The following is a 113,401-nucleotide window of genomic DNA, read 5'->3' as shown; positions in this document are numbered from 1 at the left end:
ACTCCAGCACCAGCCGTTTCTGCTCCCCGCCGGAGAGGGTGCGCACCTGCCGCCACTGGGCCTTCTCGTAGGGGACGCCGAGTGCGGCGACCGTGCACATGTCCCACAGCGTCTCGGCCTCGTAGCCGCGCGCCTCCGCCCAGTCGGCGAGGGCCTGCGCGTACTTCAGCTGCGCGGCCTCGTCGTCCACCGTCATGACTGCCAGCTCGGCCTCGTCCACCGCACGGGCCGCCGCCCGGATGCGCGGATGGGCCACGGACACCAGCAGGTCCCGCACTGTGGTGTCGTCCCGGACGCTGCCGACGAACTGCGGCATCACCCCCAGTCCGCCGCCGGCCGTCACGGTGCCGCCGTCGGGTTTCAGCTCACCGGCGATCAGCCGCAGCAGTGTCGTCTTGCCCGCCCCGTTCGCACCCACCAGCGCCACCGAGGCGCCCTCGCCCACCCGCAGCGACACATCGTCGAAGAGCGGCCGGCCGTCGGGCAGGTGGTACACGAGGTGTGCGGCCTCGACATGTCCCATGGACGGGATTGTCACGGTCCGACGACGCCTGCACCAAGCGAATATCCGGCCCGCCGCCGCCCGCAATAGGATGCGCCCATGAGCTTTGGGCAGGGGGGACCCGGGTGGGGGTCCCAGGGCGGCTCCGGCTGGGACGGCTCGCATTCCACAGGACCGACACCCGACTGGGCGGCGCTCGCCGAACAGACCGAGCGCCGTCGTGCCCGGCGCCGCCGCTGGCTGATGGCGGGCGGAGGTGCCCTGGCGACGGCGGCCGTCGCGGGCATCGTCGCGGTGGCCGTCGTCAACGAGGGCGGCTCGCAGGGCGCCTCCGACAAGCCGTCCGCCTCCCTGCCGCCCTCGGAGAGCATCCCGGAGGACAGCGGCGAGCCGTCGCCCACCTTCAAGGACGACCCGCCCCCTCCCCCGCCGCCGCGGGACTTCATCTCCGACCGCTCACGCGACAAGGCCCCGCTCAGCGCGAGCACGCTCTACCCGAGCAAGAAGGTCACCGTCAACGGCCGCCCCTACAAGCTGGCCCGGACGGACACCAGCAAGAACTGCGCCGAGGCCGCGCACGCCGGCCTGGGCCCCGTGCTGACCCGCCACCGGTGCGAGGCGCTCTACCGCGCCACCTACACCCGCGACGGGCTGGCGGTCACGGTGGGCATCGCCGCCTTCGAGGACGCCCGGACGGCCGCGAAGGTCAAGTCCGAGTACCAGCCCAACCTCGTCGCCCTGCCCGGCGGCGGCGTGCCCGACTTCTGCCGCACCGTCACCTGCCGCACCACCGCGAACTCGCTGGGCCGCTACGCCTACTTCACCATCGCGGGCCGCACCAACGGCCAGGCGTCCGGAGCCGGCGACACGAAGGCCCAGCAGGCCGCGCTGGACGGCTCCAACTACGCGTACGCGCGCATACTGCAACGTGGCCGTGCCCAGTCCTCGCAGGCGGCGAAGGCCCCGCAGGGCGACTGACATCCGGCGTCCCGGCGGCGCGGCGCGGACATCCCGCACCGCGCCGTCCGCGTCCGGCAGCCCCCGCCCCCGCCCCCGCCCCCGCCCCCGCCCGCCACAGGCTCCCTTGCGACAGCCCGGTCCTGAGGACGACAAGCCCGTAACGAAGTCGTCCGGGCAGGCGGCCCCCTACGCGCGCGGCGCTAGTGTCCCGGAGGGGGCCCGGGCACACGGCCCGGGAGAAGGGGGAGCGGCGGTGTCGGACGAGGCCGTCATCGGGTGCGTGGGCGTACTGGTCATCGGCACCCGCGGGGCCGCCGGGCCGGGCGAGGTGCTGGTACGGGTGCGCGGCGGCTCCGAGACGTTCCTCGCCTGGTCGCCCGAGCCGCTGCCGGCCGGGGCGACCGTCCTGGTGATCGAGTCCCGCGGCACCCGCCAGGTCGATGTGAGCGCGTGGCACGACCCGGTGGACCTGTGAACGCCCCCGCTTCGGCCAGCAGACGAGGAGTCGACGGATGTTCGGATATCGCGTTCCCGCGCCCGACGAGGCGATGCTCATCTCGGGCGGCAGGAGGGGGCTGAAGGGCGCACCGTTCCGTGTGGTGACCGGGCACGGCAAGTTCGTGCTGCCCGTCTTCCGCAAGGTCCGCTTCCTCACTCTGGCGATGCGCGAGGCGGAGGTCGTCGAGAAGTGCGTGACCCGGCAGGGCATCGTGCTGACCGTCCGCGCGGTGATCGCCTTCAAGGTCGGCAACGACGACGAGAGCATCGTCAACGCGGGACAGCGCTTCCTCTCCGAGCAGGAGCAGATGTCCGTGTTGACGGGGCGGATCTTCTCCGGGCATCTGCGGGCCATCATCGGCTCGATGACTGTCGAGGAGATCGTCACGGAGCGGCAGAAGCTGGCCACCGAGGTGCTGGAGACGTCGAAGACGGAGATGGGCAAGATCGGGCTGATCGTCGACTCGCTCCAGATCCAGTCCATCGACGACGGCGACACCGGCTACATCGAGGCGATGTCCGCACCGCACAAGGCGGCCATCCAGCGGCAGGCCAAGATCGCCGAGGCGCAGGCCACCCAGGCGTCGGTCGAGGCCCAGCAGGAGGCGGCCCGCAACCAGGCCGAGTTCGAACGCCAGACCGCCATCGTGCAGGCCGAGTACAAGGCCGAGGTGGACCGCGCCCAGGCCAAGTCGGCGCAGGCCGGCCCGCTGGCCCAGGCCCATGCCCAGCGGGAGGTGCTGGCCGCGCAGACGGAACTGGCCGAACGCGCAGCGGAGTTGCGGCAGCAGGAACTGGTGGCCGAGGTCGTCAAGCCCGCCGAGGCGGAGGCCGAGCGGATCAAGCTCGTCGCACTCGCCGAGGCCGAGCGCATGAAGATCCAGGCCGAGGCCGCGGCCTCGCACGGCAGGGTCGCCCTCGACCAGTTGCTGATCGACCAGCTCCCGCAGATCGTCAAGGAGGCGGCGGCCGGGCTCTCCCAGGCCAACGTCAACGTCCTCAACGGCGCCGACGGGCTCGGCGAGGTCGCAGCAGGCCTGGTCAGCCAGGGGCTGACCATCCTCGACACGGTCAAACAGAACCTCGGCAAGCCGGACGCCGCCGGCGACGCCATGAGCGCGCCCGCACCGCGCCGGGCCGGCCAGGACGACGGGCCCGTCCCCCTCAGCTGAGCCGCGAGCGCTCGGGCACCGGCCGGCCTGGGCGACGGTCAGCAGCAGCCCGGCAGCGGCGGCAGGGTGCGCTTGGTGCGCGAGGCGCGGTTGCGGGCCTCCAGCTGGTCGGCGGGCGGATAGGCGACCTCTTCCAGGGTGAGCCCGTGCGGGCGTACGACATGGACGGCCGAGTCCCGTACGCCCGCCGCCAGCACCTTCGCCGGCCACTCCACCGGACGGTGCCCGTCCCCGACGAACAGCATCGCCCCCACCAGCGAGCGGACCATGTTGTGGCAGAACGCGTCCGCCTGCACCGTCGCCTCCAGGATGCCGTCCGCGCGGCGCACCCACTCCAGCCGTTGCAGGGTGCGGATCGTCGTGGCGCCCTCCCGCTTCTTGCAGTACGCGGCGAAGTCGTGCTCGCCCAGCAGGCCGCGCGCCGCCTCGTTCATGGCGTCCACGTCCAGCGGCCAGTTGTGCCACAGCACATGTCCGCGCAGCAGCGGGTCGGCACCGCCCGGATGGTCGGTGACCCGGTAGGCGTAGCGCCGCCAGATCGCCGAGAACCGGGCGTCGAAGTGCGGCGGGGCCTCGCTGACGCGCAGGATGCGGACGTCCATCGGGAGCCGCCCCGCCAGCCTGCGCAGCAGGTGCTCGCCGTGTGCGGACCACACCTCGCCGGGCAGGTCCACGTGCGCCACCTGGCCGCGCGCGTGCACGCCGGCGTCGGTACGGCCGGCGACCGTCAGCTGCGGCGTCGTCTCCAGCCGCAGTACGACGCGGAGCGCGTCCTCGATCTCCCCCTGAACGGTCCGCCGGCCCTCCCGCTGCCGGGCCCACCCGGAGAAATCCCGCCCGTCGTAGGCCAAGTCCAGCCGCACTCGCACGTCGTTCACGCCCTCGATCCTCTCATCCCCCGCCACCGCTCCCGCCGGGCCCGCGGCCGGTGCCCACAGGCGGTGGGCCGGGGCCTGCGGCCCGGACAAGCGCAAGGGCCCGCCCCCTGTACGGGAGCGGGCCCTCACCGGCTTCGTCGGGACGTCAGGCGTCCTTGGACTCGCCCTCGCCCTCGGCCTCGGCGTCCGCCGCGTCCTTCTTCAGGTCGGCGGCAGCCTCGTCACCGGCGGCGTCCTTCGCGGCGCGCTTGGTGGCGGCCTCGGCCTCACCGACCGCGGCCTGCTGCACCGTCAGCGGCTCGACCAGCTCGATGACCGCCATCGGGGCGTTGTCGCCACGACGCGGACCGATCTTGGTGATGCGGGTGTAACCGCCGGGGCGGTTCTCGTACCGCGGGCCGATCTCGGTGAAGAGGGTGTGCACGACGCCCTTGTCGAGGATGGTGCGCATGACCTGACGACGGTTGTGCAGGTCACCCTTCTTCGCCTTGGTGATCAGGCGCTCGGCGACCGGACGCAGGCGGCGGGCCTTCGCCTCGGTCGTCGTGATGCGGCCGTGCTCGAACAGCGCGGTCGCCAGGTTGCCCAGCATCGCCTTCTGGTGCGAGGCGCTGCCGCCCAGACGGGGACCCTTGGTGGGCTTCGGCATGGTGCTTCTCCTTCGTTGTCCCTGCGCCGGCCGTATCAGGCACCGGCGGCAGTCCCGGCCGTATCAGGTACCGGGGAGTCGGCCCCGCGCCCGTGCGGCGCGGGGTGCCCCGAAAGGGGCGCGGGGAGCCGCACGGCCGGCCGCAGCCGGCCCGCGGCTCCCCCACGGCAGCGAGGGGCGGCCCCTCAGTACTGCTCGGTCTCCACGAACCCGGCGTCCGTGTCGTCCTCCGCGCCGAAGGCGTCGGCGGCGGCGGTCGGGTCGAATCCGGGCGGGCTGTCCTTGAGGGCCAGGCCCATGCCGGCCAGCTTCGCCTTGACCTCGTCGATGGACTTCGCACCGAAGTTGCGGATGTCCAGCAGGTCCGCCTCGGAACGGGCCACCAGCTCGCCCACCGAGTGGATGCCCTCGCGCTTGAGGCAGTTGTAGGAGCGGACCGTCAGCTCCAGCTCCTCGATCGGCAGCGCCAGGTCCGCGGCGAGCGCGGCGTCCGTCGGTGACGGGCCCATGTCGATGCCCTCGGCGTCGACGTTGAGCTCGCGGGCCAGCCCGAACAGCTCGACCAGGGTCTTGCCGGCCGAGGCCATCGCGTCACGCGGACGCATGGCCTGCTTGGTCTCGACGTCGACGATCAGCTTGTCGAAGTCGGTGCGCTGCTCGACACGGGTGGCCTCGACCTTGTAGGTCACCTTGAGGACCGGCGAGTAGATGGAGTCGACCGGGATGCGCCCGATCTCCTGGCCCATTTGCTTGTTCTGGACGGCGGAGACGTAGCCGCGACCGCGCTCGACGGTCAGCTCCATCTCCAGCTTGCCCTTGGCGTTCAGCGTCGCCAGGACGAGGTCCGGGTTGTGCACCTCGACACCGGCCGGCGGCGCGATGTCCGCGGCGGTGACCAGGCCCGGGCCCTGCTTGCGCAGGTACATCACGACCGGCTCGTCGTGCTCCGAGGAGACGACGAGGGACTTGATGTTGAGGATGAGGTCGGTCACGTCCTCCTTGACGCCCGGCACGGTGGAGAACTCGTGCAGCACGCCGTCGATCCGGATGCTGGTCACCGCAGCGCCGGGGATCGAGGAGAGGAGCGTACGACGGAGAGAGTTACCGAGGGTGTAGCCGAAGCCCGGCTCCAGCGGTTCGATCACGAACCGCGAGCGGAACTCGTCGACGACCTCTTCGGTCAGAGAGGGACGCTGAGCGATCAGCATGGGATATGTGCCTCCAGTTTTCGGCAACCGCTATTTGATGCCGGTACTGCAAGGGTACGGGCGGCCCGGCGGAAACCCGCCGGAACCGCCCGCCCCTCATGTCCCGGACGGCGCCCCGACCACCCCCGAGGGGGAAGCCGCGGGCACCGCCCGACGATCACCCGAATTACTTCGAGTACAGCTCGACGATCAGCTGCTCCTGCACCTGGGTGTCGATCACCTGGCGCTCGGGCAGCGAGTGGACGAGGATCCGCAGCTTCGACGGGATGGCCTCCAGCCACGCCGGAACCGTCTTCTCGCCGGCCTCCGCAGCCGCCACCTGGAAGGGGGTCAGGCTGCGGGAGGACTCGCGGACCTCGATGATGTCGTTCACGGACACCCGCGCCGAGGGGATGTCGGTCTTGCGACCGTTCAGCGTGATGTGACCGTGCTTGACCAGCTGGCGGGCGTGGTCGCGGGACTTGGCGAAGCCGGCCCGGTACACGACGTTGTCCAGTCGGGTCTCCAGGATGCGCAGCAGGTTGTCACCCGTCTTGCCCTGCATCCGGTTGGCCTCGTTGTAGTACCCGCGGAACTGCTTCTCCAGCACGCCGTAGATACGGGCGGCCTTCTGCTTCTCACGCTTCTGCAGCAGGTACTCGGAGTCCTTGGTGCGCCCGCGCCCGTGCTCACCCGGGGGGTAAGGACGGATCTCGATCGGGCACTTAGCGCTCTCGCACTTAGCTCCCTTGAGGAAGAGCTTCTGCTTCTCCCGACGGCAACGCTTGCAGTCGGCCCCGGTGTAACGCGCCATAGTTCTGGTGATCTCCTACTTCAGTCTCAGACCCGGCGACGCTTCGGCGGGCGGCAGCCGTTGTGCGGGGTGGGCGTGACGTCCTGGATGGAGCCGACCTCCAGGCCGGTGGCCTGGAGCGAGCGGATCGCGGTCTCGCGGCCGGAGCCCGGACCCTTGACGAAGACGTCCACCTTGCGCATGCCGTGCTCCTGCGCGCGGCGCGCCGCGTTCTCGGCGGCCATCTGCGCGGCGAACGGCGTCGACTTCCGCGAGCCCTTGAAGCCGACGTGGCCGGCCGAGGCCCAGGAGATCACGTTGCCGGTGGGGTCGGTGATCGAGACGATGGTGTTGTTGAACGTGCTCTTGATGTGAGCGTGCCCGTGGGCGACGTTCTTCTTCTCCTTGCGGCGCACCTTCTTGGCGCCGGCCGTACGGCCCTTCGGAGGCATATGGAAACTCCCGTGAGGTGGTCGGTCCTACAACGCGGACCGCTTGCAGCGTGTCCGGTGCGGACTACTTCTTGCCCGGCTTCTTCTTGCCGGCGATGGCGCGACGCGGGCCCTTACGGGTGCGGGCGTTGGTCTTCGTGCGCTGGCCGTGGACCGGGAGACCGCGCCGGTGGCGCAGACCCTCGTAGCAGCCGATCTCGACCTTGCGGCGGATGTCGGCCTGGATCTCACGGCGGAGGTCACCCTCGACCCGCAGGTTGTTGTCCACGTACTCGCGGAGCTTGACCAGCTCCTCCTCGGCCAGGTCCCGGACGCGGGTGTCCGGGTTGACCCCGGTCTCCGCGAGGGTCTGCCTGGCAAGGGTGCGACCGATGCCGAAGACGTAGGTGAGGGCGACCTCGACGCGCTTCTCGCGCGGGAGGTCGACGCCAGCGAGGCGTGCCATGAATGTGGCTCCTGATGTTTCGTCGGAGGTCTGCAGCAGTGCCGCTCCCGTCTCGTGGAACGAGAGGGTCCCCGGCCTCCGACCGGGGGTGTCGACACCGTGGGCGGTGTCGGGCCCTGCTTATGTGACTGTTGCTCGCGTCGCGCGAAGGAACTGCGAAAAGGCAGGTCGCTTGTGTCAGCCCTGGCGCTGCTTGTGGCGCAGGTTCTCGCAAATGACCATGACCCGGCCGTGGCGGCGGATCACCTTGCACTTGTCGCAGATCTTCTTGACGCTCGGCTTGACCTTCATGGTGTTGAGGTTCTCCGGGTCAGGCCTTCTCCCCACGGGGGCGGGGAAACCGGCACGATCTGTCGATCTACTTGTAGCGGTAGACGATCCGTCCGCGCGTCAGGTCGTACGGAGACAGCTCCACCACGACCCTGTCGTCGGGAAGGATACGGATGTAGTGCATCCGCATCTTGCCGCTGATGTGCGCGAGGACCTGGTGCCCGTTCTGGAGCTCCACCTTGAACATCGCGTTCGGGAGAGACTCGACGACGGTGCCCTCGATCTCGATGGCCCCTTGTTTTTTGGCCATGCTTGAGCGCTTCACCTTCCGGGATCGGCTACCTGGGAGGCCCTGATATCCCGAGTGGCATACGGGTACACCTGGGCCGACGAGCCAGTCTACGACACCGCGCCCCGCATGGCGAATCCGGGGAGTATCCCCTATCCGGGAGATCTTTATTCCCCCGCCGTCCGCTCGGGCGCGGGGATGCCGCGATGTGAGCCGCGTCTCAGCCGAGCGGGTCGGGCGCCGCCTGGATGCCGAGCTCCGCCAGCTTGGCCCGGCCGCCGTCCCGCGCGGTGAGCACCAGCGGGCCCTGCTCGGTGAGGGCCACGGAGTGCTCCCAGTGGGAGGACCAGGTGCCGTCGTTCGTCTTGACCGTCCAGTCGTCCGACAGGACATGCGTGCGAGCCGTCCCCAGGCTCACCATCGGCTCGATCGCCAGGCACATGCCCGGCACCAGCTTCGGGCCCTTGCCGCGCCGGCGCTCGACGTAGTTCAGCAGGTGCGGCTCCATGTGCATCTGGGTGCCGATGCCGTGGCCGCCGTAGTCCTCGATGATCCCGTACTTGCCGCCCGCGGGCCTGGGCTGCCGCCGGATGTAGCTCTCGATGGCCTTGGAGATGTCCACCAGTCGGTTGCCCTTGCGCATGGCGGCGATCCCCGCCCACATGGACTCCTCGGTGACCCGGCTCAGCTCGTGCAGCTCGGCGGAGTGGCCCTCGCCGACGAAGACGGTCAGCGCGGCGTCGCCGTGCCAGCCGTCGACGATGGCGCCCGCGTCGATGGAGAGCAGGTCACCGGCCTTGAGCACGGTGTCCTTGCTGGGGATGCCGTGGACGACCACGTCGTTGACGGAGGTGCAGATGTTGCCGGGGAAGCCCCCGTAGCCCAGGAAGTTCGGCTTCGCGCCGTGCTCGGCCAGCACCTTCGCGGCGACGTCGTCCAGGTCCTTGGTGGTGGCTCCGGGAACGGCCGCGGCGGCGCACGCCTCGTGCATCGCGGCGACGACCAGCCCCGCCTCGCGCATCTTCGCGATCTGCTCCGGGGTCTTGATCTCCACCATGACGACATCCGCCTTCCCTCACCGGCGACCCTCGCCGGCACCTCACCGATAGCTGCCCCTCCAAGTCTGCCAGCCCCTCGGGGGGCCGGGGGCCGCGCCGGGGCCCGGCGCGCGATGCGGGGGCCGGGCATCAGCCCGGCCCCCGCATCGGAAAGGCCGCCGCGTGACCGGTCACCGCACCCGGGACCGGTCCGCCGCACCGGGACGCGGCCTTCGGCCGCCGCCCGGTGTTCAGTCGCGCTTGAGGGCGTTCATCGCCCGCTCGGTGACCTCCTCGACCGCACCCAGCGCGGAGATGGTCGTCACGAGCCCCTGCGCCTTGTAGTGGTCGATGATCGGCTCGGTCTCGCTGTGGTAGACCTCCAGCCGCTTGCGGACGGTCTCCTCGCGGTCGTCCTCACGCTGGTACAGCTCGCCGCCGCACACGTCGCAGACGCCCTCGGTCGCGGGGGCCTTGTACTCGACGTGGAAGACGTGGCTGCTGTCGTTGCGGCAGATGCGCCGCCCGGCGATCCGCCGGACGACCTCGTCCTCGGGGACCTCCAGGTCGAGCACGGCGTCGAGCTGCCGGCCGGTCTCGTCCAGGTAGGCGTCCAGGGCCTGGGCCTGCGCGATGTTCCGGGGGAACCCGTCGAGCAGGAACCCGTTCGCCGCGTCGGGCTGGGCCATGCGGTCCTTGGCCATGCCGATGGTGATCTCGTCCGGCACCAGCTGACCGGCGCTCATGTATTCCTTCGCCTTACGGCCCAGGTCGGTGCCCTGGCTCATGTTGGCGCGGAAGAGATCACCGGTGGCGATGTGCGGGATCGCGAGATTCTTGGCGAGGAACGCCGCCTGCGTTCCCTTGCCCGCACCCGGCGGTCCGACGAGGACGATACGCATCAGCGGAGGAACCCTTCGTAATGGCGCTGCTGAAGCTGGCTCTCGATCTGCTTCACGGTCTCGAGACCGACGCCCACGATGATCAGGATGCTCGTGCCGCCGAACGGGAAGTTCTGGTTGGCGTTGAACATGATCAGCGCGACGGTCGGCACCAGTGCGATCAGACCCAGGTACAGAGAGCCGGGCCACGTGATGCGGTTCAGCACGTAGCTCAGGTACTCCGCGGTGGGACGACCAGCCCGGATGCCCGGGATGAAGCCACCATACTTCTTCATGTTGTCGGACACTTCTTCGGGGTTGAAGGAGATGGCCACATAGAAGAAGGCGAAAAAGACAATCAGCAGGAAATAGGTCGCGATGTAGATCGGGTGGTCACCCTTGACGAAGTGGGCCTGAATCCACTGCGCCCAGCCCGCCTGCGACCCGCTGAACTGCACGATCAGCGCCGGAATGTACAGCAGCGACGAAGCGAAGATGACAGGAATCACACCTGCCTGGTTGACCTTCAGCGGAATGTAGGTCGAGGTTCCGCCATAACTGCGCCGCCCGATCATCCGCTTCGCGTACTGCACGGGAATACGGCGCTGGGCCTGCTCGACGAAGACCACCAGGGCGACCATCGCGAGACCGCAGACGATGACGGCGCCGAATTCGATCCAGCCGTCGGCCAGCTTGCCCTGCTTCTTGATGGCCCACAGGGCCCCGGGGAATCCGGCCGCGATGGAGACGAACATGAGGATCGACATGCCGTTGCCGATACCGCGGTCGGTGATCAGCTCGCCCAGCCACATGATGAGGCCGGTGCCGGCGGTCATCGTGACGACCATCACGATGGTGGTGAAGATGGACTGGTCAGGAATGATCTGGCTCGCGACGCTGCAGTTCTGGAAAAGGCTGCCGCTGCGGGCGGTGGCGACCAGGCCGGTGGCCTGGAGGATGGCGAGTGCGACGGTCAGATAACGCGTGTACTGCGTGATCTTCGCCTGCCCCGTCTGGCCCTCCTTCTTCAGCGCCTCCAGGCGCGGAATGACCACGACCAGCAGCTGCAGGATGATGCTCGCCGTGATGTACGGCATGATCCCGAGCGCGAAGATGGTGATCTGGAGCAGCGCACCGCCGCTGAACATGTTGACCAGGCCGAAGAGGCCCTGCGCGCCCTTGGCCTCGTCCATACAGGCTTGGACGTTCTCATAGCTGACGCCCGGCACCGGGACGTGCGCTCCGATCCGGAAGAGCACCATGATGCCGAGCGTGAAGAGCAGCTTCTTGCGCAGGTCGGGCGTCTGGAACGCCCGGGCGAACGCGGTGAGCACGGTGCCTCCTGCGCCCCCCGCGATCTAGTGGCGCGAGAGGTGACGGTCTTGAGGATCGACAGATATCAACGGTGGTGCCACCTTACCGGCGACTCGGCCACCTAGAAACGACCAGCTGTGCAAACAGCCAGCCGGGGATGCCCCATTGGGACATCCCCGGCCTGTGGTTCACCTGTTCAACGAACTCAGAGGAGTTCGGTGACGGTGCCGCCGGCGGCGGTGATCTTCTCCTTGGCGGAGCCGGAGACCTTGTCGACGGTCACCGTCAGCGCCACCGAGATGTCACCGGAGCCGAGCACCTTGACCAGCTCGTTCTTGCGGACGGCGCCCTTGGCGACCAGGTCGGCCACCGTGACCTCGCCACCCTCGGGGTAGAGCGCGGCCAGCTTGTCCAGGTTCACCACCTGGAACTGCTTGTGCGCCGGGTTGTTGAAGCCCTTGAGCTTGGGCAGCCGCATGTGCAGCGGCATCTGCCCGCCCTCGAAGCGCTCCGGCACCTGGTACCGGGCCTTGGTGCCCTTCGTACCACGACCGGCCGTCTTGCCCTTGGACGCCTCACCACGACCCACGCGGGTCTTGGCGGTCTTGGCGCCCGGGGCCGGACGGAGGTTGTGGACCTTCAGGGGGTTGGCCGAGGACTCAGCCATCTCAGTCGACCTCCTCGACCGTCACGAGGTGGCGCACGGTGTGCACCTGACCGCGCACGACGGCGTTGTCCTCGCGGACGGTCACGTCGTTGACGCGCTTGAGACCGAGGGTCCGCAGCGTGTCACGGTGGTTCTGCTTGGTCCCGATGACGGAACGGGTCTGCGTGATCTTCAGGCGAGCCATTACGCGCTCACCCCTGCACGCGCCCGCAGCAGAGCAGCGGGAGCCACGTCCTCGAGCGGCAGGCCGCGGCGGGCCGCGATCTCCTCCGGGCGCTGGAGCCCGCGGAGCGCCGCCACCGTGGCGTGCACGATGTTGATCGGGTTCGACGAGCCGAGCGACTTGCTCAGCACGTCGTGGATGCCCGCGCACTCCAGCACGGCGCGCACCGGGCCACCGGCGATCACACCGGTACCGGGCGAGGCCGGCTTGAGCAGCACGACACCCGCGGCTTCCTCACCCTGGATCGGGTGCGGGATGGTGCCCTGGATACGCGGGACCTTGAAGAAGTGCTTCTTGGCCTCCTCAACGCCCTTGGCGATGGCGGCCGGCACCTCCTTGGCCTTGCCGTACCCGACACCCACGGTGCCGTCACCGTCGCCCACCACGACCAGCGCGGTGAAGCTGAAGCGACGACCACCCTTCACAACCTTGGCGACACGGTTGATCGCGACGACGCGCTCAACGTACGCGGTCTTCTCGGCGGCAGCGCCGCCGTCCCGGCCCTTACGGTCCCGCCGCTCGCCGCCACCGGCGCCGCCACCGCGGCGCTGGGGTCCAGCCATTGGAATTACCTCTCTCGTTTAACGTCCGCTTGCAGGACCGTACTCAGAACTTGAGCCCGGCCTCGCGGGCGGCGTCGGCCAGAGCGGCAATCCGCCCTGCGTACTTGTTGCCACCACGGTCGAACACGACGGCCTCGACACCCGCGGCCTTGGCACGCTCGGCGACCAGGGCGCCGACCTGCTTGGCCTTCTCGCTCTTGTCGCCCTCGCCACCGCGCACGGAGCTGTCCAGGTGCGACGCCGAGGCCAGCGTGTGGCCCGCGATGTCGTCGATCACCTGGGCGGTGATACCGCGGTTGGTGCGCGTCACCACAAGACGGGGGCGCTCGGGGGTACCCGAGACCTTCTTGCGGATGCGGATGTGACGGCGCTTGGCGGCGGCGCGCTTGTAGGCGTCGCCCTTAGCGATCTTCACGCCGTATGCCATGGCTTACTTACCAGCCTTTCCGACCTTGCGGCGGATGACCTCGCCCGCGTACTTCACGCCCTTGGCCTTGTAGGGGTCGGGCCTCCGCAGCTTGCGGATCTTCGCGGCGACCTCGCCGACCCGCTGCTTGTCGATGCCCTCGACGGTGAACTTGGTCGGGGACTCGACCTTGAAGGAGATCCCCTCGGGGGCCTCCACCAGGATCGGGTGGCTGTAGCCCAGCGAGAACTCCAGGTTGGAGCCCTTGGCCTGGACGCGGTAGCCGACACCGCTGATTTCGAGGTCCTTGCTGAATCCCTGGGTCACGCCAGTGATCATGTTCGCCACCAGCGTGCGGGACAGACCGTGCAGGGCCTTGTTCCGGCTCTCGTCGTTCGGGCGGGTGACGACGAGCGCGCCGTCCTCGCCCTTGGCGATCTCGATGGGCGCGGCAACGGTATGCGAGAGAGAGCCCTTGGGGCCCTTCACCGCGACCGTCTGGCCATCGATGGTGACGTCCACACCGGCGGGAACCTGGATGGGGAGCTTGCCGATACGCGACATGGCTTTACCTCCGTTCCCTTCCGTTACCAGACGTAGGCGAGGACTTCCCCGCCCACGCCCTTCTTCTGCGCCTGCTTGTCGGTGAGCAGACCGTGCGACGTGGAGATGATGGCCACGCCGAGGCCGCCGAGCACCTTCGGCAGGTTGGTGGACTTTGCGTAGACCCGCAGACCCGGCTTCGAGATCCGCTTGATGCCGGCGATCGAGCGCTCGCGGTTCGGGCCGAACTTCAGCTCCAGGACGAGGTTCTTGCCGACCTTGGCGTCCTCGGTCCTCCAGCCGGTGATGTAGCCCTCCTGCTGGAGGATCTCCGCGATGTGCGACTTGATCTTGCTGTGCGGCATCTCCACGGTGTCGTGGTACGCCGAGTTCGCGTTCCGCAGACGCGTGAGCATGTCTGCGATCGGATCGGTCATGGTCATGTGATGGCCTTCGGCCTCTCTCGCCGGGGTTTCCCTGTATGCGTCGTCCCTCTCCCCGTCCGCCGGCCTGACGGCCGACGACGGGACGGGTGCGTCGCGGGGGACCTACGGCGTAGTAAGCGACTTTTCAGCTTACCGAGAGATCCCGGATTCCCTCGAAAGGGTTACCAGGAGCTCTTGGTCACGCCCGGCAGCTCGCCGCGGTGCGCCATCTCACGGAGGCACACACGGCACAGGCCGAACTTGCGGTAGACGGAGTGGGGACGGCCGCAGCGCTGGCAGCGCGTGTAGGCACGCACCGAGAACTTCGGCTTGCGGCTGGCCTTGGAGATCAGAGCCTTCTTCGCCATGGTCAGTTCTCCTTGAACGGGAAGCCGAGGTGACGAAGCAGGGCGCGGCCCTCGTCGTCGTTGGTCGCCGTGGTGACCACGGTGATGTCCATGCCCCGGACCCGGTCGATCTTGTCCTGGTCGATCTCGTGGAACATGACCTGCTCCGTGAGACCGAAGGTGTAGTTGCCCCGTCCGTCGAACTGCTTGGGCGACAGACCGCGGAAGTCGCGGATGCGCGGCAGTGCGAGGGACAGCAGGCGGTCCAGGAACTCCCACATCCGGTCGCCGCGCAGCGTCACGTGGGCGCCGATCGGCTGACCCTCACGCAGCTTGAACTGCGCGATGGACTTGCGGGCCTTGGTGACGGCCGGCTTCTGGCCGGTGATCGTGGCGAGGTCCTTGATGGCGCCCTCGATCAGCTTGGAGTCGCGGGCGGCGTCGCCCACACCCATGTTGACCACGATCTTGGTCAGACCGGGGATCCGCATGACGTTGTCGTAGGAGAACTCGTCCTGCAGCTTGCCCTGGATCTCTTCGCGGTAGCGCTGCTTCAGGCGCGGGGCCTGAGTGGTGGTGGCAGTCATCAGATGTCCTCACCGGTCCGCTTGGCAACGCGGATCTTGTTGCCGTCCTCGTCGAAGCGGTACCCGACGCGGGTCACGACCTTCTTGCCGTCCTTCTCCACGACCAGCTGAACGTTGCTGACGTGGATCGGGGCCTCGGTCGTCACGATGCCGCCGGTCTTCGAACCGCGGGCCGTCTGACCGGCCTTGGTGTGCTTCTTGACCCGGTTGACACCCTCGACCAGGACCCGGTCCTCGCGCGGCATGGCCTTGATGACCTTGCCCTGCTTGCCCTTGTCCTTGCCGGTGATGACCTGAACCAGGTCGCCCTTCTTGATCTTCATGGTCACAGCACCTCCGGCGCGAGCGAGATGATCTTCATGAACTTCTTCTCGCGCAGCTCGCGGCCGACCGGGCCGAAGATGCGGGTGCCGCGAGGGTCGCCGTCGTTCTTGAGGATGACGGCGGCGTTTTCGTCGAACCGGATGTACGAGCCGTCCGGGCGGCGGCGCTCCTTGACGGTGCGCACGATGACGGCCTTGACGATGTCGCCCTTCTTCACGTTCCCGCCGGGGATCGCGTCCTTGACGGTAGCGACAATGACGTCACCGATGCCCGCGTAGCGCCGGCCCGAGCCACCGAGCACACGGATGGTGAGGATCTCCTTGGCACCCGTGTTGTCGGCGACGCGAAGCCGGGACTCCTGCTGGATCACGTCTATCTCCTGTATGTCTGCCGGTTCCCGGCAGGGACCTCACGGTCCCTGCCGAGCCTGGCGGAACGAACCTGAGAGCCCAAGGCGGGCTCCAGGAGTTACTTGGCCTTCTCGAGGATCTCGACGATGCGCCAGCGCTTGGTGGCGGACAGCGGCCGGGTCTCCATCAGGAGGACGCGGTCGCCGACACCGGCAGCGTTCTGCTCGTCGTGCGCCTTGAGCTTGTTCGTACGGCGGATGACCTTGCCGTACAGCGCGTGCTTGACGCGGTCCTCGACAGCGACGACGACGGTCTTGTCCATCTTGTCGCTGACGACCAGACCCTCACGGGTCTTGCGGAAGCCGCGCTGCGTCTTGTTCTCAGTCACGTTCGTCTCGCTCATCAGGCGCTCTCCACCGTCTCGATGCCCAGCTCGCGCTCACGCATCAGGGTGTAGATCCGGGCGATGTCCTTGCGGACGGCCTTGAGCCGGCCGTGGTTCTCAAGCTGCCCGGTCGCCGCCTGGAAGCGGAGGTTGAACAGCTCTTCCTTGGCTTCGCGGAGCTTGGAGACAAGCTCCTCGTCGCCCAGCTCGCGCAGCTCGGACGCCTTGGTTCCGGCCGCCATCACGCGTCACCTGCCTCGCGCCGCACGATGCGGCACTTCATCGGAAGCTTGTGAGCAGCGCGGGTGAGCGCCTCACGAGCAATCTTCTCGTTCGGGTAGGACAGCTCGAACATCACGCGCCCCGGCTTGACGTTCGCGACCCACCACTCCGGCGAACCCTTACCGGAACCCATGCGGGTCTCGGCGGGCTTCTTGGTCAGCGGGCGGTCCGGGTAGATGTTGATCCACACCTTGCCACCACGCTTGATGTGACGCGTCATGGAGATACGAGCGGCCTCGATCTGCCGGTTGGTCACATACGCGCCGGTGACGGCCTGGATCCCGAACTCGCCGAACGCGACCTCGGTACCACCCTTGGCCATGCCCTTGCGCTTCGGGTGGTGCTGCTTACGGTGCTTGACCCTGCGCGGGATCAGCATGGGTCAGCTCTCCTTTCCAGAAGCGCTCGGCTCGGCAGCAGCACCGGCGGGGGCGACGGACTCCGCCTTGGGAGCCTCGGCCTGCTGGTTCTGCTGCGGCTTGCGGCCCCGACGCTCGCCGCCCCGACGCGGGCGGTCGTTGCCGCGCGACGGACGGTTGCCGGCACGGGCAGCGGCGTTCTCGGCGCGCACCTCAGCGATGTTCTTGACGTCGCCCTTGTAGATCCACACCTTCACACCGATGCGGCCGAAGGTCGTCCGGGCCTCGAAGAAGCCGTAGTCGACGTTGGCGCGCAGGGTGTGCAGCGGCACCCGGCCCTCGCGGTAGAACTCCGAGCGCGACATCTCGGCGCCGCCGAGACGGCCGCCGCACTGGATCTTGATGCCCTTGGCACCGGCCTTCATCGCCGTCTGCATGCTCTTGCGCATGGCGCGGCGGAAGGAGACCCGGGAGGACAGCTGCTCGGCGACCGCCTGGGCCACGAGCTGCGCGTCCGTCTCGGGGTTCTTCACCTCGAGGATGTTGAACTGGATCTGCTTGCCGGTCAGCTTCTCCAGGTTGCCGCGCAGCCGGTCCGCCTCGGCGCCGCGGCGGCCGATGACGATGCCCGGGCGGGCGGTGTGGACATCGACGCGGACGCGGTCACGCGTGCGCTCGATCTCCACCTTGGAGATGCCGGCCCGCTCCATGCCCTGGGTGAGCATGCGGCGGATGGCGACGTCTTCCTTGACGTAGTCCTTGTAGAGCTTGTCGGCATACCAGCGCGACTTGAAGTCGGTGGTGACGCCGAGCCGGAACCCGTGCGGGTTTACCTTCTGGCCCATTACCGGGTTCCTTCCTTGCTGCTCACGACCACGGTGATGTGGCTCGTCCGCTTACGGATCCGGTAGGCGCGGCCCTGCGCGCGCGGCCGGAACCGCTTCAGGGTCGGGCCCTCGTCAACGTAGGCCTCGGAGATGTAGAGGCTGTTGACGTCGGTGTGGTCGTAGTTGTGCGCGGCGTTGGCGATGGCGCTGTCAAGCACCTTGCCCACCGGCACGCTCGCGGCCTGCGGGGCGAAACGCAGGACCGCCTGAGCCTCCGTGGCGTCCATGCCACGGACAAGGTCCACCACCCGGCGGGCCTTCATGGGCGTGACGCGCACGTAGCGCGCGGAGGCCCTGGCTTCCATGGTTGTCCCTTCGGTGTCAGTCATTGGTCAACACACCCGCTCAGCGGCGACGCGACTTGCGGTCTTCCTTCACGTGGCCACGGAAGGTGCGGGTCGGAGCGAACTCGCCGAGCTTGTGGCCGACCATCGACTCGGTGACGAACACCGGGACGTGCTTGCGGCCGTCGTGCACCGCGATCGTGTGGCCCAGCATGGCCGGGACGATCATCGAGCGGCGGGACCAGGTCTTGATGACGTTCTTGGTGCCGGCTTCGTTCTGCGCGTCCACCTTCTTGGCGAGGTGGTCGTCGACGAAGGGCCCCTTCTTGAGACTGCGCGGCATCTAAAACCCGCCTCCTAGCGCTTCTTGTTCGTCTTGCGGCGGCGGACGATGTACTTGTTGCTGGCCTTCTTCGGCGAGCGCGTACGGCCCTCCTTCTGACCCCACGGCGAAACCGGGTGGCGGCCACCGGAGGTACGGCCCTCACCACCACCGTGCGGGTGGTCGATCGGGTTCATGACCACACCGCGGACGGTCGGGCGGACGCCCTTCCACCGCATACGGCCGGCCTTGCCCCAGTTGATGTTCGACTGCTCGGCGTTGCCGACCTCGCCGACGGTGGCGCGGCAGCGGACGTCGACCAGCCGGATCTCACCGGACGGCATACGCAGGTGGGCCATGCGGCCCTCCTTCGCCAGCAGCTGCACCGAAGCACCGGCGGAGCGGGCGAACTTGGCGCCGCCGCCCGGCTTCAGCTCGATCGCGTGGATCGTCGTACCGACCGGGATGAAGCGCAGCGGCAGGTTGTTGCCCGGCTTGATGTCGGCGCCCTGGCCGTTCTCGATCCGGTCGCCCTGCTGGATGCCGCGGGGGGCGAGGATGTAGCGCTTCTCGCCGTCCACGTAGTGCAGCAGCGCGATGCGCGCGGTGCGGTTCGGGTCGTACTCGATGTGCGCGACCTTCGCGGGCACGCCGTCCTTGTCGTGCCGACGGAAGTCGATCACGCGGTAGGCGCGCTTGTGGCCACCACCCTGGTGACGGGCGGTCACACGGCCGGCGTTGTTACGGCCACCCTTGCTGTGCAGCGGGCGGACCAGCGACTTCTCCGGCGTGGACCGCGTGACCTCGACGAAGTCGGCGACACTGGCGCCACGACGGCCAGGAGTCGTCGGCTTGTACTTGCGGATACCCATTTCTCAGTCCTCGGAAATTCCGGACTTCAGAACGTCCCCGCCTCCGTCAGGAGGCCGGGCCGCCGAAGATGTCGATTCGGTCGCCCTCGACAAGGGTCACGATGGCGCGCTTGGTGTCGGCGCGCTTGCCGTAACCGGTGCGGGTGCGCTTGCGCTTGCCCTGGCGGTTGATCGTGTTGACCCCGGCGACCTTGACCGAGAAGACCTCTTCGACGGCCTGCTTGATCTGGGTCTTGTTCGCGCGGGGGTCCACGATGAACGTGTACTTGTTCTCGTCGAGCAGCGCGTAGCTCTTCTCCGAGACGACCGGCCGGATCAGCAGGTCACGCGGGTCGCTGAAGACCTTGCTCGGGTCGGCGGGCGCGATCGGGCCCGGACCCTCGGCGGCCCGGCGGGCAGCCTTGGCGACGCGGGCGGCCTTCGCGGCCTTCGCTGCCTTGGAGGCGATGCTCGGGTGTCGCGTAGCCATCAGGCGTCGCTCCCTTCGGTGTGGGCCTTCGGGCCAGCAACGAAGGACTCCAGCGCGGTCTGGGTGAAGACCACGTCGTCGGAGACGAGCACGTCGTAGGTGTTCAGCTGGCCCGGCTCCAGGATGTGGACCTGGGGCAGGTTGCGGGCGGACAGCCAGGCCTTCTCGTCACTGCGCTCGGCGACGAGGAGCACGTGCTTCCGGTCGCTGACCTTGCCGAGCAGCGCCTTGGCCGCCTTGGTGGAGACCTCGCCGTCGACCACGCCGGACACGACGTGGACGCGGCCGTGGCGGGCCCGGTCGGAGAGGGCACCGCGCAGGGCGGCGGCCTTCATCTTCTTCGGGGTCCGCTGCGAGTAGTCGCGCGGCACGGGGCCGTGCACGACGCCACCGCCGGCGAACTGCGGCGCGCGGACCGAACCCTGACGGGCGCGGCCGGTGCCCTTCTGGCGGTACGGCTTCTTGCCACCGCCGCGGACCTCGCCGCGGGTCTTGGTCTTGTGCGTGCCCTGACGGGCAGCGGCCAGCTGGGCGACGACGACCTGGTGGATCAGCGGAACGCTGACCTGCGCGTCGAAGATCTCCGCGGGGAGCTCGACGGTCCCGGTCTTCTCGCCGGCCGGCGAAAGGATGTCAATGGTGCTCATCGGTTCCTCAGGCCCCCTTGGCCGCGGTACGGACCAGGACGAGGCCGCCGTTCGGACCGGGGACTGCGCCCTTGATGAGCAGCAGGCCCTTCTCCGCGTCAACGGCGTGGACGGTCAGGTTCTGGGTGGTGACCCGCTCGTTGCCCATCCGGCCGGCCATGCGGGTGCCCTTGAAGACACGGCCCGGGGTGGCGCAGCCACCGATGGCGCCCGGCTTGCGGTGCACGCGATGCGCACCGTGCGAAGCCTTGCCGCCGTGGAAGCCGTGGCGCTTCATGCCGCCGGCGAAGCCCTTGCCCTTCGACTTGCCGGTGACGTCCACCTTGACGCCGGCCTCGAAGGTGTCCGCGCCGAGCTCCTGGCCGAGCGTGTACTCGGAGGCGTCGGTGGTGCGGATCTCCACCAGGTGGCGGCGGGGGGTGACGTCGGCCTTGGCGAAGTGGCCCTTGAGGGGCTTGTTCACCTTGCGCGGGTCGATCTCGCCGAAGGCGATCTGGACGGCCTCGTAGCCGTCCCTGTCTGCGGTGCGGACCTGGGTCACGACGTTCGGCCCGGCCTTGACGACGGTCACGGGAACGACGCGGTTGTTCTCGTCCCAGACCTGGGTCATGCCGAGCTTCTCGCCCAGGACGCCCTTGATCTGCTTAGCCATCTTCTTCCCGCACCCCTCAGAGCTTGATCTCGATGTCGACGCCGGCCGGGAGGTCCAGGCGCATCAGCGAGTCAACGGTCTTGGGCGTCGGGTCGAGGATGTCGATCAGACGCTTGTGGGTGCGCATCTCGAAGTGCTCGCGCGAGTCCTTGTACTTGTGCGGCGACTTGATGACGCAGTACACGTTCTTCTCTGTGGGCAGCGGCACCGGGCCGGCGACCGACGCGCCAGTACGCGTCACCGTCTCGACGATCTTCTTCGCCGAGTTGTCGATGACCTCGTGGTCGTAGGCCTTGAGCCTGATGCGGATCTTCTGTCCCGCCATGGCTACTTCGTAGTCCTGTCTCTCGTCACGCTCTGGAACCCATGGGTCCCGCCCCGTCACCCTCCGACCCACGCGGTCGGGCGTGTCGGCTTGCTTCCCGTACGACTCCGCAGGAGTGCGCCTCCGAGGCCCTGCGGGCTCGGAGGTCCCGTAAGAGGAAGAAGCCGGGGGGAGAAACCCACCGGGTGCCTGGTTGGAAGCCCCTCCTGCACTTCCCGGAAGATTCCCGTACTTCCGCCCCTGATGAGGGACGACGAATACCTTGGGACTCGCTTCCGGTCCTCCCGGCGGGAGGCGCGCAGCATCGGCACTCAACCGAGCAACCTGGACAGTGTGCCATAGCGGGATTGGCGCGCGCCAATCCGGGCATTATCACGGGTCGGGCCCCGTGCACGAACACCGCACCCTCTGCGCCGCGCCCTCACGGGCACCGACGTGAGCAGCGCTTATGACCTTGCGTGATCATACGCTGCGATGCTTACCGTAGTGACTGCTCACGGTACGGAGACACCGGGGACTAAGGGGTGGGGATGGAGCTCCGGGAAGAGATAGCGGCGACGCGTGCCGGTACGGGGGACCCCGCCGCACTGCTGGGCGAATTCCGGCGGACGGCGATGCTGGTGCCCACGGTAACCGACGACCGTCTGATGTCCGCCCACTACGGCGGGATCCGGTGGATCTTCGCCTTCACCGACGAGGCGGCCCTGGCGCGGTTCGCCCAGGAGCGCGGGGAGGCTCCCGGCACGGAGTGGACGTACGTCTCCGTCCTGGGTGCCCGCCTGCTCGACGCCGTCGTCCCCGCGCTGGACGGCCCCACGGGTGTCGCCGTCAACGCCGCGGACCAGGACGGCTCCATGCTCTTCCCGCCCGCGCGCGGCATCGTGCCCGACGAGGCCGCCGTGGACGGCCCGGCCCACCGGGGGGAGGGCGGCCGATGAGCGGCCCCAAAGGCGACGACGGCGTCGTATGGAACAAGGAGTCCCTCGATCTGATCGAGAAGGGACTCAACGGTGCCATCAACGAACTCAAACAGTCCGGCAGCGGGGCCACCGACGCACTCCAGGGCGCCGGCTTCGAGGAGCTGTCCCTCACGGGCATGGAGATGGGCCACCACGGCCTGTCCGTCGACTTCGAGGACTTCTGCGAGAAGTGGGAGTGGGGCGTACGCGCCCTGGTCCAGAACGCCAACGCGCTCGCCCAGAAGCTGGGGCTGTCGGCGGGGATGTCGTACGAGGAGGACCGGTACCGGGCCGGGACGATGAAGGTGGCCATGAACTCGGTCCTCTACACCGGCAACCCGCACGCCAGTGAGGAAGAGGTCGTCAAGCAGAGCTACGGCGACATCCTCACCCCCGACGCCCCGGACTGGAGCGGCGAGTCCTGGGACAAGGCCGGCGACCAGATCAGCCAGGACTGGAAGGACACCGGCCGCGAGCTGACCAGCAAGGGCCGCGGCGGCATGTACATGGACGTGTTCCAGGGCGCGACCGGCGTCAGCGACGAGCAGGTCCAGGCCAAGCAGGACGAGCTGTTCGGCCCCTCGCCCGAGGAGCGGGCCCGGCAGCAGGGGGGTGAGAGCTGATGGGCTGGGACCTGATCCCGGACTCCTGGGAGGACAAGGCCGAGAAGGTCACCGAGAAGATCGGTGACGGCGTCGAGGGCTTCGGCAACTGGTCCGCCGACCGGATGGACGACATCGGCTGGGAGAGCGGCGCCGACTGGACCCGCGACAAGTCCCGCTCGATCGCCAACCGGCTCGGCGCCGAGACCGACGAGCTCCAGCTCGACCAGACGGAGGACCCCAAGCGGCTGGTCTACGGCAGCCCCAGCAAGATCCGCTCCACGGCGCAGCACCTGAAGGACTTCAAAACGGCGTTCGAGAACGTCGCCAACGGCCTCAAGGGCCTCCCCAAGGGCACCCTGAAGGGCAAGGCCGCCGACGCCTTCTGGGAGAAGGTCGGCATGGAACCGGCCAAGTGGACGAAGGCCGCCGACGCCTGCGAGAAGGCGGCCGGCGCGCTGGAGTCCTTCGCCTCGACGGTCGAGTGGGCGCAGGGGCAGGCGCGGGAGGCGGTCGCCAAGTACAAGGACGACAAGAAGGAAGAGGCCGAGGAGCAGCTGAAGGAGGCCCGCTCCCAGCGCAACACGGCCGCGGGTGTCGCCCAGAAGGCGGTCAAGGCCGCCCGCGACGCGGCCCCGCCCAAGCCGGACTACTGGGACCAGGCCGGCGACGGCCTGGAGGGCCTCAAGCTGGACGCCGTCCACGTCACCGGTGGCGTCGTCAAGGGCCTGGCGGGCCTCAACAACTTCGTCCGCAGTATCAACCCGGCCGACCCCTACAACATCACCCACCCCGCGGAGTACGTCACCAACCTCAACTCCACGGTCACCGGCATCATGCGCGCCGCCAACGACCCCGTCGGCACGGGCAAGGCCATGCTGGACGCCTTCAAGAAGGACCCCGCCGAGGGCTTCGGCCGCCTCATCCCCGAACTGCTCGGCACCAAGGGTGTGGGGATGGCGACGAAGGGGGCACGGGCGGGGAAGACGCTGTCCCGCGTCCGGGACGCGCTCAAGAGGAAGGGCAGGGGCCAGTCGAGCACCTCGTCGAAGAGGCGCTGCACCGGGGAGAGCGACCCCATCGACCTGGCGACCGGCCGGATGTTCCTGGTGCAGAACGACCTGGAACTGCCGGGCGCGCTCCCCCTCGCCTTCACCCGCCATGTCGAGTCCGGCTACCGGCTCGGCCACTGGTTCGGCCCCTCCTGGACCTCCACTCTGGACCAGCGGCTGGAGATCGACGCGGAGGGCGTCGTCTTCGTCTCGGAGGACGGCCGCCTGCTGTCCTACCCGCACCCCGCCCCCGGTGTGCCGACCTTCCCGTCGGCGGGCGAGGAGCGGATGCCGCTGGAGCGCACACCGGACGGCGGCTACACCCTGACCGAGCCCGACACAGGCTGGGTGCGGCACTTCGCCCCGCCGGCCGGGGTCCCGGACGCACCCGACGACGGCACCGCCCGCATCGAACAGCTCACGGACCGCAACGGCCACAGCATCACCTGGGAGTACGACCCGACGACGGGCGCGCCGCTGCGCCTCGTCCACAGCGGCGGCTACGTACTGCGGCTGGCGGTCGAGGACGACCGGGTCACTTCCCTCGCCCTCGCCGGCCCGGACGGCGACACGACGGTACTGCGCTACGGCTACACAGACGGCAATCTGACCGAGGTCGTCAACTCGTCCGGACTGCCGTTGCGTTTCGCGTACGACGACGAGGCGCGGGTGGTGTCCTGGACCGACACCAACGACCGCCGCTACGACTACGTCTACGACAACCTGCACCGGTGCATCGCCGAGGGCGGCACCGAGGGGCACATGCAGGTCCGGGTCGACTACGACGGCGTGGACGAGGCCACCGGCCACAAGGTCACGGCGCTGACGACGGCCGCCGGCCACACGACCCGCTACGTGTTCGACGAGCACGGCCGGCAGATCGCCGAGATCGACCCCTTGGGCCACCGCACCCGCACCGAGCGGGACCCGTACGGCCGCCCGCTGTCCCACACCGATCCCCTCGGCCGCACCACCCGCTTCGCCTACGACGAGGCGGGCCGCCTCGAAAAGGTGACCCGCCCCGACGGCACCACCGTGGCGATCACCCGCAACGCGCTCGGCCTCCCCACCGAGACGAGGGACCCGGACGGCGCCGTCTGGTGCCAGGAGTTCGACGAGTGGGGCAACCGCCTTGCCCTGACCGACCCGGCCGGCCACACGACACGCTTCGACTACGACGGCCGCGGCCGTCTCACCGCGGTGACGGACCCCCTGGGCGCGGTGACACGGGTGCGCTGCGACGCGGCGGGCCTCCCAGTGGAGATCACCGACCCGCTCGGCGGGGTGACGCGGTACGAACGCGACACCTTCGGCCGCCCCGTCCGCCTGGTGGACCCGCTGGGCGCCGTCACAGAACTGACCTGGACGACCGAAGGCCACCTGGCCTCCCGCACCACCCCCGACGGGGCGACGGAACGCTGGGAGTGGGACGGCGAGGGCAACTGCACCCGCCACCTGGACGCGGCCGGCGGCGAGACCCGCTACGAGTACACCCACTTCGACATGCTGGAGGCCCGCACGGGCCCGGACGGAGTGCGCTACGAGTTCGCCTACGACGCGCACCTCCGCCTGACACAGGTCACCAACCCCCAGGGCCTCACCTGGGACTACACCTACGACCCCGCGGGCCGCCTGGTCGCCGAGACCGACTTCGACGACCGCACGCAGCGCTACGAGCTTGACGCGGCGGGGCAGTTGGTCCGCCGGACGACACCGCTGGGCGAGGAGATCACCTACGAGCGGGACGCGCTCGGCCGCACCGTCCGCAAGGACGCGGCCGGCGCGGTGACGACGTACGCGTACGACGCGGCGGGCCGCCTGCTGGAGGCGGTCGGCCCCGACGCGGAGCTGCGCTACCAGCGCGACAAGCTGGGCCGCGTCAAGACGGAGCTCGTCAACGGCAGGGCGCTGACCCACACGTACGACGCCCTCGGCCGCCGCACCCGCCGGGTCACCCCGACGGGTGCCGTCTCCACGAGCACCTACGACGCGGCGGGCAACCGCACGTCGCTGACGGCCAACGGCCACACCCTGGACTTCACCCACGACGCGGCGGGCCGCGAGACGGAACGCCGCATCGGCACGGGGGGCCTCACGCTCTCCCATGTGTGGGACCCGGCAGGCCGTCTGCGGACCCAGGCGGTGACGGCCGGGGAGACTGCCGGGGAGACGGTCCAGCACCGCTCGTACACGTACCGGCCGGACGGCTACCTCACCGAGGTGGAGGACCTCCTCACCGGCCGGACCACCTTCGACCTGGACGCGATCGGCCGCGTCACCGCCGTCCACGCCCGCGGCTGGACGGAGCGGTACGCCTACGACGAGGCGGGCAACCAGACGGAGGCGTCCTGGCCCACCACCCACGCCGCCCCGGAGGCGATCGGCCCGCGCACGTACGAGGGCACGCGCATCACCGCCGCCGGCAAGGTGCGCTACGAACACGACGCGGCGGGCCGCATCACCCTGCGCCAGAAGTCCCGCCTGTCGAAGAAGCCGGCCACCTGGCGCTACACCTGGGACGCGGAGGACCGCCTCACCCAGGTCGTCACCCCCGACAGCACGGTCTGGCGCTAACAGACGACACTGGCGCCCGACCTCCCCCACCCGGTCACGCTCACCTGGGACCACAAGGGCTTCACCCCCCTCACCCAGACGGAACGCCTCACCGACGAGACGACCCAGCAGGAAATAGACTCCCGCTTCTACGCGATAGTCACCGACCTGGTGGGCACCCCCACGGAACGCACACAGCCAGCACGGCCTACACGCCTCTCCGCTTTCCGGGCCAGTACTACGACCCGGAAACGCGCCTGCATTACAACTACTTCCGGTACTACGACCCAGCCACTGGTCGATACCTGACGTCAGACCCTCTAGGGCTGACAGCAGCACCCAACCCAGTGACCTATGTCGACAGCCCCCATTTGTGGACAGACCCCCTGGGCCTCTACAACTGCAAAAAAGTCAAGAAGATCGTGGATCGGGAGATGGAAAGGGCTTCGGGTGGGGGACGCAGGCTAGCCGGAAATTACCACGGGCACCTGACACCGGAGCGCGAGATGGAAATCATCGCCAATCCTGACGGAGTGTATATATCGCAAGGAGGCGCGGAGCGTCTCATCTTCCATCAAGGCGAAGATGTGGTAGTCATGGAAAGCAAGGGGAGCGCAGGAGGGAACATCGTGACCAGCTACGGCCCCTCAGGGCCCAGGAATGAAAGTGGAGCCGCCGCCCTGGGCGGCTCACCCACCGATCCGGGCCCTCCCGTCACCAGAGAGCAGATAATCAATGGTGAAATACCCACGCCTGGAGGCGGAAAACTGCCGCCATCTGAACAAGTTAGGTAGTAATCGGTGTCACTGGAAATAAAGCCTGAGGTGCAAGTAAGCCTGACCGCGGGCTCTCTGCGCTTCGACCCTTCGTACTCACTTACTGGGCTCATCGTCCAAGCTTCTCCGCACCACGACCATGAGACACACGAGCGTCTGCTGCGGGAGACTTTCGGAAGCACCGACTGGCTGTGGGAATCCAGCGACGAGTTCCGATTCTCCACGACAGACCGTACGCTCTGCGGTCTCACCCTGCACACGCCGGAGCATATCCCGACGGATCCGAAACAGGTTGCATCTTGGCTGGATGTCCCCGTCACCAATGGTCGACTCGCGAGTGAGACGACACGCGATTTTTCTGTGACTCCGGCAAAAGTAAAATGGGTGAATGACGACGGTACATTCCTGATTTGCGCCTATGCTGAGCAAGCAGCCGACCCACAGGCAACACGCCTGAGGGTAGCGCAGGATCTCGACCTAATTTTCACCCAAAATCGACTGGTCGGCTGGATTCTGGAATCACCCATTCTGCATGTGTCCGGGGGACCAGCACAGGTCGAGGCAGAAACGTCAAGACAGCTCAGCCTGGAGTACCGAGAATATTCGCTTGCCATGAGTGAGCCCAACATATCGGCCATCCAAGATGGCGATCAGTTGGCCACACAAAACTTCGTGACCCTTCTGGAAAGGATGAAATCGCTACCTCGTGATCCCCGGCGAGATGCGATGATCGCGAGTCTCACACAATTTCACAGTGACTGGATTGCCGACTGATCAGGCGGTAAGCGCTTTCCGAGTGAAACCGACGAAGGTCAGACTGAGAGAGGTCCCGTCATCATCGTCAATCCATCCCTACCCACGCTTCAGCAACTCGATTAACCCATGCGCTGGGCTCCTGAGAGACCGTCGGCATCACCTGAAGCGTCACGCTTCGCAACTGCGCGGTATACAACGTAGGACCCTCTTGGGATCGCCCCGTCTTCGCATTCGAGCACTACGTCCCCAATCCTCATACGTGGGTCGATTACCTTGGCCTCGCCCCGGAAGCGTGTCCCGACACCTTTGAGCTTTCAAAAACTTCTTACGACCCCTGGACCGCCGGCTGGCGAAACACCGCATGGGCACACAGCCAGCACGGCCTACACGCCTCTCCGCTTTCCGGGCCAGTACTACGACCCGGAAACGCGCCTGCATTACAACTACTTCCGGTACTACGACCCGGAGACCGCTGGCTATCTGACCGCTGATCCCCTGGGCTTGACCCCTGCTCCCAATCCGAAACGATACGTCGAAAATCCAACTGTCGTATCGGACCCGTGTGGACTAAGCCCCGATGATTATTTGGAAGGCCCTCCACAAGGGCTGACGCAAGAGAAGTTCGAAGAGATGAGCCAGATGGTACGCGAAAGGGCGCGCCATCTAGGCGATGACATCGTGGTCCAAGGAAGCCGGGCAGCCGGTACAGCGAAGCCCACTTCCGACATTGATCTCGCCATTCGAGTATCTCCTCAGAAATTCGACGAAATCATCTCTGAACGCTTTGGGAACCCAAACCCCGGGAGTGCGAAAGAGCGCACGATGAACTGGGCTATCGAAACGGGTAAGATTCAGTCCGGTGAAGCTGGCCTGCGATCCCTGCGAAAGGCCCTGGAAGCGCACCTCGGAATGGATGTTGACATTTCTGTCATCCGCCGTGGAGGCCCCTTCGACAACCCACCCTTCATTAAGGTGCCATAGCATGGAGAACACTTACGACGATTATTGCAAAATCTTCGTCAGCAGCCAGACCACGTCAACAGTCGTGGAACTGCTGGAGGAGGCAACCGGCGGCACTTTCGAGAGGAAGACCGCAAACCTCAGCACGCTGACAATGGATGTGCTCCAAAACCCGGACAGGAAACTCGAATCGGGTGACTTCGTAACCTGGCCAGTCCTCATCGAGCTTGAGAAAGAGACGCAAGCAACCTGGGAGGATTACGTCGCGAAGATCAGTGAGATTCTGACTTATCTCTGGGAACACCGGACGCCAGCGGTGGCCTCTTGTGACTTCGAAGCGCTTCTTCCGTGGAACGGGGGCATCGAAAAATGGCCCGCTGAAAATCGTTTTTGAGAGTCTCACGTATCGGATCAGCGCTGCAGGAGGGGGTCCGCTCTCGAGTGATCGAAGTACTGCAGGATTCCCCTATCTTGCCCTCTGGCTCACTGTTCGCCCTTTACGACACCATCGCATACCTCGACCATGGGGATGAGAAGCAACGCCTCGGGGGCAATATGCCCATCAAAGTCGACATGAGGACGGGAACTTGTCGTCTGCTCTCCTCCGAGGAGGTACTCGAATACATGAACAAGGGGCTCATCCACTAGCAAGTCGCGCAAGTAGCCACTTCCGCCCGGCGGGGAAGCCTCACAGTGGCATCAAACATCTGGTCTACTGCTCAGAAAAAACAGCTCCGGATACGCGCCCTCAGACAGGACCCTCCCTTTGGCTCTTGACTCACCAGCGGAAGACGAACCCGCCCAGGACCCGTTGGCCGTGCTACGCGCCGCCATCCCGGAGCTTGAGGCCGAGACGATGCCGCAAGCCCTTGCAGAGATCGGAAGCGTCACCGAAGCGATCCCCTACAGGTGGCTCTTCTGGCCGGCCATGATCGAGGTCGCGGGAGCGGTCTTCGTCGATCTGTACGGCGCAGGGGAGGAAGAGATCAAACGGCGGCTGCGGGCAGTCTGCGCCAGCGGTGGGGTGAAGGACCAATCAGGTTGGAGCAGGCTCGTCGCCAGCTTCAATTACTTCGAGATCGGCAACATCTTCTCCTCCTGGCGTGGCTCTCAGGATTCGGACGAGCAGGTACAACTCACCCTCGCCGAATCACTCATCGAGCCGTGGAACGCCAAGATCTCGGCCCTCTTCCCCGAGAGCCGAGCCAAAGCCCGCATCGCCGCGCCTGACCCCACTCTCGGAGTCTGCATCGAAGTACTACAAGATTCCCCTGTCCCGCCCTCTGGCTCGCTGCTCCCCTGACCAGACTGGGAGTCGGCATCAGCTGCCCGAGGCCGCCTTAGGAGGAAGAAACGCCGCCCAAGCGCCGCTTCGGAAGGTCAGACGAGGCCCGGGGCCGCCCTGGACACCCCGGAGGTAGGTGAGCGGCACCGGCAGCGGGTGGCCATCTCCACGCTGGGCAGTAGAGGCCGTCAGACTGCAGTTGTAGCCCTGCCCACTCTCAAGTTGGAACGGAAGAAATCGAATGGGTGCTTGGTGGCGGATGCAATGCGAAGATGCGCACCTGTGGGAGATCTTCCTGGAAGGTGGCGCTGAGCCGAGCGAGGAGCAGTTGACCTGCCAAGAGGATAACCAGCCGGCCGTGACGGCAACACGCCTACCGTTGGCCGACCGAGCAACCATCACTTTCATCCCCGCGGCATGGGAACTGGAAGGCTCAAAAGGGCACGCGGACCAATACTTCGTTGCGATACATTCCTCGAAGAACAGGGAAAAAGCTTACAGGTTGAAACACCCGATCAGTTGGGAAGAGGCTATCAAGTTCGCCTCACTCCTCACAGGGGTCCCATGGGACCAGGCCGCGCAGCGTTGGGAAAGGCTCTCACCCGACAGGAAAAGAAAAACAGACACTCGCCCTTATACGCCTCATCGTTGATCGAACCCCTTGGATCGTGAGAGAGGCGCAGAGGAATGCGCCGAGCACACCTAACCATTTCAGCCGCGATGTTCACCTCCGCGCGAACTGCTCACCACGCACGCAAAAGCGGAGGAAGGTGCCGCCGCCCTCGAATCCCGGTTGCCATGACTCCAATGGTGCCCAACGGAACACCACGCCCGAAGTTCGATATGCCCGCGGAGATGATCGGCAGGTCGGAACGACACATGGGTGAAGCCGAGTGGAGTGCACGGAGACCGAAACGACGTTCCACAACCATCAGGAACTGACCGCTGAGGTGGTCGGGGTGGCTTCCGTGGGGGGCGAAGGTGGACATGGACGGTGACGCAGGTTTCGTCGACCAGGTGAAGCACCCCTCATGGTGGGACGAGACCGTTCCTCCGCCCCGGATCGGTGATGAACTGCACGTAGTCGTTCTGGATGCTGACTGTGAGCTCCCTCAGCTCAGCGCCCTGCAAAGGGATATCGAGACCGCACGCCGCCTGCGCGTTTCCGACGCGTCGTAGCCCCCGGAGGGCTTCGCCTCCTTCTCTGACGCATGCTCGCTTCGCCTTGCGCGAATCGAACCGGCCACGGCGATGGAGGGAAGTGTCTTGCGGGGAACATGCCATCAAGCCAACGGTGACCAGCCCGCCGCCCAGCCGCTGAGAGGAGCGAGCCCCGTGGCGATCACTCCGCACCGCGGCCGGCCTGCCGAGCACGTTTCCTTCCAGTACCGGGCCATGCGCGGCATCGTCGAGCAGGTCCGGGGCAGGGTGCCGGGGAAGCTGGAGATCACCGAAGAAGGACTCGTGCACGACCTGGCGTCGCCGGGGGGGGACCGCACGAGTTGACGGCGGCGCGGGTCAGCCGGCGGTTGGAGAAGGTCATGCCGGAGGGGTTGCTCGCCCACACCGGCACACCTGACGTCGAGGACCCTCAGCAGGGCATCCTCCGTCACCCGGACATCATGGTCATCGCCGAGGCGGACATGGAGGTCGAGGGCGCCTTCGACCCGCGCGCCCTCCTCGCCGCGATCGAGGTCGTCTCCCGTTCCAACCCGGACAACGACTGGACCAGCAAAACGCGCGACTACCCGCTCCTCGGCATCCCGGTCTACGTCATTTCCGACCCGCGCACCGGCGAGGGCACGGTGCTCTCCGACATCCACACGACCCCGCAGGGCCCCCGGTTACGCCACCCGCAAGGACTTCGTCTACGGCGAGGACATCACCATCGGTGAGTGGACGATCTCCACGGACGGCCTGCCGCGCTACCCCGCCTGACAGTTCCCGGCACCAGATACCCGCCGTGTGCCGCTTCCCCGCCGCGTGATCGATGCCCCGCACCTACCGACCGGACAGTACATCGGAGAGGCGCCGGCCTCCTCTCCTCAATCGCCCTCAATCGCCGTGCGGAAGCGCAGCCGAGCCGCAATGAGGATCTGATCGTCATGTGCGGGCCGGCCCAGGTTCGCATCTTCCCGATCAGCGTTCCCCAGGCGCAATCTGACGCCGCGTCTGGATATGCCTCACCCTCCGTGGCAGAGTGATCATGTGCCCGGTCACAGGGCATTCGGGGGGTATGGGCGGGACGGTAGCGCAGCAGCCGCCGAAAGAGCCGCTGAGCACACAGAGCTCGTTCAGGCGAAGAAGAGGCATCGGGGCACCAGGGGAGGGCGCCGGGGTGACGCGGTCGACGGACGTGGCAGGAGCACCAGAAGCCGAGGGCGGACCGCCCTCACCCCCATCAGCCTCACCCCCACCGCCCTCACCAGGGCAGCTCGTGACCGTCCGCAACCGGCAGTGGACGGTGGCCGAGGTGACGCGTTCCAGCATCGCCGCCGCCGATCCCGTCCGGGCCGTCTCGAACGCCGCGGCGCCCCACCTGGTCACCCTGGTTTCCATCGAGGACGACGCGCGTGACGAGGAGCTGCGCGTGGTCTGGGAGTTGGAGCACAAGCCTCTCGTCCACGACCAGGAGAAGCTGCCGTCTCCGGGCGGCTCCGACCGTTCCGACGACTCCGACCGCTCCGGCGGGTTCGACGATCCGGCACGGCTCGACGCGTTCCTCGACGCGGTGCGCTGGGGGGCAACGACCTCTGCCGACAGGACGGCGTTGCAAGCGCCCTTCCGGTCGGGCATCGAGCTGGAGGACTATCAGCTCGATCCGGTTGTCCGGGCGCTGTCCATGCCGCGTACGAACCTGCTGATCGCCGACGATGTCGGGCTGGGGAAGACTGTTGAGGCCGGGCTGGTGATGCAGGAGCTCATGCTGCGGCACCGGGCACGTTCGATGCTGATCGTCTGCCCTGCCGGGCTGACGCTCCAGTGGCAGGAGGAGATGCGGGACAAGTTCGGCCTGGATTTCCGCATCGTCGACAGTGCGCTCCTGCGCGAGCTGCGCCGCTCCCGGGGCCTGTACACGAACCCGTGGACGCACTATCCGCGGCTGATCGTCTCGGTGGACTGGCTGAAGCGGGAGCGGCCGATGCGGATGCTGCGTGAGCTGCTGCCGCCGGTTCCCGAGTATCCCCGGGTGTTCGACCTCCTCGTCATCGACGAGGTCCACACGTGTGCTCCGTCCGGCACGGGCAAGTACGCCGTCGATTCCCAGCGCACCGCGGCCGTGCGGACGCTGGCCCCCCATTGCGAACACCGGCTGTTCCTCTCCGCGACGCCGCACAACGGCTTCCTGGAGTCCTTCACCGCGCTGTTGGAGTTGCTCGACAACCGCCGCTTCGCCCGGGGTGTGCGGCCGTCCCGTGAGCAGCTGGCGCGGGTCATGGTGCGCCGGATGAAGTCGGATCTGCCGCCCCGGTGGGACGGCCGGCCCCGATTCCCCCGGCGGGTTCCGCACGCGCTGGAGGTCTCGTACGCGGAGGAGACGCGTGCTGCCTACGAAAAACTCTCCTCCTACGCCCGCTCGCGAGCGGCGGGTGCCGGCGGACGGGCCGAGCAGTCGGCTGCCGACTTCGTGACGACGCTGCTCAAGAAGCGCTTTCTCTCCTCCCCCAAGGCCTTCGCGGAGACCATCGACGTCCATCTGGAGACGATGACGGCGAAGGGCAAGGGCCTGCCGTCGCCGTCGAACGGCACGCCCACCCGCTCCGCCGAGCGGGTCCTGCGCCCGCTCTTCGAACAGGTGGAGGAGACCGCCGAGACCGACGAGGAGCACGCCGAGGCCGCACAGCGAGCGCTGACGGCGGTACGCGGTCTGACCCGTCCCCTCTCCGAGCAGGAGGCGGGGTGGCTGCGCGAGCTGTCCGCCTGGGCCAGGTCCGCGGCTCGGCGTCCGGATGCCAAGTTCGCCACCTTCCGTGCCTGGCTGGAGGACGTCGTCTGTCCGACCGGGCCGGCGGGCGGCGCGGAGGCGTGGACGGACGAACGCGTCATCGTCTTCACCGAGTACCGTGACACCCAGCGCTGGCTCTACGAGAGGCTTCTCGCCGCGCAGTTTCCGGCCGACCGCATCGCCCTCCTCTTCGGCGGTCAGCGCCAGGACGAGCGCGAGCACGTCAAGACGGTGTTCCAGGAGGACCCGGCCCTTTCGCCGGTGCGCATTCTCCTTGCCACCGACACCGCCAGCGAGGGCATCAACCTCCAGGCCCACTGCCACCGGCTGCTGCACTGGGAGATTCCGTGGAACCCGAACCGCCTGGAGCAGCGGAACGGCCGGGTGGACCGGCACGGTCAGCGCGCGGATCAGGTCGACGTCTTCCACTTCGTCCCCGAGGGCTGGCGTACCGCGGGCGGTGACGCCCCCAGCGGCTCGGCCCCAGCAGCCCCGGCCTCGGGTCCGGACTCGGTCTCGGACCCGGCCTCGGACCCGGATTCGACGCACGCCGACGGGACGCTGGAGGACGAGCTGCACTTCCTCGCCGTGGCCGCCCGTAAGACGGAGCGCATCCGTGAGGACCTGGGCAGCGCGGGCGAGGTCATCGCCGCGCAGGTCGAGCAGAAGATGCTGGGGCGCCGGTCCGACTGGACGACGGCGGAGGCGGAGATCCGCAAGCGGGCGAGCCGGGCCGCGCTCAAGGTCGAGCGGGACCACGCCCGGGAGCTGGAGAAGCTGGTCGGCGCTCTGGCCGAGAGCCGCGAGACGCTGCACCTGACGCCCGCGACGGTCGAACGCGTCGTCCGTACGGCGCTCCACCTCGCCCACCGCAAGGATCTGACGGCGGTCCCCGACCCGGCGGTGTCACCAAGGGGTGACGGGAGCGGCGCCGCGCGCTGCTTCCGCCTTCCCGAGCTGCCGGGGGCCTGGGCGCACGCCCGCAACGAGGGGCTGCACCACCCGCTCACGGGCCGGGAGCGCCCCGTGGTGTTCGACGAGGCCGAGGCCCGGGGCCGCACCGATGTCGTGCTGCTGCACCTTGGGCACCGACTCGTCCAGATGTGTCTGCGTCTGCTGCGTGCCGAGCTGTGGTCGGGCGGCCAGGAGGCGCGCCTGTCCCGGGTCACCGCGAAGACGGTTCCGGACACAGTCCTGCGTACTCCGGCGGTTGTCGCGCACGGCCGCGTGGTGATCTCCGGCAGCGGCGGAACCCGGCTGCACGAGGAGATCATCACGGCCGGCGGCCGGCTGAGTGAGGGAAAGCTGGAACAGGCCCGGCAGAGGGAGATCGACACATGGCTGGGGGCGGCCGTGGACCAGCTCCCCTCCCAACAGGTGCGCTCACGGCTGACCGAGTTGTGGCCGCGGTTGGAGGAACGGCTCTCCCGCGCGCTGCGCAACCGGGCGAGCACGCGTTTCCGCTCGCTGGAGACGCTGCTGGCCAAGCGCTGCGAGGAGGAGGTCGAGGGCGTACGCGCTGTCCTGGCCGACCTGGAGCGCTCCATCCGCGAGCGGCTCGACGACACCACCTACTGGGAGCAGGGCTCGCTCTTCGACATCGACGACGAACGCCGGCAGCTGCACGCCGACCGCGAAGCCCTGACGGAGCGGCTGCGCGCCCTCCCTCAGCTCGTCGAGTCGGAGACCGAGGCGCTGAGGCGGCGCTGGGCGGACCCGACCCCGCGGTGGTTCCCCGTCGCCGTGACCTTTCTCGTACCGCACTCCCTCGCCCGTGGAGGCCGTCTGTGATGTCCCCTGCCACACGCGGCTCGGCCGCCGGTGCCGCCACTCCACCGCGCTCCGGTGGTGCCGGGCCAGGTCGCATCCCCCATCCCCGTACCGGACGTCCGCCGAAGCCGCCGACCCCGGCCGAGCAGCACGAGGAGTGGCTGCGGCTGCTCCGCCCCGATGGGCCGTTCCTGGCCCTGCCGGTGCTCACGGAGGCGTTTCCCCAGGGGCTGGACACCGTGCCCGACGGTGTCCGCGAGCGGTTGCGCCAGGGCTGGGCCGAGGTCCAGGAGGACCCGGAGGTGCTGGGCCGGGCGTGGGAGAAGCTGGTGCTCGGCGAGCTGCTGGGCTGGTCGCCGGGGCTGCGAGAGGGGGCCGCGCTGCCCGAATCGTTGCGAGGCGGCGGCAACGGCGTGCCGACTCCGGACGCCGTACTGGTGGGGCGCAGCCACCGGGCCGGTGAGGGGCCGCGTCCTCGGGTGCTGTTCTTCCGCACCGGCTGGAGTCTCTCCCTCACCCGCTCCCGCGGGAGCGAGGTGTCCCTCGCCGACCAGGCCGCCGGTCTCGCGCGCCGGCACGGCATCCCGCTCGCGCTGCTGAGCAACGGCCGGGAGTGGGCACTGGTGCACGCGAGGGCGAAGGAAGCCACCACGGTCGCCGTGTTCGACGCCGATCTGTGGCAGGAAGAGCCGCTGCTGCTGCGCGCGTTCGCCACACTGCTGCACGCCCGCCGTGTCGCCCTTCCGCCGGTGGACGCTCAGGGGCAGCACACCACCTCGCTCGCCGCGCTGTTCGCCCGTACGGCCGAGCAGCAGACGAATGTCACCGTCACGCTCGGCCGCCAGGTACGCGACGCGGTGGCCCTGCTGGTGGCCGAGCTGTCCCGCCTCGACCGGGAGTCGCAGGGCCGCCTGCTCGCGGATGTCGGCGACAAGCAAGTGTACGAGAGCGCGCTGGCCGTCATGATGCGGCTGGTCTTCCTGCTGTACGCGGAGGAACAGCGGCTGCTCCCCGCGGAGGACTCGCCGTACGCGGACTCCTACGCGGTCACCCCGCTGCATGCCGCGCTCCAGACCGAGCAGGACCGGTACGGCGGGGAGCTGGGTGACCGGCGCAGCGCCGCCTGGCCCCGCCTGCTCGCCCTCTTCGCCGCGGTACACGGCGGCAGCGTGCACGACGAGATGTGGATTCCGGCCTACGGCGGGTCCCTCTTCGCGCCCTCCCGTTTCCCCTGGCTGGCCGAGGCCAAGGTCACCGACCGTGTGGTCCTGGAGATCCTGGACGCGCTCCTCACCCTGCGCCGCAAGGGTTCCGTCAGCGAGGCGCTGTCCTACAAGGGCCTGGACGTCGAGCAGATCGGCCATGTCTACGAGGGTCTGCTGGAGTACAGCTGCCGCCGTGCCGAAGAACCGCACCTGGGGCTGATCGGCACGTACGAGGCGGTGCTGCCGCTGACGCTGCTGGAGGAGTGGGCCGCGGCCGGCGACGAGGTACTGGCCGGGGAGCTGAAGGAGGCCACAGGCGCCACTCCGACGCAGCTCGCCAAAGCCCTCTCCGCCTCCGTGTCCACCACGCTGGACGCCGACCTCGACGCGGCGTGCGACAACGACGAGGCACTGGCGTCCCGCGTCGCGCCCTTCGCAGGCCTGCTGCGCAAGGACCTGCGCGCCCAGCCCGTCGTCTTCCCCACCGGGTCCGTGGTGATGGTCCGGGTGGGCGACCGCCGCAACACCGGCACCCACTACACACCCAAGTCCCTCGCCGAGGATGTCGTCGAACACACCCTCGCCCCTCTGTGCTTCTCCCCCGGTCCCGCTGAGGGCGCCGAGCCGGGCGTCTGGCGGGCCAAGAGCGTCGGCGAACTGCTCCAGCTCAGGGTCCTGGACCCCGCCATGGGTTCCGGTGCCTTCCTCGTCTCCGCCTGCCGGTACCTCGCCGACCGCGTCGTGGACGCCTGGCAGCGGGACGGCCTGCCGCCCGAGATCCGGCACGATGTGGCGGGCGACGACCGCGACGAACTGGTGCGGATGGCCCGCCGACTGGTGGCGGACCGCTGCCTGTACGGCGTGGACCGCGACCCCATGGCGGTCGAGCTGGCCAAGCTGTCGCTGTGGCTGGTCACCCTCGCCAAGGGCCGCCCCTTCTCCTTCCTCGACCACGCGCTGCGCTGCGGGGACTCCCTCGTCGGCATCACCGACGCCGAACAGATCAAGGCGTTCCACCTCGACGCGGGCGCACGTCAGTTGAGCGAGGAGGTCTCCCGCGCCCTCGACGTTACCGAGACCCTGCTCTCGCGCGCCGCCGCCCTCCGCCGGGAGATCGAGGCCACGCCCGTCAGCGACATCCGCGTCGTCCACGACAAGGACGAGAAGCTGCGGGAGGCCGAGCACCTGGCCGAACGCCTCCGGCTCGCCGCCGACGCCGTCGTGGCGGCGGCACTGGCCGCCGAGGGCATCGACGACGAGGAAGCGGCCGAGCTGACCGGCGAGGAACAGGTGGGCGGCAAGCGCGGTGCCGCGATCTTCCGCGCCGCGAAGGAGAACGCGAAGGAGACGGCGTACGAGAACCGGCTGGCGTCGGTCGCCGACCTCGTGGTGCGCGCCTTGGAGGACGAGCACGACCTCGCCGCGTACGATGCGGCACGTGAGGTCATCGACGGCTGGCTGCGCGGCCCCCGCGCCGAGCCGATAAGGCCGCTGCACTGGCCGCTCGAATTCCCGGAGATCATGGGCATCGGCGCCCGCACCGGTTTCGACGCGGTGGTCGGGAACCCCCCGTTCAGCGGCGGCCAGAAACTCACCGGAAACCTCGGAACCGACTACCGCGAATACCTGGTGAACCGGGTCGGCGGCGGTATAAGGGGCAGCGCCGACCTGTGCTCCTACTTCCTTCTGCGGAACGCCTCGCTGGCCCCCGGACGCCGTACGGGGATCATCGCGACGAACACCATCGCCCAGGGCGACACCCGTGAAGTCGGTCTCGACCAACTCACGGCGGCCGAATGGAAGATCTTCCGCGCCATAAAGTCCCAGCCCTGGCCGGGCAAGGCAGCGCTGGAGGTCTCCCTGCTGTGGCTGGCCCACCGGGTGGGCGACGGCGAAACCCCGATCCTCGACGACCACCCCGTCCGGGGCATCACCCCCGGACTTGACCCAGTCTCCCGGGTGAGCGGCAAGCCGTATCGCCTGGCGGCGAATGCGGAGCAGTCGTTCCAGGGCTCGAACGTCCTGGGCAAGGGCTTCGTCCTGTCCCCGGAGCAGGCTCAGGAGCTGATAGCGAAGGATCCGCGCAACAAGGATGTGCTGTTCCCGTATCTGAACGGGGAGGATTTGAATTCCCGGCCGGACTGCTCGGCGAGCAGGTGGGTGATCAACTTTCACGACTGGCCGCTGGAGAAGGCGGCTACGTATGAGGACGTCTTCGCGATCGTGGAGCGGGACGTCAAGCCGGTGCGGCTCAAGGTGAAACACAGCAAAAATGCTCGTGAGCGATGGTGGCAGTATGAGCGGCGCAGGCCGGAGCTCTACAAGGCAATCGGGGGCCTTAAGCGGGTGATCGTGATTGCACTCGTGAGCCGAACCGTCATGCCCTCACGAGTCCCCGCAGGCCAGGTATTCGCACACAAACTCTGTGTGTTCTCTGCGAATGACGACGCGCCTCTCGCCCTGCTGTCCAGCGGCTTCCACACCGCTTGGGCATGGAAGTACTCATCGACGATGAAGGCCGACCTGAATTACTCGCCCTCCGATGTGTACGAAACCTTCCCTCGGCCTCGAAGGACGGACCGCCTCAACGCGGCAGGTAGCACCCTCGAACAAACCCAGCGCGCCGCCATGGCCAACCGGACCATCGGCCTCACCAAGCTCTACAACCTCGTCCACGACGGCACCCACCAGTCCGCCGACATCGACGCTCTCCGCGAGGCGCACATCGAGGTGGACAACGCCGTGGCCGAGGCATACGGCTGGACGGACCTCGACCTCAAGCACGACTTCCACAAGACCCGCCAAGGGCTGCGGTTCACCATCGAGCCCACGGTCCGCACGGAGGTGCTGGACTGCCTGCTGGAGCTGAATCACGCGCGCTACAAGGAGGAGTTGGAGCGCGGCCTCCATACGAAGAAGCCCGCCGCGAAACGGGGGGAGGGCTTCCAGGACGACGGCTTGTTCCCAAAGCCTGACGCCCTCTTCTGAGCACAGCCGTGCCCCGCCTCCCGGAGGCGGGGCACGGAGGTCAGCGCGTGACGGACGAGACGAAGTCGGCCCACGTGTCGGCCGCCGAGGCGAGCCGAGGTCCCGTCAGGTTCTTGGAGTCCCGGACGTGGACGGTCCCGGCGGCAGCAGCCATCTCGACGCACTGTGGGCCTTCGTTGCTGCTGTGGCTGCTCTTCTTCCACACCAGCGAGGCGTCCGGCCGCCGTCCGCGAGACGCCGACATCAGCGCACCACCGACGCGATGAAGTCGGCCCACACACCCGGAGGGACAGTGAGCCGGGGACCGGCCGCGTTCTTGGAGTCGCGAACGTGGACGCTGCCAGGGGTGGCGGCCACCTCGACGCAGGAGGGGCCGTCGTTGCTGCTGTAGCTGCTCTTCTTCCACTCCAAGGCGCCGTCTCCGGCGGAGAGCGTCAGAGTCATGTTTCTCCCAGCATTTTCTCGATGAAGGACAACGACTCACGTGGCGTGAGGGCCTGGGAGCGAATGATCCCGTAGCGCATCTCCAGCACTTGGACCTCTTTGGGGTCCCAAACCAAGCGGTTGAAGAGCTGTGCTTCCCAATGCGCCAACGTCTCCCCCGACGCGAGCTTCAGGATGTCGAACTGCCCTCCCATACCGGCGTGGTCCTCACTTCCGGTTGGCATCACCTGGACCGCCACGTGTCGCAACCGCCCGATCTCCAACAGGTGTTCGAGCTGCCGCCGCAGAACCATTCTGCCGCCGATCGGCCTTCGCAGCGTCACCTCTTCTTGGACGAAGGTCAGCATCGGAGCTGGGCACCGCTCGATGATCGCCTGCCGGGCCATACGGCCCGTGACGTACCGATCGATCTCTTCGTCACTGAACGCTGGGCGCCGCATCGCATACAGCGCTCGCGCATACTCCTCCGTCTGCAACAGCCCATCGATGTTGTGGTCGCCGTAGGCGCCCCGCTCGACGGCCTTCGCCTCCAGTTTGGCGAGGTCCCGCACCTTCTTCGGGTACCGCGCCTCCCTCACGTCCTCCTTCATCGCGGAGAGCCGGCCGCCCGCGCCGAGGGCTTCGTCCGCGTTGTCCAGGAACTCCGGACTGGGAAGCCGTCTGCACCGTTCGACGGCCGAGACCATGTCCTCGCCGTATCCGATGGCCTTGCCCAGCTCGGTCTGGGTCATCCCAGCTGCCTCGCGCCACAGCTTGATCTGCCTGCTGACCGCTCGCATAACGGCGCCGGAGTCGTCCTCCAGGTCCGGGCCGTTCCATTCGTCGCCGTCGTTCTCGGCCATCCCCACCACCCCTGCCACACTCGGTACGCGGAACCGTACTCAGGGAGAAACGAGCGCCTGTCACAACTGGTGAAAGCCGCTGCGGTCACGGCGTACGGGCCGTACTATTCGCCGTCCGCCTCCGGACAAACGGTGCCGGTGCGCCCGTCGTACCTGTCCGCAGGGCGGCGAGGCGGCCACTCTGGGTGAGGTGAGCAACAAGATCACTGCCTGCCCGCCGGGGGAAGCCCTCGATTTCAGCGTGCTGTTGTCCGCGACCCGGCGCGGGGCCCGTCTGGCGCGGCTGATGACCGTCGCGGAGTTGAGCGCCCGCGGGCTGCCGACGGAGAGCGCCGCGCTCGTCGTGGCCGAACTCGCCGCGAACGCCGCGCTGCACGGCGCCGTTCCGGGCCGGAGCTTCCGCCTGCGGGTGAGCCTCCACGAAACGGCGCTTCTCCGCGTGGAGGTGACCGACGCGCGGGGAGAGCGGGCGCCGGTGGCCGGCCCGCGACGGCCTCCCGGGGCCGACTCGGAGGCGGGCCGCGGACTCGTCCTCGTCGAGGCGCTGGCCGAACGGTGGGGCGTACGGCACGGCCCCGTGCCCTGCAAGACGGTGTGGGCGGACATCGCGCTGGCGCCGAGAGCGGAGTCCACCGGGTCGCGGCCGGCCGCGACCCGGTCGCCCACGGCACCAACCCCTTAAATGGCCCTGGGAAACCACCCCGCCAAGCCGACGGCCTCGTCACCCGTACGAGCGAACCCCGCCAATCGGGCTGGCACCGACGCCAGTTGACCGGCATAGGCTCCGCACAGCAGACGACCGCCCACGACGACAACAACAACCGCACACATGCAACGGCCCCCGGCCGGGACGGCAATCCCGATCGAGGGCCTGACCATCAAGGAAGTCGGACCCTTCCCAATGGCTGTTCAGCAGCTTAACGCGCCTGTCCGCGCCCCGTACGCCCATCACTCAACCCGACGGGCACGCCCGGCCCACCGGCCCGGAGCCGGTGTCGTCCACGTCCGCCACCGTCATCGCGAGCGCTTCACGGTGGTCGGCAACCACCTGGCCCAGCACCGCGAACTGTCCCTGCTCGCGATCGGCCTGGCCGTGCACATCCAGTCCGTACCGGACGGCACCAGGGTGGACATCAAGTCCCTCAGCGCCCGCTTCCCGGAAGGTGAGGCCCGTATCGCCGCCGCTCTGCGGGAGTTGGAGGCGCACGGCTACCTGGCGCGGACCGTGAGCCGCACCCCGGCCGGCCGTGTCGTCACCCGTACGGTGTCGTACGCGCACCCTGCGGCGGCAGCGCCCTGCGCACCACCCGACCGGCCAACTCCCGCCGCACCGCGGGACGCGAAAAAGCCGGCCCCGTCACCGGCACCATCGACCCCATCCCCCGAAGCCGCGTCTCCAGCGCCCGAGCCCCCACTCCCCGCGCCCCGAACCGCCGACCCCACCCGGGACGCCACAGCCACCGCGCTGCTCGCCTCCCTGCACCGCGACGACGACCGTCTGCTGCTGTCCGAGCGGGACACAGTACGCCTCTCCCCCGCCGTGGCGGCCTGGCTGGAGCGCGGAGTACGGCCCGAGACCGTACGCCGCACGCTGATGGCGCACCTCCCGCCGGGCGCCGGGCTGCGCCATCCGGCGGCGCTGCTGGCGCACCGGCTCACCGCGCTGCTGCCTCCGCCACTTCCCGTATCCCTGCCGCCCGGGCCCCGTCCTGCCCCCTTCCAGGAGTGCCCGGACTGCGGCCGCCCGTTCCGCGCCCCCCATCCCGGCCACTGCCGCGACTGCCGCACGGGCCGAGGGGAGGGGGTCCGGCCGACCCGTGGCGGCGGTCCCCGCGGAAGCGCCCCGGCTCAGGAAGCGTTCCACGCCGGCAGCCGTACGGCGTACTCCCGGCCGGAGCGCTCACCGAACTCCTGCATCGATCCGCTGGCGTATTCCACCTTGTAGCCGTCCGGGGCGAGACGGTTGCGGTAGACGGTGGCCAGCCGCTCTTCCGCTTTGCCGTCCCGGAGCGCCGCCAGCAGGTCGCGCAACAGGACGGCGAAGTCTTCCTCCTCCGGGTCGATGTTGACCGACACATCGAGACCTGTCCGGACCGTAATGGTGTCGCCGCGGTCCTGGACGATGACGGCGGACCCGCTGTTCTCAGGGATCAGCACCGCGGTCGATGAATTGAGCTGCGAGAAGAGGACTTGATCCGCTACCTCGAACGCACGGATGACTTCCACGATCTCAGGAAGCATGTACCTTCTCCTCACGGGCGGAGCGCAGTACACAGGGCCCCATCGGCCCGCAGGCGGCCACCCTCCCCGGCGGCCGGGAGAGCTCCACCTTCCAGGATCTCTCAGTCGTCCACCGGCACCGTCATGAACGAGGTGACGCTCTCCATCCGCACCGCCGTACCGCTGACTCGCACATCGCCCTGGATCACGACCTCGTGGCCCAACCGGTGCGCCTCGGCCGCGCGCTCGTACTCGGGCTCGGCGAGATGGACGCGGACGCGGCGGGGGCGCTGCCACTCCTCGGTCAGTGCGGAGACAGTGATCTCACCGGGGCCGTACGGAAGCTCACGCCTGAGCCGCACCACGGTTCCCTGCAAGGCCACGTCCGTACGGCCGGCACGGGCCCGCAGGTCCCTCGCCGCCGCCTCCAGCACCTCCAGGTGCGGACGGGCCAGCGGGATCGGCGCCGTCTTCTGCCCCACCGGGATGTCGGGGGACCAGGCGAAGGCGAGGGAGAAACCGTTCCGTTGTTCCCCGGAGATCTTGACCAGCGCCTCGCACAGGTTGGCCGACAGACCGACCCCGGTGTAGCCGAGGAAGTCCTGGAGCTCATCCGCGGCCACACTCGCGGCGGCTGCCTCCCGGGCGCAGAGGACGGATGCGTACAGCCTGCGGGTGACCGAGCGCTCGAAGGGCTCGCCCGCGTGTACGGGCGTCGAGAGAGGCGTATGCGCGGCCACCACATAGCTGCCGACCCGGGTCTGGTCCAGTCGCACCCGTGAGACGTATTCCTTCACCTGCTGCGGCTTCTGCGCGGGCTGCACGGGCTGGGGCACGGGCGCGACGGACGACGCGGCGGCGGCCGTCATCAAGTCCCGGAGCCCGGCGAGGGCCGGGACCACGTCCACCAGCGGTGCCGTGCCGGAGGGGCCGGGCGGGGTGAGCCGCAGGAACTGCCAGTCGGCGGACGGCAGGAACATCTCGCGCAGCACGTCGCCCGGGCGGCGGGCCTCGACCGCGGAAAGTGTCTCCAGAAGGTCCGAGATACGCGCCGCGTAGTCCCGTACCTGGGGCCTCACCGGCACCAGTACCTGGTAAGGCCTGCCCTCGTCGGCACGCAGCTCCCACAGCTGGCCGCTGCCGAGGTCCCGGGAGACGGACCAGCCGCTGCCCCGCAGATACCGCATCACCGAGTCGGGCGTCACCTCGCCCGCCTGCTGGAACTCCTCGTCCGTGACAGCGTTCATGGCGTCACCAGCATCTCGCGGAAGCTCTCGGAGAAGAGCCCGTTCAGCTCCTTCACCGTCAGCAGATTCGCTTTGGGTACGTGCACGGTCAGCTTGCTGTCCTTGGGCGGCACCGGGTCGCAGTCGTGGAACGACGCCCAGTACGCGGCATGCCGCAGCAGGAAGCGGTCGTCGGTCACATCCGTCCACAGCTGGGGGTCGTCGGGCGCGATGACCAGGAACAGGAAACGCGGCAGCTGCCAGTCGCGCCCGGCCAGCCAGTTGTAGTTCTTGATCTCAAGCGGGTAGTGCCACGCGTCCGCGCTGCCCGTGGGCTTCGACCAGAACTTGACCTGCACGTCGATGGACGGGTATCGGAGCGTCCCCGCCCTGCCGAGGTAGCCCAACTGCCAGTCCACACCCACCCGGTCCAGGTCGCGGCGCGAGGCGTCCAGGTTGGCCGCCGCGGCGAGCGCACGCACGAACTGCTCGCCGAAGTCCCCCTTGTGACCGCTGCGCCCCGCGGGCACGACCTCCAGCCCTGACGTGGAGGACTGCGGCGGGAGGTGCGCCGGGATGTGGCCTGTCGTTCCCTCGGACATCTACTCCCCGCATACGAGACCCCAATACCGCGGCGAGCACAGCGTAACCACCCGTGTGCCGAGGGAAAAGAGGTGATCGCTCCGGCCCCTCGTACCCCTGCCGAGTGTCGGTGTCGGTCATTAGGGTGGTCGCCGTGACTCAGCAGAGTGTTTCCGCATCGTCAGGTGACGGCCAGGGGGCCACTACGCCGGCCTCGACCGCCGCAGTCCTCGACGTGCCCACTCAGCAGCGCATCCGGGACGAGATGGCCGAGTTGGTCGTCCGGGATCTGCACGGGCCGATCGGCGGCGACGAGGAGGAGCTGCCGGGCAATCCGATCGAGCACTACATCATCGGACGGCTGGCGCCGGGCGGACGGATCATCGACGGGGAGCCGGCCCTGGGCGGCATGCCGGTCGAGCAAGCCGAACTGGAGGACAACGTCACCGCCCTCCAGCCCGACGCCGAAGAGGGCGACCGGGAGCCCGACGCCCCGCACGCACCGAGCCTCCAGCCCTCCTCTCTCGGCCTCACCGCCCGCGTGGACGGTTCCGTCACCCGGCTGGCGGTGCACTGCTCCTGGGCCCGCTATGTGTCCGGGGAGTCGCACAACCCCGAACGGCACGGGTCCGTCTGGCACCGGCAGCCGTTCGCCCGCGCTCTGGTCGTCGACCTCTCCGAGGACGGGCCGATCGAGGCACAGCAGGTCTTCGCGGAGGAGTTCCCCGGCGTCGTGGTGCGGGGCCGGGCACGCAAGCACGAGGGCGACTGGCTGGTCTCCCTCTTCCTCGTCAACGGCCAGCAGAACAAGGACAACTCCGGTTCCCGCTACTGGCTCTTCCAGGCCGGGATGACGGTGACGGGCGCGGCGGAGGGCCAGGCCCCCTTCCTGCCCCGGCACACCACCGAACGGCCCGGCGGTGACGCCGCCGACCGGGCGGAGCGCCGGTCGCTGGCCATGACCTACCGCTTCCACCCCGAATTCGCCGTCGGGCACGGCACGGGCGTGCACGCGAAGGCCTCGCCCGACGACCCCCGGCGTGCCATCGAGATCTCCACGGTCGCCGCGCCCTCCTACGAGATCCCCCACACGGATGTCCCCGACCCGGACACCGAAGCGGACGCGGACCTGCGGGAACTCCGTGATCTGGTCCTGGACATGAAGGTCCTCTCCCAGCTCGACGGGGCCGGGCTGCGCACGGCACTGCTCCCGCTCGTCCACGGCTACCGGTCGTGGATCGAGCGCACGCGGGAGACGCTCACCGACCCCGCCTCCCGCCTCGACGGATACGACCAGGAGGCGCGGCGCAATCTGCGGCTCGCCGCCGAGGCGGCCGACCGCATCGAGGCCGGCATCGACCAGCTCGCCGAGACCGCGGCCCGTGAGGCCTTCCAGTTCGCCAACCGTGCGATGTGGCAGCAGCGGGTCCACACGCTCGCCGCCACGAGCCGCCGCCGCGACCCGGAGCTGTCCTTGGAGGAGGCCGTCGAACGCGCCGACGTGCCGGCCTCGCGCAGCTGGCGCCCGTTCCAGCTGGCCTTCCTCCTCCTCAATCTGCCCTCGCTCGCCGACCCCGAGCACCCTGACCGGTCGGACCGCAAGGGCGCCCTGGCCGACCTGCTCTGGTTCCCGACCGGTGGTGGCAAGACGGAGGCCTATCTCGGACTCACCGCCTTCGCCCTGGCCATCCGGCGCCGGGCGGGCTCCCACGGCGGGCTGGACGCAGAACACGGCGTCGCCGTCCTGATGCGCTATACCCTGCGGCTGCTGACCATCCAGCAGTTCCAGCGCGCCGCGGCGCTGCTCTGCGCCTGCGAGGTGATCCGCCGCGAGGACCCCGAGCGGTGGGGTGCCTTCCCGTTCCGCATCGGCCTGTGGGTGGGCGGCGGAGTCACCCCCAACACGACGGACCAGGCCCACGAGTGGGTCAAGGACCGCCGCAAGGACCGCAGTCGCGGACGCCGCACCCGCTCCGGTTCACCCCACCAGCTCACGAGCTGCCCCTGGTGCGGCACCAAACTCGACGCCGGCCGGGACATCACGGTCGACATGTCGCTTCGTCGCACCTTCATCACCTGCCCGGATGTGTTCAGCTGCCCGTTCGGCGAGGGATCGTCCGAGGCGGCCGGGACCGACGAACGCGGCCTGCCCGTGCTCGTGGTGGACGAGGAGATCTACCGTCTGCCGCCGGCACTGGTCATCTCCACCGTCGACAAGTTCGCACAGCTTCCCTGGAAGGGCGAGACCCAGACGCTGTTCGGCCGAGTCGCCCGCCGCTGCACCCGGCACGGGTACGTCACCGCTGACGCCATGGACAGCGACTGGGAGCGGCCCAGCCATCCACCGCACGGAAACCTTCCCGCCGCCCACACCATCGACGCTCCCCGCGTCCGCCCACCGGACCTGATCGTGCAGGACGAGCTGCACCTGATCTCCGGCCCGCTCGGCTCGCTCGTCGGGCTCTACGAAGCCGCCGTCGACAAGCTGGCCGGCTGGGAGACCAGGCCCGGCCGCCCGGTCCGCCCCAAGGTCATCGCCTCCACCGCGACCGTCCGACGCGCCAACCGGCAGATCAACGACCTCTTCGGCCGCACGACCTCGGTCTTCCCCCCGCCGGGTCTGACCGCCGACGACAACTTCTTCGCCCGCCGCCGCCCCACCTCCACCAAGCCCGGACGCCGCTACGTCGGGATCTGCGCCCAGGGGGTACGGAGCAAGTCCGTGGCCATCCGGCTCTACGTGGCCCAGCTGGGTGCTGCCCAGCTGCTGCACGACAAGTACGGCCGCACGGAACTGACCGACCCGTACATGACGCTTGTCGGCTACTTCAACAGCCTGCGCGACCTGGGCAGCATGCGGCGGCTCGTCGAGGACGACGTCTCCACCCGCCTGGGCCGCGTGGACAGGCGCGGGCTGGCCAACCGATACGCCGACAGAGTGGCCGAACTGACCTCGCGGATGTCCTCGGACGCCATTCCGGACATCCTCGACCAGCTCGAAGTCCCTTTCACCGAGCGGAAAAAGGGCTCGCCCCGGCCCCTGGACGTGCTCCTGGCGACCAACATGATCGCCGTGGGGGTGGACGTGCCGCGGCTCGGCGCCATGATCGTGAGCAACCAGCCGAAGTCCACCGCCGAGTACATCCAGGCCACCAGCCGCGTGGGGCGCCGGGCTCCCGGACTGATCTTCACGCTGCTCAACTGGGCGCGGCCGCGGGACCTCTCGCACTACGAGTCGTTCGAGTCGTTCCACGCGGCGGTCTACCAGCACGTCGAAGCCCTCTCCGTCACCCCCTTCGCAGACCGGGCCCTGGATCGCGGCCTCACCGGCGTGCTCGCCTCCCTGGTCCGCGACCTCAAGCAGGAGTACAACGGAAACCGCGGCGCCCAGTTCTTCGACAGCCAGGGCGAGCTGGCCGACCACGTCGTCAACTACCTCCACCGGCGCGCGGAAGCCGTCACCGAGGACCGCGCCGTCGGAGAGGAGGTCCGCAGCCGGCTCCAGCAGCGCCTCGACCACTGGGAGCTGCGCCGGCACACCCCCGGCGCCGTCCTCGGTTACCGCGCGGCGCGTCGGCAGGGAGAAGTGAGCCCGCTGCTGAAAGAGCCGGACGGCTCCCGCTGGCAGCTGATGTCGTGCCCCACCTCCCTGCGCGAGGTCGAGCCGCCCATCCGGCTGCTGTTCCACGGCGACGCCACAGGGGCCGACATCTCCAGCGAGCCACCGTTCGTTCCCCGTCCCCAGCCGGAAGGCCAGGACGACAACGCCCAGGAGATGCCGTGACGACGACCGCGTCCGCGAACGCGCCCTTCCGCGTCGGAGAACTGCGCCCCAGCCAGCTCCTGCACACCTACGGCGTCGGCGCCGTCACCGATCTGCCCAACATCTCCGCCATGGTGCTCGGCCTGGACCACTGGGACCTCAGCCGCGCCAAGACACTGACGGAGGACCGGCTGCTGGCCGCCGTACGCCACCGGCTCGGACACCAGGTCACCACCCTCCGCACACCTCCCTACCTGCCGGAAACCACCGACCCGTTCGGCGACTGGGCCAGGGTCGGTGTCCCGGTGGGGCTCTTTCCTCGATGGCTGCGCTGCACCCGGGAACAGTGCAACACGCTTTCGCCCGCCTCGGCGGGCCTGTTCGAGCTGGAAGAGGCCTACTTCCGTCCGGAGAACACCCGGTATGTGCACGCGAACTGCGGAGGGGGTGGACGAGGCAGGCCTACGGCCGTGCCGGCCCGCTTCCTGATGGCCTGCAAGAACGGGCACCTCGACGACTTCCCCTGGATGTACTTCGTCCACCGGGGAGCGGACCACCCACCCGAGTGCACCCTGTCACTGGTGGAACGCGGCACCACGGGTGAGGCCGCGAACGTCTTCGTCCAGTGCACCTGCCAGGGCGTATCGGCGCGGTCGATGGCCGAAGCCATGGGCCTGCGCGGTGAGAGCGCCCTGCCCGCCTGCCGCGGCCACCACCCCCACCTGGGCACCTTCGAACCATGCGGCGAACCGGTGAAGACCATCGCACTGGGAGCGACCAACAGCTGGTTCGCCTCACAGCTGAGGGTCTTCAGCCTGCCCCGCGCGGAAGAACCGCTGACCCAGGCGGTGCGTGAATACTGGTCGTCCCTGGAACCACTGGCCGCCGTGCCGCCCGAGGCGGGCAAAATGGTTCTCCCCACCCAGGCGTGCTGGCCGGACCTCGAAGAGTTCGGAGTCGACGCCGTATGGCAAGCCATCACCGAAGAGGCAGCACACCAGGCCGGAGGACAGCCAAAGGCCTCGGAGCCGGACGACTTCGACCTCGCCACCCCCGAGTGGCGGGCCTTCACTGCACGACGCCACCATGACCTCCAGGACTTCACCACCGGCCCGGAGCCCGTTCCGGACCACGCCGCCGACTGGCTCGACCGCGTCGTCCTCGTCCACCGACTCCGCGAAGTCGCCGCCCTCACCGGCTTCACCCGCATCGACGCGCCGGAGTGGATTCCGCAGGACAACAACATGTCGACGCAGAACACCGCTCCGCTCTCCCGCGAAGCCCCGACCTGGGTGCCGTGCGCCGAGCTGCGTGGCGAAGGTGTCTTTCTCGCCTTCAAGGAAGAGCGCATCGCGGAGTGGGAGAACCGTCCCGATGTGGCTGCCCGCGAACGCATACTGAAGGCCGCTCACCGGGACTGGTCACTGGCCCGGGGCATCGAGCCCCAATGGCCCGGCATCCGCTACGTCCTGCTGCACACCTTCGCCCACGCCCTCATCCGGGAGTTCGCGCTGGAGTGCGGCTACGGGGCCTCGGGTATCGCCGAGCGCGTTTACGCCCGCAATAGCGCCGATCCCATGGCCGGCATCCTCCTGTACACCGCTGCCCCGGACAGCGAGGGCACACTGGGCGGTCTTGTCTCACTCGGCCGCCGGGACCGCCTCGGGCCCGCCCTGGAACAGGCCGTCGCGGCCACCAAGCTGTGCAGCTCCGACCCGATGTGCGCGGAGCACGATCCCCGCGTGCACTCCCGGCTGCACGGCGCGGCATGCCATGCCTGCCTGTTCGCGGCGGAGACCTCGTGCGAGCGGGGCAACCACTTCCTCGACCGCACTCTGCTGGTCGAGACACTCGCCGGGAACCGTGGCGCGTTCCTGCCGTGACCACCTCACTGGCAGAACTCCTCGGGGGACTCGCACAGCGCCTCCCCGCGGAGCGGCTGACCGAGTGGCAGGAGGTCCTCCGCTCCTCGGAAGGGCCGGACGATCCACGCCTCGATCACTTCGGCTCCCGGCTCGCCGCAGCCGGACTCGCCCAACTGCTTGCGGACCTGCGACGTGAGTGGCGGGGCTCGCTGCCCCAACTACCCGGGCCGGCGCTCGCCCTGGCGCTGGAAGCCGCCTCCCCCGCCGCGCGGTCCCGCCCCGACCCGCCGGTGGAACTCGTCGTGACCGGGCCCACTTCACCGTCCGTACCCGTCCGCCTGACGCGCGGAGTCCTCACGGAGGTCATCCGTTCGGCAGACCGCTCGCTGCTGGTGGCCAGCTACGCGGTGTACGGCGTGACCGAGGTGAAGAAGGAGCTCCGCCGGGCCGTACACCGAGGAGTGCACATCGACCTCCTGCTGGAACGCTCGACAGACGCCGCCGAGGCCCTCGCCGAAGTCACCGGCAGCGTCCCCGGGCAGACGCACATCTGGCACCGCCACGACACCCGGTCGCAAGGAGTGCAGCACGCGAAGCTCGTACTCGCCGATCGCCACACGGCCCTGCTGGGCAGCGCCAACCTCACCGACCGTGCCCTCAGCGACAACCTGGAGATCGGCGTCATCCTGCGCGACCCCAAGCTGGTCGGTCGGCTCGCCGACCATTTCCAGTGGTTGACGAGGCCTCCCCACGGCCCCTTCCGGCACGCCTGAGCCGTCCCCGAACCCCCGGCCCCGGCCGGGCCCCGAGCCCCGGCCGCCGTAAGTCAGCGCGCCGCCGGCATCGCCGATTCACGCGGCTCCGCCGGGACGCCATCGCCCGGTGAATCCCGGGCTGCCCACGGGATGCGCCCGGGACGGCCCGCCACACCCGTGGGTTGACACCATACGACGCATACGTACTATTAGCGCTATGAGGCCTATCGATCTGGACGACCAGACGCACAGCAAAGTTCTCTTCGCCGCCCGCCTCATGGGGTGCTCGCCCTCGGAAGTGATCAGGCAACTCGTGGACTCCTGGAGCACGGCGGAGGACCCCGGCGACCCGGCCGACCCGGCCGCCGAGGGCATCGCCGTTCACGCCGTGTACCGGGGACAGCGCGCCGAGGGCGTCTTCCACCCGGCCACCCGCACCCTGACCGTGAGCAGCGGGCCTGGTGCGGGGACGTACCCCTCACCCAGTGCTGCCGCCATGGCCGTCATCCAGGAACTCAATCCCGACCGGTCACCGAACGCCAACGGCTGGTCGTTCTGGAGGGTGACCAGCAGCGGCGAGGAGCTGAAGGCCGTGCGCCGCGCCCCAGGAGCGCACTGACCCGAGCGAAGACAGCACCACAAACACGTCGAAAGGTCGCCCTCATGCCCACCTCCACCGCACCCGCGACCCACCTGCTCATCATCGGTTCCCGCGAACCACTGGCCTGGGTGCTCGAAAACCAGCGCATGGCCTTCCCCGCTGGACGCGCCCGGGAGTCCCTCGCCCTCCGAAAAGGCGACGAAGTGCTGCTCTACACGACGCGCGGCTGCTTCGGAAATCCCACTCGGGACCTGGGCCGCGTCATCGGGTCGGCCACTCTCACGGGCGATGTGAGCACCCTGGAGGAGCCGGTGACCTTCGGCGAACGCCGATTCACGGAAGGCTGCCGACTGCGCATCCACGGCCTGGCGCCCTTCCGGGAAGGCGTCGTCCTCCGCGAACTCGTGAGCGCCCTCCAGGTCTTCCCCGACCCGGCGTCCTGGAGCGTCCGCCTGCGCCGGGCCTCGCTGCCGCTCCCGGAGCCCGACGCGGCGCTGCTCAAGCGAGAACTCCAGCCGCTTCTCAAACCGTACCGCTCGGTTGTCAGCGACTATTCCCCTTCACGCCGGTGACCTGTGATCACTCGGGGCCCATGGGGCCTGACTCCTCCCGAACGCCCCGGAACTCGAAGACGGCGAACCGTCCCTCGTGCCGGCCCCGCGGCCAGGTCCACCCGCCCTCGGGCAGACCGGGCGCGTCGGCGCCCCACAGCCCCGTCTCGTCCGCGCGCAGCCGTGCCACTCGCTCCCCCGGCGGGAACCGGCTCAGCCATCCCCAGTCGGCGGCCAGCAGGCTGAGGACCACCCCCATGGGGCGCCGCTCAGCCCCGCGCCACAGCGTGCGGCGCCCGCTGGGCGGAGGACCCGGGCACCGGCTCCCCCGCGTCGGCGCCGAGCCCCACCACCCGGTTCTCCGCGTCCACGTGCACGACGCGCGGCACCATCGACCGCGCCTCTTCCTCGTCCACCTGGGCGTAGCTGATCAGTATCACCAGGTCACCGGGGTGGACGAGATGGGCCGCGGCACCGTTGATACCGAGCACGCCACTCCCCCGCTCCCCCTCGATGACGTAGGTCTCCAGGCGGGCACCGTTCGTCACGTCGACGATGTGCACCAGCTCCCCGGGCAGCAGATCCGCCGCCTCCATCAGCGCGGCATCGACCGTCACCGATCCCACATAGTGCAGGTCGGCCTGGGTGACCGTGGCCCGGTGGATCTTGGACTTGAACATGGTGCGCAGCATGCTGAACTCCTCGAAGACGGCTCCCTGCCTGCTTTGTGCAGGTCAAGGGCGGGTTTCACCGTACACCCACACGTGGTCAAGCAGCCTGGTACAGGGCGGCAGCGCTCACGGACAATCGGCTCAGGACGTAGACGTGCCCTTGTGGAGCCGGGCGGCAGATTCCTGGATCCAGGTGGTCACCGACCGCCGGACGACCGGCACCTCGCGCAGCAGATGCTCATGTGTCGGCCATTCCTCCAGTACGCGCTCCGCCATTCGCACGGCGATCTCTCCGAGCTCGGCACCCGTTGTGCCAAAACGATGGTCAAGGCGACGTTCGAGGCGTGCGAAGGAGGCCGCGCTCACCGTCTCGAACCGCTTGCTGCCCCCCAGCTTGAGGCCGAGGTCTTCAACCTCGTCCGACGGGGTGTAGGGAATGGTGGACACCAGGTCGTAGACAGGTGACAGGCTCGGGGTGATCTGGTCGCGGTAGATCAGTGACCAGTTCTTCAGGTGCGCGTCCCCGTTGCCGACGATGACGGAGAACGCGATCCGCCGAGTCGCTTCCCACAACGCTTCCACGTCGTGACCGCGGTAGGCAAAGGAAGCGACCGTCTCGAAGGACGAGTTGTACTTGTCGATCGGGTAGACATCCTTCACCTGGGCGAAGTCCTCAATATGAATGCGCGCACGGCCCGGATGCGGAGAGCGGTCGAACCGTCGTACTGCATAGGCCCACTCCTCGCGGTTGGGCCACATACGATCGGGGATGCCGTCCAACTCGTCCCGGTGTACGAGCCGGACGTCGGGTACGTCCAGGCCCACCTGCTTGGCGAGCGACATCATCGTGAACTCGTTGCGGGGTACGTGGGGATGACGGTAGTCGGGGAACTTGACCAGCCAGTCCCCCAGTTCCCCACCCACTGGCACCGTCAGGCGGTCACCCCGGGCCAGTAGGGAAAACTTCAGCGCAACGCCTGCCAGAGAGAACCTCCAGGGGGATTGGTCCTCCTGGAGGTATACCGGTCCGCCGGCTTCCCGCGCGGTGCCGACCTCGCTCCATTCCCAGCCGTCGTCGGGTCCGTCCGCGGGGAGCACTTGTACTGCGCCCGGTAGATCGTGTCCGACCTGGGCGAGCAATTCCATCTCGCGGTCCAGGGATACCCCCCGGTCCTGGGCAATCCACGCACGCAGAGGGCCCTCCGGAAGGAGATTGGAGAACCAGCGGGGCAACCGCAGGGCCGCGGCGTACGCGCCCGTCAAATTCTCCTCGAAGCGCAACCCGAGCACTGGCCTGGACGGGTTCTCCACATAAGACTCGTTGAGGACGAAACGCGTGTGATCACCCCGCTGGCAAAGCGTGCCCACGCGTACGCCGTGGAGGAACACGGCGTGGAATACCTCCGGCAGACGACCGGTCATGGCCATCCCTTCCGATGACGTGAACGCTGTACTGCTAACGGAGCTGGTCGTCAGAGAAGTCGATTTCGGGTTCGTTCTCCTCTTCGTCCTCGTCATCGAAGTCCAGGCCGTCGAGGGACGGTGTGTCCTCGTAGTCCCACTCGGTCATACGGGCGAGGAAGTCATCGAGCTGAGCACGAACGCGCGTCTGGCGCGCCTCGAGAAAACCGGTGCGGTCACCACGCACCAGCAGGTCAAGGGCGTCGTCACCGATGAGGTGCGAATCGATGACCTTTCGCCAGGTGGCCTCGTCGAGATCGATACGGGGCTCCACAAGCATGCGGAAGACCTCGGAAGGCAGATCCTCGCCGAACGGAAGAAAGATCCGGTTGGCCGCCCACAGCCGCTTGTCCCTTTCACCGGGTTCGTTGAGGCGGGGGAAGACATACGGGGTGGCGCCGACCGGGGTCTGCTCGTCACCGAGGACACTGGACAAGCTCTGGACGTCCGCAGGAACACCCGTGGCGAGGGAACGGGGCCGCGAGGACCACCATGCGCTCAGCACGATCTTCGTAGTGGCCTCGTTCGTGCGGAAGCGGTCAGGATTGGGACGGGCGTAAACAGCGCCCTTCATCGTTTCCAGAAGAGCTTGCAGGGACCCCTCTTCGTCTCCAGGCCTGATTTTGTTGCTCAGAATGCGACTGAACTGGGTGAAGCTCCCCCTGAAGACTGACGGACCCGCGATCGACAAGCGCCAGAAGAGGCGCCTCAGCAACCGCAGACTGTTGGACGTCGGCTCCGGGAAGTGCGCAAAGAAACGTGTGAGGACGACGAGCTGGGCCCGGTAGGGAAGCAGGGCGATGTGCGGAACCCCCGCAGTTTCGATGAGGAACATGACGGCGCGCACCAGCGCCTCCTCCGCCTCCCTGTACGCCGTCTGCTCATCCTCCACGAACTCGAGTTGCGAGCGGCGCGATCCCGTACTGAACTCGGAACGGATGTCCCGCATGGGATCCGGACCCCTCCGTGCCAGGAACGCCGCGAGAATGGTGTTGACGTCGATGGTCCCGAAAAGCGTGCGAGCAGCCACATTGTCCGCAATACGGGAGAAGTTCAGTCGGCCCTCGAAGCCTTCCTCGGTGCCGGAGTTCAGGGCCGTGAAGATCTCCGCGCGGTTCAATCGCCGACCGTAATTGTTCATCCGGTCGAAGATGTCCGTCAGGACGCGCAGGTCGTCCTGACGAACCAGGTAGGCGGGGACCTTGTACTGGCGAAGCTTGGTGGAAACCACCTCAGCCTTGTCGTAGTAGTCCTCCACATCCGGCCCCTGGGTACGGAACCAGCTCAGCAAGCGACGACCGTCGAAGAGTGTGGGGACATCGATGTGATGGGGCTCCAGGCCGTATCGGGGAGTCTCGATGAACGCATCCTCCGCGAGGTCGTAGACCACGTTGAACGGCTCGTGCTTGTTGCCCTCTGGATGCAGCGCGTTGGCGAGGCTGGTCAGGCGCTGCTGGCCATCGACCACCCACAGCACCTCGTCATGCGCCGGCGCCTCGATGACCAACTGCCCCAGCTTGATCTTCTCCGCAGGAGACTTCCGCACCCACAGCAGCAGGTTGCCCACCGGGTAGCCACGCACGATGCTGTCGAAGAGCCGCAGCACGTCCTTGGCCTGCCAGCGGAAGCCACGCTGGAAGTGCGGCACCCTGATCCGGCCTTGCCAGGCCCACGGCACCAGCTCACCAAGCTCGTAGGTGGTGGCGGTGGGCTGTGTCGTCAGGCCCGGGGCCGTCTCGGACATTTCCTGCTCCTGTCGGGTCCTAGTCAATTGAGGGCTGAAGCGTTTACTGGGCCCAGCGCAACATGCCGCCTTCGGGGGCAGAAGGGCGCCGTCGCCCGATCTCCTGTCCCTGCTTGCCATGGGCCCTTGACAGCGGGCCCCTTCAGGAGAGCGACGCCGCACCGCCTATCGTGCACGAATTCGCCAGGTCGGTGCACCCAGACGCCCACATGCCCCAAAATGAGCGTTTGTGATGAGTCTCATGCCGCCTCTCGGACCAGAGCAGGGTCCGCCGCCACATCACAGCGTCACTCCATACGGATAAGAAGGGTCGTGCCCCCAGCACCTCGGGGTGTGCGCCGACAGGGTCATCGTACGGCCGGGGACCACACGCAAAGAGGGCCCGCACGGCGCGATGCCGTACGGGCCCTCTCCGAGCCGCTGCCCCGCGAAGAGGCTCAGGCTGGCAAGGTCACTTGATGATCTTGGTGACCTGGCCGGCGCCCACGGTCCGGCCACCCTCACGGATGGCGAACTTCAGGCCCTCTTCCATGGCGACGGGCTGGATGAGCTGAACAGTCATCTCGGTGTTGTCGCCCGGCATGACCATCTCGGTGCCCTCGGGCAGCGAGACGACGCCGGTGACGTCCGTCGTACGGAAGTAGAACTGCGGACGGTAGTTGTTGAAGAACGGGGTGTGGCGGCCACCCTCGTCCTTCGACAGGATGTAGGCCTGGGCCTCGAACTCGGTGTGCGGGGTGACCGAACCCGGCTTGATGATGACCTGGCCGCGCTCGACGTCCTCGCGCTTGATGCCGCGGAGCAGCAGACCGACGTTCTCACCGGCCTGGCCCTCGTCAAGGAGCTTGCGGAACATCTCGATACCGGTGACGGTGGTCGAGGTCTTCTCTTCCTTGATGCCGATGATGTCGACGTTCTCGTTGACCTTCAGCACACCGCGCTCGATACGGCCGGTGACGACCGTACCGCGACCGGTGATGGTGAAGACGTCCTCGATCGGCATGAGGAACGGCTTGTCCGTGTCGCGCTCCGGCGACGGGATCGCCTCGTCGACGGCGGCCATCAGCTTGAGGATGGACTCGCCCCACTCCTTGTCGCCCTCGAGGGCCTTCAGAGCGGAGACCTTGACGACCGGAACCTCGTCGCCCGGGAACTCGTACTCGGAGAGCAGCTCACGGACCTCGAGCTCGACGAGCTCCATGATCTCCTCGTCGTCCACCATGTCGGCCTTGTTCAGGGCGACCACGATGTACGGAACGCCGACCTGGCGGGCCAGGAGGACGTGCTCCTTGGTCTGCGGCATCGGACCGTCGGTGGCGGCGACCACGAGGATGGCACCGTCCATCTGGGCGGCACCGGTGATCATGTTCTTGATGTAGTCCGCGTGACCCGGGCAGTCGACGTGGGCGTAGTGACGGTTCTCCGTCTGGTACTCGACGTGCGCGATGGAGATGGTGATACCGCGCTGGCGCTCCTCGGGAGCCTTGTCGATGTTCTCGAACGCCGACGCCTCGTTCAGGTCCGGGTACTGGTCGTGCAGCACCTTCGTGATCGCCGCGGTAAGAGTGGTCTTGCCGTGGTCGATGTGACCGATGGTGCCGATGTTGACGTGCGGCTTAGTCCGCTCGAACTTCGCCTTCGCCACTGGGGTCCTCCTGTGGACTGGTGCTGTACACCCTCCACATTTTGCGGAGGGGTTCAGGTGGTCGTACCGAACCGGTCAGGACCCCGAGGGGGATGCCCTTGACCTGTTCGCTTGGGTGGGCCGGCGGACGGGGCCCACCCGGCACCACCGGCCCGGTGACCGTACGGCTCCGGTGCGGAACCGTACGGTCCGGGCGGTTAAGTGCCGGAGTGCCCCGTATGCCTTTGCTCCAGCCTAAGGGGTGAGCGCATCTGCCCCGCTCGCCCCGGGCGAGTGCTTACTCGCCCTTGGCCTTCGCGATGATCTCCTCGGCGACGTTCTTGGGAACCTCACCGTAGGAGTCGAACTGCATGGAGTACGTCGCCCGGCCGGAGGTCTTGCTGCGGAGGTCTCCGACGTAGCCGAACATCTCCGACAGCGGGACCAGGCCGGTGACGAGCTTCGCGTTGCCGCGGTCCTCCATCGACTGGACCTGACCACGGCGCGAGTTGATGTCGCCGATGACCTCACCCATGTAGTCCTCGGGCGTGGTCACCTCGACCTTCATCAGCGGCTCGAGCAGGGTCGGGTTCGCCTTCCGAGCGGCCTCCTTGAACGCCATGGAACCGGCGATCTTGAACGCCATCTCGGAGGAGTCGACGTCGTGGTACTGGCCGTCCAGCAGCGTCACACGGACGCCGGTCAGCGGGTAGCCGGCCAGCACGCCGAACTCCATGGCCTCCTGGCAGCCCGCGTCCACGGACGGGATGTACTCCCGCGGGATGCGGCCACCGGTGACCTGGTTGACGAACTCGTAGCCGTCGCCCTCAAGCGGCTCGACGTCGATCTGCACCTTCGCGAACTGACCGGAACCACCGGTCTGCTTCTTGTGGGTGTAGTCGACCTTCTCGACCTTCTTGCGGAGCGACTCGCGGTAGGCCACCTGCGGCTTACCGACATTGGCCTCGACCTTGAACTCGCGCTTCATACGGTCGACCAGCACGTCGAGGTGCAGCTCGCCCATACCCGCGATGATCGTCTGACCGGTGTCCTCGTTGGTCTTGACCTGGAAGGACGGGTCCTCCTCGGCCAGCCGCTGGATCGCGACGCCCAGCTTCTCCTGGTCACCCTTGGACTTGGGCTCGATGGCGACCTCGATGACCGGGGCCGGGAACTCCATCGACTCCAGGATGACCTGGTTGTTCGCGTCGCACAGCGTCTCACCGGTGGTGGTCTGCTTCAGGCCCATGACGGCGACGATGTCGCCGGCACCCACCGACTCGATCTCCTCACGCTTGTTGGCGTGCATGCGGTAGATCTTGCCGATGCGCTCCTTGCGGCCCTTCACCGAGTTCATCACCTGGGTACCGGTCTCGATCCGGCCCGAGTAGACGCGGATGAAGGTCAGCTTGCCCAGGTGCGGGTCGCTGGCGATCTTGAACGCGAGCGCCGACATCGGCTCGTCCTCGGACGGACGACGCTTGATGATCTCCTCGGCGTCCTTCGGGGACTGGCCCTCGATGGCCTCGACGTCCAGCGGGGACGGCAGGTAGCGGGCGATCGCGTCGAGCAGGGGCTGCACGCCCTTGTTCTTGAACGCGGTGCCGCAGAACACCGGGGTGATCGTCGTCGAGCCCTCGGAGCCGGTGGAGGCCAGGGTGACCCGGCGGATGGCGGCGATGAGCTGCTCCTCGGTGGGCTCCTGGCCCTCCAGGTACAGCTCCATCATCTCTTCGTCGTTCTCCGCCACGGCCTCGAGCAGCTTGCCGCGCCACTCCTCGGCCGCCTCGGCGTGGGTGTCCGGGATGTCGACGGTGTCGTACATCTCGCCCATCTTCGCCTCGGGCGAGTAGACGAGCGCCTTCATCGACACCAGGTCGACAACGCCCTTGAAGTCCGCCTCGGTGCCGATCGGCAGCTGCATGACCAGCGGCACCGCACCCAGGCGGTCCTTGATCATGTCGACGCAGCGGTGGAACTCGGCACCGGTACGGTCCAGCTTGTTCACGAAGCAGATGCGCGGAACGCCGTAACGGTCGGCCTGACGCCACACCGTCTCGGACTGCGGCTCCACACCGGCGACACCGTCGAACACCGTCACGGCACCGTCGAGCACACGCAGCGCACGCTCCACCTCGACGGTGAAGTCGACGTGACCCGGGGTGTCGATGATGTTGATGGTGTAGTCGACGCCGTTGAGCGGCCAGTGAGTGGTCGTCGCGGCGCTCGTGATGGTGATGCCGCGCTCCTGCTCCTGCTCCATCCAGTCCATCGTGGCGGCGCCGTCGTGGACCTCACCGATCTTGTAGCTACGACCGGTGTAGAAGAGGATCCGCTCGGTGGTCGTCGTCTTGCCCGCGTCGATGTGGGCCATGATCCCGATGTTGCGGACCTTGGCCAGGTCAAGTGAAGTGGTAGCCATAAGGCTTCAGTCTTCTCTCGGTCTCGATGGGGGAAGCGACTACCAGCGGTAGTGCGCGAAGGCCTTGTTGGACTCGGCCATCTTGTGCGTGTCCTCGCGCTTCTTGACGGCGGCACCGAGCCCGTTGGAGGCGTCGAGCAGCTCGTTCATCAGGCGCTCGGTCATGGTCTTCTCGCGGCGGGCGCGGGCGTAGCCCACGATCCAGCGCAGCGCGAGCGTGGAGGAACGGCCGGGGCGGACCTCGACCGGAACCTGGTAGGTGGCGCCACCGACGCGGCGGGAGCGGACCTCGAGGGTCGGCTTGACGTTCTCCAGAGCGCGCTTGAGCGTGATGACCGGGTCGTTGCCGGTCTTCTCGCGCAGCCCCTCCATGGCGCCGTAGACGATGCGCTCGGCGGTGGAGCGCTTGCCGTTCAGCAGCACCTTGTTGATGAGGGAGGTCACCAGAGGAGAACCGTAGACCGGGTCGATGATGACCGGGCGCTTCGGGGCAGGGCCCTTACGAGGCATTGCTTACTTCTCCTTCTTGGCGCCGTAGCGGCTGCGAGCCTGCTTGCGGTTCTTGACGCCCTGCGTGTCGAGGGAGCCGCGGATGATCTTGTAGCGAACACCCGGCAGGTCCTTCACACGGCCACCACGCACGAGCACGATCGAGTGCTCCTGCAGGTTGTGACCCTCACCCGGAATGTAGGCGGTCACCTCGATCCCGCTGGTCAGGCGCACACGGGCGACCTTGCGCAGGGCCGAGTTCGGCTTCTTCGGGGTGGTCGTGAACACACGCGTGCAGACGCCGCGGCGCTGGGGCGAACCCTCGAGTGCGGGCGTCTTGTTCTTCTCGACCTTGTCCTGCCGGCCCTTGCGGACCAGCTGCTGGATCGTAGGCACCGTTTCTCCGGTTTCTGTGTGCCAGTCTCGGTAAAGCTAACCCGGGCCACGCCCGACCCACGAGGTCGGGTGTGTCGAAGACTGCAGATCCCCGCTGAGGGCGGAAGACTTCTCCATGGTGAGAAGCATGCAGATCCCGGTGTCACCGACCGCGCCTACCGTCACCGCTGTCGAGGGGGGACAACAGCGCAGGGGACACCCCAGGCACAGAGAACGAGGGTACCTACCTCACCGGCCTGGGTCAAAACAGAAGGACCGGCCACCATATCCGTCCCCACCTGCAAGAAGAAGGGCGCCGCCCCCGGGGCCGTACCCCGGCGCCGTCCGGACCCCGCAGCCGGGCGTGCCGTGCCCCGCAGCCGGGCGTGCCGTGCCCCCTCGACAGGGCGTGAAGTGACCCCGCGGCAGGGCGCCGCCGGCCCCGCTCAGGCCGCGGCGAAGACCACCGCGAGGATGCCCGCCAGCGCCACCCCGATGGCCAGCCAGCCCAGCACCAGCCCCGCCGTGGCGAACCCGGACCCCTCCTCGCCCGTCCTGCGGATCTGCGCCTTCGCCACATGCCCCAGCACCACCGCGGGGATGGCGGTGAGCCCGTAGACCGGCGTCAGGATGCCGCACACCAGCGCCCCGATGGCCGTCCCGTTCGTCCGCGGCGGCGGCGCGGGCAGGAACGTCCGCGGCACCGGCTGGTAGCCCGACTGCTGCGGCGCCGGCGGCATCGGCACCGGCCCCTGCGGCAGATCCGCGATCAGCACCGACAGCTCCGCGTACGTCTGCGCGTGCGTGGCCCGCGTCAGCCGCTGCTCGTACTCGGCCTGGCCCAGCCGCCCCTCGCTGAACCCGGCCTTGAGGACGTCGATCGCCCGCTCCCGGTCCGCGTGCGAGGCACGCATCGCGCCGTTCTGCTGCTCGCTCCGGCTCGGAACCCCCTCGGGATTCCACGGTCCGAACGCCACCGGCCCCCACCTCCCAGCTCGCTTGCGGTGCCTCCATCATCCATGACGCATGAAGCCCGCGTGGAGTTCGCCGCAGCCGGGAAGACCGGGAAGGCCGGAGGGAGCGGGAGGAGAGGTCTCCCGGGCGGCCCCGCGCTTCATTACAGTGTGCAAGCTGCCGGGTGCGTGCCGTGCGTACAGAAGTGTCCGGCACGCAGGAGAGTCTGGGGGGGGGACGACGATGGCCGACGCGTGGAGCATGACCGGTCCGGAACTCGACGACCGTGTCCCCTTCCTCGCCAGGCTGGAGCGGGCGGACCGCGCCGCCCTGATCTCCCTCGGGCGGGAAATGCGGTTCGAGCCCCGGCTTCCACTGCTGCGGCAGCACGAGCCCTCCTCCCACGTCTTCCTGATCCTGGAGGGCTGGACGAAGGTCACGGCCACCGCGGCCAACGGCTACGAGGCCCTGCTCGCCCTGCGCGGCCCCGGCGACGTGGTCGGGGAGAGCGCCGCCCTGACCGGTCACCCGCGGTCGGCCACGGTCACCGCGCTGGAGCCGGTGCTGGCCGTCGCCGTCGACCACGACCGCTTCCAGCGGTTCCTCACCGACTCCCCGCAAGCCGCGTTGCGGCTTCTGTCACTCGCCAGCGACCGCACGCGGGCCGCCGACCGCAGGCGACTGGAGTTCGCCTCGATGCGGGTGAGGGAACGGTTCGCGGCCTTGCTCCTGGAGCTGGCGCGCTCCCACGGCAGACGCAGCGGCAAGGGCATCGAGCTGACCGTCCCGCTCAGCAAACAGGAGATGGCCGGCTCCATCGGCGCCTCCCGGGAGATGGTCAACAAGCTGCTGGCCGAGCTGCGCGGCCGGGGCGTGGTGGCCACCGGGCGCCGCTCCACCGTCATCCTCCGGCCGGACACGCTGCGACGGATCTGCGCCGAGGACCCGCGCTGATTCTCCCCGGACAGGCCGGCGGCCTTGTGTGTACTCGTACACACAACAACTGAGTCCTTCTTCCTCACGCTCCTCTTCCCGGCTGCGGAACGCTGCTGCGAAAGCCGTTCCCCCGAGGAGAGGACGCCATGAACGACCCGGTGAGCCGCACCCTGCTGCTGCTGGACATCGAGCGGTACAGCAACCGCGACGACGTCGAGCAGGTCTACCTCCGACGCACCCTCTACGACGTCGCCGACCGGGCCCTGGACGCAGCGGGCGTCGAGGACTCGATGCGGCAGCGTGCCGACCGCGGTGACGGTCTGATCGAGCTGATCGACGCCAACGCCTCGCTCCGCTCCCTGCTGCGGGTCTTCCTGACCGAGGTCCCCGCCTCCCTCCGCGCCGTCAACCGCATGGCCTCCAGCAGCGCCCAGATGCGGCTCCGCGCCGTACTGGCGACCGGGTACGTGGCGGTCGACGCCGCGGGCGGCTGGGTGGGCTCCGACCTCAACCACGCCGCACGGCTGCTGGACAGCGACGAATTGCGGGACGCACTCCGGGAGCGGGAGAACGACCTGGCGCTGTGCGTGTCCGACCAGGTCTACAGCGGCATCGTCCGCCACAACCACCCCGGCATCCCCACCGAGGAGTTCCACCACATCACCCCAGGCAGCAAGAACGGCCCCCTCAGCGCCTGGCTGCACGGGCCGCCCGCGTACGGGAAGGCGCACGGCACGACCGCCGCCGCTCCCGCCGCCGCGCACCCTGCGGGCGCTCAGCCACCCGCCGGCCCCTCCGCTCCCCCGCCCGGCGGGGGCATGGCCTTCAACGGTGCCGTCCACATCGGCGGCAGCCTCGTGGGCGGTGACCAGTACGGCGTGGCAGGCGGCACCGTTCACGGAGACGTGGGCCCCCTCGCTCCGGCCCGGCCCCACGAGCGGCCCTCCGGGGACGGTGACGTGCGGTGAGCACCCCGGTCCAAGACGCCCCGCCCGCCGAGACGGCCCACCCGCAGGACGTCGAAGGCACCGAGGAGAAGACAGCCGAGGAAGCCGGCGAGGAAGGCGCCGACGAACGAGCACAGAACGCGTGGGAGTCCCGCAAGGACCTCAGGCGCCACAGTCCCGCGTTCATGCTCGGGGACTCCGCGCGGCTCGGCGGCAGTCTGATCGGCGGCTCCCAGCACGGCGTCAGCGGCGGCCACGTGGACGGCGACGTGGTGCTGGGAGACAAGACGGAGATCTACCAGTTGCGGTTCGGCTCCGCCGGGACGCCCTCGTCCTCCGGCGAGGTCCCCGAGGACGAGCTGGACAGGCTGGCGGCCCTCTTCGACGCCGACGAGGAAGAGCTGGCCCACTTGACCGGACGGCTGAGGACCGAGCGCTTCCTCGTGCTCGCGGGCCCCCTCTCCTCGGGCCGCCGTACGGCCGCGCTGATGCTGCTGCGCCGCCTCCCGGTCTCTCCCATCCGGGCGCTCGACCGGGAACTGCGGCTGGGTGACCTGCCCCACCATCTGTCCCAGGGCAGCGGCCACATGCTCTGCGACCTGATGACGGACCCTGCCGACCCGCTGCGCGAGGCCCAGTTGCTGGCCCTGCGGGACGAGCTGGTGCGCAAGGACAGCTATCTGGTGATCACCACCGGCCCCGGCATCGTCCCCGCCGAAGGCATGCCGCTCGCCCGCTGGCGCAGCCCGTCGGCCTCGCTCGTGCTCCGGGGACATCTGCGTACCCTCACGGACGAGAACACCGCACGTGAGCTGCTGCGTCTCGACGCCGTACAGGCCGTCCTCGCACACCGGCCCCAGCCGCGGGAGGCGGCCGGTCTCGCCCGGCTGCTGGTCAGCCACGCCCAGGACCGGACCACGCTGGAGAGGGAGCTGGCGCTCTACTCCACCCTCTCGGTCGAGCGGCAGGTGCAGCGGTGGTTCGACGATCCGGCCCTTCCCTTGCGGGACAAGGCGTTCCTGGTCTCCCTGGCCGCCTTCAACGAGGCCCCCTACGCGATCACCGCCGAGCTGAGCGACCAGCTGTACACGCTGCTCCACCGCACCGAAAACCGGGGGATTCACCCGCACGTGCCCGTGTTCGGCACGTCCGTCGACAGCCGTCTCCAGCTCGCCCGCGCCCGCGGATACCGCGAGGAGGAGCCCACCGAGTGGGGACCCGTCGTCCAGTACAAGGCGGCGTACGAGGACGACCGGGCGGCCCTCGTACTGCTCCGCGAAGTGTGGACGGGGCACCCCTCTTCGCGGCCCGCACTCGTCGGCTGGCTGCGCGAGCTCGCCGACGACGGACGGCCGCTGGTGCGCACCCGCGCCGCCGCGACCGCCGCGGTGCTGCTCACCCGCGACCTGCCCTCCGCGCTGGCGCTGCTGGTCGAGGGCTGGGCCGACTCCCCACGACCGCACCACCGGGTGACCGCCGCGCACACCCTCGCGCTCGCCCACGCCATGGAGGCACCGCACGTGCGGAACGTCGTCGGCGCCTGGGCACGTGGCGAGCACCCGAGGCTGCGCTGGACGGCGATCCGCACCTACGCGCTGATCGGTGAGAAATGGCCCGAGGAGGCACTGGACGCGCTGCGTGCCGTCGTCTCGGCCGCGGCGGCACGGACCGACGACGAGGAGGAAGCGGAGGAGGAGACGGCCGAAGCCGCCTCGTCCGCCGCGGTGCTGATGGTCTCCCCGGCCGGCGCACGGGTGTACCCCCAGCTGCTGGCCGCCCTGGACGAAAAAGGCGCCGTGCGCCGGCTGGCCCTGCGGGCGTTCCTGACGGCATGCGAGTGGTACGACGACGCCGACCCGCAACCGTCCCGGCCCACTCACGCGGCACGGGAGCGCCCCGTATTGCTGAACCGGTTCGGTCACGCCGTGGCCACCGAGGCGGCCGTCACCACACCCGGCACCGGGACCGCGGCCGACGAGACGGCGGCCATCGCCACGCTGTGGAACACCGCTCTGCGCGACCACGAGCACACCGGACACGCCCTGCAGGTGATGGCCGACTGGGTGCGGTGCGCCGACCAGGATCCCGCAGCCGAATGGGCCCTGTCCGCTCTGCTGCCCGCCCTCATCACCACCCGGCCGGACCTCGACCGGCTCAGCCATCTGCTGCGCACGATGCCCGCGGTCAACGGCGGGCCGCCCCCGCCGGTCGCGGACCGGCTGCTCACCACGCTGACCTCGCACCGGTCCCCTTACGGGCCGGCCGCCTGAGAACCGAGCACGAAGGAAAACCCACGCCATGATCAGCTTTCACGAACCTCCTGAATGGCAACAGTTCGCCGACCGCCACACCGAGCTGCGGGACCCGGTGCTGACCGTGCGGCAGCTTCCCCGCTTCGGGGCACTCGGCCGCAAGACACCGCTGCGGATCGACAACGCCCACGTCTGCGTCACCCCGAAGAACGGATACGAGGCGTTCCTGCCGCCCCAGCGCCCGAACCTCACCGCCCGGCGCTACACCGCCGTCTACGAGGTGGACATGGGCGTCCACCCCGTCTCCGCCCAGTTGCGGTTCCCCAGCGACAACGACGCCTTCGAGTTCGAGGCCGGCATCGAGCTGAGCTGGCAGGTCACCGACCCGGCCCGGTTCGTCGCCAGCGGCCACCGGGACGTACCCCAACTGCTGCTCGGTGAGGTGCAGGAGAGAGCGCGACCCGTCACCCGGATGTTTGCCATCCATGACAGCGCGGAGGCCGAGCAGGCACTGCTCAAGCAGCTCACCGCCGCCGAACCCCTGGGCTCGTCCGTCGGACTGCGGGTGGTGTGGACCGTGCGCGTCCGCAGGGACGAGGACAACATCGCGCACCAGCGGCGGCTCCAGGCCATCGACCACGCCACCACGGAAGCCGTCCGCGAGGCCCAGCAGGGCATGGCCGTGGACGCCGCCCAGGACATGCGGGCCCGGCAGCAGGACCGGTTCCAGGTGGAGCGTGCCATGGCGTACGGGGAACAGCAGCAGGAGCTGGCCATGCGGCAGCTGGAGTGGCAGCACCGGCAGCAGTTGCTCACCGGCAGGCAGCAGCTGGAGCTCCAGGAGATCGAAACGGAGAAGATCCGCTACTACGCGCACCACCTCTCGCAGGGCGGAGCCACCGCCTGGGCCGCGCATCTGGCGCGGCACCCGGAGGACTCCCGGCTGGTCATGGAGAACCTCCGCCAGGACCAGCGCGACTACCTGCGCTCCCAGATCGACGTCGTCACCGAGGTCCTCGGCAACGGCCACACCGAGGCGTACCAGCTCGAAGGCCTCCAGCAGACGGCACTCCAGGTGGTCAAATCGTTCCTCACCGAGCAGCACATGCACGGTGGGCCGGGTCCGTCCCCGCACCCGCCGGCAGGCGGCACGGAACACCCCGGTCTCACCAGATCGGCATCGCCGGCCCCCGACAGCACGGGGGAGGCACAGGGCCCGTCCGCCGGGCCGGACCAGCGGCACGATGCCCCTGCCGGAAACAGCATGGACACCGCGCCGGAGTACCCGCCGAAGCCGCCGGCCGAGCAGCCGGCGGAGACGGTACCCACGGTCACCGCGGTGCGGCCCCCGTCCGCTCCCCCGCCCGGTGCGCCGTACGCACCACCGCTGGGCATGCCCGGGGCGCCCGCACCCGGGTGGGTACCGCCCCGGCCGGCCGCTCCCCCGCCGACGGCCTTCACCCCGCCTCCCCGGACCGGCGAGGGCGCTCCGGCCACCGGGGCGGTGCCCGGCGACAGCGCGGAACCGGCCGACCCGGGGGCACCGGGCCACGGGGCCGCACCGAACGGCGGTAGCGCTCCGGCCGCCGACGGCTCCCCCCTCCCCACCAGCACGGAGGAGAGCAGCGGCACCGCGCCGCGCACACAGCTCGCGAAAAACACGCCGGGCGGCTGGACGCACGGCAGCGGAGATGACAGCCCGCCCGCGCCGGAGGACCGGTGAGGACAGGCGCCCGCCGCCCCGGCCACGCGGTCGCCGACCGGCTGTTACAGGACATGCGGGGCGAGATCGCCCGGGCGGACAGCAAGGCGGCCGTGCTGCTGGGCGCCGTCAGCATGACAGTCGGCGCCTTCGCCGGAGTGCTGGCCGGCAGCGACTGGAGCCCGTCCCGGCTGCCCTGTCCGGGGGCGGCGGCGTGGTGGACAGGGGTGGGCGCACTCGGCATCGCCCTCCTCGCCCTCCTCATGGCCGTTCTGCCGCGCTACGGGCACAGCGCATGGGCCCCCGGCATGCCGCTCACCTACTTCGCCGACATCCGCACCGCGGCGTCCCGGGACCAGCTCCGTGCGGCCCTCGCCGACACCGAGCGGGCCACGCTCGACGCCTTCGCCGCCTCCCTCGCGGCCACCAGCCGCATCGTCCACGACAAGCACCGGTGGATACGGGCCGGCGTGGCCGCGCTCTGTGCGGGACTTCCCCTGCTGTGCGTTCCCGTACTCACCCGTTGATCCGCCGGTACCCACCGAGGAGTGGTTCACCATGACGCAGCCGCCCGACCCCACCCGGCCGACGGTCCCGCCGCCTCCCAAACATCCACCCCGCCATCCGCACGAGATGGACTTCGCACCGCGACGCATCCACCTCGCCCGGCACCAGCGCGGGATGGACGCCACCGCGGTCGGACGTCTTGTGCTGCACCTCCCGCACATGCTGGGCAGCCTGCTCGTCGTCCTGCTGTGCTCGCTTCTGCTCGACGGCCTGTGGTTCGTCCTGGTGGCCGCATGGCTGCTGAGCGGAGCGCTCGTGTTCCACAGGCCCACGGAAGCGGTACTGGCACGCCGCCTGCTGGGGCTGCGCCACCCCTCGCCCTGGGAGAGGGCCCGGCTGGAACCGGTCTGGCGAGAGGTCACGGCGCGTGCCGGCGTCGACGGACGGGCCTACCAGCTGTGGGTCGAGGACAGCCAGGACCTCAACGCCGTGGCCGCCGCGGGACACATCGTCGGGGTGACCAGTTATGCGCTGCACCAGATCCCCTCGGGCCAACTCGCCGCAGTGCTCGCGCACGAACTGGGGCACCACACCGGCGGCCACGCCTGGTCCTCGCTGCTGGGCTTCTGGTACTCCGTCCCGGGGCGCATCGCGCTGCGGGCGTGCCGACTGGTGCTGAGCGGCCTGCTGCGGGCCACCGGGAACCTCGCCCGCTTCGGCTGCTTCTTCCTGCTCGTCCCGCTCGCCGCGCTGCTGGTCCTCGCCTCGCTGGCCTACGCCACGCTGACCTCGCTGTACGGGCTGCCACTGCTGCTGCCCGTGCTGCCGTACCTGCTGGCGGCGGTCGGACGCAGGGCCGAACTGCGCGCGGACCAGCACGCCGCGGCGCTGGGCTTCGCACCGATGCTCGCCGAGGTGCTGCGGCTCACCGCGCCCCCCGAACAGCCGGCACCGCCCCCGTACGGTGCCGCCGGCTGGGCACCCGGCGGCCTGCACCCGGGCTTCCCCCACCCCGGCAGGGCCCCGGCCGGCGCGTTCGGTCACCAGCCCGTCGGCGCCCGGCCAACGGACCGGCGGGGTGCACTCGCACGGCTGCTGGACACTCACCCCGACCACTTCACGCGGCTGCACCACCTTCAGCCCTATCTGGAACCGGGGCGCTGAGGAGCGCGGGGCGGGGAGCGCTGTCCGGACACGCCGAAGGGCGGCCACACCCGAAGGTGTGACCGCCCTCTCAGCGCGTCAAGGCCGCTGAACGGACCTGCCGGGCCTCAGCCCGCTCAGGCGTTGTACGGACCGTAGTCGTAGTCCTCCAGCGGGACCGCCTGGCCGGAGCCGGTGCCGAAGGGCGAGTAGTCGATGTCGTCGTAGCCGACGGCCGAGTACATCGCGGCCTTCGCCTCCTCGGTCGGCTCGACCCGGATGTTGCGGTAGCGGGACAGACCCGTACCGGCCGGGATGAGCTTACCGATGATGACGTTCTCCTTGAGGCCGATCAGGGAGTCCGACTTGGCGTTGATCGCCGCGTCGGTCAGGACCCTGGTCGTCTCCTGGAAGGACGCCGCCGACAGCCAGGACTCCGTGGCCAGCGAGGCCTTGGTGATACCCATCAGCTGCGGACGGCCGGAGGCCGGCTGGCCGCCCTCCTGGACCACACGGCGGTTCTCCGACTCGAACTTGGTGCGCTCCACCAGCTCGCCGGGCAGCAGCTCGGCGTCGCCCGACTCGATGATCGTCACGCGGCGCAGCATCTGCCGGATGATGATCTCGATGTGCTTGTCGTGGATCGACACACCCTGCGAGTTGTAGACCTTCTGGACCTCGCCGACCAGGTGGACCTGGACGGCGCGCTGGCCGAGGATGCGGAGCACGTCGTGCGGGTTCTCCGTACCGACGGTCAGCTTCTGGCCGACGGCGACGTGGTCGCCCTCGCCCACCAGCAGACGGGCGCGCTTGGAGACGCTGTAGGAGGTCTCGTCCGAGCCGTCGTCCGGGGTGACGATGACCTTCTTGGTCTTCTCCGTCTCCTCGATACGGACCCGGCCGGCCGACTCGGAGATCGGCGCGACGCCCTTGGGGGTACGGGCCTCGAACAGCTCGACCACACGCGGCAGACCCTGGGTGATGTCGTCACCGGCCACACCACCGGTGTGGAAGGTACGCATCGTCAGCTGGGTGCCGGGCTCACCGATCGACTGGGCGGCGATGATGCCGACGGCCTCGCCGATGTCGACCAGCTTGCCGGTGGCCAGGGAGCGGCCGTAGCACATGGCGCAGGTGCCGACCTGCGACTCGCAGGTGAGGATGGAGCGCGTCTTGACGGTCTCCACCCCGTGCCGGACCAGCTCGTCGATGAGCACGTCGCCCAGGTCGGTGCCGGCCGGGGCCAGCACCATGCCGTCGACGACGATGTCCTCGGCGAGGCAGCGCGCGTACACACTGGTCTCGACGTCCTCGGCCTTGCGCAGCACGCCGTCGGCGCCCTTGGAGGCGATCGTCAGCTTGAGGCCGCGGTCGGTGCCGCAGTCCTCCTCGCGGATGATCACGTCCTGGGAGACGTCGACCAGACGACGGGTGAGGTAACCCGAGTCCGCGGTACGCAGGGCGGTGTCGGCGAGACCCTTACGGGCACCGTGCGTGGAGATGAAGTACTCCAGCACGGAGAGACCCTCACGGAACGACGCCTTGATGGGCCGCGGGATGGTCTCGTTCTTCGCGTTCGACACCAGACCACGCATACCGGCGATCTGACGCATCTGCATCATGTTCCCTCGGGCGCCCGAGTCCACCATCATGAAGATCGGGTTCGTCTTCGGGAAGTTGTCGTTCATCGCCTCGGAGACGTCGTTCGTCGCCTTGGTCCAGATGGCGATGAGCTCCTGCGTGCGCTCGTCCTTGGTGATCAGACCGCGCTCGTACTGCTTCTGGACCTTCTCGTCCTGCGCCTCGTAACCGGCGATGATCTCCGGCTTGGCGTCCGGGACGACGACGTCCGAGATCGCGATGGTCACACCCGAACGGGTCGCCCAGAAGTAACCGGCCGACTTCAGGTTGTCGAGCGCCGCGGCGACGACGACCTTCGGGTAGCGCTCGGCCAGGTCGTTGACGATCTGGGAGAGCTGCTTCTTGCCCACCGTGTAGTCGACGAACGGGTACTCGTCGGGCAGCAGCTCGTTGAAGAGCGCGCGGCCCAGCGAGGTGCGCAGCCGGAACGGGTCACCGGGCTGCCACTCGGGCTCGCCCTCCGCCGGCGCCGGCGGGGTCCAGCCCAGCGGCGGGACCGTACCGGCCGGGAAGCGGATGTCGACCTTCGCCTGGAGCGACAGCTCCCCGGCGTCGAACGCCATGATCGCTTCCGCGGTGGAGTTGAACGACCGGCCGTCGCCCTTGGTCTCCCGCTGCTCCTCGTCGGTGGTGAGGAAGAACAGACCCAGGACCATGTCCTGCGTCGGCATCGTCACCGGCCGGCCGTCGGCCGGCTTGAGGATGTTGTTCGACGACAGCATCAGGATGCGGGCCTCGGCCTGCGCCTCCGCGGACAGCGGCAGGTGCACGGCCATCTGGTCACCGTCGAAGTCCGCGTTGAACGCGGTGCACACGAGCGGGTGGATCTGAATGGCCTTGCCCTCGACCAGCTGCGGCTCGAACGCCTGGATACCGAGGCGGTGCAGCGTCGGCGCACGGTTCAGCAGCACCGGGTGCTCGGCGATGACCTCTTCGAGGACGTCGTACACCACGGTGCGGCCACGCTCGACCATGCGCTTGGCGCTCTTGATGTTCTGCGCGTGGTTCAGGTCGACCAGGCGCTTCATCACGAACGGCTTGAACAGCTCCAGCGCCATCGCCTTGGGCAGACCGCACTGGTGCAGCTTCAGCTGCGGGCCGACGACGATCACGGAACGGGCCGAGTAGTCGACGCGCTTGCCGAGCAGGTTCTGCCGGAAGCGGCCCTGCTTGCCCTTGAGCATGTCGGACAGCGACTTGAGCGGACGGTTGCCCGGCCCGGTGACCGGACGGCCGCGGCGGCCGTTGTCGAACAGGGCGTCGACGGCCTCCTGGAGCATCCGCTTCTCGTTGTTCACGATGATCTCGGGCGCACCGAGGTCCAGCAGACGCTTCAGCCGGTTGTTGCGGTTGATGACGCGGCGGTACAGGTCGTTCAGGTCGGAGGTCGCGAAGCGGCCACCGTCCAGCTGCACCATCGGACGCAGGTCCGGCGGGATCACCGGGACGCAGTCCAGCACCATGCCCTTGGGGCTGTTGCTGGTCTGCAGGAACGCGGAGACGACCTTCAGCCGCTTCAGCGCACGGGTCTTCTTCTGGCCCTTGCCGGTGCGGATGACCTCGCGGAGCTTCTCCGCCTCCTCCTCCAGGTCGAAGGTCTCCAGGCGCTTCTGCAGGGCAGCGGCGCCCATGGAGCCGTCGAAGTAGGTCCCGAAGCGGTCGCGCAGCTCGCGGTAGAGCAGCTCGTCGCCCTCCAGGTCCTGCACCTTGAGGTTCTTGAAGCGGTTCCACACCTCGTCCAGGCGGTCCAGCTCGCGCTGCGCCCGGTCGCGGATCTGCTTCATCTCGCGCTCGGCGCCCTCGCGCACCTTGCGGCGCACATCCGCCTTGGCGCCCTCGGCCTCCAGCTCGGCCAGGTCGCTCTCCTGCTTCTTGGCGCGGGCCTCCAGATCGGCGTCACGGCGCTGCTCGATCTGCTGGCGCTCCACGCCGACGTGCGCCTCCAGGGAGGGCAGGTCGCGCTGGCGGCGCTCCTCGTCGACGTACGTGATCATGTACGCCGCGAAGTAGATGACCTTCTCCAGGTCCTTCGGCGCCAGGTCGAGCAGGTAGCCCAGCCGGGAGGGGACGCCCTTGAAGTACCAGATGTGGGTGACGGGGGCTGCCAGCTCGATGTGGCCCATCCGCTCACGGCGCACCTTGGCGCGGGTCACCTCGACGCCGCAGCGCTCACAGATGATGCCCTTGAAGCGGACGCGCTTGTACTTGCCGCAGTAGCACTCCCAGTCCCGGGTGGGGCCGAAGATCTTCTCGCAGAAGAGTCCGTCCTTCTCGGGCTTGAGGGTGCGGTAGTTGATGGTCTCCGGCTTCTTGACCTCGCCGTGCGACCACTGGCGGATGTCGTCAGCGGTGGCAAGGCCGATTCGCAGTTCGTCGAAGAAGTTGACGTCGAGCACTCTCGTCAATCCCTCTCAGGGTCGTATGTCAATGGTCTGAACGGGTCGCGGGGAGGGCCGGGGCACAGCGGATGCGGCCCCGGCCGACTCCGTCAGACCTCTTCGACGCTGCTCGGCTCGCGCCGGGACAGGTCGATTCCGAGCTCCTCCGCGGCGCGGAAGACGTCCTCGTCGGTGTCGCGCATCTCGATCGACATGCCGTCGGAGGACAGCACCTCGACGTTGAGGCAGAGCGACTGCATCTCCTTGATGAGCACCTTGAAGGACTCGGGAATCCCCGGCTCGGGGATGTTCTCGCCCTTGACGATGGCCTCGTAGACCTTCACGCGTCCGGTGACGTCGTCGGACTTGATGGTGAGCAGCTCCTGCAGCGCGTACGCGGCGCCGTACGCCTCCAGGGCCCACACCTCCATCTCACCGAAGCGCTGGCCGCCGAACTGGGCCTTACCACCCAGCGGCTGCTGGGTGATCATGCTGTACGGGCCGGTCGAACGGGCGTGCAGCTTGTCGTCGACCAGGTGGTGCAGCTTGAGGATGTACATGTACCCGACCGAGATCGGGTCCGGGAACGGCTCGCCGGAGCGGCCGTCGAACAGCTGGGCCTTGCCGGAGGGCTGCACCATGCGGTCGCCGTCCCGGTTCGGCAGCGTGGCCTCGAACAGACCGGCGATCTCGTCCTCGCGGGCACCGTCGAAGACCGGCGTCGCCACGTTGGTCCGCGGTGCGACGTCGTCCGCGCCGATGGCCTTGAGGCGCTGCATCCACTCCTCGGCGCCCTCGACCTTCCAGCCCTGGGAGGCCAGCCAGCCGAGGTGGATCTCCAGGACCTGGCCCGGGTTCATCCGGGAGGGGACACCCAGCGGGTTGAGGATGATGTCGACCGGGGTGCCGTCCTCCAGGAACGGCATGTCCTCGACCGGCAGGATCTTGGAGATGACGCCCTTGTTGCCGTGCCGGCCAGCGAGCTTGTCACCGTCGGTGATCTTGCGCTTCTGCGCCACGTATACGCGCACCAGCTGGTTCACGCCCGGGGGCAGCTCGTCGCCCTCCTCGCGGTCGAAGACGCGGACGCCGATGACCTTGCCGGTCTCGCCGTGCGGCACCTTCAGCGAGGTGTCACGGACCTCACGGGCCTTCTCACCGAAGATCGCGCGCAGCAGCCGCTCCTCCGGGGTCAGCTCCGTCTCACCCTTCGGGGTGACCTTGCCGACGAGGATGTCGCCGGCCTCGACCTCGGCGCCGATGCGGATGATGCCGCGCTCGTCGAGGTCGGCCAGGACCTCCTCGGAGACGTTCGGGATGTCCCGGGTGATCTCCTCCGGACCCAGCTTGGTGTCACGGGCGTCGACCTCGTGCTCCTCGATGTGGATCGAGGAGAGGACGTCGTCCTGCACCAGCCGCTGGGAGAGGATGATCGCGTCCTCGTAGTTGTAGCCCTCCCACGGCATGAAGGCCACGAGCAGGTTCTTGCCGAGCGCCATCTCACCCTTGTCGGTGGACGGACCGTCGGCCAGCACCTGGCCCTCGATGACGCGGGCGCCCTCGTCCACGAGCACCTTCTGGTTGAAGGAGGTGCCCTGGTTGGAGCGGGTGAACTTGGCGACCCGGTAGGTGGTGTAGGTGCCGTCGTCGTTGGCCACCGTGATGTAGTCCGCGGAGACCTCCTGGACGACACCGTCCTTCTCGGCCTTGATGACGTCACCGGCGTCGACCGCGCAGCGGTACTCCATGCCGGTGCCGACCAGCGGCGCCTCGGCCTTGATGAGCGGCACGGCCTGCCGCATCATGTTCGACCCCATCAGCGCACGGTTGGCGTCGTCGTGCTCCAGGAAGGGGATCATGGCGGTCGCGACCGACACCATCTGGCGCGGCGAGACGTCCATGTAGTCCACGTCGTCGCCCGGGATCAGGTCGACCTCGCCGCCACGGCGGCGGACCAGCACCCGGTCCTCGGCGAACCGCATGTCGTCGGTGAGCGGCGCGTTCGCCTGGGCGATCACGAACCGGTCCTCTTCGTCCGCCGTGAGGTAGTGCACCTCGTCGGTGACGGTGCCGTCGACGACCTTGCGGTACGGCGTCTCGACGAAGCCGAAGGGGTTCACCCGGCCGTAGGAGGCCAGCGAACCGATCAGACCGATGTTCGGGCCTTCCGGCGTCTCGATCGGGCACATGCGGCCGTAGTGCGAGGGGTGCACGTCACGGACCTCGAAGCCGGCCCGCTCACGGCTCAGACCACCCGGGCCCAGCGCGTTGAGACGGCGCTTGTGGGTCAGACCCGAGATCGGGTTGGTCTGGTCCATGAACTGCGACAGCTGGCTGGTGCCGAAGAACTCCTTGATGGAGGCGACGACCGGCCGGATGTTGATCAGCGTCTGCGGCGTGATCGCCTCGACGTCCTGCGTCGTCATCCGCTCGCGGACGACCCGCTCCATACGCGCCAGACCCGTACGGACCTGGTTCTGGATCAGCTCGCCGACGTTGCGCAGACGGCGGTTGCCGAAGTGGTCGATGTCGTCGGTCTCGATGACGATCGTGTCGCCCTCGGCCGAGGTGGCCTCGGTCTCGCCGGCGTGCAGCTTCACCAGGTACTTGATCGTGGCGATGATGTCGGCGGTGGTCAGCACGCCGGAGTCCAGCGGCTCGTGGCCGCCGAGCTTCTTGTTGATCTTGTACCGGCCGACCTTGGCCAGGTCGTAGCGCTTCGGGTTGAAGTAGAGGTTCTCCAGCAGCGTCTGCGCGGCCTCACGGGTCGGCGGCTCGCCCGGACGCAGCTTGCGGTAGATGTCGAGCAGCGCGTCGTCCTGGCCCTGGGTGTGGTCCTTCTCCAGGGTGGCGCGCATCGACTCGTACTGGCCGAACTCCTCGAGGATCTGCTCGTTCGTCCAGCCGAGCGCCTTGAGCAGCACGGTCACGGACTGCTTGCGCTTGCGGTCGATGCGGACACCGACCATGTCGCGCTTGTCGATCTCCATCTCCAGCCAGGCACCCCGGGAGGGGATGACCTTGGCGGAGTAGATGTCCTTGTCGGACGTCTTGTCGATGGAGGAGTCGAAGTAGACGCCCGGGGACCGGACGAGCTGGGTGACGACGACACGCTCGGTGCCGTTGATCACGAAGGTGCCCTTGTCGGTCATGAGCGGGAAGTCGCCCATGAAGACCGTCTGGGACTTGATCTCACCGGTCTCGTTGTTGGTGAACTCGGCGGTGACGAAGAGCGGCGCGGCGTAGGTGAAGTCGCGCTCCTTGCACTCGTCGATGGAGTTCTTCGGCGGCTCGAACCGGTGGTCGCGGAAGGTCAGCGACATCGACCCGGAGAAGTCCTCGATCGGGGAGATCTCCTCGAAGATCTCTTCCAGACCGGACTTGGTGGGGACGTCCTGTCCACTCTCCAGCGCGGCCTCGACGCGTTCCTTCCAGGCGTCGTTGCCGAGCAGCCAGTCGAAGCTCTCGGTCTGGAGCGCGAGCAGGTTCGGAACCTCGAGGGGTTCCTTGATCTTCGCAAAAGAGATACGCAGCGGGGCAGTGCTGGCGCCGTTGTTCGAATTGGCAGTCGAGGCAGTGCGCGAGGCGGCCAAGAGGGGGTCCTTCCGAGGGCTCGGACTCTCTACACGCGTACCGGCGCCCCTGGTGACGGGCAGGGGGGCAGCTAATAGGCAGCGCAAAGGGTCAGTGTAGCCACAAGACCCACTGATGTCCAGAAAGGATTTCGGGAAACCGGCTCACGCCCCGGTCTCCTCCTCCTGCGATTGTTCTTCTCGTTCCGCCCCCGTCCCCGGCGGCCTCGATACGCCGGGACGGACGTGCTTGGCTGTGGTGCTGCGTGCCTGCCGCAACACTTCCCGCTTCGCCCACGATCCATGCCTCGGAATCGGATCGATGTGACGACGCGTCCCGAGAATTGCGCGCTGCGTGCCGTTCGTCAAGGCCCCCAGGAGCAACGAAGATCACCATACCCGTCGTCGCCGTCGGGTGCCGCGACCGCTCCGGCAACGCCGGAGGGCGACCACCCGTCTGGGTGATCGCCCTCCGCTGCCGGCCTACCCCGCGAGGGTGGCCGACGGTACTGCGTGGTGACTCGGCGGGCCGGTGACCCGACGAGCTGGGGTCACTTGACCTCGACGCTGGCGCCGGCGCCCTCGAGGGACTCCTTGGCCTTGTCGGCGGCGTCCTTGGCGACCTTCTCGAGGACCGGCTTCGGGGTGCTGTCCACGAGCTCCTTGGCCTCCTTCAGACCCAGGGAGGTCAGCTCACGCACGACCTTGATGACCTGGATCTTCTTGTCGCCGGCGCCGGTGAGGATGACGTCGAACTCGTCCTTCTCCGGCTCGGCGCCACCCTCGCCGCCACCCTGGGCCGGCGCGGCGACAACGGCGGCGGCCGGGGCGGCGGCCTCGACGTCGAACTTCTCCTCGAACTTCTTCACGAAGTCGGAGAGCTCGATGAGGGTCATCTCCTCGAACTGGGCGAGCAGTTCGTCCTGGCTGAGCTTCGCCATGGTTGCGGGTCCTTCCACTTAAGTCGGCTGGTGCCGGATCGATATGTCGGCGGGCTCACGGCCCGCTGCGACCGAGTGCGGCGAGCACCCGGAGCGCGCCTGCGCGCGTACCGGTTACTCGGCCTCGGCCTCGGCGGGAGCCGTGGTGTCGGCACCGCCCTGCTCTTCGACCTTGCTGCGAAGCGCGTCCGCAGTGCGGACGAACTTCGAGAGCGGGGCCTGGAAGGTCGCCGCGGCCTTGGCCATGGACGCCTTCATGCCACCGGCCAGCTTGGCGAGCAGCACCTCGCGGGACTCGAGGTCCGCGAGCTTGTTGAGGTCGTCGGCGCCGTACAGCGCGCCGTCGACGATGCCGCCCTTGATCACGAGGGCGGGGTTCTCCTTGGCGAAGTCACGAAGACCCTTCGCCGCCTCGACCGGGTCACCGGTCACGAAGGCGACAGCCGACGAGCCCGAAAGGTACTCGTCCAGCTCGGTGATCCCGGCTTCCTTGGCCGCGATCTTGGTCAGCGTGTTCTTCACCACACGGTACTGAGCGTTGTCACCGAGCGCACGGCGCAGCTCCTTGAGCTGGGCCACGGAGAGTCCGGTGTACGCGGTGACCACAGCGGCGCTGGAGTCACGGAACTTGTTCGTGATCTCCTCAACGGCTGCGATCTTGTCAGGCGCGACCTGTTCCCTCGCCATGAGCCTCGGCCTCCTTCCGGTGATGAGGACCGCTCGGAAGGGGCTGAACACGACGAACGCCCCAGCGCAGGGCGCATGGGGCGTGACTCGACCGCCGTACGCACGGCACGACGGGAGTGGCTTCCACGAACACCTGCGCGGGTCGTCCGCAGCGAGCGGATCCTTCGGCCGTCGGCACTCTGCACGCGCACGACGACGACCAGCGGTCTTTGGCTTCGTCCCGAGAGTACGCGAACGGGCCCGGAAGCACCAAATCCACTCCCGGGCCCGCGCACCGGGCGCCCGGCCGGCTCGCGGCCCGGCGCCCGCAAAGGTGCTCAGCTGAGGCCGGTGCCCCCGCTGTTCGCCTGCGAGCCGTCCAGGACCTGCGAGGCCGGCGGGGCGCTCACCTCGACCTCGGTGCCGTAGTCGGAGTAGTAGACGGTGTTCTCCATCTGCGACTCCGAGCCCTCGGCGACCTCACGCTTCTTGACCAGCAGGTCGTTCTCGTCGATCCACAGATCGATCTTCTCCGACTCCATGCCGGTCTGCTTGAACTGCTGCTCCAGCGCCTTCTTGTCGGACTCCGACAAGTCCTTGGACTGCATGCGCACCAGCTCGGAGAGGCTCAGCGTGCCGGTGTAACGGGTGGCCTTCTGCCCGCGGACCGTCTCGGTCCCCGCGGACTTGACCTTGCCGCTGGCCAGCAGCAGCTGGACCGAACGCGCCGGGTTGTTGTTCTGCAACTGGTCCTTCAGGAGCGCGCCGCTGGCGTTCTGCTTGGCCATGGCGTCGTACTCCATCTTGATCCACTGCTTGCCCTGCACGGGCTGCGGCAGCTTGGAGTACATCGCGTCCGACAGGTAGCGCGCCTGGGTCGGCGTGCCGTTGGTCACGATGTCCGCCTCGCCCTGCATACCGCCGGACGACCAGTCGAAGCGGCCCCTCATCTTCATGGTGACGGGCTTGCCCTCGACGGTCATCTTCTGCTCGCCGTCGGCCACCGTGGAGCTCTGCTTGTCAGTGGCCTTGGACGCCTTCTGGAGCGCCGCCAAAGCGCCCTGCACGGGCGAACCGCCGCCGCCCTTCGCGTCGCCCCCGCCACCGTCGCCCTTGTCGCTGCCACAGGCCGTCAGGCCCGCCATCAGTACGACACCCGCGGCGACCGCCGCTATGCGGGTCTTCCCCATGGGGCTCCCCCTGTTCGCTTTTCGCAGGCGCGGAGGACCCCGTGACCCCCCGCTCTTCACCGACACCTTATGCAAGGGCTCAGACGCCCCGGGTGCCGGTACGGGTTCCCGTCCCCGCCGCCTCGGCAGGCGGTCGGGGGCCAGGGCCCGTCAGGGCGGGTCGTACGGGCCGGGAACGGCGAAGGCCGGTGCCCGCTCGCCAAGGAGCGGACACCGGCCTTCCGTGCGCCTGCGGGGCCGGTCGCGGATCAGACCGCGGCCGGGTCCTCCTCGACGAGGAGGTTGCGGGTGCGGTTCGGGTCGACCGGGACGCCCGGGCCCATCGTGGTGGTGAAGGTGGCCTTCTTGATGTACCGGCCCTTCGCCGCGGCGGGCTTCAGCCTGGTGATCTCCTCAAGGGCGGCGGCGTAGTTCTCGACGAGCTGCTGCTCGCCGAAGGACGCCTTGCCGATGATGAAGTGCAGGTTGGCGTGCTTGTCGACGCGGAACTCGATCTTGCCGCCCTTGATGTCGCCGACGGCCTTGGCCACGTCGGGGGTGACGGTGCCGGTCTTCGGGTTCGGCATCAGACCACGCGGACCGAGCACGCGGCCCAGGCGGCCGACCTTGCCCATCAGGTCCGGGGTGGCGACGACGGCGTCGAAGTCGAGACGGCCGCCGGCGACCTCCTCGATCAGTTCGTCGGAGCCGACGATGTCGGCGCCCGCGGCCTCCGCAGCCGCAGCACGGTCACCGGTCGCGAAGACCAGGACCCGGGCGGTCTTACCGGTGCCGTGCGGGAGGTTGACGGTGCCGCGGACCATCTGGTCGGCCTTGCGCGGGTCGACACCCAGACGCATGGCGACCTCGACGGTCGAGTCGAACTTCTTCGTGGCGGTCTCCTTGGCGAGGCGGACGGCCTCCAGGGGCGCGTACAGCCGCGTCCTGTCGATCTTCGCTTCCGCTTCGCGGAGGTGCTTGCTGCGCTTCACTGCTGCTCCTGACGGTATGGAGTCGTGGTACGGGCCAGCGCCTGGCCCTCCCACGGCGGTTCGGTGGGAACGTCGGGGGCGGTCAGCCCTCGACGGTCACACCCATGGAACGGGCGGTACCGGCGATGATCTTCTCCGCCTGGTCCAGGTCGTTCGCGTTGAGGTCGGGCATCTTGGTGCTGGCGATCTCACGCACCTGCTCGCGGGTGATCTTCGCGACCTTCTCGGTGTGCGGAGTGCCGGAGCCCTTCTCCACGCCCGCGGCCTTGAGGATCATCTTCGCGGCCGGCGGCGTCTTGGTCACGAAGTCGAAGGAGCGGTCCTCGTAGACCGTGATCTCCACCGGGATGACCCAGCCACGCTGCGACTCGGTCGCGGCGTTGTAGGCCTTGCAGAACTCCATGATGTTGACGCCGTGCTGACCCAGCGCCGGGCCGACGGGCGGAGCCGGGTTCGCCTGGCCGGCCTGGATCTGGAGCTTGATCAGCCCCGCGACCTTCTTCTTCTTGGGAGGCATGTTCTCTCCGGGTCCTGGTGAGTTGTGACTCTCCCCCACCCTTCACCCGGGCGGAGGCATACCGCACAACGATAGCCCGTACCGTTCTGCGGCTTGAAACCGAGCAGGTCAGGAAGGGCCTGAGCCCTTCCTGACCTGTCCGGAAGCTGGGGTTCGCCCGCCGCCCGCACCGCTGTGGGCGGGGCGGACGCGGCGGGGATCAGTTCTTCTGGATCTGGTCGAAGCTCAGCTCGACCGGGGTCTCGCGGCCGAAGATCTCGACGAGGCCCTTGACCTTCTTCGAGTCGGCGTTGATCTCGTTGATGGTCGCCTGGAGGGTGGCGAACGGACCGTCGGTGACGGTGACCGAGTCGCCGACCTCGAAGTCGAGCACCTGGACCTCGACCTTGCGGCCACCACCGGCCGGCTTGCCCTCCTCGTCGGCCGCGGCGGCCTTGGCGGCCTTCTCCTCGGCCTCGGGGGCGAGCATCTTGACGATCTCGTCCAGCGTCAGCGGGTACGGGTCGTAGGCGTTGCCGACGAAGCCCGTGACGCCCGGCGTGTTGCGGACGACGCCCCAGGACTCGTTCGTCAGGTCCATCCGGACGAGAACGTAGCCGGGCAGCTTGTTCTGCCGGACGTTCTTCCGCTCGCCGTTCTTGATCTGGACGATCTCTTCCTCGGGGACCTCGGCCTGGTAGATGAAGTCCTCGACGTTCAGCGAGACGGCGCGCTGCTCCAGGTTGGCCTTCACGCGCTTCTCGTAACCGGCGTAGGTGTGGATGACGTACCACTCGCCGGGCAGGTGGCGCAGTTCCTCGCGGAGCTGGGCGACGGGATCGACCTGCTCCTCCTCGGCCTCCTCGGCGCCGGCCTCGGCAGCCTCTTCACCCTCGCCGGCCGTGTCCTCCGCGGCCTCGGCCCCGTCGGCGGCGTCGGCTGCGGCGTCCCCGGCGTCGCGGACAGCGGCCTCCTCGGCGGGCTCACCGGCAGCGGCCTCGGCGGCTTCCGCCCGGTCGACGCTGCTGTCCGCTGCCTCGACGATGTCGCGCGCCGTGTCGTCACCCTGGGCGGGCTCGACGGCATCGTTCATGTTCGGCTCAGACACGGTGGCTGCTTCTTCCTGGCTTCAAGGGGTCGAACATGCGGAAAGCCCCGCGATGGGGGCTTCGCGCGGGAGGTCAGCCGAAGACGTATTTCATGACTTCGGTCAACCCATAGTCAATCACGAACACCAAAGCGATGATGATGATGACGAAGACGATCACCACGCTCGTGTACGTGGAGAGCTGCTGCCGCGTCGGCCAGACGACCTTGCGAAGCTCTGCGACGATCTGACGGTAGAAGAGCGCGAGGCGGCCGAGGGGGCCCTTCTTCGCCCGCTTACCGCCCTTACGGGGCTTCTTCTTGCCCTCGGACGACCCTCCGGGCTCGGGGACCTCGGTGGTATCCGTGATCTCCGTCACTCGTCCTCACCTGATCCGGGTCGTTGCCCTGCGGCGTCCGGCCCGGCCGCACGGCGGTGCAATGTCAGTGCATTCAGTCGTTGCAACACATACGCACGCACACACCTTGGCGACGTGTGTATAGCAGGGCCGGAGGGACTCGAACCCCCAACCGCTGGTTTTGGAGACCAGTGCTCTACCAATTGAGCTACGACCCTTTGGTGTCCTCCTCAACCTACCGCATCCATGTCGTCGCATGGAGTGCGTGAGGAACACGCACTGTGAGCGGTGGGCGAAGGCCGACGACGTGTGAGTGTACGTGCTCAGCGGCCAGCCGTCGAACAGGATGGGCTCCGGCCGCCGCCAAACCCCCGTGCCCGGGGTCCGCCGGGTCTGCGAACATGCCTTGTATGACCGCAGCGACTCCCCCTGCACAGCCCCCGTCCGAGCGCCGCCTGTCGGCCCGTATCAGCGCGATCTCCGAGTCGGCCACGCTGGCCGTGGACGCCAAGGCCAAGGCCCTCAAGGCCGCCGGCCGGCCCGTCATCGGCTTCGGCGCCGGCGAGCCCGACTTCCCGACGCCCGACTACATCGTCGAGGCCGCGGTGACCGCCGCGCGCGACCCGAAGAACCACCGCTACTCCCCGGCAGGCGGACTCCCCGAACTGAAGTCCGCCATCGCCGACAAGACGCTCCGCGACTCCGGCTACCGCATCGAGGCGTCCCAGGTCCTCGTCACCAACGGCGGCAAGCAGGCCATCTACGAGGCGTTCGCGGCCCTGCTGGACCCGGGCGACGAGGTCATCGTCCCGGCGCCGTACTGGACGACCTACCCGGAGTCCATCCGGCTGGCGGGCGGCGTCCCGGTGGAGGTCACCGCCGACGAGACGACCGGCTACCGCGTCTCCGTCGAGCAGTTGGAGGCCGCGCGCACCGAGAAGACCAAGGTGCTGCTGTTCGTCTCCCCCTCCAACCCGACCGGTGCCGTCTACCCGCGCGCCCAGGTCGAGGAGATCGGCCGCTGGGCGCTGGAGCACGGGCTGTGGGTGCTCACCGACGAGATCTACGAGCATCTGGTCTACGGCGACGCCGAGTTCTCCTCGATGCCGGTGGTCGTCCCCGAGCTCCGCGACAAGTGCGTGATCGTCAACGGCGTGGCCAAGACGTACGCCATGACGGGCTGGCGCGTGGGCTGGGTCATCGGCCCGCAGGACGTGGTCAAGGCCGCGACGAACCTCCAGTCGCACGCCACCTCGAACGTCAGCAACGTCTCGCAGATGGCCGCCCTGGCCGCCGTCTCCGGTGACCTGGACGCCGTCGCCGCGATGCGCGAGGCCTTCGACCGCCGCCGCCGCACCATCGTGCGGATGCTCAACGAGATCGACGGCGTGGTCTGCCCCGAGCCGGAGGGCGCCTTCTACGCGTACCCGTCGGTCAAGGCCCTGCTGGGCAAGGACATCCGCGGCAAGCGGCCCGCCACCAGCGTCGAGCTGGCCGCGCTGATCCTGGAGGAGGTCGAGGTCGCGGTCGTCCCCGGCGAGGCGTTCGGCACGCCCGGCTATCTGCGGCTCTCGTACGCGCTCGGCGACGAGGACCTGGTCGAGGGCGTCTCCCGGATCCAGAAGCTGCTGGCCGAGGCCCGCGACTGACGCGGCCGGCGCAGAGCACCCAAAGCGTGAGCGGGCCGGGGCGGGGTGCCCCGGCCCGCTCACGCTTTCGGGACGGCCCCCTTCAGGGAACCCGCTACCTGTCACACGTCCGCATACGGCAGGATCTTGGGATGTTGCACTCTTCCGGAGAGCGGGACCTGCGCACGCTGCCGAAAGCCCATCTGCACCTGCACTTCACCGGGTCCATGCGCCCCTCCACGCTGCTGGAACTGGCCGACAAGTACGGCGTGCACCTGCCGGAGGCGCTCAGCGGCGGCGAGCCCCCCAAGCTGCGGGCCACGGACGAGCGCGGCTGGTTCCGCTTCCAGCGGCTGTACGACATCGCCAGATCCTGTCTGCGGTCCCCCGAGGACATCCAGCGGCTGGTCCGCGAGGCCGCGCAGGAGGACGTCCGCGACGGTTCGCGCTGGCTGGAGATCCAGGTCGACCCGACCTCCTACGCCCCCCGGCTCGGCGGGCTGATCCCCGCGCTGGAGATCATCCTGGACGCGGTCGAGACGGCGTCCCGCGAGACCGGACTCGGCATGCGGGTCCTGGTCGCGGCCAACCGGATGAAGCACCCGCTCGACGCCCGTACCCTCGCCCGGCTGGCGGTGCGCTACAAGGACCGCGGCATCGTCGGCTTCGGTCTGTCCAACGACGAACGGCGCGGTTTCGCCCGCGACTTCGACCGGGCCTTCGCCATCGCACGGGACGGCGGACTGCTGGCCGCGCCGCACGGCGGTGAACTGTCGGGGCCCGGCAGTGTCCGCGACTGTCTGGACGACCTGCGCGCCGCCCGGATCGGCCACGGCGTCCGCGCCGCCGAGGACCCCTGGCTGCTGGCCCGGCTCGCCGAACGGCAGGTCACCTGCGAGGTCTGCCCCGCCTCCAACGTGGCGCTGGGCGTCTACGACAAGGCCGAGGACGTGCCGGTGCGGGCGCTGTGGGACGCGGGCGTACCGATCGCGCTCGGCGCCGACGACCCCCTGCTGTTCGGCTCCCGGCTGGCCGCCCAGTACGAACTCGTACGGCGGGCGCACGGGTTCACGGACGAGGAACTGGCGGAACTGGCCCGCCAGTCGGTACGGGGCGCCTCGATGCCCGAGGAGCTGCGGCGCCGCATCCTGGCCGACATCACCGCCTGGCTCGGCAAGCCCTGACCGCCGCGCGCCGCCGCGGGTCGGGCCGTTGCCGTCCGCCGAGCGGTGTCACAGTGCGCAGCCGACCATCACGGGTTCGTTGGTGAGGGTGACGCCGAACGCCTCGTGCACCCCGTCGCGGACCTCACGGGCCAGCGCCAGCAGATCCGCCGTGGTGGCGGAGCCGCGGTTGGTCAGAGCCAGGGTGTGCTTGGTGGAGATGCGGGCCGGGCCCTGTCCGTACCCCTTGGTGAAGCCCGCCTTGTCGATCAGCCAGGCCGCCGAGGTCTTCGTGCGCCCCTCCCCCGCCGGGAAGGCGGGCGGCGCCACGTCGGGGCCGAGCCGCTCCCGTACCCGGTCGACGAAGGCGGCGAACGCGGTCTCGTCGAGGATCGGGTTGGTGAAGAACGAACCGGCGGACCAGGTGTCGTGGTCGTCCGGGTCGAGGACCATGCCCTTGCCGGCCCGCAGCCGCAGCACGGCCTCGCGCGCCTGGGCCGCCGGCACCCGGTCACCGGCCTCGACCCCGAGCAGCCGGGCCGTCTCGGCGTACCGGATCGGCGCGGAGAGGCCCTCCGCGTCCTCCAGGGTGAAGCGGACCCGCAGCACGACGTGGCCGGCCGGGTCGGCCTTGAAGCGGCTGTGCCGGTAGGAGAAGTCGCACTCGGCGTTGGTGAGGGTGACCACCTCGCCCCTGCGCCGGTCGTAGGCGACGACCTCGGTGAGGGTGCTGGAGACTTCCTGGCCGTAGGCACCGACGTTCTGGATCGGGGTGGCGCCCGCGCTGCCGGGGATGCCGGCGAGGCACTCGACACCGGCCAGCCCCGCCTCGACGGTGCGGGCCACAGCCTTCGACCAGTTCTCCCCGGCGGCCAGCTCCAGCCGGCTGCCGGTGAGGTCGAAGCCGCGGGTGGCGATGCGCAGGACGGTGCCGTCGAAGCCCTCGTCTGCGATGACGAGATTGCTGCCGCCGGCGACGATCAGCAGCGGGGTGCCGCTCTCGTCGGCCTCGCGGACCGCCGCGATCACCTCGTCGTCGGTGGTCGCGGTGACCAGCCGCTTCGCGGGCCCGCCCAGACGCAGCGTGGTCAGCGGGGCCAGGGAGGCGAGGGGGACACCGGGGTCAATGTGGAGTTCCTGCACGCGCTCCAGACTACGGCCACCGCCCCGGACCCGGCCTGCGGCCCGGTGCTCGTCCGGCCGGGCGACGGGCGGGGAGCTTCCCGGCCGACCGGGTGACCGGGCGACCGGGCGACCGGGCGACCGGGCCGACGCGGGGCGGGCTGCCCGGCCGGCCCCGGCGGTCAGGCCAGCCGCACCACGGCGCGGGACATGCCCAGCACCTTGGTGCCGGCGCTGGTGACCGTCAGATCGATCTGGACGGTGCGCTCCTCGTCGTCGAGCTTCTTGGCGACCTTGGCCGCGACCTCGATGACCGCGCCCTCCTCGTCGTCCGGCACGACCACGGGCTTGGTGAAGCGCACGCCGTACTCGACCAGCGCCCCCGGGTCACCCGTCCAGTCCGTGACGACCCGGGCGGCCTCGGCCATGGTGAACATGCCGTGCGCGATCACGTCGGGCAGCCCGACGTCCTTGGCGAACCGCTCGTTCCAGTGAATCGGGTTGAAGTCCCCGGAGGCTCCCGCGTAGCGCACCAGCCGGGCGCGGTCCACGGGGAAGCTGCGGGACGGCAGCTCCGTCCCCGGCTCGACGTCGGCGTAGGCGACCTGCGCTGTCATGAACGTCACTCCCCTTCCGCCGCGCGGGCGACCAGCTTGCTGCGCACGGTGACGACCGTCTCGCCCGACGGGTCCCGCACCTCGCCGCGGACGTCCAGCACGTCGTTGCCCGCCAGCGACTTGATCGACTCGATGGTGGAGGTGACGGAGAGCACATCCCCCGCGCGGACCGGCCGCCGGTAGACGAACCGCTGGTCCCCGTGGACCACACGGGACCAGTCCAGCCCCAGCTTGGGGTCCCGCACCACCTGTTCGACCTCGCGGAAGGTGATGGAGAACACGAAGGTGGGCGGCGCGATCACATCCGGGTGGCCGAGTGCCTTGGCGGCCTCCACGTCGGTGTAGGCCGGGTTGTCGTCCCCGATGGCCTCCGCGAACTCGCGGATCTTCTCCCGGCCGACCTCGTACGGCCGGCTGGGCGGGTACGTCCGCCCGACGAAGGACTGATCGAGTGCCATCGGCGGCGCCTCCTGCGGCAATGGTGGCGGTTCCCGGAAAGGTTCACGGCTCCCCGTGCGGGGAGCCGATGCGGTACGGGCGCACGGGGCGGGTGCGGGGACCCGGGCCCGGTGCCCGGACACAGGTCGAGGCCGACCCCGACGAGCGGGGGCGGCCTCGTGACGCGGAAGAAGTCAGCGGGTCTCGCGGTGCACGGTGTGCCGGTTGTCCCGCGGGCAGTACTTCTTCATTTCGAGCCGGTCCGGGTTGTTGCGCCGGTTCTTCTTGGTGATGTAGTTCCGCTCCTTGCACTCCACGCAGGCCAGCGTGATCTTCGGGCGGACGTCTGTGGCAGCCACGTTGAGTGCTCCTTGACGAACGAACGGATTTAACACAGAAAGAGTAGCCGATCGAAGGACAGACCTTTCAACCGGCTACTGTCGGTGAAGTAGCGGTGACCGGACTTGAACCGGTGACACAGCGATTATGAGCCGCTTGCTCTACCGACTGAGCTACACCGCCACGATGTGGCGACCTCCCACGGAAGATCTCTCACATCAGAGCCCCAAAACGGAATCGAACCGTTGACCTTCTCCTTACCATGGAGACGCTCTGCCGACTGAGCTATTGGGGCGAGCGATGAAGACATTACACGTCCCGCCGCCAAACGTGAAATCGGTATCCGCACCCCCCGCGTGCCCCCGTCCCCCTCCGCCCCACCCGCCCGGGGGCACCACACCGGTACGACTATTCGTCTCCTCCGCACCGCCGCCCACCACGCCGCCTACCCTCGTGGGCACATGCAAGGTGGGAGCCAGATGACCGACAGCGAGCCGCAGGAGCCAGGGAAAGCGGGGCGGGACTCCCAGGAGGCCGCCTCCCGCTGTTCCGCCCGCGCGGGGCACTCCCTCGTGCTGTGCGACGCGCGCCTCGCGGACGGCCGCACGGTGGACGTACGGCTCGTCGGGGAACGCATCGAGGCCGTCGGCACCGCCGGCAGCCTCGCCCGCGCCAAGGACGCGGGCACCCGGATCGATCTGTCCGGCTATCTGCTGCTGCCGGCCCCCGCCGAACCGCACGCCCACTACGACACCGCGCTGACCGCCGACCCGCCGGCGCCGGTCCGCCCGGGATGCGGAGCCGAACCGGCCGGCGAGGACGTACAGCGCCGCGCCACCGAGGCCGCGCTCCTCCAGCTCGGCCAGGGCGCGACCGCGCTGCGCACCCACGTGCACATCGGCGACGTGGCCGGACTGCGCTCTCTGGAAGCGGTACTGCAAGCCGGCCGGGCACTGCGCGGTCTCGTCGAACTGAACGCCGTCGCGGTCCCCCGGCTGCTGACCGGCGTGGCCGGCGCCGAGGGACTGGCCATGCTGCGGGACGCCGTGAAAATGGGCGCCTCGGCGGTCGGCGGCTGCCCCGACCTCGACCCCGACCCGGGCGGCTACGTGGAGGCCGTCCTGGAGATCGCCGCCGAACACGGCTGCCCCGTCGACCTGCACACCGACGGCGGCGACCCCGCACGGCTGGCCCGGCTCGCCGCGGCGGCCGGCGGGCTGCGCCCCGGGGTCGCCATCGGCCCGTGCGGCGGCCTGGCCCGGCTGCCCCACCAGGTCGCCCAGCGCGCCGCGGGCCAGCTGGCCGCCGCCGGAGTGAGCGTGGTGTGCCTGCCCCAGGGCAACTGCGGAGTCCTGGAACGCCCCACCCCCACCACCCCCTCCCGGATGGCGCCCGTACGGATGCTGACGGCGGCCGGGGTCACCGTCGCGGCGGGCAGCGGAGCACTGCGGGACGCCGCCAACCAGGTCGGGCGGGGCGATCCGCTGGAGGCCGCCTACCTGCTCGCCTCCCTGGGCGAGGCCCGCCCGCACAGCGCCTACGAGGCGGTCAGCGCACGGGCGCGGGCCGTCATGGGCCTCCCGGAGGTACGCGTGGAGGCCGGCTTCCCCGCCGAACTGGTCGCGGTACGCGGCACCGAGCTGGCCGGGGCGCTGTCCCTCGCGTACAGCAGGATCGTCGTCCACCGGGGGCGTGTGGTGGCGCGCACGAGCGCCGTACGGGAGTTCTGCGACCTGGTCGGCACCCGCGACCTGGGCCTGCCCCGCCAGTCCCAGGGCTGAACACCGCTCCCTCACCCACGCGTCCGGCACCGGGGCACGGTCCGCGAACCGGACGGACAGGGGGCGTACGGTCGGGGACATGCGCACAGTCATCGCTGGTGGACACGGTCAGATCGCGCTGCGGCTGGAGCGGCTGCTCGCCGGGCGCGGGGACGAGGTGGCGGGCATCGTGCGCCGCCCGGAGCAGGCGAGCGACCTGCTCGCGGCGGGCGCGGAACCCGTCGTGTGCGACCTGGAGACGGCGGACGTCGCCGAGGTCGCCCGGCACCTGGAAGGCGCGGACGCGGTCGTCTTCGCCGCCGGCGCCGGACCGGGCAGCGGCAGCGCACGCAAGGACACGGTGGACCGCGGGGCAGCCGTGCTGTGCGCGGACGCCGCCGAGGCGGCCGGGGTCCGCCGCTGGCTGATGGTCTCCGCCATGAGCGCCGACGCCTCCCTCCAGGGCACCCCCGAGGGCATGGACCCCGTCTTCGCCGACTACCTGCGGGCGAAGGGCGCCGCCGACGACGATCTGCGGGCCCGCACGAACCTCGACTGGACGGTGCTGCGCCCCGGACGGCTGACCGACGGCCCCGGCACCGGCCGCGTCCACCTCGCCCCCGAGACCGGCCGCGGCGAGGTCACCCGCGACGACGTGGCCGCCGTCCTGCTCGCCCTCCTGGACGAGCCCCGCACCGCGGGCCTCACGCTGGAACTGATCGGCGGACGCATGCCGATCCCCGAGGCGATCGACGAGGTCGCCGGGGTGGCGGGCAGCTGACGCCCTTGGGGCCCGCACCCGACGCGGGCCCCGCTCCCCCACACACGCCGAAGGCCCCCGCTGCTCACGCAACGGGGGCCTTCGAACGACTGTGGCGGCGCTAGGATTCGAACCTAGGAAGGCTGAGCCGGCAGATTTACAGTCTGCTCCCTTTGGCCGCTCGGGCACACCGCCTGGGGTTGCTGCCCGACTCCCGCCTGGGGCGGTGCGCCGTGGCAACGAGGTAAACCATACCCGATGGCCGGGGGTGGTTCGCCACCCGGTTGATCCGTGGCCGGGGAGGGGCGCGTCACAGGTGCGCGGCGCCGGGATCGGCCGTGGGGGCGGGGGCCGGCAGTCGGGTCCGGCGTACGGCGTACGGTGCCGTTCGTGACGGCGCGGGGGCGCGTGGACAGGTGGCTAGGCTTTGCGCACGGCCTTCGGGGCCGATTTCTGCCGGATCTATGTACGAGGAGCCAACTCACCATGGCCGACTCCAGTTTCGACATCGTCTCGAAGGTCGAGCGGCAGGAGGTCGACAACGCGCTGAACCAGGCCGCGAAGGAGATCTCCCAGCGCTACGACTTCAAGGGTGTGGGCGCTTCGATCGCGTGGTCGGGCGAGCGGATCGAGATGCGGGCGAACTCGGAGGAGCGAGTGAAGGCCGTGCTCGACATCTTCCAGTCCAAGCTGGTCAAGCGCGGTATCTCCCTCAAGGCGCTGGACACCGGGGAGCCGCAGGCGTCCGGGAAGGAGTACCGGATCTCCGCGTCGCTCCAGGAGGGCATCTCGCAGGACAACGCGAAGAAGGTCGCCAAGGTGATCCGGGACGAGGGCCCCAAGGGCGTCAAGGCCCAGGTGCAGGGGGACGAGCTGCGGGTCACCTCCAAGAGCCGCGACAGCCTCCAGGAGGTCATCGCGCTGCTGAAGGGCAAGGACTTCGACTTCGCGCTCCAGTTCGTGAACTACCGCTGAGCCGCCGCTGCGCTGCCGCTGAGCGTGGTCTCAGCGGTGGGCGGTGGTGCGGCGGTGCCGCGGGGGCGCTCCCGGCGCCGCCCGGCGGCTTCGGGCCCCCGCGCCTGGCCGACGGCCGTACGCGGGGTCCTGCGGCTTTCCGGCCGTCCGCTCGCCGGGGGCGGGGCGCCGGGGCCACGCGGGGCGCGGGTGCCCCGCGTGGGTGGGGCCGCTCGCGCGGCGCGTCCGGGCGTCGCGGTCCGCGGCCCGGCGGAGACGGTTCACCAGCGGTAGTGCGGATACGCGGCGGGGGCGCTGGTGGAGACGATCTCGCGGCCCAGCGGCATCAGCGAGACCGGCACCATCTTGAAGTGGGCGATGCCGAAGGGGATGCCGATGATGGTCACGCAGAGGCCGATGCCCAGCATGATGTGGCCCAGCGTGAGCCAGATGCCGGCGAAGATCAGCCAGATGATGTTGCCGATGCCGGAGGCGGCACCCGCGTCGTGCCGCTGGACGACGGTCCTGCCGAACGGCCACAGCGCGTACGCCGCGATACGGAAGCAGGCCAGCCCCCAGGGGATGGTGATGATCAGTACGCAGCAGATGAGCCCGGCGAAGATGTAGCCCAGGGCTATCCACAGTCCGGAGAAGATCAGCCAGATGAGGTTGAGAAGGGTTTTCACCCGGGCCAGCCTGCCATCTTCTCCAGCCGGGCGACACGCTCGGCGATGGGAGGATGTGTGGAGAAGAGCTTGGTCATGCCGCCTTCTCCGCGCCGGAACGGGTTGGCGATCATCATGTGGCTGGCCGTCTCCAGCCGGGGTTCGGGCGGCAGCGGCAGCTGGGCGGTGCCCGCCTCCAGTTTGCGCAGGGCGGAGGCCAGGGCGAGGGGGTCACCGGTCAGCCGCGCACCGGAGGCGTCCGCCTCGTACTCGCGGGAGCGGGAGACGGCGAGCTGGATGAGGGAGGCGGCCACCGGTCCCAGCAGCATGATCAGCAGCATGCCGACCAGTCCGGGGCCCTCGTCGTCGTCGGAGCGGCCGACGGGGATCAGCCAGGCGAAGTTGACCAGGAAGAGGATCACGGAGGCCAGTGCGCCGGCGACGGAGGAGATGAGGATGTCCCGGTTGTAGACGTGGCTCAGCTCGTGGCCGATGACGCCGCGCAGCTCGCGTTCGTCGAGGAGGCGCAGGATGCCGTCGGTGCAGCACACGGCCGCGTTGCGCGGGTTGCGGCCGGTGGCGAACGCGTTGGGTGCCTGGGTGGGAGAGATGTACAGCCGCGGCATGGGCTGCCGGGCGGCCGTGGACAGCTCGCGGACCATGCGGTAGAGCTGCGGGGCCTCGAACTCGCTCACCGGGCGGGCCCGCATCGCGCGCAGCGCCAGCTTGTCGCTGTTCCAGTACGCGTACGCGTTGGTACCGACCGCGACCAGCAGGGCGACGACCAGGCCCGTCGTACCGAAGAAGCTCCCGATCACGATGATGAGAGCGGACAGTCCTCCGAGGAGCAGAGCTGTCCTCAGCCCGTTGTGCCGGCGGTGCACGGTACGCCCTCCAGATGGTGCTGCGGGGCCCTGCGCGGGGTGGACCTTCCACCCGCTGTGGCCCCCGTCCTGTGGTCCCTCCCTTCCTCGTCAACGGAGAGCGCCCGTTCTCGGTTCCCCGCACGTCGGAGCGGGTCCCGGCACGTCCGAGCACGTCGGAGCGGCGGCCGGGGCGGGCACGTCCGGGCCGGTGGCGGCCGTCGGTGCGCGGCGGGGCGGCCGGCGGGTCAGAACAGGGTGGTGGCGGCGAAGCCGAGGACGAGCTGCGGGGCGCCGGAGAGTGCGAGGGCGAGCACTCCGGTCAGCGCGATGGTGACGGTCAGCGGCAGCGGGAGCCACCGCGCTCTCCCCGCCGTCGGCTGCACCGCGGGCCGGAAGAGCAGCGCCAGCCAGGTGAGGTAGTAGACGAGGGCGATGACGACGTTGACCGCCATGACCACGGCGAGCCAGCCCAGGCCCGCGTCCACGGCCGCCGAGAAGACGGTGACCTTGGCGAACAGACCGATGATCCCCGGGGGCAGCCCGGCCAGGCACAGCAGGAAGAAGGCGAGCGCCGCCGCGGCGAACGGGTGGCTGCGCGCCAGGCCGCGGTACTGGTCGAGCCGCCCGTCCTGGGCGCTGTCGTCGCCACGGTGCCGGAGGGCGGCGACGACGGCGAAGGCGCCCAGGTTGACCACCGCGTACATCAGCGCGTAGGCGACCGTGGCGCCCACCGCTGCGTCCCGGTGGCCCTGGTGGTCCTGGTGGCCCGCGGCGGCCAGCGGCACCAGCAGGTAGCCGGCCTGGCCGACGGAGGACCAGGCCAGCAGCCGCACCGCACCGTGCGCGCGGTCGGTGCGCTGCCGCAGGGCGCCCAGGTTGCCGACGGTCATGGTGAGCGCCGCCAGCACGGCCAGTGCGGGCCCCCAGGCGTGGGCGTAGGGGGGGAAGCCGCGTACGGCGACCAGGATCAGCCCGGAGAAACCGGCCGCCTTGCCGACGACCGACAGGTACGCGGCGACCGGTACGGGGGCGCCGACGTAGGTGTCCGGCACCCAGAAGTGGAAGGGCGCGGCGGCCGTCTTGAAGGCGAATCCGATCAGGGTGAGCGCCACACCGGCGGCGGCGAGGGTGCCCAGCCGGCTGTCGGTGTGGGGCAGCCGTTCGGCGACGGTCTCCAGGTGCATGCTGCCGGTGGCCGCGTAGACGAAGCTGACGCCCAGGAGCATCACCGCCGTGGCCGTCACGGACGACAGGAAGAACTTCAGCGCCGCCTCCGAGGAGAGCCGGCTCCCGCGCCGCAGTCCGACCAGTGCGAAGGCGGGGAGGGAGGCGACCTCCAGAGCGACGACGAGGGTCGCCAGATCGCGCGCGGCGGGCAGCAGTGCGGCGCCGCAGGCGGAGGAGAGCAGCAGGAACCAGAACTCCCCGGCCGGCAGCCGCTCCTGCGCTACGGCCGTCATCGACAGCAGGGCCGTCACGAGGGCGGCGCCCAGCACCAGGAGCTGGATGCTGAGGGTGAAGGTGTCGACGACGTAGCTGCACGCGCGCGGGCCGGCGGTCGTACAGAACGTGGCGCGGCGCCCGCCGGTCAGCGGCAGGAGCGCCAGCAGGGAGAGGGCCAGGGCGGCGGCCGACAGCGGGCCCAGCAGGCTCTTGCGGCGTTCGGTGAGGAACAGGTCGGCCACCAGCACCGCGAGCGCGGCCAGGGCGACGATCACGGGCGGCGCGACGGCCACCCAGTCGACGCTCTGCACCAGGCTGTGCGCGCCGCCGGCGGCGAGGTCGTGCGTACCCGGGGAGGGGGTGGGCGCGGTCATCGGGTCACTCCTGGCAGGAGGTTCTGCACGGCCGGGTCGGTCAGCCCCAGGAGGGCCGCGGGCCACAGCCCGGCGAGGACGGTGAGGACGACCAGCGGCACCCATGCGGCGTACTCGTGCCCGTGGACGTCCGGCAGGGCGGCGGAGGAGCCCGCGGGACTGCTCGTGGCCGGGTCGCCCATGCAGACCCGGCGTACGACGAGGAGCAGGTAGGCGGCCGTCAGCAGGGTGCCGAGCGCTCCCAGGGCGAGGAAGACCGCGTAGGCGGGCCTGCTCAGTCCTGGGGCCGGGTGGTAGGCGCCCAGCAGTGCCAGCAGTTCGCCCCAGAAGCCGGCCAGTCCCGGCAGCCCCAGGGAGGCGACGGCGCCGAAGGCGAGCAGGCCGCCCAGGCGTGGTGTTCTGCCGTAGAGGGCCGCTCCGGTGGTGCCGGCCAGGGCGTCGAGGTCGCTGGTGCCGGTCCGGTCCTTGAGGGCGCCGACGAGGAAGAACAGCAGCCCGGTGATGAGGCCGTGCGCGATGTTCGCGTAGAGGGCGCCGTTCACACCCGTGTGGGTGAGGGTGGCGACGCCGAGGAGCACGAAGCCCATGTGGCCCACCGAGGAGTAGGCGATGAGCCGTTTGAGGTCTCCCTGCGCGCCCTTGCGGGCCAGGGCGAGGCAGGCGAGCGATCCGTAGATGATGCCGACCACGGCGAAGGCCGCCAGGTACGGCGCGAAGGTGTGCGCTCCCTCGGGTGCGGCCGGCAGGAGGATCCGTACGAACCCGTAGGTGCCCATTTTCAGCAGCACTCCGGCCAGCAGGACGGAGCCCACGGTGGGCGCCGCCGTGTGGGCGTCGGGGAGCCAGCTGTGCAGCGGCCACATGGGTGCCTTGACGGCCAGGCCCAGCCCGATGGCCAAGGCGGCCACCACCTGGGTGCCGTGGCTCAGTCCGGAGCCGTGCTGCTGGGCGAGCCGCACCATGTCGAAGGTGCCGGCGTTGCCGCCGAGCACGAGCAGGCCGAGCAGCATCACGACGGACCCGAGCAGCGTGTAGAGCACGAACTTCCAGGCGGCCGGACCCCTGTCCTTGCCGCCCCAGCGGGCGATGAGGAAGTACATGGGGATGAGCACCGTCTCGAACGCCAGGAAGAACAGCACCAGGTCGAGCACCGCGAAGGTGGCGAGCGTGCCGCACTCCAGCAGGAGCAGCAGGGCGACGAACGCCTGCGGGCGGGGCCCCTGCGGCCTTTTTGCGTAGCTGTGGAGGGCGCACAGGAACGTCAGCAGCGCGGTGAGGACGAGCAGCGGCAGGGAGATGCCGTCGATGCCCAGGTGGAGGCGTACGTCCAGGGCGGGGATCCAGCTCACGTCCGTCTGGGCCTGCATGACGCCCGGATGGTCGTGGTCGAAACCGAGCGCCAGGAGGACGGTGAGTACGAGGACCGCGCCGGTGACCGTCACACCGTGCCGCAGGACGGCCTGTTCGGGGCCGCGCCCGCGCAGTCCTGGCGGTGCGGGCAGCAGTGCGGCCACCGCGCCCAGCAGCGGCAGGGCGACGACGGCGGCGAGGAGCGCCTGGAGGACGGTGTCGTCGAGCGGGATCACGTCACGCCCCTCCGTTTCCGGTCGCGGCCACCACGGCGATCACGGCGACCACGAGGGAGCCGGTCAGCAGCGCGCCGAGGTAGGTCTGCACGTTGCCCGTCTGGGCGCGCCGCACGGCGGCGCCCAGCAGCCGGGAGCCGCCCGCGGCGCCGGCCACATAGGTGTCGACGACCTCGCGGTCCAAGAAGCGCACCAGCCGGGCCGCCCTGGCCATGGGCCGCACCACCACGGCGTCGGCGAGCGCGTCCAGGTGGAAGCCCGCGGCGGCGTGCCGGTGCAGGGGGCCCAGCAGCATGACCGAGGGGTCGGCGTCGTGCTCCGGGCGGAGGGCGGCCAGCGCCGTGCTGTGCCGCCAGGTCGCGTAGGTGAGGAGCCCGCCCACCAGGGTCACCCCGGTGGCCAGGACGGAGGTGGCCAGGGTGGGGGTGAGGGAGGCGCCGTCGAACCAGTCGGGCAGGGCGAGGAAGCCGAGCCCGAGGGCGATCGAGGGCACGGCGAGTACCCACAGGACGGCGTTCATGACGAGCGGCATGCGCGGCCCGTCGTGGACGTGCACGGGAGCCGGTTCGGCCAGTGCGGTCTCGGGTGCCTGCTGCGGCACCTCCTCGGGGACGCCCTCGGCGGCCTTCTCGCTGTCCACGGCCAGCGGTGCCGCGGCCGGGGCACCGCGGAAGGCCAGCAGCCACAGACGTGTCGCGTAGGCGGCGGTCAGCAGGGCGGTGAGCAGTCCGGCGGCCAGCACCACCCACCCGGCGACCGCGGGCGCCGCGTGTGCCCCGTGGAAGGGGGCGTGCGCGGTGCCGAACGCGGCGTGCTCGGCAGCCGCCAGGACGGCCTCCTTGGAGAAGAACCCGGCGAACGGCGGGACGGCGGCCAGGGCCAGCAGGGCGACGCTCATCGTCCAGCAGGCGTCGGGTGCCCGTTTCGCGATCCCTCCGGTGCGCGCCATCACGGTCAGCGAGTTGGTGCCCGCCGCGTGGATGAGGACACCGGCCGCCAGGAAGAGCAGGGCCTTGAACGCGCCGTGGGTCAGCAGGTGGAAGACGGCGGCGCCCCGGTCGGCGACGGCGAGCGCGGCGGCCATGTAGGCGAGCTGGCTGATCGTCGAGTAGGCGAGGACCCGTTTGATGTCGTCCTGGGCGAGCGCGGCCAGTGCCGCACCGGTCATCGTCAGGCCGGCCAGCACCGCCAGCACCGTCAGGGCGGCGGCGGAGGCCGTGAAAACCGGCAGCAGGCGGGCCACGAAGTAGACGCCCGCCGCGACCATCGTCGCCGCGTGGATCAGCGCCGACACGGGTGTCGGGCCGGCCATCGCGTCGGGCAGCCAGGAGTGCAGCGGGAACTGTGCCGACTTGCCCGCGACCCCGGCGAGCAGCAGCAGCGCGATCAGCGTCGGGTGGGTCAGCTCGAAGCCCGACAGGGAGGAGGTCAGCCGGGTCACGACGGTGCTGATGCGGAAGCTGCCCGTCTCCGAGGCCAGCGCCAGGATGCCGATGAGGAACGGCACGTCACCCAGTTTGGTGACGAGGAACGCCTTGAGGGAGGCCGAACGCGCCGCGGCCGTCTCCCAGTAGTGGCCCACCAGGAAGTACGAGCAGATGCCCATGACCTCCCAGCCGACGAGCAGCACGATCAGGTCGTCGCTGTAGACGACGAGGAACATCGCCGCCGTGAACAGGGACACCAGCGCCGCGTACGAGGAGTAGCGCGGGTCGTCGCGCAGATAGCCCGTCGAGTACAGCTGCACGCAGGTGGCGACGACGCCGACCAGGACGGCGACGAGCACGGCGAAACCGTCGAGATTGAGCGCGAGCTGTACCGGCAGGGCGGCGTTGCCCGTCGGGGCCAGTTCCGTCGCGGCCCGCACGGGCGCGCCGCCGCCCTGCCGTACGGCGACGAGGACGGCCAGCACGGCGGCGGTCAGGGTGGGCAGCACGGCGAGCGGGCGGACGAACCCGGGGGCGCGGCGGCCCAGCAGGAGTCCGGCGAGCGCGCCGAGTGCGGGCAGGGCGGGGACGAGCGCTGCCAGGGTCGTGGTGCTCAAGCGGGCCGCCTCCCTGCGGCGGGGCCCCGGACTTCCCGGCCGGGACCGCTCTCGGCGTCGTTGTCGGTGGCGGGCGCCGGGCTGTCGCCGTCCCGTCCCGTTCGTCGTGACCCGCCGCCGGGCCCGCCCCGGGGCGGGCCGTCGTCCTCGCGCAGGTCCCTGAGCCTGTCCACGTCGGCGCTGCCGCGATTGCGGAAGACCAGCAGCACGACGGCCAGTCCGATGCCGATCTCGGCCGCGGCGATGGCGATGGTGAACAGGGTGAGCGCCTGGCCCGCGTGCAGGGTGTCGCGGAGCCAGACGTCGAACGCGACCAGATTGAGGTTGACGGCGTTGAGCATCAGCTCGACGGCCATCAGGACGAGAACGGCGTTCCTGCGCGCGAGGACGCCGTACAGGCCGACGCAGAAGAGGAGGGCGGCGAGGACCGCGGGATAGGCCAGGTGCATCAGCGCTCACCCGCCGCGCGGTCCGTGGCGCGCGCGTCGGCGGTCTCCCCCGCCTCGGCCGTCTCTGTCACGTCTGCTGTGCCTGCCGTGCCCGCAGTGTTGTCGGTGTTGTCGGTGTTCGCGGTGTTCGCGGTGTTCGCGGTGTCCGCCGCCGTGCGTCGTCTGGAGAGCACGATGGCGCCCACCAGCGCGGCCAGCAGCAGCACCGAGAGCGCCTCGAAGGGCAGCACCCAGTGCCGGAAGAGGGCCTGGCCGGTCACCTCCGTCGAGCCCTCCCCCGGGCCGGTGCGCCGGTCCAGGTCGATCCACGTGGTGCGGAAGGCGTCCACGACGACCGTCACCAGGGCCGCCGCCGAGACGACGGAGACGGCCGACGCCACCCACCGGTTGCCCGAGTCCGCGTCGGGCGAGCGCCCGATGGGTGCTTTGGTCAGCATCAGTCCGAACAGCAGCAGGACGACGACGGAACCGACGTAGATGAGCACCTGCACCCAGGCGATGAACTCGGCCGACAGCAGCAGGTACTCGACGGCGATCCCCCCGAGCGCCACCACGAGCCACAGCGCCGCGTGCACCAGTTGCTTGGTGGTGACGGCGACCAGCGCGGCGCCGAGGGTGACGAGCCCGACCAGTACGAAGACGATCTCCACCCCGGTCGGGGAGAGGAAACCGGGGTGCCCGGCCGCCAGGGGCCGGGCCTCCGCGAGGGACGCCGCCTGTGGGGCGGCGAGGGCCTGCGGGACGAGGGACTGCACGAGGCTCACCGGTCACCGCCCCGGTCGTCCGGGCCGGAACCGGCGTCGCGCGCGTCACCGGTGCGGTCGTTCGGGGCCGTGCCCCTGCCGTCGGTGCGGTCGTCCGGGGCTGTGTCCGTGCCGCGCTTCTCGCTGGTGGGGCCGTCCGGAGCCGGGTCCGTACCGCCGGCGCGGTCGTCCGGGGCCGTGCCCGCGCCGCGTTCCCCGCCGGTGGGGCCGTCCGGAGCCGTGTCCGTGCCGTCGGTGCGGCCGTCCGGGGCCGTGTCCGCGCCGTCGGTGCGGTCCGTCGTGTCCTCGCGGGTGATCTCCCGCCCGGTCGGCTGGTCGGCATCCGGCATGTCCGGCCGGGCGGTTTCCGCTCCGGTCCGCCGCGGGGCTTCCGGATCCCGTCCGGTCGGCTGGGCCGGCTGCTCACGGTGCGCGGCGAGTTCGTCCGCCGCGGCCCGCGCCTTGTCGGCCTGCTCCTTCGCGGGCCGCTCCCCCGCGGGGCGTTCCTTCACGGAGCGCTCCTTCACGGGGCGCTCCTTGGCAGAGTGCTCCCCCGCAGGGCGTTCCCTCGCCGCCTGCTCCTTCGCGGGCCGGTCTCCACGCGCCTGCTCCTTCACGGGGCGCTCCGCCGCAGGCCGCTCCGTCGCGGGCCGGGAGGCGGCCGTCTCCGTGCGGGCTGCCGCCTGGGCCTGCGCCGCCTTGTCCGCCGCCTTGCGGGCCGCCGCCAGCTCCTTGGCCTCCTCGGCGCCCTCGTCCAGCGGTGGCGGCTCGGGCACCGTCCACATCCACTCGCGCAGCTTGTCCCGCTCATGGGTCAGCTCGCGGATGTCGGTCTCCGCGTACTCGAACTCGGGCGACCAGAACAGCGCGTCGAAGGGACACACCTCGATGCAGATGCCGCAGTACATGCACAGGGCGAAGTCGATGGCGAACCGGTCCAGGACGTTGCGGCTGCGCTCACGTCCGCCCGGTGCGGCGGGCGGCACCGTCTCCTTGTGGGAGTCGATGTAGATGCACCAGTCCGGGCACTCGCGGGCGCACAGCATGCAGACCGTGCAGTTCTCCTCGAACAGACCGATGACGCCCCGGGTGCGGGGCGCCAGTTCGGGCTGGGTGTCCGGGTAGTGCTCGGTGACCGACCGCCGGGTCATCGTCCGCAGGGTGACGGCGAGCCCCTTGGCCAGCCCGGAGCCGAAGGCCCCGCGCGACGAGCGGGAGCGTCCCTGCGCGGAGCGGTCCGCCCCCGCCTGGGGCGCGCCCTCGGGGGGCGTCGGGGACACGGCTACATCACCACCTTGACGACACCGGTGAGGGCGATCTGGAAGAGGGCCAGCGGAACGAGCGCCGTCCAGGCCAGCCGCTGGATCTGGTCCTCGCGCAGCCGCGGGTAGCTGACCCGCAGCCAGATGACGCCGAACGCCAGGACGCCCGTCTTGAGGAGCATCCACAGCCAGCCCAGGCCGTCCGCGAACGGTCCGTGCCAGCCGCCGAGGAACAGCACGGCGGTCAGTGCGGACAGGACGACGATGCCCGCGTACTCGGCGAGCAGGAAAAGCGCGAAGCGCAGCCCGGTGTACTCCGTGTACGCGCCGAAGATGATCTCCGAGTCGGCCACGGGGGCGTCGAACGGCGGACGCTGGAGTTCGGCGAGGCCCGCGGTGAAGAAGACGACGCCACCGACGAGCTGCCACGGCAGCCACCACCACTCCCACACGCCGAGGATGCCGGGCAGGGAGAGGGTGCCGGCGGCCATCGCCACGGAGGCGGCGGCCAGCAGCATCGGCAGCTCGTACGCCATGAGCTGGGCGGCGGTGCGCAGCCCGCCCAGCAGCGAGAACTTGTTCGCGGAGGCCCAGCCGCCCATGAGGGAGCCGAGGATGCCGACGCCCATGACGGCCAGCACGAAGAAGATGCCGGCGTCGAGCGCCTGCGCCACCCCGCCGCCGGGTGCGACCGGGATCGCGACCAGCACCAGGAGGTAGGGGATCAGCGCGAGGGCCGGAGCGAGCTGGAAGACCCGCCGGTCGGCGCCGTCGGGGACGATGTCCTCCTTCTGCGCGAACTTCACCCCGTCGGCGACGAGCTGGGCCCAGCCGTGGAAGCCGCCCGCGTGCATCGGCCCGACCCGGCCCTGCATGTGGGCCATCACCTTGTGTTCCGCCTGCCCGACGAGCAGCGGCAGGAGGAGGAAGGCGAGCAGGACGGCGACGATCCGGACGGTCACATCGAGAACGTCCATCAGTCTCCGTACCCCCGGTCGTCCTCGGCCGCGTCCGACCCGGCACCCGACCCCGTGTCCGACCCGGCGCTCGATGCCGCATCGGGCCCGGCGTCCGATCCGGCGCCCGATGCAGCGTCAGGCCCGGCGTCCGTCTCCGGGCCGGGCCCGGACCGGTGCGGCTCCCCCGGGTCTTCCGGCGGGGTGCCGGCCCCGGGCGGGGTGCCGGTCTCCGGCCGGGTGTGGTGCCAGGGTGCGTCGGTGGAGCGGGGCGTACGGCGGCGTGCGGCGTCCGTCCGGCCGCGCTCACGGTCGGCCGTGCGCCGATCGTCGGACGCCGCGTTCCCCGTTTCGGTGTCCTCGGGCGCGGTGTCCTGGGGTGCGTTGTCCTGGGGCCAGGGGTCCTCGGGCGCCGGCGGCGTCGTGTCCGGTGTCCCCTGCCGGGCCGCCCGTTGCGAAGCGGAGCCCTCACCGGCGGAACGGGCCCGCCGGGGCCTGCGCGGGGCGGCTTCGGCCCTCTCCACCGCTTCGGCGCTCTCCGCCGCGTCGGCGCCCTGCGCCGACGCGGCCTCCTGCCGCTGCGAGGCGGAGCCCTCACCGGCGGAGCGGTTGCGGCGGGGCCTGCGCGGGGCCGCCTCGGCGCTCTCCGTCCCGTCGGCGCCCTGGCGCTGCGAGGCGGAGCCGGCCCCGGCGCTGCGGGTGCGGCGCGGGGCGTCCCCGGCGGCGCGGCGCGGGCGTTCCCGGGTGGGGGCGGCGGGGAGGGTGCTTTTGAGCGGTCCCCATTCGTTGGGGTCGGGCACGCCGGGGGGCAGCATCTGACGGCGTTTGGGGCCGCCGTGCCCCGACTCGCCGGGTTCCTTGGCGCCGGGCCACGCCTTGGCGACGCGGGCGGCGAGCACGAAGTCCTTGCGCAGCGGGTGTCCCTCGAAGGTGTCGGGGAGCAGCAGCGGCACCAAGTGGGGGTGGCCGGGGAAGTCGATCCCGAACATCTCGTGGGTCTCACGCTCGTGCCAGGCGGCGCCGGCGTAGACGCCGGTGGCGGTCGGCAGGGCGGGGGCCTCGTGCGGCACGGTCGTCCGCAGCAGGAGGGCGCGCACACCCGCCGCCGCGCCGGGGGCGTGCAGTGCCACCAGGTGCGCGCAGACGCGGAAGCCGGTGCCGGGCTCGTCCACCGCGCTGAGCCAGTCGAAGAAGGTGCAGCCCAGCTCGTCGCGGGCGGCGGTCAGGGCGCTGATCCAGGAAGCGGCGGGGACGTCCACGGTGAGCAGTCCGTACGCCTCGGCGGCCGTGGCCCCCTCACCGAAGAGGTCTTCGGCGGCGCGGGGCAGCCAGCCCGGGTGCGGGGAGGCGGGGTCCGGGTGCGGGGGCTGCGGCGTCACCGTGGGCCCTCCTCGCCGTCGCGGCCGGCGGCGGACTGTTCGCGCTCCGTCTGCCGCGGGGCGGTGCCAGGGGGTTCCGGCGGGGTGACCAGGCCGCTGGTGAGGGCGGCGGCGGAGGGGCCGGCGCCGCGGGCGTAGCGGTCGGCGGTGGACTCCGCGGCGATCTTCTCCTGGAGCTTGAGGATGCCCTGGAGCAGCGCCTCGGGCCGGGGCGGGCAGCCGGGCACGTACACGTCGACGGGGATGATCTGGTCGACGCCCTTGGTGACGGCGTACGAGTCCCAGTAGGGGCCGCCGCAGTTGGAGCAGGCCCCGAAGGAGATGACGTACTTGGGCTCCGGCATCTGCTCGTAGAGCCGCTTGACGGCGGGGGCCATCTTGTCGGTGACGGTGCCGGAGACGACCATCAGATCGGCCTGGCGGGGCCCGGGCGCGAAGGGGATGACGCCGAGCCTGATGAAGTCGTGCCGTGCCATGGAGGCGGCGATGAACTCGATGGCGCAGCAGGCCAGCCCGAAGTTGAACACCCAGAGGCTGTAGCGGCGGCCCCAGTTGAGGACGACCTTCATCGGCTCGGGTGCCAGGCGGGAGAGCAGCCCGAGGCGGGGCCGGCCCTCGGCCCGGGGCGGCTCGGCGGGGTCCGGGGTGTGCGTTACGTCCATTCCAGGACGCCCTTCTTGTACGCGTACAGCAGGCCGACGGCCAGGAAGCCGAGGAAGACGAACATCTCCGCCAGCGTGATCCCGCCGAAGCCGGGGGCGGCGAACACCGTGGCCCAGGGGAAGAGGAAGACCGAGTCGACGGCGAAGACGACGTACAGGAAGGCGTACACGTAGTAGCGGACCTGGGTGTGCGCCCAGCCCTCGCCCACGGGGTCGACGCCGCACTCGTACGTCAGCATCTTCTCCCGGGTGGGCACCACGGGGCGCAGCAGCCGGCCGGCGGAGAAGGCGGCACCGACGAAGAGCACACCGACGACGGCCACCAGCCCGACGACCGAATAGCCGTGGAAGTAGTCCGGCACCTTTTTTCCGTCCCGAGTCGGTGTATACGTTCGACGATCTGTACGCACGGAGTGTAGGCCCTGCGGCACTCGGAGAGGACAGCCGCGTCACACTCGCAGGCGGCTTGAAGCGGTCCCCGGGACGGCGGCACCGCGGCTTCGGTACGGCGGACCGCGGCCCCGGGGACGGCCCGAGCGCGGCGGCCCGGGGGGTGGGGCCAGCCCTACCGGCGGGACTCCCGCCGGCCGTATTACCCGGCCTGACCACGGCGGGGGATGCTGGGGCCATGACCGCAGCTCCTTCCCCCCGCCGCCCCTGGTGGCTCCTCGTCCTGCGGGCCCCGGCGGCCCGGCAGTCGTGGCGCGAGTTGACGTATCTCGTCTCGGGGCTGCCGACGGCGGGCATCGGCTTCTGCTACGCGGCCGGGGCGCTGCTGTTCGGCTCCGTGCTGCTCGTCACGTTCGTGGGCCTGCCCGTACTGGCGGTGGGGCTGGCCGGCTGCCGGGCGCTGGGGCATCTGGAGCGGGGCCGGGCGCGGTCGCTGCTGGGGCTGCGGGTGGCGGAGCCGGAGCCGGTGCGGGCGGGGCGCCGCTCCGACGGGGTGATGTCGTGGATGGGCGCGCTGCTGCGCAGCGGCGCCTCGTGGCGGCACCTGCTCTACTCGCTGCTGCACCTGCCCTGGTCGCTGTTCAGCACCGCCGTGGGGGTCACGGCGTGGTGCGCGGGCTGGCTGCTGCTGTCCTTCCCGCTGTGGGAATGGACGTTCCCCCGGTACGTGAACCTCCCGGCCCTCCAGGTGGGCGGCGGCGGCATCACCTTCGCCTCGCCCCGCATGGAGGGGGCCCGGGTGCTGGACGGCGCGGCGGAGCAGCTGGCCGTCGCCGGGGTCGGGCTGGTGCTCGTCCTGCTCGCGCCCTGGCTGGTCCGCGGTCTGGTGCAGGTGGACAAGCTGCTGGTCAGCGGGCTGCTGGGGCCGTCGCTGCTGGCCACCCGGGTGACGGAGCTGGAGACGGACCGCGGACTGGTGGTGGACACGGCGGCGGCCGATCTGCGCCGCATCGAACGGGATCTGCACGACGGGGCGCAGGCGCGGCTGGTGTCGCTCGCGATGGGGCTGGGCCTGGCCAAGGAGAAGCTCCAGGAGGATCCGCGGGCTGCGGCTGCGGTGGTGGAGGAGGCGCACGGCGAGGTGAAGCTGGCCCTCCAGGAGCTGCGGGACCTGGCGCGGGGCATCCATCCGGCGATCCTGACGGACCGGGGGCTGGGGCCGGCGCTCTCCGCGCTGGCCGCCCGCTGCACGGTGCCGGTGACGGTCGGCGTCGAGCTGGAGGAGCGGCCCGCCGCCGCGATCGAGGGGATCGCCTACTTCACCGTCTCGGAGCTGTTGCAGAACATCAGCAAGCACAGTGCGGCCCGGCGGGGCTCGGTGGAGATCTGGCGCAGCGGGCAGCGGTTGCTGATCCAGGTGACGGACGACGGCAAGGGGGGCGCCTCGGTGGAGGGCGGTTCGGGGCTGGCGGGGCTGGCCGACCGGCTGGGGGCGGTGGACGGTCTGCTGGCGGTGCACTCGCCCGCGGGCGGGCCGACGACGGTGACCGCGGAACTGCCCTGGCGCTGAGCGGCCGTCCCGGGACGTGGCGGGGAGCGGCCGGTGGCAGGCGGGACGGGGAGCGGTGGGCGGTCTGGGATGCTGAGGCGGTAGACAGTGGTGCGAGTGGGGGACTGTGGGGAACGTGGAAGGCGTGGAGCGCCCGGTGCGCGTGGTGATCGCTGAGGATTCCGTACTGCTGCGCGAGGGGCTGACCCGGCTGCTGACGGACCGCGGCTACGAGGTGGTCGCGGGGGTGGGGGACGGCGACGCGCTGGTGCGCACCGTGGACGAACTGGCCGCCCGGGAAGAGCTGCCCGACGTGGTGGTGGCGGACGTACGGATGCCGCCGACGCACACGGACGAGGGCGTGCGGGCGGCGGTGCTGCTGCGCGGGCGCCATCCGGAGCTGGGCGTGCTGGTGCTCTCGCAGTACGTGGAGGAGCAGTACGCGACGGAGCTGCTGGCCGCCTCCAGCCGCGGGGTGGGCTATCTGCTCAAGGACCGGGTGGCGGACGTACGGGAGTTCGTGGAGGCGGTCGGGCGCGTGGCCGGGGGCGGCACGGCGCTGGACCCGGAAGTGGTGGCCCAGTTGCTGGGCCGCAGCCGCAAACAGGACGCGCTGGCGGGGCTCACGCCGCGGGAGCGGGAGGTGCTTGGCCTGATGGCGGAGGGGCGGACGAACTCGGCGATCGCCGGGGAGCTGGTGGTGAGCGCCGGCGCTGTCGAGAAGCACATCAGCAACATCTTCCTGAAGCTGGGGCTGCCGCAGAGTGACGCGGATCACCGTCGCGTTCTGGCCGTGCTCAGATACCTCGAATCCTGACCGGCGGGAAGGCGCCGGAGCGCGGCCCGGTCGGGCCCCGCGGCGCGACCGGGCACACCGTCGGGGCCGGTGGCCAGGGGCGGCGGCGCGGTGGGCGTGTCGCGGCCGGGCGTCCTTGAGGAACCCTCCAGCAGGGGGGCGGACGGTGGCGACGGGGCGAGCACGACGGACGGATGTCTCAGGAATCTGTCCACGATGGGAACAGCTGGGGGAAGGCAACCCTTAGCAACGTACGATGGCTGACGAGCCGCCGCCTTGAGGGAGGTCCGATCCACCGTGACCAGTCAGGTCAGTAGCCCAGCCGGGCCACAGTCCGGTTCCGAGGAGGGCCCGGACAGCGGACGCGACGCCGAGCGCAAAGAGGTCCGGCGCCTGGACCGGGTGATCATCCGGTTCGCGGGCGACTCCGGCGACGGCATGCAGCTCACCGGGGACCGCTTCACGTCCGAGACGGCGTCGTTCGGCAACGACCTGTCGACGCTGCCGAACTTCCCGGCCGAGATCCGCGCCCCCGCGGGAACGCTGCCGGGTGTCTCCAGCTTCCAGCTCCACTTCGCCGACCACGACATCCTCACCCCCGGCGACGCGCCGGACGTGCTGGTGGCGATGAACCCCGCGGCGCTCAAGGCGAACATCGCCGACGTGCCGCGCGGTGCCGAGATCATCGTGAACACCGACGAGTTCACCAAGCGGGCGATGGCCAAGGTCGGCTACGACAGCAGCCCGCTGGAGGACGGCTCGCTGGACGGCTACAGCGTGCACCAGGTGCCGCTGACGACGCTGACGGTCGAGGCGCTCAAGGGGTTCGACCTCGGGCGCAAGGAGGCCGGGCGTTCGAAGAACATGTTCGCGCTGGGTCTGCTGTCGTGGATGTATCACCGGCCGACCGAGCAGACCGAGGCGTTCCTGCGGTCGAAGTTCGCGAAGAAGCCGGACATCGCCGAGGCGAACATCACGGCGTTCCGCGCGGGCTGGAACTTCGGCGAGACGACGGAGGACTTCGCGGTCTCCTACGAGGTCGCCCCCGCCTCCAGCGCCTTCCCGCCGGGTACGTACCGCAACATCTCGGGCAACCTGGCGCTGTCCTACGGACTGGTCGCCGCGTCCCAGCAGTCGGACCTGCCGCTGTATCTGGGCTCGTACCCGATCACCCCGGCCTCCGACGTGCTGCACGAGCTGAGCAAGCACAAGAACTTCGGGGTGCGCTCCTTCCAGGCGGAGGACGAGATCGCGGGCATCGGCGCCGCGCTGGGCGCCGCGTTCGGCGGCTCGCTGGCCGTCACCACGACCTCCGGCCCGGGCGTGGCGCTCAAGTCGGAGACGATCGGTCTGGCCGTCTCCCTGGAGCTGCCGCTGATCATCGTGGACATCCAGCGCGGCGGCCCCTCGACGGGCCTGCCCACCAAGACGGAGCAGGCCGACCTGCTCCAGGCGATGTACGGCCGCAACGGCGAGGCGCCGGTGCCGATCGTGGCCCCGGCCACCCCGGCCGACTGCTTCACGGCGGCGCTGGACGCGGCCCGTATCGCGCTCACCTACCGGACACCGGTGTTCCTGCTGTCGGACGGCTATCTGGCCAACGGCTCCGAGCCGTGGCGGATCCCCGACGTGGCGGAGCTGCCGGACCTGCGGGTGCAGTTCGCCGCCGGGCCCAACCACGAGCTGGCGGACGGCACCGAGGTGTTCTGGCCGTACAAGCGCGACCCGCAGACGCTGGCCCGCCCGTGGGCGGTGCCGGGTACGCCGGGGCTGGAGCACCGCATCGGCGGCATCGAGAAGCAGGACGGCACCGGGAACATCTCCTACGACCCGGCCAACCACGACTTCATGGTCCGGACCCGGCAGGCGAAGGTGGACGGCATCGAGGTGCCGGACATCGAGGTGAGCGACCCGGGCGGCAACGCCAAGGTGCTGGTGCTGGGCTGGGGCTCCACCTACGGGCCGATCACCGCGGCGGTGCGGCGGATCCGCAAGGGCGGCGACGAGATCGCGCAGGCGCATCTGCGTCACCTCAACCCGTTCCCGCGGAACCTCGGCGAGGTGCTGCGCGGGTACGAGAAGGTGATCGTCCCCGAGATGAACCTCGGTCAGCTCGCCACCCTCGTCCGCGCCCGGTATCTGGTCGACGCCCAGTCGTTCACGCAGGTCAGAGGGCTGCCCTTCAAGGCGGAGCAGCTCGCGACCGCACTCAAGGAGGCCCTCGCACATGGCTGAGACTTCTCCCGGTCTCACGCAGGAGACCGCCCCGGGCACACCGGCCGGGGCCCCGGTGTCCGAGGCACTGTCGCTGGTGCCGCGGGCGGTGGGCAAGCAGTCGATGAAGGACTTCAAGTCCGACCAGGAAGTGCGCTGGTGCCCGGGGTGCGGTGACTACGCCGTGCTCGCGGCGGTGCAGGGGTTCATGCCGGAGCTGGGGCTGGCGAAGGAGAACATCGTCTTCGTCTCCGGCATCGGCTGCTCCAGCCGGTTCCCGTACTACATGAACACCTACGGGATGCACTCCATCCACGGCCGCGCCCCGGCCATCGCGACCGGTCTGGCGACCTCGCGGCGGGACCTGAGCGTGTGGGTGGTCACCGGTGACGGCGACGCGCTGTCCATCGGCGGCAACCACCTCATCCACGCGCTGCGGCGCAATGTGAACCTGAAGATCCTGCTGTTCAACAACCGGATCTACGGGCTCACCAAGGGCCAGTACAGCCCGACCTCGGAGTCCGGCAAGATCACGAAGTCGACGCCGATGGGCTCGCTGGACACCCCGTTCAACCCGGTGTCGCTGGCGCTGGGCGCCGAGGCGTCCTTCGTCGCCCGTACGGTCGACTCGGACCGCAAGCACCTCACCGGTGTGCTGCGGGCCGCCGCCGACCACCCGGGGTCGGCGCTGGTGGAGATCTACCAGAACTGCAACATCTTCAACGACGGCGCCTTCGAGGTCCTCAAGGACAAGCAGCAGGCGCAGGAGGCCGTCATCCCGCTGGAGCACGGGCAGCCGATCCGTTTCGGCGCGCCGGCCGAGGACGGGCTGGGCTCCAAGGGCGTGGTCCGCGACCCGGCCACCGGCGATCTGCGCATCGTGGACGTCCGCGAGGAGGGCACCGACAGGGTGCTGGTGCACGACGCGCAGGCGGCCTCGCCGACGACCGCGTTCGCCCTCTCCCGGCTCGCCGACCCGACGACGCTGCACCACACCCCGATCGGGGTGCTGCGGGACGTGCGGCGGCCGGTGTACGACGACGAGATGGCCGGCCAGCTCGAACGCGCTGTCGAACAGAACGGCAAGGGTGATCTGTCCGCGCTGCTGCACGGCAACGACACCTGGACGGTCGTCGGCTGAGACCGACGACCGACGGACCCGATACGGCCCGGCACCCCACGCGGGTGCCGGGCCGCGTCATGTCTCGCCTCCGACCCTCTTGGCCTGCGACCGGATGCCCGCCGGCCTGCGGCGGAGCCGATGACAGGACCATAAGCTGGTACGGAAATGACAAGAGGGGATGCGTCCCGCTACCTTCGACAGGCTGGTACGCCAGATCCGGAACCGAAGACAGGGAGGGCCCATGGCAACGCAGAGCGCGCAGCGCACCGGTCTGTTGTTCGGATTCGCGGCGTACGGCATGTGGGGGCTCCTCCCGCTGTACTGGCACGCCCTCGCGGACACCGGAGCCGGTGAGGTGCTGGCCCACCGCATGGTGTGGTCGCTGCCGACCGCCGTGGTGATCCTCGCACTGCTGCGCCGCTGGTCCTGGGTGACCGAGCTGATACGCCGGCCCAAGACCCTGGGCCTGGTCGTCCTGGCCGCTGCGGTGATCTCCCTCAACTGGGGACTGTTCATCTGGTCGGTCAGCGCCGACATGGTGCTCGAATCGTCCCTCGGCTACTTCATCAACCCGCTCGTCTCCATCGCCTTCGGCGTGCTGCTGCTCCGGGAGCGGCTGCGCACCGCCCAGTGGGTGGCCGTCGGTGTCGGCGCCCTCGCGGTCGTCGTGATGTCCGTGGCCTACGGCAAGCTGCCCTGGCTCTCCCTCAGCCTGGCGCTGACCTTCGCCACCTACGGGCTGATCAAGAAGCACATCAAGCTGGACGGCGTGGAGGGCTTCAGCGCCGAGACCGCCGTGCAGTTCCTGCCCGCGCTCGGCTTCCTCGTCTACCTGGGGGTGCGCGGCGACTCGTCCTTCACCACGGACGGGCTCGGCCACGCCCTGCTGCTGGCCTGCGCCGGTGTGGCGACCGCGCTGCCGCTGATCTTCTTCGGGAGCGCGGCCGTGCGGCTGCCGCTGTCCACGATCGGGCTGCTCCAGTACCTGGCCCCGGCGTTCATGTTCGTCCTGGGTCTGACGGTCTTCCACGAGGAGATGCCGCCGGAGCGCTGGGCGGGCTTCGGCCTGGTCTGGCTGGCCCTGTGCATCCTGACCTGGGACGCGCTGCGCAACGCGCGCCGCGGCCGGGCCGCGCTGCGCGCCGCGGCCGAACGCGCCCGCGTCCAGGGCGAGGAGGGTGCGGCCTCCGCGGTGGCCGAGGTCTCCGAGGCCCCCGAGCGCCCCGCGGCCAAGCCCTGACCCTCGCGGGGGCCCGCCCGCCGGTCAGACGGTGACGTCGCGCGTGGAGAACCGGGCCCAGGCGGCGGAGGCGAACACCGCCGTGTAGGCCGCCTGGAGGCCGAGGTTCTTGACGATGCCGTCCCAGTAGACCGGGTCCCGCAGCAGGTCGGCGAAGCTGAGCCAGTGGTGCGGGAAGAGGAACGGCTGGACGGCCTCCAGCTGCGGGATGGCGTTGAGGATCTGCACCGTGATCAGCAGTCCGACCGTCGCCGCCATGGCGGCGACACCGCTGTCGGTCAGCGTCGAGACGAACAGGCCCAGCGCCGCGAGACCGACCAGGCTGACGGCGACCGCCAGCGCGATGGCCAGCGCCCTGGCGAGCCCTTCGCCGAAGGAGACGGAGGTCCCCGACAGCAGCGTGACCTCACCCGTGGGGAAGAGGAGGGCGCCGGTGACCAGGGCGAAGACGGCCACCGTGAGGGTGGCGACCAGACAGAAGGCCAGCACGGCGGTGAACTTGGCGGCCAGCAGCCGGGTCCGTCCCGCCGGGGCGACCAGCAGATAGCGCAGGGTGCCCGCGCCCGCCTCGCCCGCCACGGCGTCGCCCGCCACCACACCGACCGTCATCGGCAGGAAGAACGGCAAGGTGGCGGCCAGTGAGGTGAAGACGAGGAAGAGCCCGTTGTTGGTCACCTGGGAGATGAACGCGGGCCCTCCCTCGGCGCCTCCGCCTATCGACCCCCCGTCCCGTGTCTCGATGCGCACCGCGAGGCCGACCACGACCGGTACGGCGGCCAGCACCGCGAGCAGGGCCAGGGTGCGCCAGCGCCGGAAGGTGACCAGCAGTTCGCTGCGGAACAGCCCCAGAGTCCACAGGGCGCCGACAGTCGGGGCCGGATGCTGCGCGGCACCGGCCGGCGGTGCTTCAGCCCGCGACATCGAAACCCTCCCCGGTGAGCGAGACGAACGCGTCCTCCAGCGACACCCGCCGCAGGCCGAAGGCACGCACCCGTACGCCGGAGCGCACCAGTGCGGCGTTCAGGGCGGCCGGATCGCCCGGCGGCGGATCGCCGGTGACCTCTTCCCCGTCGGTGACCAGATCCGTCACACCGTGCTCCTTGAGCACCCGGGCGGCGTCACCGGGGTCCGGGGTGGTGACGGTCAGTCTGCCGCGTGCGCCCGCCGACAGTTCGGCGACCGTGCCCTGGGTGACGAGCCGGCCGCGGTGCATGACGGCGGCGTGGGTGCAGACCTGTTCGATCTCGTCGAGCAGGTGGGAGGAGAGGAAGACGGTGATGCCGTCGCCCGACAGTTCGCGTACCAGGGAGCGGATCTCCCGCATGCCCTGCGGGTCGAGTCCGTTGGTGGGTTCGTCGAGGACGAGCAGCTCGCGCGGCTGGAGCAGTGCGGCGGCCAGTCCCAG

General features: G+C 69.6%; 108 protein-coding genes, 4 tRNA genes and 4 pseudogenes (2 of these 116 only partly in view). 37 read left to right on the top strand and 79 right to left on the bottom strand.

The annotated features are described in order from the left end of the window. A protein-coding gene (locus IO40_RS0119320; protein ID WP_030407379.1) for an ABC-F family ATP-binding cassette domain-containing protein crosses the window boundary here: on the bottom strand, positions 1-523 show its 5' end (the start). It extends 1,097 nt beyond the left edge of the window; 523 of the gene's 1,620 nt are visible here — the first part of the coding sequence; its start codon is at positions 521-523; its stop codon lies beyond the left edge, outside the window. 78 nt (positions 524-601) lie between these two features. Here IO40_RS0119320 and IO40_RS0119315 point away from each other — a divergent pair, with 78 nt between their 5' ends. The 3 genes from IO40_RS0119315 (at position 602) to IO40_RS0119305 (ending at position 3,132) form a co-directional block, all read left to right on the top strand. Further along, complete coding sequence (locus IO40_RS0119315) at positions 602-1,480, top strand: hypothetical protein (protein ID WP_016473397.1); 879 nt, start codon at positions 602-604, stop codon at positions 1,478-1,480. Positions 1,481-1,715: 235 nt separating this feature from the next. Continuing rightward, a complete protein-coding gene (locus IO40_RS0119310) occupies positions 1,716-1,937 on the top strand; it encodes a hypothetical protein (RefSeq protein ID WP_016473398.1) in 222 nt (73 codons plus the stop codon). 37 nt (positions 1,938-1,974) lie between these two features. Beyond that, positions 1,975-3,132 (top strand): flotillin family protein, encoded by a 1,158-nt coding sequence (locus IO40_RS0119305; protein ID WP_016473399.1) that lies wholly within the window; start codon positions 1,975-1,977, stop codon positions 3,130-3,132. Positions 3,133-3,170: 38 nt separating this feature from the next. Here the strand turns inward: IO40_RS0119305 and truA are convergent, their stop codons facing one another. From truA to rpsJ, 32 genes are all read right to left on the bottom strand, one after another. Next, on the bottom strand, positions 3,171-4,019 hold the full coding sequence (gene truA, locus IO40_RS0119300) for a tRNA pseudouridine(38-40) synthase TruA (RefSeq protein ID WP_106963971.1): 849 nt from the start codon (positions 4,017-4,019) through the stop codon (positions 3,171-3,173). Positions 4,020-4,155: 136 nt separating this feature from the next. Next, positions 4,156-4,659: a 50S ribosomal protein L17 gene (gene rplQ, locus IO40_RS0119295; protein ID WP_016473401.1), complete on the bottom strand. Its 504-nt coding sequence runs from the start codon at positions 4,657-4,659 to the stop codon at positions 4,156-4,158. Between the two features lie 185 nt (positions 4,660-4,844). Continuing rightward, complete coding sequence (locus IO40_RS0119290) at positions 4,845-5,867, bottom strand: DNA-directed RNA polymerase subunit alpha (RefSeq protein WP_016473402.1); 1,023 nt, start codon at positions 5,865-5,867, stop codon at positions 4,845-4,847. Between the two features lie 166 nt (positions 5,868-6,033). Beyond that, positions 6,034-6,660, bottom strand: a complete 627-nt coding sequence (gene rpsD, locus IO40_RS0119285; RefSeq protein ID WP_016473403.1) for a 30S ribosomal protein S4 — start codon at positions 6,658-6,660, stop codon at positions 6,034-6,036. A gap of 26 nt (positions 6,661-6,686) precedes the next feature. Further along, the gene (gene rpsK / locus IO40_RS0119280) at positions 6,687-7,091 is read right to left on the bottom strand and encodes a 30S ribosomal protein S11 (RefSeq protein ID WP_016473404.1); all 405 of its coding nucleotides are present in this window, start codon (positions 7,089-7,091) and stop codon (positions 6,687-6,689) included. Between the two features lie 64 nt (positions 7,092-7,155). Then, a complete protein-coding gene (gene rpsM, locus IO40_RS0119275; RefSeq protein WP_016473405.1) occupies positions 7,156-7,536 on the bottom strand; it encodes a 30S ribosomal protein S13 in 381 nt (126 codons plus the stop codon). Positions 7,537-7,713: 177 nt separating this feature from the next. Beyond that, complete coding sequence (gene rpmJ / locus IO40_RS0119270) at positions 7,714-7,827, bottom strand: 50S ribosomal protein L36 (RefSeq protein WP_009740505.1); 114 nt, start codon at positions 7,825-7,827, stop codon at positions 7,714-7,716. Between the two features lie 67 nt (positions 7,828-7,894). Next, complete coding sequence (infA, locus tag IO40_RS0119265; protein WP_003948620.1) at positions 7,895-8,116, bottom strand: translation initiation factor IF-1; 222 nt, start codon at positions 8,114-8,116, stop codon at positions 7,895-7,897. 199 nt (positions 8,117-8,315) lie between these two features. Next, entirely contained in the window at positions 8,316-9,152 is an 837-nt protein-coding gene (gene map / locus IO40_RS0119260) for a type I methionyl aminopeptidase (RefSeq protein ID WP_016473406.1), read from the bottom strand. A gap of 231 nt (positions 9,153-9,383) precedes the next feature. Beyond that, entirely contained in the window at positions 9,384-10,034 is a 651-nt protein-coding gene (locus IO40_RS0119255; protein WP_016473407.1) for an adenylate kinase, read from the bottom strand. Beyond that, positions 10,034-11,347, bottom strand: a complete 1,314-nt coding sequence (gene secY, locus IO40_RS0119250) for a preprotein translocase subunit SecY (protein WP_016473408.1) — start codon at positions 11,345-11,347, stop codon at positions 10,034-10,036. The genes IO40_RS0119255 and secY overlap by 1 nt, the downstream gene beginning before the upstream one ends. Before the next feature lie 185 nt (positions 11,348-11,532). After that, on the bottom strand, positions 11,533-11,994 hold the full coding sequence (gene rplO, locus IO40_RS0119245) for a 50S ribosomal protein L15 (protein ID WP_016473409.1): 462 nt from the start codon (positions 11,992-11,994) through the stop codon (positions 11,533-11,535). 1 nt (position 11,995) lies between these two features. Beyond that, entirely contained in the window at positions 11,996-12,178 is a 183-nt protein-coding gene (gene rpmD / locus IO40_RS0119240) for a 50S ribosomal protein L30 (protein WP_016473410.1), read from the bottom strand. Beyond that, entirely contained in the window at positions 12,178-12,780 is a 603-nt protein-coding gene (rpsE, locus tag IO40_RS0119235; protein WP_016473411.1) for a 30S ribosomal protein S5, read from the bottom strand. Before rpsE ends, rpmD begins: the two co-directional genes overlap by 1 nt. 43 nt (positions 12,781-12,823) lie before the next feature. After that, a complete protein-coding gene (rplR, locus tag IO40_RS0119230) occupies positions 12,824-13,207 on the bottom strand; it encodes a 50S ribosomal protein L18 (protein ID WP_016473412.1) in 384 nt (127 codons plus the stop codon). A gap of 3 nt (positions 13,208-13,210) precedes the next feature. Then, positions 13,211-13,750 carry a 50S ribosomal protein L6 gene (rplF, locus tag IO40_RS0119225; protein ID WP_016473413.1) on the bottom strand — a complete coding sequence of 180 codons (540 nt, stop codon included), beginning with the start codon at positions 13,748-13,750 and terminating at the stop codon, positions 13,211-13,213. A gap of 23 nt (positions 13,751-13,773) precedes the next feature. Beyond that, the gene (gene rpsH, locus IO40_RS0119220) at positions 13,774-14,172 is read right to left on the bottom strand and encodes a 30S ribosomal protein S8 (RefSeq protein ID WP_016473414.1); all 399 of its coding nucleotides are present in this window, start codon (positions 14,170-14,172) and stop codon (positions 13,774-13,776) included. Positions 14,173-14,336: 164 nt separating this feature from the next. Continuing rightward, positions 14,337-14,522 carry a type Z 30S ribosomal protein S14 gene (locus IO40_RS0119215; RefSeq protein ID WP_016473415.1) on the bottom strand — a complete coding sequence of 62 codons (186 nt, stop codon included), beginning with the start codon at positions 14,520-14,522 and terminating at the stop codon, positions 14,337-14,339. A 2-nt stretch (positions 14,523-14,524) separates the two neighbouring features. Further along, entirely contained in the window at positions 14,525-15,088 is a 564-nt protein-coding gene (rplE, locus tag IO40_RS0119210; protein WP_016473416.1) for a 50S ribosomal protein L5, read from the bottom strand. Continuing rightward, a complete protein-coding gene (rplX, locus tag IO40_RS0119205) occupies positions 15,088-15,411 on the bottom strand; it encodes a 50S ribosomal protein L24 (RefSeq protein ID WP_016473417.1) in 324 nt (107 codons plus the stop codon). Before rplX ends, rplE begins: the two co-directional genes overlap by 1 nt. Before the next feature lie 2 nt (positions 15,412-15,413). Then, positions 15,414-15,782 carry a 50S ribosomal protein L14 gene (rplN, locus tag IO40_RS0119200; RefSeq protein ID WP_016473418.1) on the bottom strand — a complete coding sequence of 123 codons (369 nt, stop codon included), beginning with the start codon at positions 15,780-15,782 and terminating at the stop codon, positions 15,414-15,416. A 98-nt stretch (positions 15,783-15,880) separates the two neighbouring features. Further along, on the bottom strand, positions 15,881-16,165 hold the full coding sequence (rpsQ, locus tag IO40_RS0119195) for a 30S ribosomal protein S17 (protein ID WP_016473419.1): 285 nt from the start codon (positions 16,163-16,165) through the stop codon (positions 15,881-15,883). Continuing rightward, complete coding sequence (gene rpmC, locus IO40_RS0119190; RefSeq protein WP_016473420.1) at positions 16,165-16,389, bottom strand: 50S ribosomal protein L29; 225 nt, start codon at positions 16,387-16,389, stop codon at positions 16,165-16,167. The genes rpsQ and rpmC overlap by 1 nt, the downstream gene beginning before the upstream one ends. Then, positions 16,389-16,808, bottom strand: a complete 420-nt coding sequence (rplP, locus tag IO40_RS0119185) for a 50S ribosomal protein L16 (RefSeq protein WP_016473421.1) — start codon at positions 16,806-16,808, stop codon at positions 16,389-16,391. The genes rpmC and rplP overlap by 1 nt, the downstream gene beginning before the upstream one ends. Positions 16,809-16,811: 3 nt before the next feature. Then, positions 16,812-17,633: a 30S ribosomal protein S3 gene (gene rpsC, locus IO40_RS0119180; protein WP_016473422.1), complete on the bottom strand. Its 822-nt coding sequence runs from the start codon at positions 17,631-17,633 to the stop codon at positions 16,812-16,814. Next, the gene (gene rplV, locus IO40_RS0119175; RefSeq protein WP_016473423.1) at positions 17,633-17,980 is read right to left on the bottom strand and encodes a 50S ribosomal protein L22; all 348 of its coding nucleotides are present in this window, start codon (positions 17,978-17,980) and stop codon (positions 17,633-17,635) included. Before rplV ends, rpsC begins: the two co-directional genes overlap by 1 nt. 40 nt (positions 17,981-18,020) lie before the next feature. Continuing rightward, entirely contained in the window at positions 18,021-18,302 is a 282-nt protein-coding gene (rpsS, locus tag IO40_RS0119170; RefSeq protein ID WP_016473424.1) for a 30S ribosomal protein S19, read from the bottom strand. Between the two features lie 14 nt (positions 18,303-18,316). Then, positions 18,317-19,153, bottom strand: coding sequence for a 50S ribosomal protein L2 (gene rplB / locus IO40_RS0119165; protein ID WP_016473425.1), 837 nt, complete (start codon positions 19,151-19,153; stop codon positions 18,317-18,319). A gap of 46 nt (positions 19,154-19,199) precedes the next feature. Beyond that, complete coding sequence (gene rplW, locus IO40_RS0119160; protein ID WP_016473426.1) at positions 19,200-19,622, bottom strand: 50S ribosomal protein L23; 423 nt, start codon at positions 19,620-19,622, stop codon at positions 19,200-19,202. Continuing rightward, a complete protein-coding gene (gene rplD, locus IO40_RS0119155; RefSeq protein WP_016473427.1) occupies positions 19,622-20,269 on the bottom strand; it encodes a 50S ribosomal protein L4 in 648 nt (215 codons plus the stop codon). Before rplD ends, rplW begins: the two co-directional genes overlap by 1 nt. Before the next feature lie 7 nt (positions 20,270-20,276). Next, positions 20,277-20,921: a 50S ribosomal protein L3 gene (gene rplC, locus IO40_RS0119150; RefSeq protein WP_016473428.1), complete on the bottom strand. Its 645-nt coding sequence runs from the start codon at positions 20,919-20,921 to the stop codon at positions 20,277-20,279. 16 nt (positions 20,922-20,937) lie between these two features. Continuing rightward, positions 20,938-21,246, bottom strand: a complete 309-nt coding sequence (gene rpsJ, locus IO40_RS0119145) for a 30S ribosomal protein S10 (protein ID WP_016473429.1) — start codon at positions 21,244-21,246, stop codon at positions 20,938-20,940. Positions 21,247-21,776: 530 nt separating this feature from the next. Here rpsJ and IO40_RS0119140 point away from each other — a divergent pair. The 11 genes and pseudogenes from IO40_RS0119140 to IO40_RS0119095 all read left to right on the top strand — a co-directional run bounded on the left by IO40_RS0119140 (position 21,777) and on the right by IO40_RS0119095 (position 40,098). Next, the gene (locus tag IO40_RS0119140) at positions 21,777-22,184 is read left to right on the top strand and encodes a hypothetical protein (protein WP_016473430.1); all 408 of its coding nucleotides are present in this window, start codon (positions 21,777-21,779) and stop codon (positions 22,182-22,184) included. Beyond that, the gene (locus tag IO40_RS0119135; RefSeq protein ID WP_016473431.1) at positions 22,181-22,828 is read left to right on the top strand and encodes a hypothetical protein; all 648 of its coding nucleotides are present in this window, start codon (positions 22,181-22,183) and stop codon (positions 22,826-22,828) included. Before IO40_RS0119140 ends, IO40_RS0119135 begins: the two co-directional genes overlap by 4 nt. Continuing rightward, positions 22,828-26,807, top strand: a pseudogene (locus tag IO40_RS33780) (putative T7SS-secreted protein); the annotation flags it as partial. The gene IO40_RS0119135 and the pseudogene IO40_RS33780, both read left to right, overlap by 1 nt. Positions 26,808-27,212: 405 nt before the next feature. Beyond that, entirely contained in the window at positions 27,213-27,962 is a 750-nt protein-coding gene (locus IO40_RS37675; protein WP_137017253.1) for a hypothetical protein, read from the top strand. 329 nt (positions 27,963-28,291) lie between these two features. Next, positions 28,292-28,526, top strand: a pseudogene (locus IO40_RS39830) (RHS repeat-associated core domain-containing protein); the annotation flags it as partial. Positions 28,527-28,574: 48 nt separating this feature from the next. Beyond that, positions 28,575-28,925, top strand: coding sequence for a nucleotidyltransferase domain-containing protein (locus IO40_RS39825; RefSeq protein WP_157846445.1), 351 nt, complete (start codon positions 28,575-28,577; stop codon positions 28,923-28,925). A 1-nt stretch (position 28,926) separates the two neighbouring features. Next, positions 28,927-29,298, top strand: coding sequence for a hypothetical protein (locus IO40_RS0119125; protein WP_031175805.1), 372 nt, complete (start codon positions 28,927-28,929; stop codon positions 29,296-29,298). A 372-nt stretch (positions 29,299-29,670) separates the two neighbouring features. Beyond that, entirely contained in the window at positions 29,671-30,207 is a 537-nt protein-coding gene (locus IO40_RS0119115; RefSeq protein ID WP_137017067.1) for a hypothetical protein, read from the top strand. A 1,377-nt stretch (positions 30,208-31,584) separates the two neighbouring features. Continuing rightward, positions 31,585-32,127, top strand: a pseudogene (locus tag IO40_RS33770) (Uma2 family endonuclease). Between the two features lie 268 nt (positions 32,128-32,395). Further along, the gene (drmD, locus tag IO40_RS0119100) at positions 32,396-35,926 is read left to right on the top strand and encodes a DISARM system SNF2-like helicase DrmD (RefSeq protein WP_341833163.1); all 3,531 of its coding nucleotides are present in this window, start codon (positions 32,396-32,398) and stop codon (positions 35,924-35,926) included. Continuing rightward, positions 35,926-40,098 (top strand): Eco57I restriction-modification methylase domain-containing protein, encoded by a 4,173-nt coding sequence (locus IO40_RS0119095; protein ID WP_031175802.1) that lies wholly within the window; start codon positions 35,926-35,928, stop codon positions 40,096-40,098. The genes drmD and IO40_RS0119095 overlap by 1 nt, the downstream gene beginning before the upstream one ends. A 40-nt stretch (positions 40,099-40,138) precedes the next feature. On the opposite strand, the gene IO40_RS0119090 is transcribed toward IO40_RS0119095, so the two are convergent. From IO40_RS0119090 to IO40_RS0119080, 3 genes are read right to left on the bottom strand one after another with little or no spacing between them, the layout of a single operon-like run. Next, positions 40,139-40,342: a DUF397 domain-containing protein gene (locus tag IO40_RS0119090; RefSeq protein WP_031175801.1), complete on the bottom strand. Its 204-nt coding sequence runs from the start codon at positions 40,340-40,342 to the stop codon at positions 40,139-40,141. Continuing rightward, a complete protein-coding gene (locus tag IO40_RS0119085; protein ID WP_031175800.1) occupies positions 40,342-40,542 on the bottom strand; it encodes a DUF397 domain-containing protein in 201 nt (66 codons plus the stop codon). The genes IO40_RS0119090 and IO40_RS0119085 overlap by 1 nt, the downstream gene beginning before the upstream one ends. Further along, complete coding sequence (locus tag IO40_RS0119080) at positions 40,539-41,384, bottom strand: helix-turn-helix domain-containing protein (protein ID WP_031175799.1); 846 nt, start codon at positions 41,382-41,384, stop codon at positions 40,539-40,541. Before IO40_RS0119080 ends, IO40_RS0119085 begins: the two co-directional genes overlap by 4 nt. A 190-nt stretch (positions 41,385-41,574) precedes the next feature. Between IO40_RS0119080 and IO40_RS0119075 the strand changes: the two genes are divergently transcribed. Together IO40_RS0119075 and IO40_RS35975 are read left to right on the top strand one after the other, a co-directional pair. After that, positions 41,575-42,066: an ATP-binding protein gene (locus IO40_RS0119075; protein WP_031175798.1), complete on the top strand. Its 492-nt coding sequence runs from the start codon at positions 41,575-41,577 to the stop codon at positions 42,064-42,066. 351 nt (positions 42,067-42,417) lie between these two features. Beyond that, positions 42,418-43,329, top strand: a complete 912-nt coding sequence (locus tag IO40_RS35975) for a hypothetical protein (protein WP_324604498.1) — start codon at positions 42,418-42,420, stop codon at positions 43,327-43,329. Here the strand turns inward: IO40_RS35975 and IO40_RS0119065 are convergent. The 3 genes from IO40_RS0119065 to IO40_RS0119055 all read right to left on the bottom strand — a co-directional run bounded on the left by IO40_RS0119065 (position 43,233) and on the right by IO40_RS0119055 (position 45,432). Next, a complete protein-coding gene (locus IO40_RS0119065) occupies positions 43,233-43,625 on the bottom strand; it encodes a hypothetical protein (RefSeq protein WP_030409081.1) in 393 nt (130 codons plus the stop codon). The genes IO40_RS35975 and IO40_RS0119065 overlap by 97 nt on opposite strands. 101 nt (positions 43,626-43,726) lie before the next feature. After that, on the bottom strand, positions 43,727-44,851 hold the full coding sequence (locus tag IO40_RS0119060; protein WP_031027083.1) for a hypothetical protein: 1,125 nt from the start codon (positions 44,849-44,851) through the stop codon (positions 43,727-43,729). After that, a complete protein-coding gene (locus IO40_RS0119055) occupies positions 44,848-45,432 on the bottom strand; it encodes a DUF4365 domain-containing protein (RefSeq protein ID WP_016473446.1) in 585 nt (194 codons plus the stop codon). The genes IO40_RS0119060 and IO40_RS0119055 overlap by 4 nt, the downstream gene beginning before the upstream one ends. Before the next feature lie 134 nt (positions 45,433-45,566). Between IO40_RS0119055 and drmA the strand changes: the two genes are divergently transcribed. From drmA to IO40_RS0119030, 5 genes are all read left to right on the top strand, one after another. Then, positions 45,567-49,196 (top strand): DISARM system helicase DrmA, encoded by a 3,630-nt coding sequence (drmA, locus tag IO40_RS0119050; protein WP_199813905.1) that lies wholly within the window; start codon positions 45,567-45,569, stop codon positions 49,194-49,196. Continuing rightward, on the top strand, positions 49,193-51,058 hold the full coding sequence (gene drmB, locus IO40_RS0119045) for a DUF1998 domain-containing protein (protein WP_031175796.1): 1,866 nt from the start codon (positions 49,193-49,195) through the stop codon (positions 51,056-51,058). Before drmA ends, drmB begins: the two co-directional genes overlap by 4 nt. Further along, positions 51,055-51,813, top strand: coding sequence for a DISARM system phospholipase D-like protein DrmC (drmC, locus tag IO40_RS34900; RefSeq protein ID WP_016473449.1), 759 nt, complete (start codon positions 51,055-51,057; stop codon positions 51,811-51,813). Before drmB ends, drmC begins: the two co-directional genes overlap by 4 nt. 199 nt (positions 51,814-52,012) lie before the next feature. Then, complete coding sequence (locus IO40_RS0119035) at positions 52,013-52,414, top strand: hypothetical protein (RefSeq protein WP_016473450.1); 402 nt, start codon at positions 52,013-52,015, stop codon at positions 52,412-52,414. Between the two features lie 44 nt (positions 52,415-52,458). Continuing rightward, entirely contained in the window at positions 52,459-52,968 is a 510-nt protein-coding gene (locus IO40_RS0119030) for a hypothetical protein (RefSeq protein ID WP_031175795.1), read from the top strand. A gap of 7 nt (positions 52,969-52,975) precedes the next feature. Here IO40_RS0119030 and IO40_RS0119025 read toward each other — a convergent pair whose 3' ends face one another. From IO40_RS0119025 to IO40_RS0118985, 9 genes are all read right to left on the bottom strand, one after another. After that, the gene (locus tag IO40_RS0119025) at positions 52,976-53,206 is read right to left on the bottom strand and encodes a hypothetical protein (RefSeq protein WP_016473452.1); all 231 of its coding nucleotides are present in this window, start codon (positions 53,204-53,206) and stop codon (positions 52,976-52,978) included. A gap of 10 nt (positions 53,207-53,216) precedes the next feature. Then, a complete protein-coding gene (panD, locus tag IO40_RS0119020) occupies positions 53,217-53,639 on the bottom strand; it encodes an aspartate 1-decarboxylase (RefSeq protein ID WP_016473453.1) in 423 nt (140 codons plus the stop codon). A 120-nt stretch (positions 53,640-53,759) separates the two neighbouring features. Continuing rightward, positions 53,760-55,040 (bottom strand): type II toxin-antitoxin system HipA family toxin, encoded by a 1,281-nt coding sequence (locus IO40_RS0119015; protein WP_016473454.1) that lies wholly within the window; start codon positions 55,038-55,040, stop codon positions 53,760-53,762. A 34-nt stretch (positions 55,041-55,074) separates the two neighbouring features. Further along, the gene (locus tag IO40_RS0119010; protein ID WP_016473455.1) at positions 55,075-56,823 is read right to left on the bottom strand and encodes a DUF262 domain-containing protein; all 1,749 of its coding nucleotides are present in this window, start codon (positions 56,821-56,823) and stop codon (positions 55,075-55,077) included. Between the two features lie 451 nt (positions 56,824-57,274). Next, positions 57,275-58,468, bottom strand: a complete 1,194-nt coding sequence (tuf, locus tag IO40_RS0119005; protein WP_016473456.1) for an elongation factor Tu — start codon at positions 58,466-58,468, stop codon at positions 57,275-57,277. 277 nt (positions 58,469-58,745) lie between these two features. Beyond that, the gene (gene fusA, locus IO40_RS0119000; RefSeq protein ID WP_030409072.1) at positions 58,746-60,869 is read right to left on the bottom strand and encodes an elongation factor G; all 2,124 of its coding nucleotides are present in this window, start codon (positions 60,867-60,869) and stop codon (positions 58,746-58,748) included. 39 nt (positions 60,870-60,908) lie between these two features. Next, positions 60,909-61,379 (bottom strand): 30S ribosomal protein S7, encoded by a 471-nt coding sequence (rpsG, locus tag IO40_RS0118995; RefSeq protein ID WP_016473458.1) that lies wholly within the window; start codon positions 61,377-61,379, stop codon positions 60,909-60,911. Between the two features lie 3 nt (positions 61,380-61,382). After that, complete coding sequence (rpsL, locus tag IO40_RS0118990) at positions 61,383-61,754, bottom strand: 30S ribosomal protein S12 (RefSeq protein WP_003948652.1); 372 nt, start codon at positions 61,752-61,754, stop codon at positions 61,383-61,385. 425 nt (positions 61,755-62,179) lie between these two features. Further along, positions 62,180-62,647 carry a DUF1707 and DUF4190 domain-containing protein gene (locus IO40_RS0118985; RefSeq protein WP_030409071.1) on the bottom strand — a complete coding sequence of 156 codons (468 nt, stop codon included), beginning with the start codon at positions 62,645-62,647 and terminating at the stop codon, positions 62,180-62,182. A 283-nt stretch (positions 62,648-62,930) separates the two neighbouring features. Between IO40_RS0118985 and IO40_RS0118980 the strand changes: the two genes are divergently transcribed. From IO40_RS0118980 to IO40_RS0118955, 6 genes are all read left to right on the top strand, one after another. Next, a complete protein-coding gene (locus tag IO40_RS0118980) occupies positions 62,931-63,641 on the top strand; it encodes a Crp/Fnr family transcriptional regulator (protein WP_415852315.1) in 711 nt (236 codons plus the stop codon). A gap of 128 nt (positions 63,642-63,769) precedes the next feature. Beyond that, on the top strand, positions 63,770-64,591 hold the full coding sequence (locus tag IO40_RS0118975) for a hypothetical protein (RefSeq protein ID WP_041968521.1): 822 nt from the start codon (positions 63,770-63,772) through the stop codon (positions 64,589-64,591). Then, on the top strand, positions 64,588-66,840 hold the full coding sequence (locus tag IO40_RS0118970) for a hypothetical protein (protein ID WP_051719275.1): 2,253 nt from the start codon (positions 64,588-64,590) through the stop codon (positions 66,838-66,840). Before IO40_RS0118975 ends, IO40_RS0118970 begins: the two co-directional genes overlap by 4 nt. 28 nt (positions 66,841-66,868) lie before the next feature. After that, positions 66,869-68,545: a hypothetical protein gene (locus IO40_RS34895; protein ID WP_051719276.1), complete on the top strand. Its 1,677-nt coding sequence runs from the start codon at positions 66,869-66,871 to the stop codon at positions 68,543-68,545. After that, positions 68,542-69,051 (top strand): Pycsar system effector family protein, encoded by a 510-nt coding sequence (locus tag IO40_RS0118960; RefSeq protein WP_031175789.1) that lies wholly within the window; start codon positions 68,542-68,544, stop codon positions 69,049-69,051. Before IO40_RS34895 ends, IO40_RS0118960 begins: the two co-directional genes overlap by 4 nt. A 31-nt stretch (positions 69,052-69,082) precedes the next feature. Next, entirely contained in the window at positions 69,083-70,195 is a 1,113-nt protein-coding gene (locus IO40_RS0118955; RefSeq protein WP_031175788.1) for a M48 family metalloprotease, read from the top strand. Between the two features lie 116 nt (positions 70,196-70,311). Here the strand turns inward: IO40_RS0118955 and IO40_RS0118950 are convergent, their stop codons facing one another. The 10 genes from IO40_RS0118950 to IO40_RS0118905 form a co-directional block, all read right to left on the bottom strand. Next, positions 70,312-74,211 (bottom strand): DNA-directed RNA polymerase subunit beta', encoded by a 3,900-nt coding sequence (locus IO40_RS0118950; protein ID WP_030409070.1) that lies wholly within the window; start codon positions 74,209-74,211, stop codon positions 70,312-70,314. A 92-nt stretch (positions 74,212-74,303) separates the two neighbouring features. Next, positions 74,304-77,786, bottom strand: a complete 3,483-nt coding sequence (rpoB, locus tag IO40_RS0118945; protein ID WP_016473461.1) for a DNA-directed RNA polymerase subunit beta — start codon at positions 77,784-77,786, stop codon at positions 74,304-74,306. 530 nt (positions 77,787-78,316) lie between these two features. Further along, entirely contained in the window at positions 78,317-78,706 is a 390-nt protein-coding gene (gene rplL, locus IO40_RS0118940; RefSeq protein WP_016473462.1) for a 50S ribosomal protein L7/L12, read from the bottom strand. Positions 78,707-78,820: 114 nt separating this feature from the next. After that, a complete protein-coding gene (rplJ, locus tag IO40_RS0118935) occupies positions 78,821-79,393 on the bottom strand; it encodes a 50S ribosomal protein L10 (RefSeq protein WP_016473463.1) in 573 nt (190 codons plus the stop codon). A gap of 317 nt (positions 79,394-79,710) precedes the next feature. Then, complete coding sequence (locus IO40_RS0118930) at positions 79,711-80,562, bottom strand: SCO4651 family lipoprotein (RefSeq protein ID WP_016473464.1); 852 nt, start codon at positions 80,560-80,562, stop codon at positions 79,711-79,713. Positions 80,563-80,810: 248 nt separating this feature from the next. Then, positions 80,811-81,533, bottom strand: coding sequence for a 50S ribosomal protein L1 (rplA, locus tag IO40_RS0118925; RefSeq protein ID WP_016473465.1), 723 nt, complete (start codon positions 81,531-81,533; stop codon positions 80,811-80,813). Between the two features lie 82 nt (positions 81,534-81,615). Beyond that, entirely contained in the window at positions 81,616-82,050 is a 435-nt protein-coding gene (rplK, locus tag IO40_RS0118920; RefSeq protein ID WP_016473466.1) for a 50S ribosomal protein L11, read from the bottom strand. 199 nt (positions 82,051-82,249) lie between these two features. After that, positions 82,250-83,137 (bottom strand): transcription termination/antitermination protein NusG, encoded by an 888-nt coding sequence (gene nusG, locus IO40_RS0118915; protein WP_030409068.1) that lies wholly within the window; start codon positions 83,135-83,137, stop codon positions 82,250-82,252. Between the two features lie 73 nt (positions 83,138-83,210). Beyond that, complete coding sequence (secE, locus tag IO40_RS0118910; RefSeq protein ID WP_016473468.1) at positions 83,211-83,495, bottom strand: preprotein translocase subunit SecE; 285 nt, start codon at positions 83,493-83,495, stop codon at positions 83,211-83,213. Positions 83,496-83,619: 124 nt separating this feature from the next. Beyond that, positions 83,620-83,692: transfer RNA gene (locus IO40_RS0118905), tRNA-Trp, on the bottom strand. 192 nt (positions 83,693-83,884) lie between these two features. On the opposite strand from IO40_RS0118905, the gene IO40_RS0118900 reads away from it, so the two are divergent. Next, on the top strand, positions 83,885-85,123 hold the full coding sequence (locus tag IO40_RS0118900; protein ID WP_016473469.1) for a pyridoxal phosphate-dependent aminotransferase: 1,239 nt from the start codon (positions 83,885-83,887) through the stop codon (positions 85,121-85,123). 131 nt (positions 85,124-85,254) lie between these two features. Beyond that, entirely contained in the window at positions 85,255-86,286 is a 1,032-nt protein-coding gene (locus tag IO40_RS0118895) for an adenosine deaminase (RefSeq protein ID WP_016473470.1), read from the top strand. A 48-nt stretch (positions 86,287-86,334) separates the two neighbouring features. Here the strand turns inward: IO40_RS0118895 and IO40_RS0118890 are convergent, their stop codons facing one another. The 6 genes from IO40_RS0118890 to IO40_RS0118865 all read right to left on the bottom strand — a co-directional run bounded on the left by IO40_RS0118890 (position 86,335) and on the right by IO40_RS0118865 (position 89,076). Next, a complete protein-coding gene (locus IO40_RS0118890; protein WP_016473471.1) occupies positions 86,335-87,408 on the bottom strand; it encodes a UDP-N-acetylmuramate dehydrogenase in 1,074 nt (357 codons plus the stop codon). A 161-nt stretch (positions 87,409-87,569) separates the two neighbouring features. Further along, a complete protein-coding gene (locus IO40_RS0118885; protein ID WP_016473472.1) occupies positions 87,570-88,004 on the bottom strand; it encodes a MaoC family dehydratase in 435 nt (144 codons plus the stop codon). Positions 88,005-88,009: 5 nt separating this feature from the next. Beyond that, positions 88,010-88,462, bottom strand: a complete 453-nt coding sequence (locus IO40_RS0118880) for a MaoC family dehydratase N-terminal domain-containing protein (RefSeq protein ID WP_016473473.1) — start codon at positions 88,460-88,462, stop codon at positions 88,010-88,012. Positions 88,463-88,636: 174 nt separating this feature from the next. After that, positions 88,637-88,801: a 50S ribosomal protein L33 gene (gene rpmG / locus IO40_RS0118875; protein ID WP_016473474.1), complete on the bottom strand. Its 165-nt coding sequence runs from the start codon at positions 88,799-88,801 to the stop codon at positions 88,637-88,639. Between the two features lie 90 nt (positions 88,802-88,891). After that, a tRNA-Met gene (locus IO40_RS0118870) sits at positions 88,892-88,964 on the bottom strand. Positions 88,965-89,003: 39 nt separating this feature from the next. Further along, positions 89,004-89,076: transfer RNA gene (locus IO40_RS0118865), tRNA-Thr, on the bottom strand. Between the two features lie 184 nt (positions 89,077-89,260). On the opposite strand from IO40_RS0118865, the gene IO40_RS0118860 reads away from it, so the two are divergent. Together IO40_RS0118860 and IO40_RS0118855 are read left to right on the top strand one after the other, a co-directional pair. After that, positions 89,261-90,562: an amidohydrolase family protein gene (locus tag IO40_RS0118860; protein WP_016473475.1), complete on the top strand. Its 1,302-nt coding sequence runs from the start codon at positions 89,261-89,263 to the stop codon at positions 90,560-90,562. Positions 90,563-90,641: 79 nt separating this feature from the next. After that, complete coding sequence (locus tag IO40_RS0118855) at positions 90,642-91,322, top strand: SDR family oxidoreductase (protein ID WP_016473476.1); 681 nt, start codon at positions 90,642-90,644, stop codon at positions 91,320-91,322. 92 nt (positions 91,323-91,414) lie between these two features. Here IO40_RS0118855 and IO40_RS0118850 read toward each other — a convergent pair. Then, a tRNA-Tyr gene (locus IO40_RS0118850) sits at positions 91,415-91,496 on the bottom strand. A gap of 291 nt (positions 91,497-91,787) precedes the next feature. Here IO40_RS0118850 and IO40_RS0118845 point away from each other — a divergent pair. Further along, positions 91,788-92,276 (top strand): YajQ family cyclic di-GMP-binding protein, encoded by a 489-nt coding sequence (locus tag IO40_RS0118845; RefSeq protein WP_016473477.1) that lies wholly within the window; start codon positions 91,788-91,790, stop codon positions 92,274-92,276. A 260-nt stretch (positions 92,277-92,536) separates the two neighbouring features. Here IO40_RS0118845 and IO40_RS0118840 read toward each other — a convergent pair whose 3' ends face one another. The 12 genes and pseudogenes from IO40_RS0118840 to IO40_RS0118785 all read right to left on the bottom strand — a co-directional run bounded on the left by IO40_RS0118840 (position 92,537) and on the right by IO40_RS0118785 (position 105,046). Further along, positions 92,537-92,941 carry a YccF domain-containing protein gene (locus IO40_RS0118840; protein WP_016473478.1) on the bottom strand — a complete coding sequence of 135 codons (405 nt, stop codon included), beginning with the start codon at positions 92,939-92,941 and terminating at the stop codon, positions 92,537-92,539. Then, positions 92,938-93,804, bottom strand: a complete 867-nt coding sequence (htpX, locus tag IO40_RS0118835) for a zinc metalloprotease HtpX (RefSeq protein ID WP_016473479.1) — start codon at positions 93,802-93,804, stop codon at positions 92,938-92,940. The genes IO40_RS0118840 and htpX overlap by 4 nt, the downstream gene beginning before the upstream one ends. Before the next feature lie 227 nt (positions 93,805-94,031). Then, complete coding sequence (locus tag IO40_RS0118830) at positions 94,032-95,603, bottom strand: NADH-quinone oxidoreductase subunit N (RefSeq protein WP_016473480.1); 1,572 nt, start codon at positions 95,601-95,603, stop codon at positions 94,032-94,034. After that, the gene (locus IO40_RS0118825) at positions 95,600-97,189 is read right to left on the bottom strand and encodes a complex I subunit 4 family protein (protein ID WP_016473481.1); all 1,590 of its coding nucleotides are present in this window, start codon (positions 97,187-97,189) and stop codon (positions 95,600-95,602) included. Before IO40_RS0118825 ends, IO40_RS0118830 begins: the two co-directional genes overlap by 4 nt. Position 97,190: 1 nt before the next feature. Beyond that, complete coding sequence (locus tag IO40_RS0118820) at positions 97,191-99,233, bottom strand: NADH-quinone oxidoreductase subunit 5 family protein (protein WP_030409532.1); 2,043 nt, start codon at positions 99,231-99,233, stop codon at positions 97,191-97,193. Next, complete coding sequence (gene nuoK, locus IO40_RS0118815) at positions 99,230-99,682, bottom strand: NADH-quinone oxidoreductase subunit NuoK (protein WP_016473483.1); 453 nt, start codon at positions 99,680-99,682, stop codon at positions 99,230-99,232. Before nuoK ends, IO40_RS0118820 begins: the two co-directional genes overlap by 4 nt. Beyond that, entirely contained in the window at positions 99,682-100,371 is a 690-nt protein-coding gene (locus IO40_RS0118810) for an NADH-quinone oxidoreductase subunit J family protein (protein ID WP_031175787.1), read from the bottom strand. The genes nuoK and IO40_RS0118810 overlap by 1 nt, the downstream gene beginning before the upstream one ends. A 611-nt stretch (positions 100,372-100,982) precedes the next feature. Then, positions 100,983-101,576 (bottom strand): annotated as a pseudogene (locus IO40_RS0118805) (4Fe-4S binding protein); the annotation flags it as partial. 131 nt (positions 101,577-101,707) lie between these two features. After that, on the bottom strand, positions 101,708-102,664 hold the full coding sequence (locus IO40_RS0118800; RefSeq protein ID WP_374338618.1) for a complex I subunit 1/NuoH family protein: 957 nt from the start codon (positions 102,662-102,664) through the stop codon (positions 101,708-101,710). Next, positions 102,664-104,022, bottom strand: coding sequence for an NADH-quinone oxidoreductase subunit C (locus IO40_RS33760; RefSeq protein WP_033229177.1), 1,359 nt, complete (start codon positions 104,020-104,022; stop codon positions 102,664-102,666). Before IO40_RS33760 ends, IO40_RS0118800 begins: the two co-directional genes overlap by 1 nt. Beyond that, a complete protein-coding gene (locus tag IO40_RS0118790) occupies positions 104,019-104,684 on the bottom strand; it encodes an NADH-quinone oxidoreductase subunit B (protein WP_033229178.1) in 666 nt (221 codons plus the stop codon). Before IO40_RS0118790 ends, IO40_RS33760 begins: the two co-directional genes overlap by 4 nt. After that, entirely contained in the window at positions 104,675-105,046 is a 372-nt protein-coding gene (locus IO40_RS0118785) for an NADH-quinone oxidoreductase subunit A (protein WP_016473489.1), read from the bottom strand. The genes IO40_RS0118790 and IO40_RS0118785 overlap by 10 nt, the downstream gene beginning before the upstream one ends. Positions 105,047-105,312: 266 nt before the next feature. On the opposite strand from IO40_RS0118785, the gene IO40_RS0118780 reads away from it, so the two are divergent. The 5 genes from IO40_RS0118780 to rarD all read left to right on the top strand — a co-directional run bounded on the left by IO40_RS0118780 (position 105,313) and on the right by rarD (position 111,996). Next, positions 105,313-106,644, top strand: coding sequence for a sensor histidine kinase (locus IO40_RS0118780; RefSeq protein WP_031175784.1), 1,332 nt, complete (start codon positions 105,313-105,315; stop codon positions 106,642-106,644). A 124-nt stretch (positions 106,645-106,768) separates the two neighbouring features. After that, complete coding sequence (locus tag IO40_RS0118775) at positions 106,769-107,440, top strand: response regulator transcription factor (RefSeq protein WP_030409525.1); 672 nt, start codon at positions 106,769-106,771, stop codon at positions 107,438-107,440. A gap of 276 nt (positions 107,441-107,716) precedes the next feature. Further along, the gene (locus tag IO40_RS0118770) at positions 107,717-109,654 is read left to right on the top strand and encodes a 2-oxoacid:acceptor oxidoreductase subunit alpha (protein ID WP_031175783.1); all 1,938 of its coding nucleotides are present in this window, start codon (positions 107,717-107,719) and stop codon (positions 109,652-109,654) included. Continuing rightward, on the top strand, positions 109,647-110,774 hold the full coding sequence (locus IO40_RS0118765) for a 2-oxoacid:ferredoxin oxidoreductase subunit beta (RefSeq protein WP_031175782.1): 1,128 nt from the start codon (positions 109,647-109,649) through the stop codon (positions 110,772-110,774). The genes IO40_RS0118770 and IO40_RS0118765 overlap by 8 nt, the downstream gene beginning before the upstream one ends. Before the next feature lie 223 nt (positions 110,775-110,997). Further along, a complete protein-coding gene (gene rarD, locus IO40_RS0118760; protein ID WP_016473494.1) occupies positions 110,998-111,996 on the top strand; it encodes an EamA family transporter RarD in 999 nt (332 codons plus the stop codon). Between the two features lie 24 nt (positions 111,997-112,020). Here the strand turns inward: rarD and IO40_RS0118755 are convergent, their stop codons facing one another. Further along, on the bottom strand, positions 112,021-112,917 hold the full coding sequence (locus IO40_RS0118755; protein ID WP_030409523.1) for an ABC transporter permease: 897 nt from the start codon (positions 112,915-112,917) through the stop codon (positions 112,021-112,023). Next, positions 112,904-113,401 carry the 3' portion of an ABC transporter ATP-binding protein gene (locus tag IO40_RS0118750; RefSeq protein ID WP_031175781.1) on the bottom strand. It continues 465 nt past the right edge of the window, so 498 of the gene's 963 nt are visible here — the last part of the coding sequence; the start codon falls outside the window, past its right edge — the gene reads right to left on this strand; it ends in the stop codon at positions 112,904-112,906. Before IO40_RS0118750 ends, IO40_RS0118755 begins: the two co-directional genes overlap by 14 nt.

Source organism: Streptomyces albus subsp. albus (assembly GCF_000725885.1).
Lineage (GTDB): Bacteria > Actinomycetota > Actinomycetes > Streptomycetales > Streptomycetaceae > Streptomyces > Streptomyces albus.
This window is presented reverse-complemented; position numbering and strand designations above follow the sequence as displayed.

What these genes read in the sequence shown, in the direction of transcription:
- IO40_RS0119315 (WP_016473397.1), top strand. Translation starts at nt 602, where the DNA reads ATGAGCTTTGGGCAGGGGGGACCCGGGTGGGGGTCCCAGGGCGGCTCC.
- IO40_RS0119305 (WP_016473399.1), top strand. Translation starts at nt 1,975, where the DNA reads ATGTTCGGATATCGCGTTCCCGCGCCCGACGAGGCGATGCTCATCTCG.
- rplQ (WP_016473401.1), bottom strand. Translation starts at nt 4,659, where the DNA reads ATGCCGAAGCCCACCAAGGGTCCCCGTCTGGGCGGCAGCGCCTCGCAC.
- IO40_RS0119290 (WP_016473402.1), bottom strand. Translation starts at nt 5,867, where the DNA reads ATGCTGATCGCTCAGCGTCCCTCTCTGACCGAAGAGGTCGTCGACGAG.
- rpsD (WP_016473403.1), bottom strand. Translation starts at nt 6,660, where the DNA reads ATGGCGCGTTACACCGGGGCCGACTGCAAGCGTTGCCGTCGGGAGAAG.
- rpsK (WP_016473404.1), bottom strand. Translation starts at nt 7,091, where the DNA reads ATGCCTCCGAAGGGCCGTACGGCCGGCGCCAAGAAGGTGCGCCGCAAG.
- rpsM (WP_016473405.1), bottom strand. Translation starts at nt 7,536, where the DNA reads ATGGCACGCCTCGCTGGCGTCGACCTCCCGCGCGAGAAGCGCGTCGAG.
- rpmJ (WP_009740505.1), bottom strand. Translation starts at nt 7,827, where the DNA reads ATGAAGGTCAAGCCGAGCGTCAAGAAGATCTGCGACAAGTGCAAGGTG.
- infA (WP_003948620.1), bottom strand. Translation starts at nt 8,116, where the DNA reads ATGGCCAAAAAACAAGGGGCCATCGAGATCGAGGGCACCGTCGTCGAG.
- map (WP_016473406.1), bottom strand. Translation starts at nt 9,152, where the DNA reads ATGGTGGAGATCAAGACCCCGGAGCAGATCGCGAAGATGCGCGAGGCG.
- IO40_RS0119255 (WP_016473407.1), bottom strand. Translation starts at nt 10,034, where the DNA reads ATGCGTATCGTCCTCGTCGGACCGCCGGGTGCGGGCAAGGGAACGCAG.
- rplO (WP_016473409.1), bottom strand. Translation starts at nt 11,994, where the DNA reads ATGGCTGAGTCCTCGGCCAACCCCCTGAAGGTCCACAACCTCCGTCCG.
- rpmD (WP_016473410.1), bottom strand. Translation starts at nt 12,178, where the DNA reads ATGGCTCGCCTGAAGATCACGCAGACCCGTTCCGTCATCGGGACCAAG.
- rpsE (WP_016473411.1), bottom strand. Translation starts at nt 12,780, where the DNA reads ATGGCTGGACCCCAGCGCCGCGGTGGCGGCGCCGGTGGCGGCGAGCGG.
- rplR (WP_016473412.1), bottom strand. Translation starts at nt 13,207, where the DNA reads ATGGCATACGGCGTGAAGATCGCTAAGGGCGACGCCTACAAGCGCGCC.
- rplF (WP_016473413.1), bottom strand. Translation starts at nt 13,750, where the DNA reads ATGTCGCGTATCGGCAAGCTCCCCATCCAGGTTCCCGCCGGTGTGGAC.
- rpsH (WP_016473414.1), bottom strand. Translation starts at nt 14,172, where the DNA reads ATGACCATGACCGATCCGATCGCAGACATGCTCACGCGTCTGCGGAAC.
- IO40_RS0119215 (WP_016473415.1), bottom strand. Translation starts at nt 14,522, where the DNA reads ATGGCGAAGAAGGCTCTGATCTCCAAGGCCAGCCGCAAGCCGAAGTTC.
- rplE (WP_016473416.1), bottom strand. Translation starts at nt 15,088, where the DNA reads ATGACTGCCACCACCACTCAGGCCCCGCGCCTGAAGCAGCGCTACCGC.
- rplX (WP_016473417.1), bottom strand. Translation starts at nt 15,411, where the DNA reads ATGAAGATCAAGAAGGGCGACCTGGTTCAGGTCATCACCGGCAAGGAC.
- rpsQ (WP_016473419.1), bottom strand. Translation starts at nt 16,165, where the DNA reads ATGAGCGAGACGAACGTGACTGAGAACAAGACGCAGCGCGGCTTCCGC.
- rpmC (WP_016473420.1), bottom strand. Translation starts at nt 16,389, where the DNA reads ATGGCGGCCGGAACCAAGGCGTCCGAGCTGCGCGAGCTGGGCGACGAG.
- rplP (WP_016473421.1), bottom strand. Translation starts at nt 16,808, where the DNA reads ATGCTGATCCCGCGCAGGGTCAAGCACCGTAAGCAGCACCACCCGAAG.
- rpsC (WP_016473422.1), bottom strand. Translation starts at nt 17,633, where the DNA reads ATGGGCCAGAAGGTAAACCCGCACGGGTTCCGGCTCGGCGTCACCACC.
- rplV (WP_016473423.1), bottom strand. Translation starts at nt 17,980, where the DNA reads ATGGAAGCCAGGGCCTCCGCGCGCTACGTGCGCGTCACGCCCATGAAG.
- rpsS (WP_016473424.1), bottom strand. Translation starts at nt 18,302, where the DNA reads ATGCCGCGCAGTCTCAAGAAGGGGCCCTTCGTCGACGACCACCTCGCC.
- rplB (WP_016473425.1), bottom strand. Translation starts at nt 19,153, where the DNA reads ATGGGTATCCGCAAGTACAAGCCGACGACTCCTGGCCGTCGTGGCGCC.
- rplW (WP_016473426.1), bottom strand. Translation starts at nt 19,622, where the DNA reads ATGGCTACGCGACACCCGAGCATCGCCTCCAAGGCAGCGAAGGCCGCG.
- rplD (WP_016473427.1), bottom strand. Translation starts at nt 20,269, where the DNA reads ATGAGCACCATTGACATCCTTTCGCCGGCCGGCGAGAAGACCGGGACC.
- rplC (WP_016473428.1), bottom strand. Translation starts at nt 20,921, where the DNA reads ATGGCTAAGCAGATCAAGGGCGTCCTGGGCGAGAAGCTCGGCATGACC.
- rpsJ (WP_016473429.1), bottom strand. Translation starts at nt 21,246, where the DNA reads ATGGCGGGACAGAAGATCCGCATCAGGCTCAAGGCCTACGACCACGAG.
- IO40_RS0119140 (WP_016473430.1), top strand. Translation starts at nt 21,777, where the DNA reads ATGGAGCTCCGGGAAGAGATAGCGGCGACGCGTGCCGGTACGGGGGAC.
- IO40_RS0119135 (WP_016473431.1), top strand. Translation starts at nt 22,181, where the DNA reads ATGAGCGGCCCCAAAGGCGACGACGGCGTCGTATGGAACAAGGAGTCC.
- IO40_RS39825 (WP_157846445.1), top strand. Translation starts at nt 28,575, where the DNA reads ATGAGCCAGATGGTACGCGAAAGGGCGCGCCATCTAGGCGATGACATC.
- IO40_RS0119125 (WP_031175805.1), top strand. Translation starts at nt 28,927, where the DNA reads ATGGAGAACACTTACGACGATTATTGCAAAATCTTCGTCAGCAGCCAG.
- drmD (WP_341833163.1), top strand. Translation starts at nt 32,396, where the DNA reads ATGTGCCCGGTCACAGGGCATTCGGGGGGTATGGGCGGGACGGTAGCG.
- IO40_RS0119095 (WP_031175802.1), top strand. Translation starts at nt 35,926, where the DNA reads ATGTCCCCTGCCACACGCGGCTCGGCCGCCGGTGCCGCCACTCCACCG.
- IO40_RS0119090 (WP_031175801.1), bottom strand. Translation starts at nt 40,342, where the DNA reads ATGTCGGCGTCTCGCGGACGGCGGCCGGACGCCTCGCTGGTGTGGAAG.
- IO40_RS0119085 (WP_031175800.1), bottom strand. Translation starts at nt 40,542, where the DNA reads ATGACTCTGACGCTCTCCGCCGGAGACGGCGCCTTGGAGTGGAAGAAG.
- IO40_RS0119080 (WP_031175799.1), bottom strand. Translation starts at nt 41,384, where the DNA reads ATGGCCGAGAACGACGGCGACGAATGGAACGGCCCGGACCTGGAGGAC.
- IO40_RS0119065 (WP_030409081.1), bottom strand. Translation starts at nt 43,625, where the DNA reads ATGCTTCCTGAGATCGTGGAAGTCATCCGTGCGTTCGAGGTAGCGGAT.
- IO40_RS0119060 (WP_031027083.1), bottom strand. Translation starts at nt 44,851, where the DNA reads ATGAACGCTGTCACGGACGAGGAGTTCCAGCAGGCGGGCGAGGTGACG.
- IO40_RS0119055 (WP_016473446.1), bottom strand. Translation starts at nt 45,432, where the DNA reads ATGTCCGAGGGAACGACAGGCCACATCCCGGCGCACCTCCCGCCGCAG.
- IO40_RS0119035 (WP_016473450.1), top strand. Translation starts at nt 52,013, where the DNA reads ATGAGGCCTATCGATCTGGACGACCAGACGCACAGCAAAGTTCTCTTC.
- IO40_RS0119030 (WP_031175795.1), top strand. Translation starts at nt 52,459, where the DNA reads ATGCCCACCTCCACCGCACCCGCGACCCACCTGCTCATCATCGGTTCC.
- IO40_RS0119025 (WP_016473452.1), bottom strand. Translation starts at nt 53,206, where the DNA reads ATGGGGGTGGTCCTCAGCCTGCTGGCCGCCGACTGGGGATGGCTGAGC.
- panD (WP_016473453.1), bottom strand. Translation starts at nt 53,639, where the DNA reads ATGCTGCGCACCATGTTCAAGTCCAAGATCCACCGGGCCACGGTCACC.
- IO40_RS0119015 (WP_016473454.1), bottom strand. Translation starts at nt 55,040, where the DNA reads ATGACCGGTCGTCTGCCGGAGGTATTCCACGCCGTGTTCCTCCACGGC.
- IO40_RS0119010 (WP_016473455.1), bottom strand. Translation starts at nt 56,823, where the DNA reads ATGTCCGAGACGGCCCCGGGCCTGACGACACAGCCCACCGCCACCACC.
- fusA (WP_030409072.1), bottom strand. Translation starts at nt 60,869, where the DNA reads ATGGCTACCACTTCACTTGACCTGGCCAAGGTCCGCAACATCGGGATC.
- rpsG (WP_016473458.1), bottom strand. Translation starts at nt 61,379, where the DNA reads ATGCCTCGTAAGGGCCCTGCCCCGAAGCGCCCGGTCATCATCGACCCG.
- IO40_RS0118985 (WP_030409071.1), bottom strand. Translation starts at nt 62,647, where the DNA reads ATGCGTGCCTCGCACGCGGACCGGGAGCGGGCGATCGACGTCCTCAAG.
- IO40_RS0118980 (WP_415852315.1), top strand. Translation starts at nt 62,931, where the DNA reads ATGGCCGACGCGTGGAGCATGACCGGTCCGGAACTCGACGACCGTGTC.
- IO40_RS0118975 (WP_041968521.1), top strand. Translation starts at nt 63,770, where the DNA reads ATGAACGACCCGGTGAGCCGCACCCTGCTGCTGCTGGACATCGAGCGG.
- IO40_RS34895 (WP_051719276.1), top strand. Translation starts at nt 66,869, where the DNA reads ATGATCAGCTTTCACGAACCTCCTGAATGGCAACAGTTCGCCGACCGC.
- IO40_RS0118955 (WP_031175788.1), top strand. Translation starts at nt 69,083, where the DNA reads ATGACGCAGCCGCCCGACCCCACCCGGCCGACGGTCCCGCCGCCTCCC.
- rplL (WP_016473462.1), bottom strand. Translation starts at nt 78,706, where the DNA reads ATGGCGAAGCTCAGCCAGGACGAACTGCTCGCCCAGTTCGAGGAGATG.
- rplJ (WP_016473463.1), bottom strand. Translation starts at nt 79,393, where the DNA reads ATGGCGAGGGAACAGGTCGCGCCTGACAAGATCGCAGCCGTTGAGGAG.
- IO40_RS0118930 (WP_016473464.1), bottom strand. Translation starts at nt 80,562, where the DNA reads ATGGGGAAGACCCGCATAGCGGCGGTCGCCGCGGGTGTCGTACTGATG.
- rplK (WP_016473466.1), bottom strand. Translation starts at nt 82,050, where the DNA reads ATGCCTCCCAAGAAGAAGAAGGTCGCGGGGCTGATCAAGCTCCAGATC.
- IO40_RS0118900 (WP_016473469.1), top strand. Translation starts at nt 83,885, where the DNA reads ATGACCGCAGCGACTCCCCCTGCACAGCCCCCGTCCGAGCGCCGCCTG.
- IO40_RS0118895 (WP_016473470.1), top strand. Translation starts at nt 85,255, where the DNA reads ATGTTGCACTCTTCCGGAGAGCGGGACCTGCGCACGCTGCCGAAAGCC.
- IO40_RS0118885 (WP_016473472.1), bottom strand. Translation starts at nt 88,004, where the DNA reads ATGACAGCGCAGGTCGCCTACGCCGACGTCGAGCCGGGGACGGAGCTG.
- IO40_RS0118880 (WP_016473473.1), bottom strand. Translation starts at nt 88,462, where the DNA reads ATGGCACTCGATCAGTCCTTCGTCGGGCGGACGTACCCGCCCAGCCGG.
- IO40_RS0118860 (WP_016473475.1), top strand. Translation starts at nt 89,261, where the DNA reads ATGACCGACAGCGAGCCGCAGGAGCCAGGGAAAGCGGGGCGGGACTCC.
- IO40_RS0118855 (WP_016473476.1), top strand. Translation starts at nt 90,642, where the DNA reads ATGCGCACAGTCATCGCTGGTGGACACGGTCAGATCGCGCTGCGGCTG.
- IO40_RS0118845 (WP_016473477.1), top strand. Translation starts at nt 91,788, where the DNA reads ATGGCCGACTCCAGTTTCGACATCGTCTCGAAGGTCGAGCGGCAGGAG.
- IO40_RS0118830 (WP_016473480.1), bottom strand. Translation starts at nt 95,603, where the DNA reads ATGACCGCGCCCACCCCCTCCCCGGGTACGCACGACCTCGCCGCCGGC.
- nuoK (WP_016473483.1), bottom strand. Translation starts at nt 99,682, where the DNA reads ATGCACCTGGCCTATCCCGCGGTCCTCGCCGCCCTCCTCTTCTGCGTC.
- IO40_RS0118800 (WP_374338618.1), bottom strand. Translation starts at nt 102,664, where the DNA reads ATGGACGTTCTCGATGTGACCGTCCGGATCGTCGCCGTCCTGCTCGCC.
- IO40_RS0118790 (WP_033229178.1), bottom strand. Translation starts at nt 104,684, where the DNA reads ATGGACGTAACGCACACCCCGGACCCCGCCGAGCCGCCCCGGGCCGAG.
- IO40_RS0118780 (WP_031175784.1), top strand. Translation starts at nt 105,313, where the DNA reads ATGACCGCAGCTCCTTCCCCCCGCCGCCCCTGGTGGCTCCTCGTCCTG.
- IO40_RS0118765 (WP_031175782.1), top strand. Translation starts at nt 109,647, where the DNA reads ATGGCTGAGACTTCTCCCGGTCTCACGCAGGAGACCGCCCCGGGCACA.
- rarD (WP_016473494.1), top strand. Translation starts at nt 110,998, where the DNA reads ATGGCAACGCAGAGCGCGCAGCGCACCGGTCTGTTGTTCGGATTCGCG.
- IO40_RS0118755 (WP_030409523.1), bottom strand. Translation starts at nt 112,917, where the DNA reads ATGTCGCGGGCTGAAGCACCGCCGGCCGGTGCCGCGCAGCATCCGGCC.